The sequence below is a fragment of the Alcaligenes sp. WGS1538 genome (assembly GCF_043187505.1).
Lineage (GTDB): Bacteria > Pseudomonadota > Gammaproteobacteria > Burkholderiales > Burkholderiaceae_B > Alcaligenes.
This window is the reverse complement of sequence record NZ_CP171109.1, coordinates 3,651,239-3,761,489: the sequence shown is the minus strand read 5'-3', so window position 1 is coordinate 3,761,489 and position 110,251 is coordinate 3,651,239. Positions and strand designations below refer to the sequence as shown.

General features: G+C 64.9%; 108 protein-coding genes (2 of these 108 cut by a window edge). 72 read left to right on the top strand and 36 right to left on the bottom strand.

The window, feature by feature from the left end; all coding sequences use genetic code 11:
• From rplO to dsbD, 14 genes are all read left to right on the top strand, one after another.
• Positions 1-114, top strand: partial view of a 50S ribosomal protein L15 gene (gene rplO, locus ACF3ND_RS17545; RefSeq protein WP_394062778.1) — the final stretch only. 327 nt of this gene lie to the left of the window's left edge; only the last 114 of its 441 coding nucleotides appear in the window; its start codon lies beyond the left edge, outside the window; it ends in the stop codon at positions 112-114.
• Between the two features lie 13 nt (positions 115-127).
• Positions 128-1,453, top strand: coding sequence for a preprotein translocase subunit SecY (gene secY / locus ACF3ND_RS17540; protein ID WP_394065865.1), 1,326 nt, complete (start codon positions 128-130; stop codon positions 1,451-1,453).
• A gap of 7 nt (positions 1,454-1,460) precedes the next feature.
• Positions 1,461-1,679, top strand: coding sequence for a translation initiation factor IF-1 (gene infA / locus ACF3ND_RS17535; protein WP_003805361.1), 219 nt, complete (start codon positions 1,461-1,463; stop codon positions 1,677-1,679).
• Positions 1,680-1,711: 32 nt separating this feature from the next.
• Complete coding sequence (gene rpmJ, locus ACF3ND_RS17530) at positions 1,712-1,825, top strand: 50S ribosomal protein L36 (RefSeq protein WP_003805360.1); 114 nt, start codon at positions 1,712-1,714, stop codon at positions 1,823-1,825.
• 36 nt (positions 1,826-1,861) lie between these two features.
• Positions 1,862-2,227 (top strand): 30S ribosomal protein S13, encoded by a 366-nt coding sequence (gene rpsM, locus ACF3ND_RS17525; protein ID WP_394062774.1) that lies wholly within the window; start codon positions 1,862-1,864, stop codon positions 2,225-2,227.
• A gap of 14 nt (positions 2,228-2,241) precedes the next feature.
• Positions 2,242-2,640 (top strand): 30S ribosomal protein S11, encoded by a 399-nt coding sequence (rpsK, locus tag ACF3ND_RS17520; protein WP_394062772.1) that lies wholly within the window; start codon positions 2,242-2,244, stop codon positions 2,638-2,640.
• Positions 2,641-2,651: 11 nt separating this feature from the next.
• Positions 2,652-3,275, top strand: a complete 624-nt coding sequence (gene rpsD, locus ACF3ND_RS17515) for a 30S ribosomal protein S4 (protein WP_394062770.1) — start codon at positions 2,652-2,654, stop codon at positions 3,273-3,275.
• 153 nt (positions 3,276-3,428) lie between these two features.
• Positions 3,429-4,412 carry a DNA-directed RNA polymerase subunit alpha gene (locus ACF3ND_RS17510; protein ID WP_341668329.1) on the top strand — a complete coding sequence of 328 codons (984 nt, stop codon included), beginning with the start codon at positions 3,429-3,431 and terminating at the stop codon, positions 4,410-4,412.
• A 147-nt stretch (positions 4,413-4,559) separates the two neighbouring features.
• Complete coding sequence (rplQ, locus tag ACF3ND_RS17505) at positions 4,560-4,946, top strand: 50S ribosomal protein L17 (protein WP_394062767.1); 387 nt, start codon at positions 4,560-4,562, stop codon at positions 4,944-4,946.
• A gap of 266 nt (positions 4,947-5,212) precedes the next feature.
• Positions 5,213-6,298, top strand: coding sequence for an LLM class flavin-dependent oxidoreductase (locus ACF3ND_RS17500; RefSeq protein ID WP_394062765.1), 1,086 nt, complete (start codon positions 5,213-5,215; stop codon positions 6,296-6,298).
• Positions 6,299-6,442: 144 nt separating this feature from the next.
• Positions 6,443-6,991, top strand: a complete 549-nt coding sequence (locus ACF3ND_RS17495; RefSeq protein WP_394062763.1) for a flavin reductase family protein — start codon at positions 6,443-6,445, stop codon at positions 6,989-6,991.
• A 130-nt stretch (positions 6,992-7,121) separates the two neighbouring features.
• Positions 7,122-8,096, top strand: a complete 975-nt coding sequence (locus tag ACF3ND_RS17490; RefSeq protein WP_394062761.1) for an AraC family transcriptional regulator — start codon at positions 7,122-7,124, stop codon at positions 8,094-8,096.
• A gap of 47 nt (positions 8,097-8,143) precedes the next feature.
• Entirely contained in the window at positions 8,144-8,527 is a 384-nt protein-coding gene (gene cutA, locus ACF3ND_RS17485) for a divalent-cation tolerance protein CutA (protein ID WP_394062759.1), read from the top strand.
• Positions 8,528-8,564: 37 nt separating this feature from the next.
• Positions 8,565-10,481: a protein-disulfide reductase DsbD gene (gene dsbD / locus ACF3ND_RS17480; protein ID WP_394062757.1), complete on the top strand. Its 1,917-nt coding sequence runs from the start codon at positions 8,565-8,567 to the stop codon at positions 10,479-10,481.
• Positions 10,482-10,550: 69 nt separating this feature from the next.
• On the opposite strand, the gene hemB is transcribed toward dsbD, so the two are convergent.
• Positions 10,551-11,570 (bottom strand): porphobilinogen synthase, encoded by a 1,020-nt coding sequence (hemB, locus tag ACF3ND_RS17475; RefSeq protein ID WP_394062755.1) that lies wholly within the window; start codon positions 11,568-11,570, stop codon positions 10,551-10,553.
• Complete coding sequence (gene yihA, locus ACF3ND_RS17470; RefSeq protein WP_394062753.1) at positions 11,567-12,190, bottom strand: ribosome biogenesis GTP-binding protein YihA/YsxC; 624 nt, start codon at positions 12,188-12,190, stop codon at positions 11,567-11,569. Before yihA ends, hemB begins: the two co-directional genes overlap by 4 nt.
• Positions 12,191-12,347: 157 nt before the next feature.
• Here yihA and ACF3ND_RS17465 point away from each other — a divergent pair, with 157 nt between their 5' ends.
• The 5 genes from ACF3ND_RS17465 to ACF3ND_RS17445 all read left to right on the top strand — a co-directional run bounded on the left by ACF3ND_RS17465 (position 12,348) and on the right by ACF3ND_RS17445 (position 19,382).
• Positions 12,348-13,052 (top strand): c-type cytochrome, encoded by a 705-nt coding sequence (locus ACF3ND_RS17465; protein WP_394062751.1) that lies wholly within the window; start codon positions 12,348-12,350, stop codon positions 13,050-13,052.
• A 427-nt stretch (positions 13,053-13,479) separates the two neighbouring features.
• On the top strand, positions 13,480-15,462 hold the full coding sequence (locus ACF3ND_RS17460; protein ID WP_394065864.1) for a cytochrome c biogenesis protein ResB: 1,983 nt from the start codon (positions 13,480-13,482) through the stop codon (positions 15,460-15,462).
• A 12-nt stretch (positions 15,463-15,474) separates the two neighbouring features.
• Positions 15,475-16,833, top strand: a complete 1,359-nt coding sequence (gene ccsB / locus ACF3ND_RS17455) for a c-type cytochrome biogenesis protein CcsB (RefSeq protein WP_394062749.1) — start codon at positions 15,475-15,477, stop codon at positions 16,831-16,833.
• A 231-nt stretch (positions 16,834-17,064) separates the two neighbouring features.
• A complete protein-coding gene (locus ACF3ND_RS17450) occupies positions 17,065-18,219 on the top strand; it encodes a tyrosine-type recombinase/integrase (protein WP_394062747.1) in 1,155 nt (384 codons plus the stop codon).
• Entirely contained in the window at positions 18,216-19,382 is a 1,167-nt protein-coding gene (locus tag ACF3ND_RS17445; protein WP_394062745.1) for a YhcG family protein, read from the top strand. Before ACF3ND_RS17450 ends, ACF3ND_RS17445 begins: the two co-directional genes overlap by 4 nt.
• 216 nt (positions 19,383-19,598) lie before the next feature.
• Here ACF3ND_RS17445 and ACF3ND_RS17440 read toward each other — a convergent pair whose 3' ends face one another.
• The 4 genes from ACF3ND_RS17440 to ACF3ND_RS17425 all read right to left on the bottom strand — a co-directional run bounded on the left by ACF3ND_RS17440 (position 19,599) and on the right by ACF3ND_RS17425 (position 26,695).
• Positions 19,599-22,511: a putative bifunctional diguanylate cyclase/phosphodiesterase gene (locus ACF3ND_RS17440; RefSeq protein ID WP_394062743.1), complete on the bottom strand. Its 2,913-nt coding sequence runs from the start codon at positions 22,509-22,511 to the stop codon at positions 19,599-19,601.
• 200 nt (positions 22,512-22,711) lie between these two features.
• On the bottom strand, positions 22,712-23,980 hold the full coding sequence (gene lysA, locus ACF3ND_RS17435; RefSeq protein WP_394062741.1) for a diaminopimelate decarboxylase: 1,269 nt from the start codon (positions 23,978-23,980) through the stop codon (positions 22,712-22,714).
• A 43-nt stretch (positions 23,981-24,023) separates the two neighbouring features.
• Complete coding sequence (locus tag ACF3ND_RS17430; protein WP_394062739.1) at positions 24,024-24,158, bottom strand: lipoprotein; 135 nt, start codon at positions 24,156-24,158, stop codon at positions 24,024-24,026.
• A gap of 98 nt (positions 24,159-24,256) precedes the next feature.
• Positions 24,257-26,695 (bottom strand): penicillin-binding protein 1A, encoded by a 2,439-nt coding sequence (locus ACF3ND_RS17425; RefSeq protein ID WP_394062737.1) that lies wholly within the window; start codon positions 26,693-26,695, stop codon positions 24,257-24,259.
• 231 nt (positions 26,696-26,926) lie between these two features.
• On the opposite strand from ACF3ND_RS17425, the gene ACF3ND_RS17420 reads away from it, so the two are divergent.
• The 3 genes from ACF3ND_RS17420 to ACF3ND_RS17410 are packed head-to-tail and all read left to right on the top strand — an operon-like array spanning position 26,927 to position 29,637.
• Positions 26,927-27,418: a shikimate kinase gene (locus ACF3ND_RS17420; RefSeq protein ID WP_394065863.1), complete on the top strand. Its 492-nt coding sequence runs from the start codon at positions 26,927-26,929 to the stop codon at positions 27,416-27,418.
• The gene (gene aroB / locus ACF3ND_RS17415; RefSeq protein WP_394062735.1) at positions 27,419-28,507 is read left to right on the top strand and encodes a 3-dehydroquinate synthase; all 1,089 of its coding nucleotides are present in this window, start codon (positions 27,419-27,421) and stop codon (positions 28,505-28,507) included.
• A 5-nt stretch (positions 28,508-28,512) separates the two neighbouring features.
• Positions 28,513-29,637, top strand: a complete 1,125-nt coding sequence (locus ACF3ND_RS17410; RefSeq protein ID WP_394062731.1) for a deoxyguanosinetriphosphate triphosphohydrolase — start codon at positions 28,513-28,515, stop codon at positions 29,635-29,637.
• A gap of 52 nt (positions 29,638-29,689) precedes the next feature.
• On the opposite strand, the gene uvrA is transcribed toward ACF3ND_RS17410, so the two are convergent.
• Positions 29,690-32,560, bottom strand: a complete 2,871-nt coding sequence (uvrA, locus tag ACF3ND_RS17405) for an excinuclease ABC subunit UvrA (RefSeq protein ID WP_394062729.1) — start codon at positions 32,558-32,560, stop codon at positions 29,690-29,692.
• Positions 32,561-32,673: 113 nt separating this feature from the next.
• On the opposite strand from uvrA, the gene ACF3ND_RS17400 reads away from it, so the two are divergent.
• The 3 genes from ACF3ND_RS17400 (at position 32,674) to ACF3ND_RS17390 (ending at position 35,088) form a co-directional block, all read left to right on the top strand.
• Positions 32,674-33,885: an MFS transporter gene (locus ACF3ND_RS17400; RefSeq protein WP_394062727.1), complete on the top strand. Its 1,212-nt coding sequence runs from the start codon at positions 32,674-32,676 to the stop codon at positions 33,883-33,885.
• A gap of 253 nt (positions 33,886-34,138) precedes the next feature.
• Positions 34,139-34,642 (top strand): single-stranded DNA-binding protein, encoded by a 504-nt coding sequence (gene ssb, locus ACF3ND_RS17395; protein ID WP_394062725.1) that lies wholly within the window; start codon positions 34,139-34,141, stop codon positions 34,640-34,642.
• 230 nt (positions 34,643-34,872) lie between these two features.
• Entirely contained in the window at positions 34,873-35,088 is a 216-nt protein-coding gene (locus ACF3ND_RS17390; RefSeq protein WP_394062723.1) for a DUF4287 domain-containing protein, read from the top strand.
• Positions 35,089-35,118: 30 nt separating this feature from the next.
• Here ACF3ND_RS17390 and ACF3ND_RS17385 read toward each other — a convergent pair whose 3' ends face one another.
• Together ACF3ND_RS17385 and ACF3ND_RS17380 are read right to left on the bottom strand one after the other, a co-directional pair.
• The gene (locus ACF3ND_RS17385; protein WP_394062721.1) at positions 35,119-36,351 is read right to left on the bottom strand and encodes an MFS transporter; all 1,233 of its coding nucleotides are present in this window, start codon (positions 36,349-36,351) and stop codon (positions 35,119-35,121) included.
• A complete protein-coding gene (locus ACF3ND_RS17380; protein WP_394062719.1) occupies positions 36,335-36,877 on the bottom strand; it encodes a Chromate resistance protein ChrB in 543 nt (180 codons plus the stop codon). Before ACF3ND_RS17380 ends, ACF3ND_RS17385 begins: the two co-directional genes overlap by 17 nt.
• 544 nt (positions 36,878-37,421) lie before the next feature.
• Here ACF3ND_RS17380 and ACF3ND_RS17375 point away from each other — a divergent pair.
• Positions 37,422-37,970 (top strand): ferritin-like domain-containing protein, encoded by a 549-nt coding sequence (locus tag ACF3ND_RS17375; protein ID WP_394062717.1) that lies wholly within the window; start codon positions 37,422-37,424, stop codon positions 37,968-37,970.
• Between the two features lie 161 nt (positions 37,971-38,131).
• Here the strand turns inward: ACF3ND_RS17375 and ACF3ND_RS17370 are convergent, their stop codons facing one another.
• Positions 38,132-38,842 (bottom strand): GntR family transcriptional regulator, encoded by a 711-nt coding sequence (locus tag ACF3ND_RS17370; RefSeq protein ID WP_394062715.1) that lies wholly within the window; start codon positions 38,840-38,842, stop codon positions 38,132-38,134.
• A 97-nt stretch (positions 38,843-38,939) separates the two neighbouring features.
• Entirely contained in the window at positions 38,940-39,680 is a 741-nt protein-coding gene (locus ACF3ND_RS17365; protein ID WP_394062713.1) for a sulfite exporter TauE/SafE family protein, read from the bottom strand.
• A 176-nt stretch (positions 39,681-39,856) separates the two neighbouring features.
• Here ACF3ND_RS17365 and ACF3ND_RS17360 point away from each other — a divergent pair, with 176 nt between their 5' ends.
• The 6 genes from ACF3ND_RS17360 (at position 39,857) to ACF3ND_RS17335 (ending at position 46,788) form a co-directional block, all read left to right on the top strand.
• Complete coding sequence (locus ACF3ND_RS17360; protein ID WP_394062711.1) at positions 39,857-41,374, top strand: hypothetical protein; 1,518 nt, start codon at positions 39,857-39,859, stop codon at positions 41,372-41,374.
• Between the two features lie 5 nt (positions 41,375-41,379).
• Positions 41,380-42,843, top strand: coding sequence for a gamma-glutamyltransferase family protein (locus ACF3ND_RS17355; RefSeq protein ID WP_394062709.1), 1,464 nt, complete (start codon positions 41,380-41,382; stop codon positions 42,841-42,843).
• A gap of 123 nt (positions 42,844-42,966) precedes the next feature.
• The gene (locus ACF3ND_RS17350) at positions 42,967-43,701 is read left to right on the top strand and encodes a TenA family transcriptional regulator (protein WP_394062707.1); all 735 of its coding nucleotides are present in this window, start codon (positions 42,967-42,969) and stop codon (positions 43,699-43,701) included.
• A gap of 60 nt (positions 43,702-43,761) precedes the next feature.
• Positions 43,762-45,222, top strand: a complete 1,461-nt coding sequence (locus ACF3ND_RS17345; protein WP_394062706.1) for an aldehyde dehydrogenase family protein — start codon at positions 43,762-43,764, stop codon at positions 45,220-45,222.
• A 31-nt stretch (positions 45,223-45,253) separates the two neighbouring features.
• Positions 45,254-45,733: a heme-binding protein gene (locus tag ACF3ND_RS17340; RefSeq protein WP_394062704.1), complete on the top strand. Its 480-nt coding sequence runs from the start codon at positions 45,254-45,256 to the stop codon at positions 45,731-45,733.
• A 20-nt stretch (positions 45,734-45,753) separates the two neighbouring features.
• Positions 45,754-46,788 carry a 2Fe-2S iron-sulfur cluster-binding protein gene (locus ACF3ND_RS17335; protein ID WP_394062702.1) on the top strand — a complete coding sequence of 345 codons (1,035 nt, stop codon included), beginning with the start codon at positions 45,754-45,756 and terminating at the stop codon, positions 46,786-46,788.
• Here ACF3ND_RS17335 and ACF3ND_RS17330 read toward each other — a convergent pair.
• On the bottom strand, positions 46,785-46,979 hold the full coding sequence (locus ACF3ND_RS17330; protein WP_394062700.1) for a hypothetical protein: 195 nt from the start codon (positions 46,977-46,979) through the stop codon (positions 46,785-46,787). The two genes, ACF3ND_RS17335 and ACF3ND_RS17330, sit on opposite strands and share 4 nt — an antisense overlap.
• A 201-nt stretch (positions 46,980-47,180) precedes the next feature.
• On the opposite strand from ACF3ND_RS17330, the gene ACF3ND_RS17325 reads away from it, so the two are divergent.
• From ACF3ND_RS17325 to ACF3ND_RS17290, 8 genes are all read left to right on the top strand, one after another.
• Positions 47,181-47,489 carry a 2Fe-2S iron-sulfur cluster-binding protein gene (locus ACF3ND_RS17325; protein WP_394062698.1) on the top strand — a complete coding sequence of 103 codons (309 nt, stop codon included), beginning with the start codon at positions 47,181-47,183 and terminating at the stop codon, positions 47,487-47,489.
• Positions 47,486-47,917 (top strand): ferredoxin, encoded by a 432-nt coding sequence (locus tag ACF3ND_RS17320; protein ID WP_394062696.1) that lies wholly within the window; start codon positions 47,486-47,488, stop codon positions 47,915-47,917. Before ACF3ND_RS17325 ends, ACF3ND_RS17320 begins: the two co-directional genes overlap by 4 nt.
• An 11-nt stretch (positions 47,918-47,928) precedes the next feature.
• Positions 47,929-48,207 (top strand): 2Fe-2S iron-sulfur cluster-binding protein, encoded by a 279-nt coding sequence (locus ACF3ND_RS17315; protein ID WP_394062694.1) that lies wholly within the window; start codon positions 47,929-47,931, stop codon positions 48,205-48,207.
• Between the two features lie 15 nt (positions 48,208-48,222).
• Positions 48,223-49,167, top strand: a complete 945-nt coding sequence (locus ACF3ND_RS17310; RefSeq protein ID WP_394062692.1) for an ornithine cyclodeaminase family protein — start codon at positions 48,223-48,225, stop codon at positions 49,165-49,167.
• A gap of 44 nt (positions 49,168-49,211) precedes the next feature.
• A complete protein-coding gene (locus ACF3ND_RS17305; RefSeq protein ID WP_394062690.1) occupies positions 49,212-49,562 on the top strand; it encodes a DUF2294 domain-containing protein in 351 nt (116 codons plus the stop codon).
• A 246-nt stretch (positions 49,563-49,808) separates the two neighbouring features.
• Positions 49,809-50,831, top strand: coding sequence for a Nif3-like dinuclear metal center hexameric protein (locus ACF3ND_RS17300; protein WP_394062688.1), 1,023 nt, complete (start codon positions 49,809-49,811; stop codon positions 50,829-50,831).
• A 27-nt stretch (positions 50,832-50,858) separates the two neighbouring features.
• Positions 50,859-51,965 (top strand): hypothetical protein, encoded by a 1,107-nt coding sequence (locus tag ACF3ND_RS17295; RefSeq protein WP_394062686.1) that lies wholly within the window; start codon positions 50,859-50,861, stop codon positions 51,963-51,965.
• A gap of 323 nt (positions 51,966-52,288) precedes the next feature.
• Positions 52,289-53,392, top strand: a complete 1,104-nt coding sequence (locus ACF3ND_RS17290; protein ID WP_394062684.1) for an MBL fold metallo-hydrolase — start codon at positions 52,289-52,291, stop codon at positions 53,390-53,392.
• A gap of 7 nt (positions 53,393-53,399) precedes the next feature.
• On the opposite strand, the gene ACF3ND_RS17285 is transcribed toward ACF3ND_RS17290, so the two are convergent.
• Entirely contained in the window at positions 53,400-54,149 is a 750-nt protein-coding gene (locus tag ACF3ND_RS17285) for a tyrosine-protein phosphatase (protein ID WP_394062682.1), read from the bottom strand.
• A gap of 378 nt (positions 54,150-54,527) precedes the next feature.
• On the opposite strand from ACF3ND_RS17285, the gene ACF3ND_RS17280 reads away from it, so the two are divergent.
• The 6 genes from ACF3ND_RS17280 (at position 54,528) to ACF3ND_RS17255 (ending at position 60,271) form a co-directional block, all read left to right on the top strand.
• A complete protein-coding gene (locus ACF3ND_RS17280; RefSeq protein ID WP_394062680.1) occupies positions 54,528-55,355 on the top strand; it encodes a transporter substrate-binding domain-containing protein in 828 nt (275 codons plus the stop codon).
• A gap of 86 nt (positions 55,356-55,441) precedes the next feature.
• Positions 55,442-56,095 carry an amino acid ABC transporter permease gene (locus tag ACF3ND_RS17275; protein WP_394062678.1) on the top strand — a complete coding sequence of 218 codons (654 nt, stop codon included), beginning with the start codon at positions 55,442-55,444 and terminating at the stop codon, positions 56,093-56,095.
• Positions 56,092-56,757 (top strand): amino acid ABC transporter permease, encoded by a 666-nt coding sequence (locus tag ACF3ND_RS17270; RefSeq protein ID WP_394065862.1) that lies wholly within the window; start codon positions 56,092-56,094, stop codon positions 56,755-56,757. Before ACF3ND_RS17275 ends, ACF3ND_RS17270 begins: the two co-directional genes overlap by 4 nt.
• A gap of 24 nt (positions 56,758-56,781) precedes the next feature.
• Complete coding sequence (locus ACF3ND_RS17265) at positions 56,782-57,648, top strand: amino acid ABC transporter ATP-binding protein (protein WP_394062676.1); 867 nt, start codon at positions 56,782-56,784, stop codon at positions 57,646-57,648.
• A 32-nt stretch (positions 57,649-57,680) separates the two neighbouring features.
• Complete coding sequence (locus ACF3ND_RS17260; protein ID WP_394062674.1) at positions 57,681-58,892, top strand: aromatic amino acid transaminase; 1,212 nt, start codon at positions 57,681-57,683, stop codon at positions 58,890-58,892.
• Positions 58,893-58,900: 8 nt separating this feature from the next.
• Complete coding sequence (locus ACF3ND_RS17255) at positions 58,901-60,271, top strand: FAD-binding oxidoreductase (RefSeq protein ID WP_394062672.1); 1,371 nt, start codon at positions 58,901-58,903, stop codon at positions 60,269-60,271.
• Here ACF3ND_RS17255 and ACF3ND_RS17250 read toward each other — a convergent pair.
• From ACF3ND_RS17250 to ACF3ND_RS17240, 3 genes are all read right to left on the bottom strand, one after another.
• Positions 60,268-60,612 carry a helix-turn-helix domain-containing protein gene (locus ACF3ND_RS17250; protein ID WP_394062670.1) on the bottom strand — a complete coding sequence of 115 codons (345 nt, stop codon included), beginning with the start codon at positions 60,610-60,612 and terminating at the stop codon, positions 60,268-60,270. The genes ACF3ND_RS17255 and ACF3ND_RS17250 overlap by 4 nt on opposite strands.
• Before the next feature lie 4 nt (positions 60,613-60,616).
• Positions 60,617-60,928 carry a type II toxin-antitoxin system RelE/ParE family toxin gene (locus tag ACF3ND_RS17245; protein ID WP_394062668.1) on the bottom strand — a complete coding sequence of 104 codons (312 nt, stop codon included), beginning with the start codon at positions 60,926-60,928 and terminating at the stop codon, positions 60,617-60,619.
• 144 nt (positions 60,929-61,072) lie between these two features.
• Positions 61,073-62,047, bottom strand: a complete 975-nt coding sequence (locus ACF3ND_RS17240; RefSeq protein ID WP_394062666.1) for a LysR substrate-binding domain-containing protein — start codon at positions 62,045-62,047, stop codon at positions 61,073-61,075.
• 164 nt (positions 62,048-62,211) lie between these two features.
• Here ACF3ND_RS17240 and ACF3ND_RS17235 point away from each other — a divergent pair, with 164 nt between their 5' ends.
• The gene (locus ACF3ND_RS17235; protein WP_394062664.1) at positions 62,212-63,249 is read left to right on the top strand and encodes a Rieske 2Fe-2S domain-containing protein; all 1,038 of its coding nucleotides are present in this window, start codon (positions 62,212-62,214) and stop codon (positions 63,247-63,249) included.
• Between the two features lie 13 nt (positions 63,250-63,262).
• Complete coding sequence (locus tag ACF3ND_RS17230) at positions 63,263-64,429, top strand: FAD-binding oxidoreductase (protein ID WP_394062662.1); 1,167 nt, start codon at positions 63,263-63,265, stop codon at positions 64,427-64,429.
• A gap of 66 nt (positions 64,430-64,495) precedes the next feature.
• Here ACF3ND_RS17230 and hutC read toward each other — a convergent pair whose 3' ends face one another.
• On the bottom strand, positions 64,496-65,224 hold the full coding sequence (gene hutC, locus ACF3ND_RS17225) for a histidine utilization repressor (protein ID WP_394062660.1): 729 nt from the start codon (positions 65,222-65,224) through the stop codon (positions 64,496-64,498).
• Positions 65,225-65,427: 203 nt separating this feature from the next.
• Between hutC and hutU the strand changes: the two genes are divergently transcribed.
• Both hutU and hutH read left to right on the top strand, forming a co-directional pair.
• Entirely contained in the window at positions 65,428-67,158 is a 1,731-nt protein-coding gene (gene hutU / locus ACF3ND_RS17220) for a urocanate hydratase (RefSeq protein WP_394062658.1), read from the top strand.
• A gap of 21 nt (positions 67,159-67,179) precedes the next feature.
• Entirely contained in the window at positions 67,180-68,715 is a 1,536-nt protein-coding gene (gene hutH / locus ACF3ND_RS17215) for a histidine ammonia-lyase (RefSeq protein WP_394062656.1), read from the top strand.
• A gap of 327 nt (positions 68,716-69,042) precedes the next feature.
• On the opposite strand, the gene hutG is transcribed toward hutH, so the two are convergent.
• From hutG to ACF3ND_RS17195, 4 genes are read right to left on the bottom strand one after another with little or no spacing between them, the layout of a single operon-like run.
• On the bottom strand, positions 69,043-69,843 hold the full coding sequence (hutG, locus tag ACF3ND_RS17210; RefSeq protein ID WP_394062654.1) for an N-formylglutamate deformylase: 801 nt from the start codon (positions 69,841-69,843) through the stop codon (positions 69,043-69,045).
• Between the two features lie 20 nt (positions 69,844-69,863).
• Positions 69,864-71,276: a formimidoylglutamate deiminase gene (locus tag ACF3ND_RS17205; RefSeq protein WP_394062652.1), complete on the bottom strand. Its 1,413-nt coding sequence runs from the start codon at positions 71,274-71,276 to the stop codon at positions 69,864-69,866.
• Complete coding sequence (hutI, locus tag ACF3ND_RS17200) at positions 71,273-72,502, bottom strand: imidazolonepropionase (protein WP_394062650.1); 1,230 nt, start codon at positions 72,500-72,502, stop codon at positions 71,273-71,275. Before hutI ends, ACF3ND_RS17205 begins: the two co-directional genes overlap by 4 nt.
• Before the next feature lie 6 nt (positions 72,503-72,508).
• Positions 72,509-73,123 (bottom strand): HutD family protein, encoded by a 615-nt coding sequence (locus tag ACF3ND_RS17195; protein WP_394062648.1) that lies wholly within the window; start codon positions 73,121-73,123, stop codon positions 72,509-72,511.
• A gap of 493 nt (positions 73,124-73,616) precedes the next feature.
• Between ACF3ND_RS17195 and ACF3ND_RS17190 the strand changes: the two genes are divergently transcribed.
• From ACF3ND_RS17190 to rpoH, 10 genes are all read left to right on the top strand, one after another.
• A complete protein-coding gene (locus tag ACF3ND_RS17190) occupies positions 73,617-74,813 on the top strand; it encodes a PLP-dependent aminotransferase family protein (RefSeq protein ID WP_394062646.1) in 1,197 nt (398 codons plus the stop codon).
• A 195-nt stretch (positions 74,814-75,008) separates the two neighbouring features.
• Positions 75,009-75,953 (top strand): 4-hydroxybenzoate octaprenyltransferase, encoded by a 945-nt coding sequence (gene ubiA / locus ACF3ND_RS17185; RefSeq protein ID WP_394062643.1) that lies wholly within the window; start codon positions 75,009-75,011, stop codon positions 75,951-75,953.
• A 43-nt stretch (positions 75,954-75,996) separates the two neighbouring features.
• The gene (locus tag ACF3ND_RS17180; protein WP_394062641.1) at positions 75,997-77,262 is read left to right on the top strand and encodes a putative Na+/H+ antiporter; all 1,266 of its coding nucleotides are present in this window, start codon (positions 75,997-75,999) and stop codon (positions 77,260-77,262) included.
• A 205-nt stretch (positions 77,263-77,467) separates the two neighbouring features.
• Positions 77,468-77,704 (top strand): FmdB family zinc ribbon protein, encoded by a 237-nt coding sequence (locus ACF3ND_RS17175; protein ID WP_394062640.1) that lies wholly within the window; start codon positions 77,468-77,470, stop codon positions 77,702-77,704.
• Between the two features lie 13 nt (positions 77,705-77,717).
• Entirely contained in the window at positions 77,718-78,377 is a 660-nt protein-coding gene (locus ACF3ND_RS17170; RefSeq protein WP_394062639.1) for a DUF502 domain-containing protein, read from the top strand.
• A gap of 44 nt (positions 78,378-78,421) precedes the next feature.
• Positions 78,422-80,212: an aspartate--tRNA ligase gene (aspS, locus tag ACF3ND_RS17165; RefSeq protein ID WP_394062637.1), complete on the top strand. Its 1,791-nt coding sequence runs from the start codon at positions 78,422-78,424 to the stop codon at positions 80,210-80,212.
• 19 nt (positions 80,213-80,231) lie between these two features.
• Entirely contained in the window at positions 80,232-81,083 is an 852-nt protein-coding gene (locus ACF3ND_RS17160) for an endonuclease/exonuclease/phosphatase family protein (protein WP_394062635.1), read from the top strand.
• 45 nt (positions 81,084-81,128) lie between these two features.
• Positions 81,129-82,367 carry a cardiolipin synthase ClsB gene (gene clsB, locus ACF3ND_RS17155; protein WP_394062633.1) on the top strand — a complete coding sequence of 413 codons (1,239 nt, stop codon included), beginning with the start codon at positions 81,129-81,131 and terminating at the stop codon, positions 82,365-82,367.
• A 196-nt stretch (positions 82,368-82,563) separates the two neighbouring features.
• Positions 82,564-83,457, top strand: a complete 894-nt coding sequence (gene fghA, locus ACF3ND_RS17150) for an S-formylglutathione hydrolase (RefSeq protein WP_394062631.1) — start codon at positions 82,564-82,566, stop codon at positions 83,455-83,457.
• 303 nt (positions 83,458-83,760) lie between these two features.
• The gene (rpoH, locus tag ACF3ND_RS17145; RefSeq protein ID WP_394062629.1) at positions 83,761-84,654 is read left to right on the top strand and encodes an RNA polymerase sigma factor RpoH; all 894 of its coding nucleotides are present in this window, start codon (positions 83,761-83,763) and stop codon (positions 84,652-84,654) included.
• A gap of 227 nt (positions 84,655-84,881) precedes the next feature.
• Here rpoH and ACF3ND_RS17140 read toward each other — a convergent pair whose 3' ends face one another.
• The gene (locus ACF3ND_RS17140; protein WP_394062627.1) at positions 84,882-86,933 is read right to left on the bottom strand and encodes a TonB-dependent copper receptor; all 2,052 of its coding nucleotides are present in this window, start codon (positions 86,931-86,933) and stop codon (positions 84,882-84,884) included.
• A 96-nt stretch (positions 86,934-87,029) separates the two neighbouring features.
• The gene (locus ACF3ND_RS17135; protein ID WP_394062625.1) at positions 87,030-87,467 is read right to left on the bottom strand and encodes a hypothetical protein; all 438 of its coding nucleotides are present in this window, start codon (positions 87,465-87,467) and stop codon (positions 87,030-87,032) included.
• Positions 87,468-87,729: 262 nt separating this feature from the next.
• Here ACF3ND_RS17135 and ACF3ND_RS17130 point away from each other — a divergent pair, with 262 nt between their 5' ends.
• Positions 87,730-90,354: a cation:proton antiporter gene (locus ACF3ND_RS17130; protein WP_394065861.1), complete on the top strand. Its 2,625-nt coding sequence runs from the start codon at positions 87,730-87,732 to the stop codon at positions 90,352-90,354.
• 7 nt (positions 90,355-90,361) lie between these two features.
• Here the strand turns inward: ACF3ND_RS17130 and ACF3ND_RS17125 are convergent, their stop codons facing one another.
• Genes ACF3ND_RS17125 through ACF3ND_RS17105 form a run of 5 tightly spaced genes read right to left on the bottom strand, consistent with a single transcriptional unit; the run spans position 90,362 to position 94,312 of the window.
• Complete coding sequence (locus ACF3ND_RS17125; protein ID WP_394062623.1) at positions 90,362-90,970, bottom strand: SCO family protein; 609 nt, start codon at positions 90,968-90,970, stop codon at positions 90,362-90,364.
• Positions 90,971-91,001: 31 nt separating this feature from the next.
• A complete protein-coding gene (gene cyoE / locus ACF3ND_RS17120) occupies positions 91,002-91,895 on the bottom strand; it encodes a heme o synthase (protein WP_394062621.1) in 894 nt (297 codons plus the stop codon).
• On the bottom strand, positions 91,834-92,907 hold the full coding sequence (locus ACF3ND_RS17115; RefSeq protein ID WP_394062619.1) for a heme A synthase: 1,074 nt from the start codon (positions 92,905-92,907) through the stop codon (positions 91,834-91,836). The genes cyoE and ACF3ND_RS17115 overlap by 62 nt, the downstream gene beginning before the upstream one ends.
• Positions 92,908-92,910: 3 nt before the next feature.
• A complete protein-coding gene (locus ACF3ND_RS17110) occupies positions 92,911-93,504 on the bottom strand; it encodes an SCO family protein (RefSeq protein WP_394065860.1) in 594 nt (197 codons plus the stop codon).
• Between the two features lie 37 nt (positions 93,505-93,541).
• Complete coding sequence (locus ACF3ND_RS17105; protein ID WP_394062617.1) at positions 93,542-94,312, bottom strand: SURF1 family protein; 771 nt, start codon at positions 94,310-94,312, stop codon at positions 93,542-93,544.
• A 26-nt stretch (positions 94,313-94,338) separates the two neighbouring features.
• Here ACF3ND_RS17105 and ACF3ND_RS17100 point away from each other — a divergent pair, with 26 nt between their 5' ends.
• Positions 94,339-94,545 carry a twin transmembrane helix small protein gene (locus ACF3ND_RS17100; RefSeq protein WP_394062615.1) on the top strand — a complete coding sequence of 69 codons (207 nt, stop codon included), beginning with the start codon at positions 94,339-94,341 and terminating at the stop codon, positions 94,543-94,545.
• Positions 94,546-94,584: 39 nt separating this feature from the next.
• Here the strand turns inward: ACF3ND_RS17100 and ACF3ND_RS17095 are convergent, their stop codons facing one another.
• The 5 genes from ACF3ND_RS17095 to coxB all read right to left on the bottom strand — a co-directional run bounded on the left by ACF3ND_RS17095 (position 94,585) and on the right by coxB (position 98,713).
• Positions 94,585-95,460, bottom strand: coding sequence for a cytochrome c oxidase subunit 3 (locus ACF3ND_RS17095; RefSeq protein ID WP_394062613.1), 876 nt, complete (start codon positions 95,458-95,460; stop codon positions 94,585-94,587).
• A gap of 51 nt (positions 95,461-95,511) precedes the next feature.
• Positions 95,512-95,736, bottom strand: a complete 225-nt coding sequence (locus ACF3ND_RS17090; protein WP_394062611.1) for a DUF2970 domain-containing protein — start codon at positions 95,734-95,736, stop codon at positions 95,512-95,514.
• Between the two features lies 1 nt (position 95,737).
• Positions 95,738-95,851, bottom strand: a complete 114-nt coding sequence (locus ACF3ND_RS17085; protein ID WP_394062609.1) for a cytochrome oxidase small assembly protein — start codon at positions 95,849-95,851, stop codon at positions 95,738-95,740.
• A 17-nt stretch (positions 95,852-95,868) separates the two neighbouring features.
• Positions 95,869-97,473 (bottom strand): cytochrome c oxidase subunit I, encoded by a 1,605-nt coding sequence (gene ctaD, locus ACF3ND_RS17080; RefSeq protein WP_394062607.1) that lies wholly within the window; start codon positions 97,471-97,473, stop codon positions 95,869-95,871.
• 79 nt (positions 97,474-97,552) lie between these two features.
• The gene (coxB, locus tag ACF3ND_RS17075; protein WP_394062605.1) at positions 97,553-98,713 is read right to left on the bottom strand and encodes a cytochrome c oxidase subunit II; all 1,161 of its coding nucleotides are present in this window, start codon (positions 98,711-98,713) and stop codon (positions 97,553-97,555) included.
• Positions 98,714-98,988: 275 nt separating this feature from the next.
• Here coxB and ACF3ND_RS17070 point away from each other — a divergent pair, with 275 nt between their 5' ends.
• The 4 genes from ACF3ND_RS17070 to ACF3ND_RS17055 all read left to right on the top strand — a co-directional run bounded on the left by ACF3ND_RS17070 (position 98,989) and on the right by ACF3ND_RS17055 (position 103,179).
• Positions 98,989-99,816, top strand: coding sequence for an NUDIX domain-containing protein (locus ACF3ND_RS17070; RefSeq protein ID WP_394062603.1), 828 nt, complete (start codon positions 98,989-98,991; stop codon positions 99,814-99,816).
• Between the two features lie 44 nt (positions 99,817-99,860).
• Positions 99,861-100,559, top strand: coding sequence for a PhaM family polyhydroxyalkanoate granule multifunctional regulatory protein (locus tag ACF3ND_RS17065; RefSeq protein WP_394062601.1), 699 nt, complete (start codon positions 99,861-99,863; stop codon positions 100,557-100,559).
• A gap of 27 nt (positions 100,560-100,586) precedes the next feature.
• On the top strand, positions 100,587-101,963 hold the full coding sequence (gene glmU / locus ACF3ND_RS17060; RefSeq protein ID WP_394062599.1) for a bifunctional UDP-N-acetylglucosamine diphosphorylase/glucosamine-1-phosphate N-acetyltransferase GlmU: 1,377 nt from the start codon (positions 100,587-100,589) through the stop codon (positions 101,961-101,963).
• A 97-nt stretch (positions 101,964-102,060) separates the two neighbouring features.
• Positions 102,061-103,179, top strand: coding sequence for a glycosyltransferase family 4 protein (locus tag ACF3ND_RS17055; RefSeq protein ID WP_394062597.1), 1,119 nt, complete (start codon positions 102,061-102,063; stop codon positions 103,177-103,179).
• A gap of 49 nt (positions 103,180-103,228) precedes the next feature.
• Here the strand turns inward: ACF3ND_RS17055 and ACF3ND_RS17050 are convergent, their stop codons facing one another.
• A complete protein-coding gene (locus ACF3ND_RS17050; RefSeq protein WP_394062595.1) occupies positions 103,229-103,711 on the bottom strand; it encodes an Lrp/AsnC family transcriptional regulator in 483 nt (160 codons plus the stop codon).
• Positions 103,712-103,910: 199 nt separating this feature from the next.
• Here ACF3ND_RS17050 and glmS point away from each other — a divergent pair, with 199 nt between their 5' ends.
• The 5 genes from glmS (at position 103,911) to ACF3ND_RS17025 (ending at position 107,664) form a co-directional block, all read left to right on the top strand.
• Positions 103,911-105,737 carry a glutamine--fructose-6-phosphate transaminase (isomerizing) gene (gene glmS, locus ACF3ND_RS17045; RefSeq protein WP_394062593.1) on the top strand — a complete coding sequence of 609 codons (1,827 nt, stop codon included), beginning with the start codon at positions 103,911-103,913 and terminating at the stop codon, positions 105,735-105,737.
• A gap of 289 nt (positions 105,738-106,026) precedes the next feature.
• Positions 106,027-106,374, top strand: coding sequence for a BON domain-containing protein (locus ACF3ND_RS17040; RefSeq protein ID WP_394062591.1), 348 nt, complete (start codon positions 106,027-106,029; stop codon positions 106,372-106,374).
• A gap of 48 nt (positions 106,375-106,422) precedes the next feature.
• Positions 106,423-106,626: a CsbD family protein gene (locus ACF3ND_RS17035; RefSeq protein ID WP_394062589.1), complete on the top strand. Its 204-nt coding sequence runs from the start codon at positions 106,423-106,425 to the stop codon at positions 106,624-106,626.
• A 181-nt stretch (positions 106,627-106,807) separates the two neighbouring features.
• Positions 106,808-107,032, top strand: a complete 225-nt coding sequence (locus ACF3ND_RS17030) for a DUF2945 domain-containing protein (RefSeq protein ID WP_394062587.1) — start codon at positions 106,808-106,810, stop codon at positions 107,030-107,032.
• Positions 107,033-107,202: 170 nt separating this feature from the next.
• The gene (locus tag ACF3ND_RS17025) at positions 107,203-107,664 is read left to right on the top strand and encodes a GNAT family N-acetyltransferase (RefSeq protein ID WP_394062585.1); all 462 of its coding nucleotides are present in this window, start codon (positions 107,203-107,205) and stop codon (positions 107,662-107,664) included.
• A 128-nt stretch (positions 107,665-107,792) separates the two neighbouring features.
• Here the strand turns inward: ACF3ND_RS17025 and ACF3ND_RS17020 are convergent, their stop codons facing one another.
• Positions 107,793-108,587, bottom strand: coding sequence for an AraC family transcriptional regulator (locus ACF3ND_RS17020; protein WP_394062583.1), 795 nt, complete (start codon positions 108,585-108,587; stop codon positions 107,793-107,795).
• Positions 108,588-108,719: 132 nt separating this feature from the next.
• On the opposite strand from ACF3ND_RS17020, the gene ACF3ND_RS17015 reads away from it, so the two are divergent.
• The gene (locus ACF3ND_RS17015) at positions 108,720-109,964 is read left to right on the top strand and encodes an MFS transporter (RefSeq protein WP_394062581.1); all 1,245 of its coding nucleotides are present in this window, start codon (positions 108,720-108,722) and stop codon (positions 109,962-109,964) included.
• Between the two features lie 48 nt (positions 109,965-110,012).
• Here ACF3ND_RS17015 and proP read toward each other — a convergent pair whose 3' ends face one another.
• Positions 110,013-110,251 carry the final stretch of a glycine betaine/L-proline transporter ProP gene (gene proP / locus ACF3ND_RS17010; RefSeq protein WP_394062579.1) on the bottom strand. The gene runs 1,294 nt beyond the window's last position, so 239 of the gene's 1,533 nt are visible here — the last part of the coding sequence; its start codon lies off the right edge, out of view — the gene reads right to left on this strand; the stop codon is at positions 110,013-110,015.

The window sequence follows — 110,251 nt, the reverse complement described above, 5'->3', positions numbered from 1 at the left end:
TACGCCAAAGTCATCAAGTCTGGTGAACTTTCCCGTAAAGTTGCGCTGAAAGGCATTAATGCAACGGCCGGCGCCCGCGCCGCGATCGAAGCAGCCGGCGGCTCGCTGGAATAAAGAAGGGGTCACGGTGGCAAAAGCTCAGGCACAGAGTAAATCGGGTCCGCGCTACGGCGATTTGAAACGTCGTCTCGTTTTCCTGTTGCTCGCCCTGGTTGTCTACCGCTTGGGTACGCACATTCCGGTACCAGGCATCAATCCTGATGCCTTGTCCGAACTGTTCACTCAAAACCAGAGTGGTATTCTGGGTTTGTTTAACATGTTCTCCGGTGGTGCTCTGGAGCGATTCTCGGTGTTCGCGCTGGGAATCATGCCCTACATCTCTGCGTCCATCATCATGCAATTGATGACCGCTGTGGTGCCCACGCTGGAAGCGATCAAGAAAGAGGGTGAGTCTGGTCGTCGCAAGATCACGCAATACACCCGTTACGGAACCGTGTTTCTGGCACTGTTCCAGGGAGTCGGGATTTCCATCGCTCTCGAATCGCAGCCCGGATTGGTCATCGACCCCGGCATGCTGTTCCGCTTTACTACAGTGGTTACGCTGGTAACCGGCACCATGTTCGTCATGTGGCTGGGCGAGCAGATCACTGAACGAGGCCTGGGCAATGGTATTTCCATCCTGATCTTCGCCGGTATCGTAGCAGGCCTGCCTAATGCACTGGGCGGCATGCTGGATCTGGTGCGTACGGATTCCATGTCGATTCTGTCGGCACTGTTTATCCTCGTTTTGGTAGCCGCCGTCACGTACTTCGTCGTCTTTGTCGAGCGTGGTCAGCGTCGTATTACGGTCAACTACGCCAAGCGTCAGGTAGGTAACCGTATCTATGGTGGTCAAAGCTCGCATTTGCCGCTCAAGCTGAACATGGCAGGCGTGATCCCTCCGATCTTCGCCTCGTCCATCATTCTGCTGCCAGCGACGATTGCCAACTGGTTCTCCAGCTCGCCCGGCCTGGGCTGGCTGCGTGAAATCGAAGCCGCTTTGTCGCCTCGTCAGCCGCTTTACATCACTCTGTTCTCCGCGCTGATCATCGTTTTCTGCTTTTTCTACACGGCCCTGGTGTTCAACAGCCGTGAAACTGCAGACAACCTGAAAAAGAGCGGAGCCTTCGTCCCAGGCATCCGCCCCGGCGACCAGACAGCGCGTTACATCGACAAGATCCTGATGCGTCTGACCCTGGCCGGTGCGATCTACATCACCCTGGTATGTTTGGTTCCAGAGTTCCTGCAAATGCGCTGGAATGTACCGTTCTACTTCGGCGGCACATCCTTGCTGATCATTGTTGTAGTAACCATGGACTTCATGGCGCAGGCCCAGGCCTATGTCATGTCCCAACAATACGACTCGCTGCTCAAGAAGGCTAACTTCAAAGGCTCGAGCCTGCCTATGCGGTAATGTGAAAATGGCAAAGGACGACGTCATTCAAATGCAGGGGCAGGTTCTTGAAAATCTGCCCAACGCAACTTTTCGCGTCAAGCTGGAAAATGGTCACGTAGTGCTCGGATACATTTCAGGCAAGATGCGTATGCACTATATCCGGATTCTGCCGGGCGACAAGGTCACTGTGGAGCTCACGCCCTATGATCTGTCCCGCGCACGAATTGTGTTCCGCTCCAAATAAGCGGCCGGTTACAGGAAACTAGGAGTCAAACCATGAAGGTAATGGCATCGGTAAAGCGGATCTGCCGCAACTGCAAAATCATTAAACGTCATGGCGTGGTGCGTGTCATCTGCACCGATCCACGTCATAAGCAGCGTCAAGGCTAATTCGCCGAAACGCAACCGATTTAACAAGGAATAACCATGGCCCGTATTGCCGGCATTAACATCCCGCCGCATCAACACGCCGAAATCGGTCTTACCGCGATTTTCGGCATTGGTCGCACCCGCGCTCGCAAGATTTGCGAAGCTTCGGGTATCGAATACTCCAAGAAAGTCAAGGATCTGACCGACGCAGAGCTCGAGCGCATCCGTGAACAGATCGGCCAGTTCACCGTCGAAGGTGACCTGCGTCGTGAAGTCCAGCTCTCGATCAAGCGTCTGGCTGACTTGGGAACTTACCGCGGCATGCGCCACCGCCGCGGTCTGCCGGTGCGCGGCCAACGTACTCGCACCAACGCCCGTACCCGTAAAGGTCCGCGTCGTGCCGCCGCGTCCCTGAAGAAATAATCGAGGAATAGAAGATGGCCAAAGCTTCTAGCAGCGCTTCTCGCGCACGCAAGAAAGTCAAAAAGAGCGTGTCGGACGGTATCGCACACGTCCACGCTTCTTTCAACAACACGATCATCACGATCACTGACCGTCAGGGCAATGCTTTGTCCTGGGCTACGTCGGGTGGCGCGGGCTTCAAGGGCTCGCGCAAATCCACGCCGTTCGCCGCGCAGGTTGCCGCTGAAACAGCCGGCCGCACTGCCATGGAATACGGCATCAAAAATCTGGAAGTTCGCATCAAGGGCCCCGGCCCAGGCCGTGAATCGTCTGTGCGCGCTCTGAATGCTCTGGGTATCAAGATCACCAGCATTGCAGACATCACGCCGATTCCACATAACGGCTGCCGTCCGCCCAAGCGTCGTCGCATCTAAGGGGAAGCTACGTGGCTCGTTATATTGGACCAAAATGCAAACTCTCGCGCCGCGAGGGTACCGATCTGTTTCTGAAGAGCGCCCGCCGCTCGCTCGATTCCAAGTGCAAGCTGGAATCGCGTCCTGGTCAGCACGGCCGCACCTCCGGTGCCCGCACGTCTGACTTCGGCCTGCAGCTGCGCGAAAAGCAAAAGCTCAAGCGCATGTACGGCGTGCTGGAAAAGCAGTTCCGCAAGTACTACGTCGAAGCCGACCGCCGTCGTGGCAACACCGGTGAAACGCTGATCCAGCTGCTGGAATCCCGCCTGGACAACGTCGTCTACCGCATGGGCTTCGGCTCCACGCGTGCAGAAGCTCGCCAGCTGGTGAACCACCGCGCCATCGAAGTCAACGGTCACACCGCTGACATCGCTTCCATGCTGATCAAGGCCGGCGACGTGGTTGCCGTCCGCGAAAAGGCCAAGTCCCAGTCCCGCATCAAGGAATCCCTGGAACTGGCCACCAGCAATGGTCTGCCGCAGTGGGTCGAAGTCGACGCCAGCAAGCTGTCCGGCGTCTTCAAGCAAGCCCCCGATCGCGCTGATGTCGCTCACGACATCAACGAATCGCTGGTTGTCGAGTTGTACTCGCGTTAATTTTTCCGCGAACAAGGCTCCAACAGTTCAGCAAAGCAAGCCCACTTCCCGATTCTTCGGCAAGTGGGCTTTGCGATACTTCCTCGCTGGCTTAGGCCAGTTTCCGTCAGCCTTATCGGTGTAACGAGCCGAGGGTATTGAAAAGGAAATCGAATGTCTCAAGGTTTTTTGAAACCCCGTTCCATTGAAGTTGAACCCATCAGCAAGAATCACGCCAAGGTGATCATGGAGCCCTTCGAGCGCGGCTACGGCCACACGCTGGGCAACGCACTGCGTCGTATCCTGCTGTCCTCCATGACCGGCTACGCACCCACCGAAGTGCAGATCACCGGCGTGGTGCACGAATACTCCACGTTGCCCGGCGTTGGCGAAGACGTGGTCGACATTCTGCTCAACCTCAAGGGCGTGGTCTTCAAGCTGCACAGCCGTGAAGAAGTCACCCTGATCCTGCGCAAGGAAGGCGCCGGCCAGGTTCTGGCCAGCGACATCGAGCTGCCGCACGATGTCGAGATCATCAATCCCAATCATGTCATCGCCACGCTGACCGACGATGGGAAGCTGGAAATGCAGATCAAGGTCGAGCAAGGCCGCGGCTATGTGCCCGGCAACGTGCGCGCCCTGGCTGATGATCGCACCCACACCATTGGTCGCATCGTGCTGGACGCGTCCTACAGCCCCGTGCGTCGCGTGAGCTACGCGGTCGAGAACGCCCGTGTGGAACAGCGCACCGACCTGGACAAGCTGGTCCTGGACATCGAAACCAACGGCGTGATCTCGCCCGAGGAAGCCGTGCGCCAGTCCGCCCGCATCCTGATGGACCAGATCTCCGTGTTTGCCGCCCTGGAAGGCGTGGGCGATGCCTACGAAGCGCCTGTACGCGGCGCGCCGCAGATCGATCCCGTCCTGCTGCGTCCCGTGGACGATCTGGAACTGACGGTTCGTTCGGCCAACTGCCTGAAAGCCGAAAATATCTACTACATCGGCGATCTGATCCAGCGCACCGAAAACGAACTGCTCAAGACTCCGAACCTGGGCCGCAAGTCCCTGAACGAGATCAAGGAAGTTCTGGCCGCGCGCGGCCTGACTCTGGGCATGAAGCTCGAGAACTGGCCTCCACTGGGTCTGGAACGCCCCTAAGCAGTAAAAACAGGACGATGGCGCGCCCAAAAGTGTGCTATTGTCCTGTGTTGTCCATCCGGTCCGCAGCCTTGCTGATAGAAGAACCGGGTTTACGCGTGCCGCATGTGCGGCGCGCCAATTAGATTCATTCATTAGGAAATCATCATGCGTCACCGTCACGGTCTTCGTAAACTGAATCGTACCAGCAGTCACCGTCTGGCCATGTTCCGCAACATGTCCGTCTCCCTGCTGACCCACGAAGCCATCAAAACCACCCTGCCCAAGGCCAAAGAGCTGCGCCGCGTGGTCGAGCCCCTGATCACCCTGGCCAAGAACCCAACCGTGGCCAACCGTCGTCTGGCGTTTGCCCGTCTGCGCGATCGCGACGCCGTGACCAAGCTGTTCGACGTCATCGGCCCCCGCTTCCAAGAGCGCAACGGTGGTTACACCCGCATCCTGAAGATGGGTTTCCGTCAGGGCGACAATGCTCCCATGGCTTTCATGGAGCTGGTCGACCGTCCAGAAGCCCAGGAAGAAGCCGCCGCTGAATAAGCGCCGCTTTTTTCGGCAATGAGCTTGAAACGGGCCCTTCGGGGCCCGTTTTTTTATGGCTTTAATTACTCCAAGTAATTGCCATATAAGGGTTTTTACTAAGAGCCACGGGGCGAAACATTTTACAATTCAAATAATTGCAGGCATTCGATAAAGCCTGCACTTCTCGGATAGTGAGCGTCTGCCGGCCTTCCTAAAATCTGCTCCATGCCGGGCCCGCCAGCGTGGCGGCCTGCATCAGGACAATGACTATCGGGAGACCTGCCATGGCACAGAACACATTGCTCACACACGACAAATTCCTGCTCGGCACCTTCGCCACCAATTGCCGCGGCGGCATGACGGTGTCCACCTTGCCCGACCGCTGGCAGGCCACCTGGGAAAACAACCTGAAGCTTGGCCGTCTGCTGGATGAGGCCGGCATCGATTTCATGCTGCCCATCGCCCGCTGGATCGGCTACGGCGGCCAGACCGATTTCCATGGCTATGTGCTGGAAACCGTGACCTGGGCGACGGCATTGCTGGCCAATACGCGCAATATCAGCGTGTTCGCCACGGTCCATACGGTCGCCAATCATCCCGTCGTGCTGGCCAAGCAGATCGCCACCATGGCCCAGATAAGCGGCAACCGCGTGGGCCTGAACATCGTGGCAGGCTGGAACAAGCCCGAGTACGACGCCCTGGGCCTGGACCTGCCCGACGATCACGAAACCCGCTATGGCTATGCCCAGGAATGGTTCGACCTGATCAAGAAGATCTGGCACCACGAAGACCGCTTCGACTGGAACGGGCAGTATTTCAAGGCCAAGGGCGTCTATGGCAATCCGCGCCCCGAGTTCGATCCGCCCATCTTCAATGCGGCCGGATCGGGGCAGGGCCGCGAGTTCGCCAGCCGCAACGCCAATTTCCTGTTCACGCCGGCCATGGAGCTGGATCGCTCGGCCAAGGAAGTGGCCGAGCTCAAGGCCCAGGGCCGGGCGCAGGGCCGCAAGGTGGACGTCATGACCTTCTCGCATGTGGTCTGCCGTCCGACCGAGGCCGAGGCCAAGGCTGAATGGCAGCGCATCCTGGACAACACCGATGAAGGCGCCGTGGACAATCTGATGCGCCTGCAGTTCGCCCACGCGCATTCCTTCCCGCATGAACTGCTGGCCCAGATCCGCGAGCGCATGGCGGCCGGCCATGGCGGCTTCCCGCTGGTGGGCACGCCCGAGCAGGTGGCCGACGGCCTTTGCGCCCTGCACCGGGCGGGCTTCCGGGGAACAACCCTGTCGTTTGTCGACTATGTGCAAGAGTTTCCGTACTTCCGTGATACTGTGCTGCCCTTGCTCCGGCAGCGCGGCATCCGTTGACCACGCGCCTGTGTGCAGGCCTTGCCTTGAACGGCGAGGCCGCGCCGGGCTGGATTGATACGGCGCGAAGGCGCCACTGAATCGCGGCGGGCAAGCTCCGGTCCTGGGCCGGAGCTTGCGTGCCTGGAACAGATAAGGTGAATCATGCCTGTTGAATTGGCTCCTCCCATACAGATTGAAGAAGCGCTGCGCACTCCCGTCGTCTCGGCCGAGCAGTTCAAGCAGGCCATGCGTCACCTGGGCGGCACCGCCAACGTCATCACCGTGGAACACGAGGGCCGGCGCAGTGGTTTGACCGCCACCTCGGTGACGTCGGTGGCGGCCGACCCGGCGGAAGTGCTGGTGTGCGTCAACCAGAGCTCCTCGTCCTGGCCGCTGCTGCGCGACAGCGGTCTGTTCGGCGTCAATATCCTGGGCGCCGAGCAGGCGGGCCTGGCGCTGCAGTTCGCCGGTTTCAAAGGCGAGCAGGGCGAGGCGCGCTATGCGGGCCATGACTGGCTGCGCACCGAGCATGGCGTCTGGCTGGCGCGCCAGGCCCCGGCCGCGCTGGCCTGCCAGGTCGTGGAGATCGTCGAGCGCCACAGTCACGCCCTGGTGCTGGGCCGGGTGCTGCAGGTGCACCACGCCGAGCAAGTCCAGGACTCGCCGCTGCTGTACTGGCAGGGCCGTTTCGGTCGCTTCCAGGACCAGTAGGCATATCGGCTCAGGCCTGTCCGCACGGTTTTGCCCGCTTGCCGGCAGGGCCTAGGGATAGTCTCGATGTTGCGCTGCGCAAGGCTGTGCCAAGATGGGCACGGCCTTTTTTTCGCCCATCGCTTCGCTCATGACCTCTTTACTGAAACGCTATGCCCAGCTGCATTCGCAGGATGTGGAGCGCGTTCAGCAGCATATCTCCCAGGTGTTCTGCCCGCACAGATTGACGCTGGCCGATGGCCGCCGCGGCCTGGATGCGCGCCTGTTCCTGCGCCAGGGCCAGGACGTGGCCTACGGACGCCTGCGCTATGGGGCGCAGGTGCGCATCGAGCCCCAGCCCCTGGACGATTTCTATCTGCTGCAGATACCGCTGTGCGGCCAGGAGCAGATACAGACGGCGCACGGCCGCTTCGCCTCGACTTCTCGTCTGGCGTCCATCATCAGCCCGACGCAGCCCTTCAGCATGGAACACAGCCTGGAGGCCGACAAGCTGTTCGTGCGCATAGGCCGCCGGGGACTGGAGCGCCATTACCGCGATTATTTCGGCCAGGAGCCGCGCGGCGCGCTGGAATTCCAGCCTTCCATTCCGCTGGACGAACCGGGCGGCGCCAGCTTGCGCCGCATTCTGGACTGGCAGTTCGCGGAGGTGTCGGAGGGCGCGTTGTTCGACCAGCCCCGCCAGGTGCGCCAGTTCGAGCAGACCCTGGCCTACGCCCTGTTCGAACTGCACGACCACAACCAGGCCGGGCATCGCGCCGAGGCGGCGTTGCCGCATGTGCTGCGGCGCGCCCTGGAATTCATGCAGGGCCATGCGGGCCAGGCGATCGGCATCGTCGACATCGCGCAGGCGGCGGGAGTCAGCGTGCGCAGCCTGTACGCGGGCTTCCGGGACCATCTGGGCGTCTCGCCCATGGCGCGCCTCAAGCAGATGCGGCTGGAGGCGGCGCGCAGCCAACTGCTGCAGGGCGGCGCATCCGTCACGGACGTGGCGCTGGCCTGCGGTTTCACGCACCTGGGTCAATTCTCCGCCGACTATCGGCGCTGTTACGGCGAACGCCCCTCCGATACCCTGGCCGGCCGACGCGCTGCGGGCCGGGCCAGCTGAACGCCACGAGCGCGCGCTACACTAGGGGCTCTCGCTTAGGAGCTCGCATGTCCGACACCCCCGCTTCCCCGGAACACGATCTGTCCCTGTCCCTGGCCGGCCTGGAGCCGCAGCATGTCGTGCTGGCGCAGACCACCGTGCCCGACCTGATGCTGGCCAAGTACATGGCGCATCAACTGGTCGAGGATGGAATCGTCGCCTGCGCGAACCTTGCGCCGATCGGCTTGTCCATGTACATGTGGCAAGGAGAGCTGCAGGGCGATGAGGAAATCACCCTGACTTTCAAGACCACAGTCGCCCGGCTTCCGGAACTGGCAGATCGCCTGCGTGCCCAGCACCCTTACGACCTGCCGGAATTGATCGTCCTTCCGGTGGCCGGTGGTTTCACGGCATATCTGGATTGGGTGCGCGCGCAGACGCGCGCGGCCTGATCCGTTTGTGCATGCCTTCAAGATCCGGGACCGATTCGTGTCGTTGTTGCTGAACCAGACCCCTCGCCAATTGCCCGCGCCGCGTCTTGGCGCCGTGTTTTTCCTTCTTCTGTTCGTGCTGGCCGGCTGGCTGGCCGCCTGGTCGCCGCAGGCCCGGGCCGAGGAAGAGTTCCTGGACCCCGAGCAGGCCTTCGTCCTGACCGCCGCCATGAGCGCGCCGGACCAGCTCGATGTGCACTTCCAGATCGCGCCCGGCTATTACATGTATCGCAAGCGCTTCGAGTTCACGAGCGCGGACCCCTCCCATCTGGGCGCGCCGCAGCTGCCGGACGGCGAGAAAGTCTATGACCCCAATTTCGATGAAGTCATGGAGGTCTATCGCCAGTCGGTGACGGTGCGCGTGCCCATCCTGGCCGACAGCTCGGCCGGCGGCGAGCTGCAGGTGGACGTGGTCAGCCAGGGCTGCGCGGACGCCGGCCTGTGCTATTCGCCGTCGACCCAGACCCTGACATTGATTCCGACCGCGCAGGGCTTCGAGGTCGCGGGCCCGTTCGGGGTGCTCAGCGTTCCCCCGCCCGGCCAGCCCGCCAGCCAGGCGTCCGCCGCCAGCGCCCAGCCTTCGGCCGGCGGCGTGGCCTCGGCCCTGAATCTGAGCGACGTGGGCCTGGCGGACTACCTGAAGCAGGCCGGCTGGGGCCAGGTGGTGCTGCTCAGCTTCGTGTTCGGCCTGTTGCTGTCGTTCACGCCCTGCGTGCTGCCCATGGTGCCCATCCTGCTGTCCATCATCGCGGGGCGGCGCGAAACGGCGTCCTCGCGCTGGCACGGGCTGGCCATGGCGTTCGCCTTCGTGCTGGGCCTGTCCCTGGTCTATACGCTGCTGGGCGTGGCCGCGGGGCTGGTGGGCGCGGGCCTGGCCGCCTGGCTCCAGAAGCCCTGGGTGCTGGGCCTGTTCGCACTCATCCTGGTGGTGCTGGCCCTGTCCATGCTGGACGTCTTCACTTTCCAGGCGCCTTCTGGTCTGCAGAGCCGCCTGAACGACAAGGTCAACCGCCTGCCCGGCGGACGTTTCGGCGGGGTTTTCCTGATGGGCATGCTGTCCGCGCTGATCGTCGGCCCCTGCGTGGCCGCGCCGCTGGCCGGCGTGCTGCTGTTCATCTCCCAGACGGGCGATGTCGTGCTGGGCGGCTCGGCGCTGTTCGCCCTGGCCTGGGGGTCGGGCGTGCTGCTGCTGGCGGTGGGCGCAGGGTCCGGGCGTCTGCTGCCCAAGGCCGGCGCCTGGATGAACAGCGTCAAGACGGCGTTTGGCGTCCTGCTGCTGGCCACGGCATGGTGGATGGTCTCGCCCCTGATGGTTTCTTCCGTTGCCGTGCTGGGCTGGATCGTGCTGGCCCTGTGGGCCGCGGCCTTGCTGGGCGCCTTCGGGCGCGGCGCCGCGCCGCTGACGGCCTGGTCGGCCTTGCGCCAGGGCCTGGGCGTCCTGCTGGCCGGCTGGGCGGCGCTGATGCTGATCAGCGTGGCGCTGGGCCGCCCCAGCGTGATCCGGCCGCTGGACGGGTTGAAGAACGCGGGCGTGGCCGCGCCGCTTGCCGGCAAGGTCGAATTCCAGCGGATCAAGACCTTGGCGGAGCTGGAGCAGCGCCTGGCCCAGGCCACGCGGCCCGTCATGCTGGATTTCTATGCCGACTGGTGCGTGTCCTGCATCGAAATGGAGAACTTCACCTTCAGCGACCCGGCGGTGGCGCAGCGCATGGCGCAGTTCGAGCTGCTGCAGGCCGACGTCACGGCCAACAACGCCGACGATCGGGCGCTGCTCAAGCAGTTCCGCCTGTTCGGCCCTCCCGGCATCATGTTCTTCGACTCCAAGGGCCAGTACCTGGACGCCCATCGCGTCATCGGCTTCCAGGACGCGCAGCGCTTTGGCAAGGTGCTGGACCAGGTGTTGGCCGCCGGCTAGGCGCGCCGCGCCCGGGCGCAACAAAAAACGCAGCCCGGGAGCTGCGTTTTCTTGTCCGCCACGTGCGGATCAGGCGTTCTGCTGGCGCAGCAGCGTGGCCGCCTCGATGGCGAAATAGGTCAGGATGCCGTCGCCGCCGGCGCGCTTGAAGGCCAGCAGGGACTCCATCATGACCTTGTCGTGATCCAGCCAGCCGTTCTGGGCGGCGGCCTTGATCATCGCGTATTCGCCGCTGACCTGGTAGGCGTAGGTGGGCATGCCGAATGCGTCCTTCACGTCGCGCAGGATGTCCAGATAAGGCAGGCCGGGCTTGACCATGACCATGTCCGCGCCTTCACGGATGTCGGCGGCCACTTCGCGCAGGGCTTCGTTGCGGTTGGCCGGATCCATCTGGTAGGTGTTCTTGTTGGAACGCCCCAGGTTGGCGGCCGAGCCCACGGCGTCGCGGAACGGGCCGTAAAAGGCGCTGGCGTACTTGGCCGAATAGGCCATGATGCGCGTGTGGATGAACTGGTCCTGGTCCAGGGCGGCGCGGATGGAGCCGATGCGCCCGTCCATCATGTCGCTGGGCGCCACGATGTCCACGCCGCATCGGGCCTGCGACAGCGCCTGGCGGATCAGCATGTCCACCGTGGCTTCGTTCAGGATGTGGCCCTGCTCGTCCAGGATGCCGTCCTGGCCGTGGCTGGTGTAGGGGTCCAGGGCCACGTCGGTCAGCACGCCCAGCTCGGGGAAGCGCTGCTTGAGCATGCCCACCACGCGCGGGATCAGGCCGTCCGGGTTGGCCGCTTCGGCGCCGTCGGGCGTCTTCAGGGACGGGTCGATGGAGGGGAACAGCGACAGGACGGGAATGCCCAGCTCCAGGCAGCGTTCGGCCACGCGCAAGAGCTCGTCCGGGGAATAGCGCATCACGCCGGGCATGGAGCCGACCTGTTCCTGGACTTTCTCGCCCTCGCGCACGAAGACGGGGTAGATCAGGTCGTCGGTGGACAGGCGGTTCTCGCGCACCAGCCGGCGCGAGAATTCGTCGCGGCGGTTGCGGCGCAGGCGGGTATTGGGAAAGTCAGCGGGGGGGAGAAAACGAGTCATGGAACGACCTTCGGAGAAATCCAGTTTTCGATGTGTTCGGTCGCTTCTTGCAGGCCGATCCGATCGGTGGAAGAAAAGGGCAGGGCTTGCAGGGCGCCGATTTCCTTGAGCTGGCGGCGCACCTCGGCCACTGCCTTGACGCGCTGGCCGTAAGGCAGCTTGTCCGCCTTGGTCAGCAGCGCGAGCACGGGCTTGCCGGTGGGTGCGATCCACCGGGCCAGGCGATGATCCAGTTCGGTGACGCCGCGACGGATGTCGATGAGCAGCACGATGCCGGCGATGGAGGGGCGCGACACCAGGTAGCCGCCCAGCACGTCCGACCAGTCCTGGCGCTCGCGCCGGGCCACGGCGGCAAAGCCGTAGCCGGGCAGGTCGACCAGATGGCCCAGGTAGTCGCCGGGGCTGAGCGGATCGGGAATGCCGAACAGATTGATGAGGCGGGTGCGGCCCGGCGTCTTACTGGAGAAGGCCAGCTTGCGCTGATTGGTCAGCACATTGATCGCGGAGGATTTGCCCGCATTGGAGCGCCCCACGAAGCAGACCTCCGGAGGACCCGGAGGGGGCAGCTGATCGATTTGAGCAGCTGAAATCGTGAACTGAGCGCGGTGCAGTATCGACATGGTTGCAGCGTAATTCCATATTGGTTCAGCGCCTATTGTATAATCTGTCGATTTGAAACAGTAACGTCGTGTACACCCCCGATCTTACCGGCGGTCTACGGCGGGTTTTGCGGGGCGCATGCGGCACCCCGATTGAATCGCGATTGTCGAGGTCCTAATGAAGCGTACGCTTTCCCGAATCGTTGTCGCAAGCAGCCTGACGATGGCTTGCTCTGTGGTTTTTACCGCTAACGTGGCAAATGCAGCTGGTCTGCCCAAACCCGATGCCGCCAAGGGCGAGCAGCTCTACCTCAAGGGGGAGATGTCGCGCGGCGTGCTGGCCTGTGTGTCCTGTCACGGGGATGCGGGCAACAGCACCATCCCGGCGAATCCGTCGCTGGCGCATCAGCCCTACGAATACCTCGTCAAGCAGCTGCACGACTTCCGCGCCAAGGACGAGAAGTCCGTGCCGACCCGTCGCGGCCCTGATGGCGCCAATACCCTGATGACCGCCATCGCCGGCGGCATGACCGAAGACGAAATTCGCGACGTCGCCTTCTACCTCTCCACCCAGTCCGTGGATTGGGACAAGGCCGCCAACGCCACCAAGGAAGACACCATGGAGCGCGGCCAGAAGATCTGGCGCGGCGGCCTGCCCGAGCGCGGCGTGGCTGCCTGCGCCGCCTGCCACTCGCCCGACGGCGCCGGCATGCCCGGCCAGTTCCCGCGCCTGGCCGGCCAGCACGCTTCCTACATCGCCGAGCAGCTCAAGCTGTTCCGCAGTGGCGATCGCGCCAACGGCCCGATGATGCACGACATCGCCGACCGCATGTCCGACGCCGACATAGCGGCGGTAGCCGATTTCGCAGCAGGCCTGCGTTAATAGCCAAAGGGGGCCGACGGCCCCTTTTTTTGACGCCGGGAGCATGTCTCCCGGCCGTCCCCCGGTCCCGCCCAGGTTCCGGGAGGGAGCCGCAGCCCTCCGACCGCAACGGCGCGCCCGCTTGCCGGTCCTGCATCGGGTACTGGCGTTTGCCTTTTGTCATGTGGGGAACCTTTGCCCGCTTCGCGCATCCAACGTCAGGATGTCTCCGGTGACCACGCGCTTTCGCATCAGTTTCGCCGTCCACGGCGAGGTTGAGCGAGGCGGCATGGATACGGCGCCGCAAGCGCCCCTGTATCGTGGCGAAGCAACTCCGGCCGCATGGCCGGGGCTTCTTCAATCCGCCCACTTCTTAAGATAGACGTTTGTGAAAAAAGTATCTTCCACGCGCCGTTTTGCCGCTGATTTCTTCGAGTTGCTGGGTTCGATGCGTTTTGCCATCAGCCTGCTGATGTTCATCTGCGTCGCCAGCCTGATCGGCACGGTGCTGGCGCAGAACCAGCCGGCCAATACCTATATTGACCAATTCGGCCCCTACTGGTTCGAGCTGTTCGACCATTTTTCCATCTGGTCCGTCTACAACAGCGGCTGGTTCCTGGTCATCATGGCCTTTCTGGTGGTCTCCACCACCTTGTGCGTTTTACGCAACGCCCCGAAGATGGTCCGCGACATGCGCGCCTTCAAGGAGCATGTGCGCGGCGGCAGCCTGAAGGCCTTTCCGCATCGAGTGGAGCTGAACAGCGCCGGCGCGCCAGAGCACAGCCGCGAACAGGTGCAGGGCTGGCTGCAGGCTCATGGCTATGCGGTGCGGGTAAGGCGCGACGAGGACGGCAGCATGATGGTGGCGGCCAAGAAGGGCAGCGCCAACAAGCTGGGCTACATCTTCGCCCACCTGGCCATCGTGGTCATCTGCGTGGGCGGGCTGCTGGACAGCGAACTGCCGGTGCGCCTGCAGGTCTGGCTGGGCGGCAAACAGCCCATCACCGAAAACATGCTGATCTCCCAGGTGCCCGATTCGGGCCGCCTGGCATTGGGCAATCCCAGTTTCCGCGCCAATATGCTGGTGCCCGAGGGCGCGCGCACAGCCTCGGCCGTGATCAATTCCGGCGAAGGCGTGCTGGTCCAGCCCCTGCCTTTCGCGCTGCAGCTCAAGCGCTTCCTGGTCGAATACTATTCCACGGGCATGCCCAGCAGCTTCAAGAGCGAAGTGGAGGTCACCGACCCGGCCACCGGGGAAACCTTCGAGCGCACCATCCAGGTCAACGAACCGCTGCGCTACAAGGGCGTCACGGTCTACCAGTCGGGCTTTGACGACGGCGGCAGCCGCCTGACCCTGGCCGGCTATCCACTGGCCGGCTCCAGCAGCAAGCCCTTCGAATTGAAGGGCACCGTGGGCGAGAAAGCCGTCATCACGGCCCAGGAAAGTCCCGACGCCCAGCCCCTGACCGTGCAGTTCACCGAATTGCGGCCCATCAACGTGGAGAATCTGTCCGAAGGCGATCCCCAGCCCAAGGCCATGATCGAGCACGTGGCCGCCGTGACCGGCAGCGCCGCCAACAGCAGGAACGAACACCTGAAGAATGTCGGCCCCAGCGTCAGCTACCGCATCATCGACCAGCAAGGGCAGGCGCGCGAGTTCGTCAACTACATGATGCCCGTGGAGCTGGACGGCACGCTGGTCTTTCTGGCCGGGATGCGCAATTCCCCTGCCGAATCCTTCCGCTACGTGCGCCTGCCGGCCGATGCCAACCGCTCCCTGAAGGAGTTCATGGACGTGCGCGCCGCCGCCCAGGATCCGGCCATGGTGGAGAAGGCTGCCGAACGTTTCGCGCAGCGGAACTCTTCCTCGCCCGAACAGAAGGAGCTGATGCTGGCCGCCGCCCGGACCTCGCTCCAGGCCTTTACGCGCGCGGGTTTTGACGGCATCATTGGTCGTGTGCCCGAGGCGGAACGCGAACGCATTCTCAGCTTCGCCGTTCCCATGATCCAGCTCACGCTCACCGAATTGCGCGACCTGGTGCGGCAGCAGCAAGGCTTGCCCGAACTGGATTACAGCCAGGAAAACAACGAGGCCAATCGCTGGATCCAGTCCGCGGTTCTGGCTTTCGCCAATCTTCCCAACTATCCCGCTCCGGTCATGCTGACGCTGGACAGTTTCGAGCAGGTGCAAGCCAGTGTCTTCCAGGTGGCGCGCAGCCCCGGCATGTACACGGTATACCTGGGGTGTCTGTTTCTCATCATTGGCGTGTTCTCGATGTTCTACATCCGGGACCGTCGCGTGTGGGTCTGGATACGTCCGCACGAGCAGGGCAGCAGCCTGATGGCTGCAATGACGTCGCAACGTCGCAACTTGGACTTCAACCTCGAATTTGACCGCCTCCAGGAGGCGTTCAAGCGGCTCTCTGTCTGACAAGGTGTAGCTATGGCGCAGACTCTCTCCTCGGCCACCCCGACCATGTGGCACGACAACATCGCCTCCAGCGGCGATCGCCGCGGCATCCGCGGTCGTCCCGACTGGACCGACCTACTTTATTTCGTCCTGCTGGCGGCGGGCGCGGCCTACGCGCTCAATACCTACAGCGACAGCATGGACTACTACGAAAAGATCATCCTGGTGGGCTTCGTACCGTTCGTCGCCTGGCTGGGCTGGCTCTGGCGCCCCCTGCGCACCATCACCGTGGCCTGCGGCCTGACGGCCCTGCTGGCCATCTGGCTCTACAGCACGGGCGGCGGCCTCATCAACGGGGACATCCAGAAGGCCGATTCCGTCTTCCTGCTCAAGTACCTGCTGTCGTCCCAGTCCGCCATCCTCTGGATGTGCGCCCTGTTCGTCCTGGCCACGGTGCTGTACTGGGTGGGTTTCTTCAGCGACACGGCCGCCTGGATGGGTTCGGGCCTGACCTGGGCGGCTGTCTACGCCGGCACCACGGGATTGCTGGTGCGCTGGCGCGAGGGCCATCTGCTCGGTCCGGACATCGGCCACATCCCGGTCAGCAACCTGTACGAAGTCTTCGTGCTGCTGGCCTTGATCACCGCGCTGTTCTACCTGTACTACGAGCGCCGCTACAACACGCGCGCCCTGGGCGGCTTCGTGCTGCTGGCCATCAGCTCGCTGGTCATCTTCCTGCTGTGGTATTCCTTCGCGCGCGACGCGCACCAGATCCAGCCCCTGGTGCCCGCCCTGAAAAGCTGGTGGATGAAGCTGCACGTGCCGGCCAACTTCATCGGCTACGGCACCTTCTCGCTGGCCGCCATGGTGGGCTTTGCCTACCTGGTCAAGGAAAACGGCGAAACCCGCTCGCGCGGCAAGCTGGTCCCCTTGTTCGTGCTGGGCGCCATCCTCTGTGCCGAGCCCATGATCTTCGGCTCGCGTGAACTGTCCCTGACCTGGATGCTGTATTTCGGCCTGGGCAGCATCATCGTGGGCACCATTCTGTATTTCCGCGGTCCGATCTCGCGCAAGCTGCCTGCGCTGGAGGTGCTGGATGACATCATGTATCGCGCCATCGCCGTGGGCTTTGCCTTCTTCACCGTGGCGACCGTGCTGGGCGCGCTGTGGGCCGCCGACGCCTGGGGCACATATTGGCAATGGGACCCCAAGGAAACCTGGGCCCTGATCGTCTGGCTGAACTACGCCGCCTGGCTGCACATGCGACTGCTCAAGGGCCTGCGCGGCACCATGGCCGCCTATTGGGCGCTGGCCGGCCTGCTGATCACCAGCTTCGCCTTCCTGGGCGTGAACATGTTCCTGTCGGGCTTGCACTCCTACGGCGCCTTGTAGGCCGGCTAGGCATTGCGCAAGAAAAAACCCGCAACTTCAGTTGCGGTTTTTTTTTGTTTCACGATGACTCCAGTACCGCAATTCGCTGGGCTACGCCAAGGCTCGATAGAGCAGGTTTATCAATCACTTAGGTGAGTTCAACATATGCCGGGGCTTTCCGAAACTTGTCCCAGCTTCCCCTCGCGTGGCTCCCATGCGGCTCTTGGAAACCAGGCTTTCCGAGGAGTCATCATGGCGAAGATCAAGCTCACCAAGTCCGCAGTCGATGCGGCACAATCTCAAGACAAGGCCATCGAACTGCGGGATACCGTGGTGCCTGGCTTCCTGTGCAAGATCACCCCGGCGGGCCGCAAGCCCGCCCTGGGCCAATACGGGGAACTAACCGTCGATCAGGCACGCACGATGGCGCAGGAGCGGCTGGCCGAAGTACGCAAGGGCGGCGACCCCAGCGCGGCCAAGAACGCCGCCCACAAGGTATCGATCATGAAGGAGTATGGCCACACCTTCATGGAGAACTACTCCAAGCAGCGCAGCAAGCCCGGCACGCAGCGTGGCTATCAGGGCGTGATTGACCGCTGCATCATCCCGATCATGGGCCGGATGAAGGTGCAGGACGTGAAGCGCCCGGACCTGGCTGCGCTGATGAAGAAGCTGGCCTACAAACAGGCCGAGGCCAACCGCACCTTCGGCGTGCTGCGCAAGATGTTCAACCCGGCCGAAGTGTGGGGACTGCGCCCTGACGGCACGAATTCGTGCCGCCACGTTCCGATGTACCCGCCGGACAAGGAAACCCGGCTCATCGTAGACGATGAACTGGCGCGGATCTTCCGTCACCTGAAGCATCTGGAGGCGAAAGGGCTGGAGAACTATGTCATCCCGCTGGCGATTCGCCTGCAATTCGAGCTTGCGGCCCGCCGCTCCGAAATTTGCCCGTTGGAGCGGGACCGGGTTGATCTGGAGAAGCGCCGCGTCGTCTGGCCTGACAGCAAGACCGGCGGTATTTCCAAGCCCATGAGCGAGGAAGCCTATCGGTTGCTTTCGACGGCACCGCGCCGGGAAGGCTGCCCCTACGTCCTGCCGTCGCCCAACGATCCGACTCGGCACATGACCCACGGCGAACACTATGGCGGCTGGACGCGCGTGCTCAAGGTCGCTGGCGTGCCGCACGTCGGCACGCACGACATCCGACACAGGGCGACGATCGACATTGCCAACTCAGGCGTGCCAACCAAGGTGGGCATTAAGCTCACAGGCCATGAGACCGTGGCGATGTTTATGCACTATGTTCATACCGAGGACAAGCCGGTGCGGGATGCGGCCGAACTGGTGGCGAATCGGCGGCTGGCGATCACCGGGGCATCCCGTTCTATGGAGGTGACAGCATGACAAGGAAGACGCCCGTGGCAACGCGGAAACCTGCTGCCCTACCGGCTGGCTATGCCGGCATCCACAGCGGCATCGTGGAACTGCTGGATGCGGCGCGCTGGGCAGCGGCGCGCAGCGTCAATGCGCTGATGACGGCCAGCTATTGGGAGATTGGCCGTCGGATCGTCGAAGCCGAGCAGAAAGGCAGGCGGCGGGCCGGTTACGGCGAGCAATTGATGATGCGGTTGTCTGCCGATCTGACGGCTCGATTCGGGCGCGGCTTTGGCGTAAACAACCTGGAGAGCATGCGGCGTTTCTTCCTTGCATACCCCCAGCCCGAGATTTCCCAGACACTGTCTGGGAAATTGGGAAATGAGTCGCTTGTCGAGAAATCCCAGACAGTGTCTCGGAAATTCGACCTCTCCGAACTGTCCCAAGTCTTCACTCTGCCATGGTCGGCCTATGTCCGGCTGCTGTCGGTCAAGGATGATCATGCCCGTCGGTTCTACGAGGCCGAGGCGCTGCGCGGTGGCTGGAGCGTGCGCCAGCTCGATCGGCAGATCAGTAGCCAGTTCTATGAACGCACGGCCTTGTCCAAAGACAAGGCAGCGATGCTGGTCAAGGGTTCGGTGCCCAAAGCCGAGGATGTCGTCACGCCCAATGACGCGATCAAAGACCCGTATGTGCTGGAGTTCCTCGACCTGAAGGATGAGTATTCGGAATCCGATCTGGAAGCGGCCTTGATCCAGCGCTTGGAAGACTTCCTGCTGGAACTGGGGGAAGGCTTCACCTTCATCGGAAGGCAGCGGCGCTTGCGCATCGACCAGACCTGGTATCGGGTCGATCTGTTGTTCTTCCATCGCAAGCTGCGCTGCCTGGTCATCATCGATCTGAAGCTGGGCAGCCTGACCCATGCCGATGTGGGGCAGATGCACATGTACTGCAACTATGCCAAGGAGCATTGGGCCTACCCGGGCGAGAACCCGCCGGTGGGTCTGATTCTGTGCGCTGACAAGGGCCATGCCCTGGCGCGGTATGCGCTGGATGGCTTGCCGAACAAGGTGATGGCGGCGAACTATCGGACGGTGCTGCCGGAGGCCGAGTTGCTACAAAAGGAACTGGAGAACACGCGGCGTCTACTCGAATCTCGCGGAGCGCTGCCCCCAAAGGATGCCAATCCATAGTCGTGCGTTCCGGCGTTTCGCCGTTGGGCTCTCTGGCTAGCGCCGCGCGCTTCGTGTCGAATCACAGCCATGTGGCGCTGATTCTTAGCCCCCGATGTTACGATCCCGCAAAGCGGCTAGAAGTAGAGCTAAACCAGTGTCCCGTATAGTTTTTCTATCACCAAGCTGTTTTCATTAAAAGCTTGACGCCGGACTTTTTTTACCTCCAAACCGGGCTCAGACCGTCGGCGAATGCTTCTTCTGGGATTCCAGCAGGAACTGGCGGGCGGGCGCGTCCTTGACCAGGTCGGTGATGGCGGTGGCCTTGAGCAGCTCGGCCGGCGTGCAGGCGCGCGAGACGATGAAGCCCTGCACGTAGTCCACGCCGAGCTCCTGCAGGGCCTGCAGGGTGGGCACGTCCTCCACCCATTCGGCGATGCTGATCATGCCCAGGTTGCGCGCCAGCTCCACGATGGTGCGCACGATGGCCACGTTGGTTTCCTTGTTCAGCATGTCGCAGATCAGGGCGCCGTCGATCTTGATGGCGTCGGCGGGCAGTTCGCGCAGGTAGGAGAAGGAGGTGTAGCCGGCGCCGAAATCGTCCAGGGCGATGCGTACGCCTGTCTGCTGCAGGCGGCGCATGAAATGGCGGGTGTGCTCCAGGTCGTCCAGGGCCACGCCCTCGGTGATCTCCACGCACAGCTTGCGCGCCAGGTGCTCGTAGCGCGCCAGGATGTCGAAGAACCACTGGATGAATTTGTCATCGTTCAGCGACACGCCGCTCAGGTTGATGTTCACCAGCTGGGTGCGCGCCAGTTGCTGCTCGTGCTTGGACATCCATTCCAGCGTGGCCGAGAACACCCACTTGTCGATGATGGTGATGGTGCCGCTTTCCTCGGCCGAGGAAATGATGCGGCCGGTCGGGATCAACTGGCCGGACGAGTCGCGCACGCGCAGCAGCACTTCGAAATTCAGGCTGTCGATGGGACGGCGCAAGGACACGATGGGCTGCATTTCCAGGTACAGGCCGCGCGAGGAGCCGCCTTCCAGCTGTTCGAACAGGCGCAATTCTTCCGCATGTTCCTGCAGGGCATTGGAGTCCTGGTCGTAGATGATCATGTCCTGGTGCTGGCGGCGCGCTTCGCGGGCGGCGCGGCTGGCGGCCGAGATGGCTTCCTGCGGCGCCATGCCGGGCGCCACCTCCACCAGGCCCAGCGTGCTGCGCAGGTTGAAGCTGCGGTTGCCGGCCATCAGGGGGCTTTTGTTCAAGGCCTCGATGACTTCGTTGGCCAGTGCGCGGGCCTGTTCGGGGTCGCTGTCCTCGAAGATGATCACGAATTCGTCGCTGCCGATGCGGCCTATCTTCTCGCCGGCCTGCAGCACGGCCTCCAGCTGCTCGCAGACCTTCAGCAGCAGGGCGTCGCCCGAGGAATGGCCAAAGGCGCCGTTGACGTACTTGATGTGGTTCAGGTCCAGATAGGCCAGCAGGCAGGGCTTGTCCTCGGCGCTGCGGGCGAGCGCCTCGTCCAGGGCTTTCTCGATGCCGCGCTGGTTCAGCACATTGGTGACCGGATCGTTGTCGGCCATCAGGCGCAGCTGGCGCAAGGTTTCGGCGCGCGCCGTGACGTCCTGCAGCGACCCTTCGATGTGCTGGTTGACAATGGCCACGCGCAGGGCGAACTGGCAGGGGCCGATGTGGGTATCATGCCGGGCGACGGTCACGTCCTGGCTGGCCTGGGTGCTCTGGGCCACGGCCTTCCAGTCCTGCTCGGGAAAGAAATCCGTCCAGTGCACCGGCGGACCGGAGGGGTCGAACTGGATGCCCAGCATCTCGGCCAGCACCGGGCTCATGCGGTGAAAGGCGCCCGATTCGCCCAGCGTGAACATGCCGATGGGCGTCAGGGTGTAGTGGGCCATCAGTTCGTTGCGGGCGCGCAGGGCCTCGCTGCGGTCTTCGCGCAGACGCTCGCCGATGGCCAGGGCGACCATCAGGTTGGAGAGCAGCAGCGTGATCACGCCATTGAAGTTTTCCACGAAGCTGGAGCGTCCGAACGCGGCCAGGAAGATGGCGGAGATCAGCACGCACAAGGCCATGCTGAGCAGCACCAGCTGCCAGAGCATGATGCGCGAGCGGGCCTGCAGCAGGATGGACAGCAGCACCCATCCGGCGCAGCACAGGGCGTAGATGGCGCTGAACCACATCAGGGGCTGGAACAGGTCCGTGGGCAGCAGCACGGAGGCCAGTAGTAGGACCAGGCCCAGCAGGCCTGCCGAGCTGAGCCAGCGCTGCTGAATCATCGAATGGATGGACGGCTTGAGCAGCAGGGTGAACAGCGAGTAGCTGAGCAGGAAATAGCAGGCGATGGTCACCTGGCGCAGCGGCGGCATGACGGCGGCCGGCAGGGTGTGCCCCAGCCACTGCATGTCCCAGCCCATGGCCATGGAGCCCAGGCGCAGGTTGCCGACCAGCCAGACCGACAGCAGCAGGTAGATCCATTCGCGATTGGTGGCGGCCAGCACCAGCATGAACAGCGACATGGTCAGCAGTCCGCCTTCCAGCAGGCCTATGCCGCGCGTGTAGCGGATGGAGGAATGCTTGATGTCGTCTGCGGCCCAGAGCTCCACCTGCAGCACGCCGGGGCGGTCCACTTCGAGGCGGCACAGGATGGAGGCGGGGTCGGCGGACGCGCCCAGATCCACGGTGTAGCCCTGGACGGGGGAGCGCAGGGCCTGGGTGGACAGGCTGTGGTCATTGACGGTCAGCGTTTGCAAGTCGTTCGTGCGCCAACAGGCCAGCATGTTGAACCGCGATGCGGGGAAATGCAGGACATGCTCGTTGCCGTCATCCTTGGAGGGCAGGTCCAGCAGCAGCCAGTGCGGCTCGTCCAGTTGCAGCTGGCGCTGCAGGGGGCTGGCCGTCAGGCGGCTGATCAGGTCCGGATCGGGCGCGGCCTGGTCGCTGGCCAGAGCATGGAAGTTCAGGGGCTGGCCCGAAGGCGAAGGGTAGCGGTTAGGCAGGAAGATCAGGGCCCAGAGCGTGAGCAGGATCAGGAACAGAGGGATGACGTAAAAGCTCAGCCCGCGAATCAGGCGTTCGCCGGTCGATGTGACAGGTTCTAGGCTGTCGATCTGTATTCCTGAAACGGTCATGATGGCGATACAGCCTCCAGCGCTTACCATCGAACTGCCCGGCCACCGACAGTGGAGTTTGCGCTTGTCCGTTCGGGACGCGCCAGGCCTGGGCCGACATGCACGGTGGTGACATCTCGGCCCGCAAGATCATCCGTTTAACGGTTTGCGCGCTGAGTTCTTTAAGGCTGAACGGTCGGAACCTCCAGCCCTGCCGTCATTCAAGGTAGCAAACGTTCGGAGGCAAACAGACTTTCCAGGCTTTCACGCGGGCGGATGACGTGGACCTGCTCGCCATCGACCAGAACTTCCGCCGCCCGCGGGCGGGTATTGTACTGGCTGGCCATGGTGAATGCGTAGGCGCCGGCCGACATGATGGCCAGCAGGTCCCCTTGGCGCAGTTCCAACTGCCGGTCGCGCGCCAGCCAGTCGCCGCTTTCGCAGATGGGGCCCACCAGGTCGTAGCGGGGCGTGTCTGCGGTCACGGCGCGCGGCTGGACGGCTTCCACGCTGTGCCAGGCTTCGTACAGGGTGGGGCGGATCAGGTCGTTCATGGCGGCGTCGATGATGGCGAAGTTCTTGGTTTCGCCATGCTTGAGGTATTCCACGCGCGTCAGCAGCACGCCGGCGTTGCCAACCATGGAGCGGCCGGGCTCCAGCACGATTTCCAGTTCGCCCAGGCCATGGGCGTCCAGCGCCGCGTAGACCTTGCTGAGCAGGTCGGTGGGCGTGACCAGGGTTTCGTCGGTGTAGCGGATGCCCAGGCCGCCGCCCAGGTCCAGGTGGTGCAGTTCCACGCCCTGGTCCTTCAGCGCCAGGATCAGCTTGATCAGCTTGTCCAGGGCGTCCAGGTAGGGGCTGACCTCGGTGATCTGCGAGCCGATATGGCAGTCCACGCCCACGATGCGCAGGCTGGGCAGCTCCTGGGCGCGCGCGTAGATGCGGGGCGCCTGTTCGATGGGCACGCCGAACTTGTTGTCTTTCAGGCCGGTGGAGATGTAGGGATGGGTGCGGGCGTCCACGTCCGGATTGACGCGCAGCGAGACGGGCGCCTTCAGGTTCAGGCGGGCAGCCACCTCGGCGATGCGCTCCAGCTCGGCTTCGGATTCGATGTTGAAGCATTTGACGCCGGCGGCCAGGGCGGCTTCGATTTCCCAGACCTGCTTGCCCACGCCCGAAAACACGACTTTGCCGGGATCTCCGCCGGCGGCGATGACGCGCGCCAGCTCACCGCCCGAGACGATGTCAAAGCCTGTGCCCAGGCGTGCGAACTCCTGCAGCACGGCCAGGTTGGAGTTGGCTTTCATGCCATAGCACACCAGCAGCTTGCGGCCTTCGCCGGCGACGCGGTAGGACTCCCAGGCGTCGCGCAGGGCCTGGCGGGAGTACACATACAGCGGCGTGCCGAACTCCTCGGCCAGGCGGGTCAGGGGGACCTGCTCGGCGTGCAGCGTATCGTTCTGGAATTGGAAGTGAGGTGCAACGGTCATGATGTCGTCAAATAACAGGGGTTGAGCGATCAACGCGGAGAAACTAACGAGGCGCCGTGTCGGCGGCCGGCGGCTCTTCGGCGGGCGGGTGGTAAAGCGGGCCTTTGTAGCCGCAGGCGCTGAGCACGGCGCTCAGCGCCAGCAGGGCCAGAAGGCGGGATGGGCGGGCCATTTTCATGATGTTTTCCAGCAAGGGCGGGCAAAGGAGACCATTATGCCATCGGCCCGGCCAAAGCAAAAAAACGCCGGCGATCGCCGGCGTGTGGGTGAAGGGGGTCAGAACGGCACGAACTGGTTGTTGTTGCCGCCGCCCGCGTTCTGCTCGGGAGCGATCTGGCGCAGCAGGTCGCCGATGCCGTCGCCGCCGTCCTGTTGCAGGCTGCTGTCGCTGGGAGCGGGCAGTCCGACGCGGGCGATGGCCTGGCCGGGCGGGAATTCGTTGAAATAGAAGTCCCCGTTGGTCTTGGTGAGGCCGCTGGGCATGGGGCCGGGCGGCACGATGGGCTTGTCCTTCAGGGCCGTGCGCATGTAGTTGATCCAGATGGGCATGGCCGCGCCGCCGCCGGTCTCGCCCGAGCCCAGGCTGCGCGGCTGGTCGAACCCCATCCAGGCGATGCCGACCAGATCGGGCGTGAAGCCGGCGAACCAGGCGTCCTGCGAGTCGTTGGTGGTGCCGGTCTTGCCGCCGATGTCGGTGCGCTTGAGTTCGCGCGAGGCGCGCGCGCCGGTGCCGTAGGTGGCCACGCCGCGCAGCAGGTCGTTCATGACGTAGGCCGTGCGCGGATCGATCGCCCGGGCCGCGGCGTCGCCCGCCACCACGGGCTTGGCGCGCATGATGACCTTGCCGGTGCTGTCGGTGACGTGATCGATCAGGTAGGGCACGGTGCGGTAGCCGCCGTTGGCGAACACCGAGTAGGCGCCGGCCATCTGCAGCGGGGTGACGCTGCCCGCGCCCAGCGCCAGCGGCAGCACGGCCGGCTGGCGCGCCTTGTCGAAGCCGAAGCGGGTGATGTATTCCTGCACGTACTTGGGACCGACCGCCTGCATGATACGGATGGACACCATATTCTTGGACTTGTACAAACCCTGGCGCATGGTCAGCATGGGTTCGTAGGTGCGACCGTAGTTCTTGGGCGTCCAGGGCTTGGAGCCGGTCTGTGCGGCGGTCAGCACGAAGGGTTCGTCCGAGATCTGGGTGGAGGGCGTCAGGCCCCGCTCCAGCGAAGAAGCGTAGATGAAGGGCTTGAAGGCCGAGCCGGGCTGGCGCCAGGCCTGGGTCACGCGGTTGAACTTGCCGTCCGAGAAGTGGAAGCCGCCGACCATGGCCTGGATGGCGCCGTCCTGCGGACGCACCGACACGAAGGCCGCCTGCACGGCGGGCATGTTGATCACTTCCCAGTAGTCGTTGTTCTGGAACAGGTAGACCACCGAGCCGCGCTGGATGCGCACGTCCGCCTTGGCGTTCTGGACCAGGCCGCGCGCCACGATCTTCAGGGCGCGCTTGTCGGTGACGTCGATGATTTCCTGGGCCGTGCGGGCCACGCGGATGCGGTCCGGGCCGGCTTCCAGCACCACGCCGGTGAGCAGATCGCCCGTGTCGGGATACTTGTCCTGTATTTCGTCCAGGATGGCGTCCAGGCGGGTGTGGTCGTTTTCAATGCCGGCCGGCAGGTCCACCTGGCCTTGCGGGCCGGTGTAGGGCGCGCGCCGGGTGTAGTCCAGGATGCCGTTGCGCACGGCGCGGTAGGCGGCTTCCTGGTCGGTGGAGTTGATCGTGGTGTAGATGTTGAAGCCGCGCGAATAAACGTTGTCCTGGTAGACGCCGTAAAGCAGTTGGCGCGCCAGTTCGGCGGCGTATTCGCCATGGATGGCGTAGCCGCCGGCGGGCGTGCCCACGGCCGACTTCACCTCGATCTCCTGGGCCATCGCATCCTGGTATTCCTGTTCGGTGATGTAGCCCAGGGAACGCATGCGGCCCAGCACGTAGGCCTGGCGGGTCTTGGCGCGTTCGAAGTTGGCGATGGGGTTGAAGCGCGAGGGCGCCTTGGGAATGCCGGCCAGCATGGCGGCCTCGGCCGTGGTGACCTCGGCCAGCGGCTTGCCCAGGTAGGTGCGCGAGGCGGCCGCAAAGCCAAAGGCGCGGTGGCCCAGGTAGATCTGGTTCATGTACAGGTCCAGGATCTGGTCCTTGGTCAGGGTGGCCTCGATCTTGAAGGTCAGCAGCAGTTCGTAGAACTTGCGGGTGTAGGTCTTTTCCGAGGACAGGTAGAAATTGCGCGCCACCTGCATGGTGATGGTGCTGGCGCCCTGCGTCTTGGACATGTGGGTCAGGTTGGCCAGGGCCGCGCGGCCCACGCCCATCCAGTCGATGCCGCCATGCTGGTAGAAGCGGTCGTCCTCGGCGGCCAGGATGGCCGATTTCATGACGTCGGGGATTTCGTCAAAGCGCAGCACGTTGCGGCGTTCTTCGCCGAACTCGCCGATCAGGACCTTGTCCGCCGTGTAGATGCGCAGCGGCACCCGTGGACGATAATCGATCATGGCGCTCAGATCGGGCAGATTGGGCCAGGCCAGCGCCAGAGCGAGCGAACCGAGCAGGGCTGCGCACAGGCCGAGTCCGCCGACGAAGACCGCCGTCTTGATGATGAAGCGGGCCAGCCAGGAACCGGAGGAGTGCTCGGGCTTGGAATTGGGGGAGTGGGCAGAAGAACTCATTGGGGCTGATTTTAAAGTCCAAACGGGGCTGGACTTGGCCTTGCGCCTGGCATCAATGTAACAAAATAATTCTGGACAGCGGACTGTGCTTCGTGTGGGCTAATGGGATAATACACAAATGAACCACTCTTTACCCGCAGACTGATGCCTGTAGATCATCCTAGCCCTTTATCAGACACCGCGCTGCTTGAATTACAACAGGCCGGCTCGCGGCCCGTCATCCTGGTCGGCATGATGGGCGCGGGCAAGACCACCATAGGCCGCCAGCTGGCGCGGGAGCTGAAGCGCGAATTCCTGGACCTGGATCACGAACTGGAAGCGCGCAGCGGCGTGCGGGTCGCCACCATCTTTGAGTTCGAAGGCGAAGAAGGGTTCCGCAAACGCGAATCGGCCGTGCTGGACATCTGCTCGCGCCTGCCCGGCATCGTGCTGGCCACGGGGGGCGGGGCGATTCTGTCCGAGGCCAATCGCCAGATCATCAAGGATCGCGGTATCGTAGTGTATCTGCGCGCCAGCGTGGACGAACTCTTTCGCCGCGTGGCGCGCGACCGCAACCGGCCGCTGCTGCAGACGGCCGATCCGCGCGCCCGCATCCAGGAGCTCCTGCAGCGGCGCGAACCCCTGTATGAAGAAGTGGCCGACGTGCACTTCGAGACCGGTTCCGCGTCCGTCCACCATGCCGTGCGCCAACTGTTGACCCTCCTGAAAGAACGAGGTTGCTGAATGACCGTAGTGCATGTAGCCGTGGAAGGCGGCGACTATCCCATCCATATCGCTGCAGGCCGCCTGCAGCGGCTGGCCGACAGCGTGCCGGCCAACGCCACGGCGGTGGCAATTGTTACAAATCCGACCGTCGCGTCCCTCTACCTGGAGCCGGCCCGGCGCGCCCTGGAGGCCGCCGGCAAGCCCGTGCACGTGGTGGAGCTGCCCGACGGCGAGGCCTACAAGAACTGGGAATCCCTGAACCTGATCTTCGATGCGCTGCTGGGCAGCCACCTGGACCGCAAGGCGCTCATCGTCGCCCTGGGCGGCGGAGTCATCGGCGACATGGCCGGTTTTGCGGCCGCCTGCTTCATGCGCGGGGTGCGCTTCCTGCAGGTGCCCACCACGCTGCTGGCGCAGGTGGACTCCTCGGTGGGCGGCAAGACCGCCATCAATCACCCCCTGGGCAAGAACATGGTGGGCGCCTTCTACCAGCCCATCGCCGTGGAGGTGGATACCCGGGTGCTCAAGACCCTGCCCGCCCGCGAGATCTCCGCCGGGCTGGCCGAGGTCATCAAGTACGGCATGATCTACGACCGCGATTTCTTCGACTGGTGCGAGGCCCGCATCGACGGCATGCGCACCCTGCAGGAAGACGACATCGTCCACGCCATCCGGCGCTCCTGCGAGGTCAAGGCCGAGGTCGTCTCGCAGGACGAGCGCGAATCGGGCCTGCGCGCCATCCTTAACTTCGGCCACACGTTCGGCCATGCCATCGAATCGGGCATGGGCTACGGACAGTGGCTGCACGGCGAGGCCGTGGGCTGCGGCATGATCATGGCGGCCGAGCTGTCCGCGCTGGTCTGCGGCCTGCCCGCCCAGGACGTGGCCCGCATCCGCGCCCTGGTCCGGGCCAGCGGCTGCCCCACCGATCCGCCGCACTGGCCGGCCGAACGCTGGCTGGAGCTGATGCAGGTGGACAAGAAGAACGAAGGCGGCCAGCTGCGCTTCGTGTTGCTGGACCGCCTGGGCCATGCGGTGGTCCAGGCGGTGGATCCCGATGTGGTGCGCCAGGCGCTGGCGCGCTTCGATCCGGCGGTGCAGGAGTAAACGCCATGCTGACGCTTGCCGCTTATGCCTGTCATCCTGAACAGTCCCGCGGCCGGCGTCACCCGGAAGCCCCGCCGCAGGGCCGCAATGCCTTCCAGCGGGACCGGGACCGCATCATCCACTGCAACGCCTTCCGCCTGCTGGAATACAAGACCCAGGTCTTCATCAACCACGAAGGGGATCTGTTCCGCACGCGCCTGACCCATAGCCTGGAAGTGGCCCAGCTGGCGCGCGCCATCGCTCGCAACCTGGGCCTGCACGAAGACCTCATCGAGGCCATCTCCCTGGCGCACGACCTGGGCCACACGCCTTTCGGCCACGCCGGCCAGGACGAACTGAACGCCTGCATGCAGGAGCTGGCGCCCGAGGCGGGCGGCTTCGAGCACAATCTGCAGAGCCTGCGGGTGGTGGACGAACTGGAAGAGCGCTATGCCGCCTTCAACGGCCTGAACCTGTGCTTCGAGACGCGCGAAGGCATACTCAAGCATTGTTCGGTCAAGCACGCCCGCGAGCTGGGCGACGTGGGCCGGCGCTTCCTGGAGCGCAGCCAGCCCTCGCTGGAGGCCCAGATGGCCAATCTGGCCGACGAGATCGCCTACAACAACCACGATATCGATGACGGCCTGCGCTCGGGCCTGATCAGCCTGGAGCAATTGCTGGAGCTGCGCCTGTTCCGCGACCATTACGATCAGGTGCAGGCGCGCTACCCGGGCCTGGACGGCCAGCGCCTGGTGGCTGAAATCATACGAGGCATGATCAACACCCTGGTGGTGGACCTGACCGAGACCACGAAGGCCAGGCTGGACGAGCACAAGCCCGACAGCGCGGACGCCGTTCGTGCCCTGCCGCGCCTGGCGGGGTTTTCGCCCGAGCTGCGTGCGCAGGCCGACGAGCTCAAGCGCTTCCTGCACGCGAACCTGTATCGCCATTACCGGGTGGTGCGCATGATGGGCAAGGCCCGGCGCATCGTGCGCGAGCTGTTCCAGGCCTTTCTGGTTGATCCGCGCCTGCTGGCCGCCGAGCACCGGCGCGAGGATCCCGTGGCGCAGGCGCGCGCCATCGCCGACTATATCGCGGGCATGACGGACCGCCACGCGATCCGCGAGCACGACGCCCTGTTCAAGATGTAACAGGGCGTCTTCAAGCTGGCTTTTTCGCTTTGGCGCCGGGCCTGCGGCCGGGCTAGTCGTGGCGCTGCAGCAGTGGTTTCAGGTAGCGGCCGGTGTGGCTTTGCGCACAGGCCGCCACGGACTCGGGCGTGCCTTGCGCCACGATCCGGCCGCCGCCGCTGCCGCCTTCGGGGCCCATGTCCACCACCCAGTCGGCCGTCTTGATCACGTCCAGGTTGTGCTCGATGACCACCACCGTGTTGCCCGACTCCACCAGCTTGTCCAGCACGCCCAGCAGCACCGCGATGTCGTGGAAGTGCAGGCCGGTGGTGGGTTCGTCCAATATGTACAGGGTACGGCCCGTGCTGCGCTTGGACAGCTCCAGCGACAGCTTGACGCGCTGGGCCTCGCCGCCGGACAGGGTGGTGGCGCTCTGGCCCAGGCGGATGTAGGACAGGCCCACGTCCATCAGGGTGGACAGCTTGCGCGCCACGATGGGCACGGCGTCGAAATACTCCATGGCCTGGGCCACGGTCATGTCCAGCACTTCGCTGATGTTGCGTCCGCGATAGCGTATGTCCAGGGTTTCGCGGTTGTAGCGCCGCCCCTGGCAGACGTCGCAGGGCACGTACACGTCCGGCAGGAAGTGCATCTCCACCTTGACCACGCCGTCGCCCTGGCAGGCCTCGCAGCGCCCGCCCTTGACGTTGAAGGAGAAGCGTCCCGGGTCGTAGCCGCGCAGGCGCGCCTCGGGTACGCCGGCGAACAGTTCGCGGATGGCCGTGAACATGCCGGTGTAGGTGGCCGGGTTGCTGCGCGGCGTGCGGCCGATCGGCGTCTGGTCCACATTGATGATCTTGTCGAAATGCTCCAGTCCGTCCAGGCGGTCGTAGGGAGCGGGCTCGGCATGGGCGCGGTGCAGGATGCGCGAGACGGCCGTGGCCAGGGTGTCGTTGATCAGGGTGGACTTGCCCGAGCCCGACACGCCGGTGATGCAGACCAGGCGCCCCGACGGGATGGCCAGGTCCACGGATTTCAGGTTGTTGCCCGCAGCCCCGTACAGGCGCAGCCAGTCCAGCGAGTCGTCCACCGGACGGCGCTGCGGTACGGCGATCCGGCGCGCGCCCGACAGGTACTGGCCGGTCAGCGAGTCCGGATTGGCCGCCAGTTCGCGCGGCGAGCCCTGCGCGGTGATCTGGCCGCCGTGCTCGCCCGCGCCCGGGCCCATGTCGATGACATAATCGGCCGTGCGTATCATGTCCTCGTCGTGCTCGACCACGATGACGCTGTTGCCCAGGTCGCGCAGGTGCTGCAGGGTCTGGATGAGCTTGTCGTTGTCGCGCTGGTGCAGGCCGATGGAAGGCTCGTCCAGCACGTACATGACGCCGGTCAGGCCCGAGCCTATCTGGCTGGCCAGGCGGATGCGCTGGGCCTCGCCGCCGGAAATGGTGTCGGCGCTGCGGTCCAGCGACAGGTAGTTCAGCCCCACGTTGTTCAGGAATTCCAGGCGCGCGCGGATCTCGCGCACGATGCGGTCGGCGATGTCCTTCTTGGCGCCGGACAGCTCCAGCCGCTCGAACCACTGCAGGCAATCGGACAGGGCCAGGGCCTCGACCTCGTAGATGGCCAGGCCCTTGGGCTGGCCGCCGGCCGCCGGCGTGCCGGGGGCGGGGTCGTCGCCGATGCGCACATTGCGCGCTTCCAGGCGCAGCCGCGCGCCGTGGCAGGACGGGCAGACCTGGGTGCGGCGCAGCTTGCTCAATTCCTCGCGCACGGCGGCCGAGTCGGTTTCGGCCCAGCGGCGCTGCAGATTGGGGATCACGCCCTCGAAGGCGTGCGTCTTGACCGTGGTGCGGCCCTTCTCGTTCAGGTACAGGAAGGAGATTTGTTCCTCGCCCGAGCCGTACAGCACTTTGCGCCGCACGTCCTCGGGCAAGGATTCGAAGGGCGCATCCATGTCGAAGTGGTAATGCGCGGCCAGGCTGGTCAGCAGGGTATAGGTGAAGGCGTTGCGCCGGTCCCAGCCGGAGATGGCGCCGCCGGCCAGGCTCAGCTCGGGAAAGGCGACCACGCGGTCGGGGTCGAACACGTCCACCTGGCCCAGGCCGCTGCAGTCGGGGCAGGCGCCGGCCGGATTGTTGAAGCTGAACAGGCGCGGTTCCAGCTCGGGCAGGGCGTAGCTGCAGACCGGACAGGCGTAGCGGCTGGAATACGGCTGTTCATGGCCGCTGTCCAGGTTGACGACCAGGCAGCGGCCGTCGGTCAGCGACAGGGCCGTCTCCAGGCTCTCGGCCAGGCGTTGCTGGCTGTCGGGGCGCACGCGCAGGCGGTCCACCACCAGGTCCAGGTCATGGGGCTGCGCCGCGTCCAGGGCGGGCACGTCCTCCATGCCGTAGGTCTGGCCGTCGATGCGCACGCGCACGAAGCCCTGGGCCTGCAGGCCCGCCAGTTCCGTGCGCAGGTCGCCCTTCAGGCCCCGGTGCAGGGGGGCGAGCACGGCGATGCGGCATTCCGGCTCCCATTGCAGGACCTGGTCCACCATCTGGCTCACGCTTTGCGCCTGCAGCGGCAAGCCGTGCTCGGGACAATAGGGCGTGCCGACGCGGGCGTACAATAGACGCAGGTAATCGTGGATCTCCGTGGTGGTGCCCACGGTGGAACGGGGATTGTGGCCCGCCGCCTTCTGCTCGATGGCGATGGCCGGCGAGAGACCTTCGATCAGGTCCACGTCCGGCTTGTCCATGAGCTGCAGGAACTGCCGCGCATAGGCCGACAGGCTTTCGACGTAGCGCCGCTGGCCTTCGGCATAAAGCGTGTCGAAGGCCAGCGACGATTTTCCGGAACCCGACAGCCCCGTCAGGACCACCAACTGACGACGCGGCAGGTCCACGGAGACATTCTTCAGGTTGTGCGTGCGGGCACCGCGGATGCGTATGGCTTCCATCAGCTTTATTTAAGGTCAGTCAAAAGGCAACTTGCTACTATAGCGCGTTGCGTCGGGTTTTATATGATCGGGCTGCGGGCCTTTCCGGCAGCCTTGTTGTGGCAGAGTATTGAATGAGTACACACCAAACCATGAATGCGGCGGGGGCGCGTCCGGCGCGTCTCAGCCTGACTCAGGGCGAGCGCAAGGCAAGCATGCTGCTCGCCCTGTTGTTTGCCTGCCGGATGCTGGGCCTGTTCCTGCTCACGCCGGTGTTCGCCGTGGCCGCGCAGGCGTTGCCCGGCGGCAACGATGCGGCGCGCGTGGGCCTGGCGCTGGGCGCCTACGGCCTGACCCAGGCCGTGCTGCAGATTCCGCTGGGCATGGCCTCGGACCGTTATGGGCGGCGTCCGGTCATCGTCGCGGGCATGGTGCTGTTCGTCATCGGCGGGGTCATCTGTGCCCTGGCCAAGAGCGTGGACTGGGTTACGGCGGGCCGTTGCATCCAGGGCCTGGGCGCGGTGTCGGCCGCCATCTCGGCCTGGGTGGCCGATTCCACCCGGCCGGAGGTGCGTACCCGCGCCATGGCCATGGTGGGCGGTTCCATCGGCATTTCCTTTGCCATGTCGCTGGTGCTCTCGCCCGTGCTGGTGGGCCAGTTCGGCCTGTCGGGCCTGTTCTGGGCCATCAGCCTGCTGGGCTTCGTGTGCCTGCTGATCGCCGCCTTCGTCGTGCCCGCCGCGCCCAAGGCGCCGGTTTCCGCGGTCAAGGTCACGGCCGGACAGGTGCTGCGCCATGCCGACCTGTTGCGCCTGAACTTCGGCGTGTTCTGCCTGCACTTCATATTGATGTCGCTGTTCATCGTGGTCCCGGGCGTGCTCGCCGCCCTGGGCGGCTATGGCACCCAGGATCTGTGGAAGGTCTACCTGCCCGTCATCCTGGCCTCCTTCGTGCTGATGGTGCCGGCCGTGTTCTATACGGAAACCCGCAAGCGCCACAAGCAGGCGCTGGAGCTGGCCGTGCTGGCGCTGATCGTGGTGCTGGCCCTGATGCCCTGGGCGAGCGCATCGCTCGCCCCCATGGTGGCCGCGCTGGTGCTGTTCTTCATTGGCTTCAACATTCTGGAGGCCTTGCAGCCTTCGCTGGTGTCGCGCGTCGCTCCGCCTGAATACAAGGGGCTGGCGCTGGGCTTCTACAACACGTCGCAGTCGCTGGGGGTTTTCGGCGGGGGCCTGGCGGGCGGCCTGCTGGCGTCCCACGGGCAGGTGCAATGGGTCTTGTGGACCGGCGCGGGCCTGGCCTTGCTGTGGCTGCTGACGGCGCGCGGTTTCAAGGACAAGTACTGAGATCGTGGGCGGGCAAGGGGCTGCGGGCGGACCGTTTTGTCCTGTCCTTGGCTCAGCCAGGTGTGTTCATCAAGCACCGAATCCACGATAATAAGGCTTGCTTTGCGCCCTCGCGCCGGCCTTGTCATGGACGACGAGGCCCGGCCAAGCCGGATGGATGCGATGCGTATCGCGTTCCAGCATCATGGCGCAGAAGCCCCGGCCGCAGGGAGGGGCTTCTTCATATCGAAATTTTGACTACAGGATTTTTTTCATGGCATCGGTAAATAAAGTCATTCTGGTCGGCAACCTCGGCCGTGATCCGGAAGTGCGCTACAGCGCAGAAGGTTCGGCCATCTGCAATATTTCCATTGCCACGACTTCCCAATGGAAGGATCGCACCTCGGGCGAGCGCCGCGAGGAAACCGAGTGGCACCGCGTCGTGTTCTACAACCGCCTGGCCGAGATCGCCGGCGAATACTTGCGCAAGGGCCGCTCCGTCTACGTGGAAGGCCGTCTGCGCACCCGCAAGTGGACCGGCCAGGACGGCCAGGAGCGCTACACCACCGAAATCATCGCCGAACAGATGCAGATGCTGGGTGGCCGCGACGGCGGCGAGATGGGCGGCGGCAGCATGGGTGGCGGCGACTACGGCAGCAGCGCCCCGGCTCCGCAGCGTGCTCCGCGCCAGGCTCCCCAACAGCAGCAACAGGCTCCGCGCAACAATCCGCCCATGTCGGATAATCTGGCGGACATGGACGACGACATTCCATTCTGACCACGCTTTTCGTGCTGTCCAGGCCCCCGCTCCGCGGGGGTTTTGCATTTTGGGCGGCCTGTTTGTCGATCCGGTTCACCACAAGGCGGTGCAATGGCAATATGCTATGCCTTTGACACGCCGGGCCACGCTATGGCCGAGGCCGACTGCAAGGCGGTTGCGCCCGGCCTGTTCCATGTCGACCGCATCGTTCAGGCCCGGGACTGCGCATGCGCCAGGAGCGATCCAGAATGACGACCGAACCTACTGTGAAAGGCCCTGCTTCCTATTTTCCGTCTATCGAGAAGAAATACGGCCAGCCCATCAGCCATTGGCTGGCGATACTGGATGGCTTGCAGGAGATGAAGCATATGGAGCAGGTGGCCGTGCTCAAGTCCGTGCATGGGATGGGCCACGGCCATGCCAACGCCCTGGTCGCTTATCACCGGGCGTGGAACGGGGCATAGAAGACAGGGCCCCAAGGCCCCTGTCCCTGGTCAGAACGCCGCTCTCTGGGTGCGCCGCAGCGTCAGCAGTCCCGCAGCCGTCAGGGCGGCGAACAGGGCGCCGGCGGCGAAGGTGCCTTGGAAACCCACCGTGTCCCAAAGCGCGCCGGCGATGACGCTGGCCAGCAGCAGGGCCACCCCGGTCAGCAGATGGAACATGCCGAAGGCCGTGCCGCGCAGCTGCGCGGGGGCGCTGTCGGCGATCAGCACGTTGAACAGGCCCTGGGTGAAGCCCATGTGCAGGCCCCACAGGGCCACGCCCAGGCCCAGGCCCGTCAGGCCGGGAACGAAGGCCAGCACCAGGTCCGCCGCGACGAGCAGGGCGACGCCGATCAGCAGCAGGTCCATCTTGCGCATGCGGTCGGACAGCACGCCGGCCGGGTAGGCCGACAGGGAAAAAGCCACGCTCATGACCACCAGGACGGCTGGCGCCCACATCGGCGCCAGTCCGGTCGACTCGGCCCGCAGGATCAGGAAAGCCTCGCTGAAGCGCGCCAGCGTGAAGGCCAGGCCTATGACCACCACCCACCAGTATCCGGAACCCAGACGGGCCAGTTCGCCGCGGCTCAAAGGCAGCTTGCGCGGACGCGAGGCGGCGGGCAGCTTGGGCTCGCGCACGCAGAATGCCAGTATCGCCACCGCGGCGAAGGCCGGCAGCACGGCGAACCAGAAGACCAGCTGGTAGTTGTCCGCGGTCCACCACATCAGGCCTATGGCCAGCAGCGGTCCTGTGAAGGCGCCGACGGTATCCAGGGTCTGGCGCAGGCCGTAGGCGGCGCCGCGCAGCTCGGGCGGCGTGACGTCCGCCACCAGGGCATCGCGCGGCGCGCCGCGTATGCCCTTGCCGATGCGGTCCACGAAACGCGCGCCCACCAGCCAGTCCAGCGTCCCCGCGAGCGGGAACACGGGCTTGGTCAGCGCGGCCAGCCCGTAGCCGATGACGGCCAGCAGCTTGCGCTTGCCGAAGCGGTCGCTGATCGCCCCGGAAAAGACTTTCATGATGGATGCGGTGGCTTCCGCGATGCCTTCGATCAGGCCCACGGCCAGCACCGAGGTGCCGAGCACCGCCACCATGTACATGGGCAGCAGGGCATGGATCATTTCGGAAGAAATGTCCATGAACATGGAGACGAAGCCCAGCGCCCAGACGCTGCGGGGCACGGCTCCGCGCCTGGGCTGCGCGGGGTCCGGGGAGGCGGCCTGGGTGTCAGCGGTTTTCGTCATGGGCGTCGTATACCAGTTGGGCATAGTGATCGAGCAGCGCCTTGCAGTCGCGCAGGCGCTCCTGTGCGGCGGCCGCGAGCGGCGCGTCGTAGAAGTCCAGCTTGCGGATCTTCTCGTACCAGTTCTCCAGCTTCTTCAGGTCTGTTTCTTCCTCGTCCAGCTCGGCGTAGGTGAATTTCTGAATGGAGATCTCCTTGGCGATCTCGGCCTCGAAGCCCTGGCAGCGGCCCAGCAGCTCCCGGTACTGGTCATCACGGTCCGCCTTGAAGCGGGCGATGACTTTTTCTTCCTGCTGATGGTCCAGCGCGATGGTCTCCAGCAGCACGCATTCGCCTTCCATATTGGCGATGTCGTTCTCCAGCACCTTGAGCCGGCGCACGTGCTCGTCCGTCTTGGGCAGCAGGCAGACGCCGTTCTGCAGGTAGACGGCGCCCAGGCTCTTCAGGCGTCGCCACAAGGCCAGACGTTTGGAACTGGGTTCCGCGGGCACCTTATAGGTGAGCAGCAGCCATTTCAGTGAATCCATGATTTATCTTTGGAAGTAACGGTCGTTTCATATTAAAGGATACGAAGCACATTGGAAAGCAGAATCAGAAAGAGCATTCTTCCAGTAGGGCCCATCGGCCGCCTCGGGAATCAGGTTCATCCGTGTATCCAAGTGTTCGTCCTTGTATCTGAAATCGGCCTGTTCCCGAACTGCCCGACGGCCGAAGGCGAGGGATCGCTGTTCGGCCGCCAAGCCGCATGCCTACTGGTTTTCCCTGATTCGTAAGGGAGCGAATCGATGAGGATGTGCTTGCGTAAAAGCAGGGGCGGCACGCCTGTGCTTGCGTCTGGCCGCGCTTTCCAAGCCCGGTGGCAGTCGTTACCATGGTGGCACCTATCCACGTTGTTCAGGTTCGCGCACGATCGGCTCTTTCGGGCATCCGTGCCGGCTTCAGACTCAGGCGTAGGTAAGGGTCGGCCGTCTCCGGCTGGTTCTTGGCTGTGTTTGAAGCCAGGGTGTTCGTCCCGGTTGGTGCACGATGAAGCGCCGCGCTTCGCGGCGGGAATCAATACGGAGGAATACAATGAGCAATCAGAAGGCTATCCAGAGCAATCATGGTCCCATCGACGTGGCAGCCATCCGCGCTGCGGCCAAGCAATTCGTCGATGACGGCGCGGTGGCGTCCGGCTATCAGGGCAACCGCGAAGAAATCATCCAGATGCTCAACGATGCGCTCGCGACGGAACTGGTCTGTGTGATGCGCTACAAGCGCCACTATTTCACCGCCACCGGCCTCATGAACGAACCGATCAAGGCCGAGTTCCTGGAGCATGCCAACCAGGAGGCCGAGCACGCCGACCGTATTGCCGAGCGCATCGTGCAGCTGAACGGCGAGCCGGATTTCAATCCCAGGACGCTGGTCGAGCGCAGCCACGCTGAATACGACGACAGCGGCGACATCAAGTCCATGATCCGCGCCAACCTGATCGCCGAGCGCATCGCCATCGAGTCCTATCGTCAGATGATCGAGCGCATTGGCGACAGCGATCCCACCACCCGCCAGATGCTGATCGAGATCATGGCCGTGGAGGAAGAGCACGCGGACGACATGAGCGATCTGCTGGATCTGTAAGGCGTCCCGGATGATGAGCCGGCCAGCGTTGCGCTGGCCGTTTTTTTTTTGGTTCTTCGAGGAATTCCGGGGACTGGGTTGCCAAGTCGATGCCGAACTGGTTTTTTGAAGACGCCATTCAAGGCGGAAAGCCCCCTTGGCCGCGCGCGACGCGGGGCTTATCAGACCGTATTGTTGCCCGACTGTGCGTCCTGATAGGCCTGGGCGGCGTTGTGCACGTGCTGGGTGGCCAGCAGATTGGCCAGTTCGCCGTTGCCGGCGATGACGGCGTTCAGGATCTGGGCGTGGTCCTCCCAGTTCTGGCGAATGCGCTGCAGATTGCTGGGCGCGAACAAGAGGGCGGTGCGATCGCGCAGCGAGCGCATGAGTTCGGTCAGTACGACATTGCCCGACATGGTGGCCAGGGTTTCGTGGAACTGGCGGTTCAGGGACTTGAGCAGGTCCAGGTTGCCCTCATCCACGGCCTGCCGGCCCTGCGCCAGGATGGCCTGCAGTTTCTCGATGCTGGCCGGATCGCGACGTTGTGCGGCCAGCTTGGCGTTCAGCCCCTCCAGGGTGGCGCGCACCTCGGCCATGTTGTAGGCGATGTCCGAGGACAGCACGGCCACGGAGGCGCCGCGGCGCGGTTCGATGGTGACCAGGCCTTCGGAAGCCAGCTCGCGCAGGGCTTCGCGCACGGGGATGCGCGAGACGCCCAGTTCCGTGGCCAGCTTGCCTTCCACCAGCCTGTCGCCGGGGTGGAATTCGCCGCTGAGGATGCGTTCGCGCAACTGGTCGCGGATGACGGCGAACAGGGAGGCGTGCTGATCCCCCAGGCGCGGGCTGTCGCCGCCGGCGCTGGGGTTGGGAAGGCTGAAGCTGGGGATGTTCATCGTATGACCTGTGCAATCCGGCAAGGGGGGCCAACCTAGATTATACGGGCTGCGGGCGTTTTCCTGAATATGGTATACAGTTTGGTGCCTAAACGAATCAGGCCCAGAGCGTGCGGGCGATCAGGGCGAGGGCGCTGAAGGTGCAGATCGTCAGCAGGAGGCGGCGCATCAGCGGCAGGCTGACCTTGTGCCTCAATTGCCCGGACAGGGCGAAGCCCAGGAGCATGAAGGGGTACAGCACGATGCTGAGCATGGCCTGCTGCAGGGTGAACAGGCCGGCCAGGATCAGCAGCAGCACGGACAGGCTGGCGCCCAGGAACAGGATCAGTCCCAGCGAGGCCCGCAATTGCGCGGGCGCCAGGTTCTGCATGGCGATAGCCAGCGCGGGGGCGCCCACGGAGGTCAGCGTGCCCATGATGCCCGAGGCCACGCCGGCCAGGCTCATGTTGCGGGTGCTGGGCAGGATGCGCAGGCCTCGGGCGGACAAGGCGACGGCGGCCAGGATGGCGACGGCAAAGCCCAGGTTGACGGCCTGCAGCGGCAGTTGCGTCATGGCCGTCACGGCCACCACGGAGCCGGCGGCGCGGCCCGCCAGCGCGCAGGCGACCACGCGCGGCGCAATATGCTGGCGTTCGCGCAGGGCGGCCAGCAGGGAGACGCTGCCGCCCAGGGCCAGCAGCGGGCCGGGCACCAGTTGCGGAAAGGTCAGCGCGGCGATGGGCGCCACCAGCATCGCAAAGCCGATGCCGCCCACCCCCTGCAGAAAGGCCGCCAGCACCACCAGGCCGGCCATGAGCAGCCAGGAAAGCGGATCCACCAGTTCAAGCAAGGTCATCATGGGCGTTTTTATCCTCTACCATGTATAAGGTATTCCAAGCTGATAATTCAGGCTTGAATCTCTTAGCGTTTTCCCCAGTTCGAGGCGTTTTTTTCTGATTCGAAAACGAAATTGAAGATAGTATACCGTTTATCGTTTCGGACGATGTCCAGAAAAATGACAAGGAAGGGGGATGCATGCAAAGCGACGTGGTGCTCAGTGCGGCGCACTGGGCGTATCTGATCAGTGTCCTGGTCATCATCATCACGATGATGTTCCGGGCCAATGTGGTGGTGCCGTCCGTGATCGGGACGCTGGCGGTGGTGACGGCCATGACGGGCAGTCCCATCCAGGGCTTGATCAGCATTTTCTCGGCCAGCTTCGTGGCCGCCCAGGAGCTGTTCAATATCTTCCTGGTGATCACCTTCATGACCGCGCTGCTCAACTCCCTGAAGCGGCTGGAGGCGGACGTGAAGATGGTGGCGCCGTTCCGCAAGGTCATGGTCAACAGCGCCTCGTCCTTTCTGATGATCGCGGCGGCGACCTATTTCATTTCCCTGTTCTTCTGGCCCACGCCGGCCGTGCCGCTGGTGTCGGCCATCCTGCTGCCGGCCGCCATCGCGGCCGGGCTGCCGCCCCTGGCCGGCGCCATGGTGATCGCCATCTGCGGCCAGGGCATGGCGCTGTCCTCGGACTACATCATCGGCGTGGCGCCGGGCATCAGCGCCAAGGCCGCCGGGGTGGGTGCGGACGTGGCCGTCCTGGCGGATCGCGCCCTGGTGCTGTCCTGGATCACCGGAGGCGTGGCGCTGGTGCTGGCCTTCGCGACCATGCGCCGCCATTTCAAGCCGGCCAGCAGCCGCTTGCTGGATGAGTGGATGCGCCGCGCGCCGGACAGCACGCTGGACGAAGTCGAATCCCAGGGCACGTACGACAAGGCGGAAATCGCACGCGGCACCTCGGGCAACGATCATACCGCGCACACAGGAATGACGCCGCGGGAAGAGCGCTGCTCGCGCATCCTGGCGGTGATCACCCCGCTGGCCTTCCTGGCCGTGATCGGCATCATGCTGCTGCCGCGCTTCATCCCCTCCCTGCCCGTACTGCGCGGCGGCGATGCGGCGGGGCTGGTGGGCGGGGTGGCCTTCATTTTGATGATGATCGCCACCTGCATGGCCGAAGGCCCGCGCCGCATGCTGGACACCTGTCCGGACCACATGACCGACGGTTTCGTGTTCGCCTTCCGCGCCATGGGCTCGGTGCTGCCCATCGCCGGCTTCTTCTTCCTGGGCGCCAGTGAAGCCACGTCCGCCATCCTGGGCACGCCGCTGGACCAGACGCCCAGCCTGCTGTTCGAGCTGATCTCGGCCGGCCAGCATCTCATTCCCGACAATCATTTCCTGGTGGCTTTCGGCGTGCTGCTGGTGGGCGTGATCTCCGGCATCGACGGATCGGGCTTCTCGGGTCTGCCGCTGACCGGCACGCTGGCCTCGGCGCTCAGCCCCGTGTCCGGCCTGGACGTGGAGACCCTGGCGGCCGTGGGCCAGATCGGCGCCATCTGGACGGGCGGCGGCACGCTGATCGCCTGGTCCTCGCTGATCGCCGTGGCCGGTTTTGCACGGGTGCACATCCTGGACCTGGTGCGGGCACTGACCTTGCCGGTGCTGGCCGGCATGGCGATCTCCACCATCTGCGCCGTGCTGGTGTTCGGGTGAAGGCCATGGGCGATGCGACTGGAAAACTGGATTGCGGCGCGACCTGGGCCGTGGCGACCGGGCATCCGCTGGCCGCCCGGGCCGCGCGCGAGGTGCTGGAACAAGGCGGCGGGGCGGTCGATGCGGCGATTGCGGCCGACGCCGTGATGGGAGTGGTCGAACCCATGGCCACCGGCATAGGCGGCGATCTGCTGGCCATGATCGCGGCGCCGGGCGCCGAGCCCGTGGCCTACAACGGCAGCGGCGCGGCGCCGCAGCTGCTGACGGCCGACGCCGTGTGCGGCCTGCCGGGGGAGCGCATCCCGGAGCGGCACGTGCTGTCCATCACCACGCCCGGCCTGGTGCGCGGCTGGTGGGACGTGCACCAGCGCTACGGCCGGCTGCCTTGGAGCCGGCTGTTCCAGCCGGCCATCCAGGCCGCCCGCGAGGGTTTCGCGGTGGCGGCCGTGGCGGCGCGGGAGTGGCGCATTTTTGATTTCGTGCTGCATAAGGATCCGGTCTGCGCCGCGCTGCACAGGGCGGGCAATCCGCCCGCCGCGGGCGAGCAGTATGCCAACCCGGAGCTGGCCGCCGTGCTGGAGGACATCGCCCGCGACGGCCCTGACGCCTTCTATCTTGGAAGGCCGGCGCAGCAGGCCGAGCAGGCGATGCGGCGGGTGCAGGGTTTGTTGCGCGCCGAGGACTTCCGGCGGCACCGAGGCTTTTTCTGCGAGCCGGTCAGGGCGCCGCTGGGCGACTACACCCTGTACGAATGCCCGCCCAACACGCACGGCCTGGCGGTGCTGGATGCCGTGCAGGCGGCCTGGAACCACGCCGGCGGCGATGAGGCCGAGGCCGAACTGGCGCTGGTCCGGGCGACGGAGCAGGCCATGGCCAATGCGGCGCGCGTGGTCTGCGATCCGGCGGGCAATACCGTGTGCACGGTGGTGGTGGACGGCAAGGGCCTGGCCGTGACCTTCATGTCCAGCATATTCAAGCGTTTTGGATCCGGCTACGCCGTGCCGGACTGCGGGTTCGTGCTGCAGAACCGGGGCTTCGGCTTTTCCACGCCCGGCCATGTGAATGGACCGGGGCCGGGCAAACGGCCCTATCACACCGTGGTGCCGTCCCTGGCCTTGCGGGGCGGTCGGTTTCACATGGGGCTGGGCGTGGTGGGCGGGTTGATGCAGCCGCAGGGGCAGATACAGATCTGGACTCGCGTGCTGCGTGACGGCCTGCCCTTGGAGCAGGCTTTGTTCGCGCCGCGCTGGCGTCTGGAAGCGGCAGGGCGACTGGCCCTGGAAGAGGGCTTCGACGTCGGGTGCGCGGCCTTCCTGCGCGAGCAGGGCTACGCGGCGCCGGACAAAGGGGTCGGCGAGCTGGCGGGCCGCAGCGATTTCGGCGGCGCCCAGGCCGTGGAGCGGCTGCCGGACGGCCGGCTGAAGGCCGTGTCCGATCCGCGCAAGGATGGCTGCGTGGCCGTGGCGTGAGCGAACAGGCAGGGTTATTACCTACTGAACAAAAAGGTAGACGGTATACAATATACCTAAATAGTCCAATCTTCATCTTTCGTCGGCTGCTGTAGAGACGACGTCTTTCACAAGGAAACAGTCATGGAAAAATTGCTGAACCGCGACGAATTTCGCGCTGCGCTGGAAACCGCCATCAAGGGCAAGAGCGCCAACACCTCTCCCTTCAGCATTGCCTGGGCCAGCGGCAAGCTGAGCCGCGAGCATCTGGCGCGCTGGGCGGAGAACCATTACCACTACGTGGGTCCCTTTGCCGACTACCTGGGCTATCTGTACGCCCGCACGCCGGCTGAATACGTGGAAGCCAAGGATTTCCTGCTGGCCAATATGTACGAAGAAGAGATCGGCGGCGACCGCCACACCGATTTGCTGATCCGCTTCGGCGAAGCCTGCGGCACCACTCGCGAGCGCATCGAGAATCCCGACAACATGAACGCCACCACACGTGCCCTGCAGGCCTGGTGCTATGCCATCGCCATGCGCGAAGACCCGGTGGTGGCCGTGGCCGGCCTGGTGGTGGGCCTGGAGTCCCAGGTGCCGTCCATCTACCGCAAGCAGACGCCCACCCTGCGCGAGAAATACGGTTTCACCGACGAGGAAGTGGAATTCTTCGATCTGCACATCGTCTCCGACGAGATCCACGGCGAGCGCGGCTACCAGATCGTGCTGGAGCACGCCAATACGGTGGAACTGCAGCAGCGCTGCCTGCGCATCTGTGAAATTGGCGCCGAGATGCGTCTACTGTATACCACTGCCTTGTACAACGATTACGTCAAGGACGAAATCAGCCTGCAGGAGCTGCAGCTGGAAGCGGCCTGAGCTGCCGAGCCGAGCGGGCGGATGGGCCGCCCGCCGACACAGAAACAAGGAAGCACAGCGGTGGACAATCTCAAGGACGCGGTATTTGACAACTATATAGGCGGGCAATGGCAGCCCAGCCGGAGCGGGCGCACGCAGCCCAACCTGAATCCGGCCGACCTGGACGACGTGGTGGGGAGCTTTCCCTTGTCCACGGTGCAGGACGCCCAGGCCGCGGTGGAAGCGGCCCAGGCGGCATTCGCCGGCTGGCGGGCCACGCCTATTTCGACCCGGGCGCGCATCCTGAACGCGGCGGCCGACTGGCTGGACGCCAATGCGGCGCGCATCGCCGAGGGCCTGACGCGCGAAGAAGGCAAGACGCTGGCGCAAAGCAAGATGGAAGTGGGCCGTTCGGCGCAGACGCTGCGTTTCTACGCGGTGGAAGGGCAGACCTACACCGGGGAGACCTTTCCGCAGGACGATGCGCAGCAGCTGGTCTACACGCAGCGCGAGCCGCTGGGCGTGGTGTCGGTGATCGCGCCCTGGAACTTCCCCATCTCCATTCCCGCCCGCAAGATCGCCCCGGCGCTCATCACCGGCAATACCGTGGTGTTCAAGCCTTCGTCCGACACGCCGCTGACCGGCTACTACCTGTGCGAGGCCTTTGCGCAGGCCGGCATACCCGCCGGGGTGCTGAACCTGGTGCAGGGTCGCGCCGGCGAGGTCGGCCCGGTGCTGGTGCAATCGCCCCAGGTGCGCGCCATCTCTTTTACCGGCTCCACCCGGGCGGGCGAGGACATCTGCCGGCAGGCGCGCATGAGCACACGCACCCAGATGGAACTGGGCGGCAAGAACCCGCTGATCGTGATGGAGGACGCCGACCTGGACCTGGCTGTGAAACTGGTGGTGCAGGGCGGTTTTTCCCTGAGCGGCCAGGCCTGCACCGGCACCAGCCGCGTGCTGGTGCATCGCCAGGTCAAGGAGGAGTTCACCCGCCGCCTGGTGGAAAAAGTGCGCGCCCTGACGGTAGGCAACGGGCTCACGGGCAGTCCGGACCTGGGACCCATCGCCACGCAGGGCCAGCTGGACAGCATTCTGGAATACGTGGCCATCGGCAAGCAGGAAGCCACCCATCTGCTGGGCGGCGAGCGGCTGACGGAGGGCGAATACGCCCGCGGCCTGTTCATGACGCCGGCCGTGTTCACGGACGTGACCCAGCAGATGCGCATCGCCCGCGAGGAGATCTTCGGGCCGGTGATCGCTCTGCTGGAGATCGACTCCTACGAGCAGGCCCTGGCGATGGCCAATGACACCGAATACGGCCTGTCGGCCGCCATCGTGACGCGCAGCGCCGAGTATGCGCACCGTTTCGCCACGGACATCGAGGCCGGCACGGTCAAGATCAACCGCACGACCACGGGCAATTTGATCAATGCGCCCTTCGGCGGCCTCAAGCAGTCCAGCACCTCCACGTTCCGCGAGTCGGGCAGGGCGGGGCTGGAGTTCTACACCCAGATCAAGACCGTGTATCGCGGCATCTGAGATTCATCAACCAGGAAGATTGAGAAGGCATATGAAAAAAATCCTACGTCTCGAACAGCGCGAAGCCCGTCTGATGGTGGATGCGGCGATTGCCAAGTCCAAGGAGATCGGCGTACTGGAGACGGTATGCGTGGTCGACGAAGGCGGTTATCCCATCGTGCTCGAGCGCATGGACGGAGCGCGCATCACCGGGGCGCAGATCGCCTGGAACAAGGCGTTCACGGCGGCCGGCCACAAGCGTTCCACGCATCTGTTCACCACGCCGCCCAATGGCCCGGCCCTGCCCGGCAACGAGGCCTTCGGCATCCAGTTGAGCTTTGAAGGGCGCTTTGCGGCCTTCGTGGGCGGCTATCCCATCGTGGTCAACGGCGAAGTGATAGGCGGGATCGGCCTGAGCGGCGGCAATGGCGAGCAGGACACCGCCGCCGGCGTGGCCGGGCTGCAGGCCTTGGCCGAGGCGCTCAAGGGCGAGGGGCTGGACGTGCTGGTCCAGGCCGACATCAAGAAGTAAGAGCATCAGGAGGAAGGGTCATGGCCCATCGTGTCGACATCAAGGAAACCGGCGAGCAGTTCTGGGTGGAGCCGCAGGAGAGCATCCTGCAGGCGGCCCGGCGGCAGGGCGTGCGCATTCATAGCGACTGCGAGTTCGGCGGATGCGGCACCTGCCGCATCCAGGTGACGCGCGGGCAGGTCTGCTACGAGGACGACTGCCTGCCCATGAGCATTGCCGACGAGGAGCACGAGCAGGGCCATGCCGCCGCCTGCCAGGCGCGGCTGACGGGCGACATCGAGATCAGCCTGGCCAGCCATATGGATGTGCTGCCGCAGGCGCAGCAGCTCACGGCGCGGGTGCACAGCGTGGAGCGGGCCTGCCAGGGCATCTGGCGCCTGGTCCTGCAGTTGCCGGCGGACGTCGCGGTGGACTTCCGTCCGGGCCAGTACCTGAACATCTTGTTCGAGGATGGACGGGCGCGCAGCTTCTCCATGGCCAACGCCGATGCGCGCAGCGGCCGGCTGGAACTGCACGTGCGGGAAGTGGAGGGCGGGCGTTTCACCCAGGCGCGCCTGCCGGGACTGCAAGCGGGCGAGGAGCTGCGACTGGAGCTGCCGCTGGGCCTGTTCTATTGGCGCGAGCGCGACTGGCGACCCATGGTGATGGTGGCCACGGGTACAGGCATCGCTCCCATCAAGGCCATTCTGGAGTCCCTGCTGGACAACGACGACTGTCCGCCGGTCAGTCTGTACTGGGGCATGAACCGCCCCGAAGACCTGTACCTGGCGCAGGAGATCGAATCCTGGGCAGACCGCCTGTGCGAGTTCCGCTTCGTGCCCGTGCTGTCGCATGCGGACGAGCGCTGGGACGGGGCGCGAGGCTATGTGCAGCAGCAGGTCTGCCGGGATGTGCCGGACCTGTCGGAACACGCCATTTATCTGTGCGGCTCGCCGGTGATGATCGAGCAGGCGCGCGCCTTGTTCAAGGAGCATGGCGCGGACGAGCGGTTCATGTACGCCGACGCGTTCAATTTCCAGGCCGACGCGCCCGCCGTGGAAGCATCGGCCGCCTAGGCGCCGTGGGGCAGGTGATCCTGCTGGGGATGGTTCTTGTCCCGGTTCTTGCGGCCTGGGAACAGGTCCGCCAGGCGGGGCAGGTTGATCAGGGGGATGCGGCGGCGCAGATGCTTGCGCTGGGCCAGGTGAGGCAGCAACTGCTCGCCGACCGGACGCTGCAGATAGCGAAGTTCGACGGGGGTTTTCATGATGGTCTCGATAAAACGGTTTTGATGAATTAAGTATACCGCAATAGGGGTTTCTACTCAAACGAGCGGAAATTTGTGTCTAAAAACAAGAAAAATCGTTGCCTGAACAGCACGTTTTTCAAGTTGGTATACCGTTCGTGGGTTTTCAGGCGGTCAGGGCTGGCAATCCGGTCGCAACATTGGCAGCAAGCAGGAGGCCTTATGCCAACCATTACCTTTCACAAGAATGGCCAGGTCCATGTGGGCGAGGTGCAGGAGAACACCAACCTGGTGGTGCGGGCGGGAATCAAGCAGTTCCCCTTTCCCCACCTGACCTACGGTTGCGGCATGGGCAAGTGCGCCAAGTGCGCCTGCCGCGTGCTGGAGGGGGCCGAGCATCTGCCGGCCGCCAACTGGAAGGAAAAGAAACAGCTGGGCGAGCGCCTGGACCAGGGCTGGCGCCTGGCGTGCCAGTTATGGATCAGCCAGGACATCGCCCTGGAGCAAGCCGATACACAGGAGGTGCAGTGATGTACGTGGTGCTGACCAGCAAGCCGGGCGAGTACCGCACGGAACCGGGCGCGGGCGTGGAGACGGTGGCGGCGTATGAATACCATTTCCACGGCCGGCTCAAGGCGATCTTCGCCATTGCCCGCGTCCAGGACGGATCGCGCGTGCGCATCGTGGAGGAGACCCCGGGCGGGACCGTCAACGACATCCCCACCCGGCAGATGGAGAAATTCGATACGCGGGAGCAGGCCTATGAGGAGCTGGCAGCCCTGACCCGTTTCGGCACCATGGAGGCCGAGCTGCGTGAATGCGCACAGTTCCGTGCCGACGGACGGAACGTCTCCGCCTCCATGCAGGGGCGCTTTCAGCGTTACGTCGGGACGGCCTCGAGCGAGCCCGCCGTGAACGGCGAGGCTGGCGTGAAGGCGCGTGGTCAGCAACAAACCTGAGGTAGCAGAACATGGTTCAGATTACATTTGCATCGAACAACGACCTGGTGGTGTCGGCGGCGGAGAACAGCAATCTGCTGCGCGTATCCATCCGCGAGCGCGGCGGCATTCCTTTCAAGTGCGGCGGCGGCATCTGCGGCACCTGCAAGTGCCGCATCACCGAGGGACTGGACAACACCGACGCGGTCAAGCCCAAGGAACACAAGCATCTGTCCGCCGAGGATCTGGCACAGGGCTTTCGCATGGCGTGCCAGACCTTCGTGCGCGGCGACGTCACGGTGGCCTGGTAGGCCGGGAGAGCGCGCATGCTGCATCTGACGGATCAGGAACTGCACGAGCTGCTGGACGCACCCGCCGTCCAGGCGGCGCTGGAGGAAGCCTTCGGGGAATTCGGGCGCGCGCAGGCCGCGCAGCAGCGCCGCTTGCGCACCGAGGCGGGCGGCATACGCCTGTCCACGCTGGGGGCGGTGATTCCCGGCCAGCAGGTGGCCGGGGCCAAGATCTACACCACGGTGCGGGGGGCCTTCAATTTCGTGATCGTGCTCTTTGACACGGTCAGCGGCGCCGCCCTGGCAAGCTTCGAAGCCGGGGCCATCACGCAATGGCGCACGGCGGCCTGCTCGGTGCTGGCGGCGCGGCGCGGCGCGAGCCCGCAGTCGCAGACGCTGGGCGTGCTGGGCCTGGGCGCCCAGGGCGTGGCGCATGCGCGCCAGTTCTGCCAGGCGTTCGATCTGCGCCGCGTGCTGGTGTGGAGCCCCGGCGTGGACGAGGAGCGCTGCCGCCGGCTGGAACTGGAGTGCGACGTGCCGGTGCGCGCCGCCAGTCCCGAGGAGATCGCCGCCCAGGCGGACATCCTGGTGACGGCCAGCCGCAGCCGCGAGCCGCTGTTCGACGGCCGTGCGCTCAAGCCGGGCTGCTTCGTGGCGGCTGTCGGCTCCAGCCTGCCCACGGCGCGCGAACTGGACGATGCCTGCCTGCGCCGCGCGCAACGCGTGGTGGTGGAATGGGCGCCGCAGACGCTGGCCGAGGCCGGGGACTTGATCCTGGCTGCGCCGGATTGCGGCGTGCAGGACAAATTGTGCGAATTGAGCGACTGGCTGGGGCTGGGCCCCGGCCAGGGCTACGATGAACAGGGCATTTGCGTGTATAAATCGGTGGGTGTGGCGATCGAGGATATTGCCGTGGCCGGGCTGGCGTATCGCCGCCATCGGCTCAGGCAGGCGCAACAGGAACAGGCCCTCGCCCACTGAACAGACATAGAACAATTCAAGCATGTTGGGGGTAGACAATGGGAATGGCAGGCTTTTCTTCACAAGGCGAATTCAAGCAGGCGCTGACCCGGGACTACAACCGCATCAACAGCAGCATCTTCGCCTCCGGCGTGGTGACGCTGAAGATCGATGTGCACGAAGACCGGATCAGCATGTTGGCCGTCCACAAGCGCCAGCCGGCGCTGCAGGCCCTGAGCCGTGAGAACGCGCACATCGCCGACCTGGCCGATCTGTACCTGATCAAGGCCTTCAAGAAGGAGATGAAGCAGGTTCTGGTGGAGCAGTACGGACTGGACGTGGTGGCGATCTTCAAGGATTACGACGCCAGCGCGGAACTTTCCTCCACCATGGTGTTGTTGAAAAAGGGGGTGTGAACGCAGCGGCGCCGGCGCGAGCCGGCTCCCTGAATTCGCCATCCATGACAAGAAGCTGACTGGTAGACAGTCTTGTTGTCCTTTCGCCGCGGACCGGACGCCTTGAGCGCGCCGGCCCGCGGGCCCGATCCCGGCATGCGCGGGACGGGTCACGGAAGCCGCCGACAGGAAGCACTCACATACCGCCGGCCTCGGGCACTGGGACGTCCCAGGGCCGGAGGCCGGCTTTTTTTTGGAGACAAGAAAATGGCCTATGTAGCCGATTTGCTGGATGCATTGAACGTGATCACGGGAGGCCGCATGGTCTCCTGTATGGATGAGGTCAAGCATGGCCATCACCCCTTCGTGATCTGGAAGTCCTCGGGAATCTACGGCAAGGAGGTGCTGGAGATCCCGGGGCTGATCCATGGCGATCCCAACAAGGAGATCCGCAAGGTGGCCGTGTGCATGACCATGTCCGAGCTGAGCATCGAGCTGGCGGGGGCGACCGGCGTGGACGCCATCGTGGCCCACCATCCCATTGCCGATGCCGCAAGCTGCGGCGGCGTCACCTTGAAGGATTACCTGAACCTGTATGGCGTGGCCGCGCTGGAGTGCCATGAAGCCTTTCACGGCCTGCACCCCGGCATCGCCTTCCTGCATGGCCACAAGGTGCGCAAGAGCGATATTTCCTATGGCGGCATCCATGGCAATGTCATGTTCGTGGGCGAGCCGCTGGAGGGCGTGCGCACGCTGGGAGACATGCTGGCCCGCCTGGACGGTTTCATGGGGCTGGACCTGGAGGAGCAGATCCTGCAGGCCGAGCGCCGCATCAAGGGCAACGAGGACATCCAGGAAACCAGCACGCTGACGCGCGGCGCCATCCGCCTGGGCCGGTCCGACAGTCCGGTCAGCCGCATCCTGCACATCTTCCCGCACACGGGCTTCAGTCCCGAGCATCTGCGCCAGGCCGTGGCCGAGAACCCCGGGGTGGACACGGTGCTGGCCTCCATCAGCCGCGTCTACGACGGCCACGCCCTGATCGAATGCGCCCGCGAACTGGGCCTGAACTTCCTGGTGGGCAACAGCCACGTGCTGGAGATCCTGGAGAACGGACTGCCGTTGGCCTATGCGCTGAGCGCCTTGCTGGACGGGGTGGAGGTCGTGGTCTTCCGCGATCGGGTCACGTCCACGCCGGTCCACCAGGTGGGCGGCACGCGCCTGCGCGAGTATGCCCAGCATTTTTCCACCGTCCACTTGATGGGCAAGAATGTATTGAGCTTCCAGTAGGTCCCATCCCCCAAGACGGAGAGAGACATGGATAACAAAACCATGGAAATCGACAAGGTCGTGCATTCCCCGCCGGCGGGCCGCCGGCCTCTGGAGCGCATCGAAGTCGTGGGCCTGGCCTTGCTGGCCCTGGCCATGCTGACGCTGTTCTTCTTCCCGGCCACGCTGTCGGGCGCCTTCGACACGGTGCTCAACAAGGTCAAGCCCGTGGTGGTGGACGTGTTCCTGACCGGTCAGGTCGGGGTGGCGGTCATCATCAGCGTGATCATCGGGCGCCTGCTGGAGCGCCTGGGCTTCACCGACGCCATGATGCGGGTGTTCATGCCGGCCATGCGCGCCATCGGCATCAATCCGGCCGTGATCATCCCCAGCGTGTACAACATCTTCGGCGACATCAACGCCGCCGGCCGCATCTCCGGCCCGCTGCTGCGCCAGGCGGGCGCCACGCGCGACGAGCAGAAGATCGCCGTGGCCACCATGGTGCAGTCCCAGCAGTCCTTTTCCACCTTCATGCTGGGCATGATGGCCCTGACGTTCGCCGGCGTGAACGTATTCGCCGTGGTCCTGATCGCCATCTTCGGACCTTTGCTGCTCTCGCCGCTGATCCTGTCGCGGCTGGTGTACCGCGACGTGCGTTCGGTGGACCTGCTGGCCGCGCCGCGCTTCACGCCCGACATCGATTTCGCGCCCATGCTGTTCAAGGCGGCGCGTGAAGGCGTGGAGCTGCTGCTCCTGATCCTGATCCCCGCCGTGGCCCTGGTCTTTTGCGTGATCGGGCTGCTGGATCACATCGGCGTCTGGCAGCCGGTCAGCAGTCTGCTGGAGCGCGCCTTGCTGGCCATGAACATCCATCCCGAAACCGGCGTGCTGGCCATGCTGGTCAGTCCGACCCTGGCCATGGGCAAGCTGCAGGCCATGGCCTCCACCCTGGATCCGTCCCTGGTGGTGGGCTCTTTCGTACTGGCCTCCTCGGGCCTGCCCCTGTCGGCGGTGTTCGGCCAGATTCCGGTGGTCTGGGCGGAATGCTCCGATCTGACGGAAAAAGAAGCCATGAAAGCCGCCGTTCTGGGCATCGTGATGCGTCTGCTGACGGCCGTGGGCCTGGCCGTGCTGTTGACTCCGCTGATCACCTGACGTTTGGCCGCCGTTTCCCCCTTTTGGAGCGCCGCTTGCGGCGCTCTTTTTTTGCTTAGGCGCCTTTGCCATCTTACTGACACAAAACTTTAACAGGACTGAAAGAACTCTTGTTTAACCTGAACCTGTCTTGGTTTTCATGTCGGGGCGGCGCTTGCGTCCCGGTTCTTTAAATTTATGTCATCCCCTGTCAGCCGGGTCCATGGGCGGCCTGCATCCCAAGCTCATGTTTTTGCCTCCTGGCGCGCGGCCGGCCATTCGCGAGGGCGGGCCGCCGGCAGGCGGGGAATGACGCGGCGCGCCCGCGCAAGGGGGGACCTGCCATGAGCCACGCCACCGTTACCGTGCTGAGCGGGCATGGCAGCAAGTCGCCGGCCGCCATCCTGGTCGAGGCCCGCGGCCTGCGCCTGCTGCTCGATGCCGGCGGCCCCCTGTATCCGGGCCAGCGCTGCGATTGGCACCAGGGCCTGGAAGTGGACGCCGTGCTGCTGACCCACGACCATCAGGACCACATGGGTTCCCTGCACCTGCTGCCCGAGCATGTGCCGGTCTACGCCACCGCGGCGACGGCGCGCTGCCTGCCGCCGGGCCGGATCTGGCGTGAGCTGCCCACGCGGGGCGTCACGTACATCGATGGCGTGGCGGTGCAGACCGGCCTGTCGGGCCATGCGCTGGGCGGGGTCTGGCTGCACCTGGACGTGGGCGGGGGCGTGTTCTACAGCGGCGATTTCTCCTGTGAATCCCTGCTGTTTCCCTTCGACCTGCCGCCGCCGGCGCAACTGGCGTTGCTGGATGCGTCCTACGGACTGTACGACCAGTCGCGCCAGGTGGCTGCGGTGGCCCTGGACCAGTTGCTGGAAGGCCAGCCGGCCCTGTTGCCCGTGCCGCCCACCGGTCGCGCCATCGAGATCGCCCTGTGGCGTCACCAGCTTGGCCACGCGGACTGGAGCATGGATGCCGAATGCTATGAAAACCTGACCCGCCTGGTCTACCAGAGCGGGGACCTGCTGCTGCCGGGGGTGCAGCAGGAGCTGCGCGAACTGATGCCGCGCGCGGCCGTGTTCGACCCGGATGCGCATCTGGTGCTGGCCGGCGATCCGGACGGAATCAGCGGCATGGCGGGCGAACTGATACGCAAGGGCGGGCCGGGCGCCTTCGCCGGCGCGGATTCGCTCACGGGGCGCCTGCTGGTCCATACCGGCTATGTGGCGCCGCATGCGCCGCGCGGCACCCATGTGCTGTGCTGGAATGTCCATCCGCGTCTGACGGACCTGCGCTGGCTGGCGGACATGCTGCAGCCGCGCTATTGCATGCCCTTGTTCACGCCCATGCACGACCTAGCCACCTGGCGCAGCGTGCTGGGGCATTCCTTGAGCCTGGACGGCCGCTGGGAGCTGGAGGCGGCCAGCGGCGTGGTGTCGGCCTGAACCGGCCTTATGCCGTATAGCGCTCCAGCAGGGCGTCGCGCCGGGCCGCGTCCAGATTCAGGGCCTGTCGGGTGTAACGTTCGAAGCCGCCGTGCTCGCGGTCTATGGTCTTGAAGGCCGTTTCCAGGAACTCGGGCTCCACGCCCCACAGGATCTCCAGCACTTCTTCGCTCAGGCCGCGGTTGTCGGGCAGGTCGGGGCGGCGGAACAGCCGGCGCGTCAGCAGATAATCGTGCATGACGTCGTCCGGCCCCACTCCGGCCGCCCGATGCAGCAGCGCCACGGCAAAGCCGGTGCGGTCCTTGCCGGCGGTGCAGTGCATCACTACGGGCGCGTCCGCCTCCAGCAGCTGGTCGAAGACCTGCGCGAAGGTGGCCGAGTGCTGCGTCACGAATTCCGTGTAGGTCTTGTTCATGACCTTGCGCGCCATGTCGGCGTCGAGCCGGCCCTGGCTCGCCATGGCGGCCAGGTCAGGCAGGATGGTGGGCTCCACGGTCAGGGCGTGGCTGGCCAGGAAGTCGTACTGGTAGGGCGAGCGCTGGCGCTCGTGCGCGCCGCGAAAGTCCAGCGAACGGGCGATGCCCAGTTCCTGCAGGATGCGCAGGTCCTGCGGGCTGAGGTCGGCCAGATGATCGGATCGGTATACGCGGCCTTTGCGGAAATGACCCGCGCCCGCGGCGTAGCCGCCGATGTCGCGGAAATTGCTGGCTCCTTCCAGGGGGCAGGAAAGGGAGGCGGGGGGCGGCGATACGGACACGGCTGACTCCTTTTGAAACAGGGCGAAAGTCCCATGTTAACGGTCTTGCGCGACACGCGCATGTCAAGGGGGCGGAACCCTGTCCGCGCATACGGGCAGGCTGGGTATTTTCCCTAAAAACGCGCCTTGCCCGCCGCCTTTTCGTTGACACCTTAATCACTATGTATATACTTTTTTGAACCACATCCGCTTGCTCCGCCTGAGCTGTTCAGGCAGGCGGGGGGCAAGCATGATCCCGCGGCGCCGCCCTGGCTGCGGGGCCGGTGGCAAACGGCCGGGCTAGTCGGGACGGTCGATCCTGTCGTTGAACTTCACATAAAAATGAACGGGCGTGCCGGCCGACCAGGTTTCGGACCGCCCCTTGGAGGAGTACGAGAAATGCGGATCAAATCCCTGATCAATGCCTGTGCCATGACCCTGACCATGACGCTGATGGCCGCGCCCGTGCACGCCCAGGACCTGCTGGCGCGCATCAAGAACGCCGGCGAGCTGGTGGTGGGTACGGAAATGCAGTTCGCCCCTTTTGATTTCCACGAGAACGGGCAGCAGACCGGCTTCAACAAGGATCTGTTCGGCGCGGTGGCCGAGAAGCTGGGCGTGAAAGTGCGCTTCATCGACCTGCCCTGGCCCAGCGTGCTGCCCGGGCTGGACGCCAGCAAGTTCGACATGGGCGGAGGCCCCATCCTGGTGACGCAGGCGCGCAAGGAGCGTTACGCCTTCACCCTGCCGGTGGCCGACGGCACCGTGGCCCTGCTCAAGAGCGCCAAGAACGACGCCCTGCAAAAACCCGAGGACATTGCCGGCCTGACGGTCGGCGGCAGCAAGGGCTCGGCGCAGCTCGAGCAGCTCAAGACCTTTGCGGCCACGCTGCCCAAGCCCGTGGAGGTGAGGGAGTACGTGGACAACAATCAGGCCTATGCCGACATCGTTTCGGGCCGTCTGGCGGCCGTGGGCAATTCCATCACCAATATCGCCTACGTGGCCAAGCAGCGGCCCAAGATGTTCCAGGTGGTGCAGCCGCCGTTCGGCAAGAAGGTCTATTTCGCCTATTTCATGCGCAAGGACGAGGATAGCCGCTCCTTGCTGGAGGCCTTCAACAAGGCGCTGGGAGAGATGCGCGCCGATGGTTCGCTGGCCAAGCTGCAGCAGAAGTGGTTCGGCATGGAAATGGACGTGCCCACGGCGGATTTCCAGCCCGAGGTCTGATGCGCCGGCGGCGCCCCGGACGGCGCCGCCTCCTTCGCATGGACGCCCGGGCCTTTGCTCCGGGCGCCCGCCAAGAGGTAAGAATCATGCTTGAGTTCGATGTTGCGCTCGATGCCATGCCCCTGCTGGTGCAGGCGGCGCGCATGACGCTGTTCGTGTCGGCGGTGGGCCTGGCGCTGGGTTTCGTGATCGCCGTGCTGGTGGCCTCGGCCAGCCTGTCGGCGTCGCCGCTGCTGCGCCGCGCGGCGGGCGCCTATGTCTTCGTGTTCCGCGGCATCCCGCTGCTGGTGCAGTTGATGGTCGTGTTCTATTTCCTGCCTGTCATCGGCGTGAACGTCCCGCCCCTGGTGGCGGCCATCGTGTCCATTTCCCTGTGCGAGGGCGCCTATATCGGCGAAATCCTGCGCGGCGGCTTCATGGGCATTCCCAAGGGGCAGATGGAAGCCACGCAACTGCTGGGCTTTTCTCCCTTGCAGACCCTGCTGCGCATCCAGGTGCCGCAGGCGCTGCGCCTGACCACGCCCGCCCTGGTCAATGAAATGATCATGCTGGTCAAGGCCTCGTCGCTGATCTCGGTGGTCGGCGTGACCGAGCTCACGCGCATGGCCCAGAACATCGCCGCCAACACCTTCCTGCCCATGGAAATCTACCTGAGCGCCGCCCTGGTGTATTTCGTGATCAACGGGGCGCTGTCGGTGCTGGGGCACCTGGCCGAGCGCCGCTTCGGGAGGACGGTCTGATGAATATCGATTTCGGCGTACTGGCCGAGTACTGGCCGGCCATAGGGCGCGGCTTCCTGATGACGGTGTTCTGCTGGGTGGTCTCGGTGGCGCTGGGCATGGCGCTGGGTTTCATGATTGCGGTGCTGCAGCAGTACGGCGGGCCGGCGGCGCGCGCGGTGCTGCGTGTCTACATCGAGGCGATACGCACCACGCCCTTCCTGGTGCAGTTGTTCGTGCTTTATTACGGGGGGCCCACGATAGGCCTGGATCTGTCCGCGCTGCAGGCGGGCGTCCTGGGGCTGACGATCTACGGCAGCGCCTATTTCGCCGAGGTGTTCCGCGGCGGTTTCGCCGCTGTGCCCAAAGGGCAGGTGGAGGCGGCCGAATTCCTGGGGCTGTCGCGGCTGGACGTGATCTGGCGTGTCAAGCTGCCGCAGATGCTGGTCATCATCACGCCGTCCCTGCTGAATCTGATCATCATCCTGAGCAAGGAAACCGCCATCCTGTCCATCGTCACCGTTCCGGAACTGACGGCCGTGATGGTGCAGATCGGCAATGAACAGTTCGCCTACCTGGAAACCACCCTGGTGCTTTGCGTGGCCTACCTGATCCTGGTGGCCGTGACCGAGCGGCTGGGACGCTGGGCCGAGGCCCGCAGTTGCCGCTTCCTGGCGCGTTGAGCCGGGCAAGCAAGGAGACAAGACATGGACAAGACGATAAGCCCTGTTCCGGCCCGCGACCCGGCCTGCCTGGTCGAGGTGCGCAACATCAGCAAGAGCTATGGATCGGTGCAGGTGCTCAAGAACATCTCCATGGGCGTGCGCCGCTCCGAGGTGACCTGCATCATCGGCCCGTCGGGCTCGGGCAAGAGCACCCTGCTGCGCTCGCTGGCCTTTCTGGAGGAATACGACAGCGGCGAGGTGCTGATCGAAGGACAGTTGCTGGGCTACGTGGACAAGCCGGACGGGCGCCGCGTCAAGGCGAGCCGCGCCGAGCTGAACCAGGTGCGCCGCCATGTGGGCATGGTGTTCCAGCAATTCAATCTGTGGCCCCACATGACCGCGCTGGGGAACGTGGCCGAGGCGCTGCTGCGCGTCAAGCGCCTGCCTCGCGAACAGGCCCTGCAGAAGGCCCGCGACATGCTGGGCAAGGTCGGCCTGGCGGACAAAGTGGACTACTACCCGGTCAATCTGTCGGGCGGGCAGCAACAGCGCGTGGCGATTGCGCGCGCATTGGCCATGGAACCGCATATCATGTTGTTTGACGAACCCACCTCGGCCCTGGACCCGGAACTGGTGGGCGAAGTCCTGCAGGTCATGAAGGAGCTGGCCCGCGAAGGCATGACCATGGTGGTGGTGACCCATGAAATGGGCTTTGCGGCCCAGGTGGCGGATCGGGTGGTCTTCATCGACAAAGGCGAGATCGCCGTGACGGGCAATCCCCGCGAGGTCTTCTCGCAGGCCACGCAGCCGCGCCTGAAGCAGTTCCTGCAGAATTACATCGAACGCAACGCTTTCTGGGACCGCACCTGTTCCACCGACGCCGGCCAGCCGCGGGCGGCGGTGGCCTAGGGTCCTTAACCGGAATTTTTCAAGGAAGAACCATGTTTGAGCATCTGAAGGCCTATGGCGGCGACCCGATTTTCCGTCTGGGCGAGGCATTTCACGCCGATCCGCGCGAGCGCAAGGTCAACCTGACGGTGGGCCTGTACTACGACGAGCAGGGCCGCCTGCCCCTGCTGGACGTGGCCCGCCGGGCCGAAGACCAGTGGGCCGCCAAGGGCCTGCCGCGCGGCTACCTGCCCATCGAGGGACTGGCTTCGTACCGCGAGGCGGTGCAGAAGCTGGTGTTCGGCGCCGACAGCAAGGCGCTTGCCGAAGGCCGTGTCGCCACCATCCAGACCCTGGGCGGCACCGGCGCGCTCAAGGTGGGCGGGGACTTCCTGCACGATGCCTATCCGCACAGCGAGATGTGGATCAGCGATCCGGCCTGGGACAACCACCATGCCATCTTCCAGGGCGCGGGCATTCCCACCCACACCTACCGTTATTACGACGCGGCCACGCGCGGGCTGGACTTCGCCGGCCTGATGCAGGACATTGCCGCCTTGCCCGAGCGCAGCATCGTGCTGCTGCATCCCTGCTGCCACAACCCCACCGGCGCGGACCTGAGCGATGAGCAGTGGCTGGAGCTGATCCCCGTGCTGCAGCAACGCAAGCTGATCCCCTTCCTGGACATGGCCTACCAGGGCTTCGGCCGCGGCCTGGACGAGGACGCCTTCGCCGTGCGCGCCATGGCGGATGCCGGCATGACCTTCCTGGTGGCCAACTCCTTCTCCAAGAACTTTTCCTATTACTCCGAGCGCTGCGGCGGGCTGTCCGTGGTCTGCCAGAGCGCCGAGGAAGCCGGCCGCGTGCTGGGCCAGCTCAAGGCCGTGGCCCGCCGCATCTACTCCAATCCGCCCTCGCACGGCGGCCAGGCCGTGGCCACGGTGCTGGCCGATCCGGCCCTGTTCGCGGAATGGAAGGCGGAAGTGGAGGCCATGCGCCAGCGCATCGCCCAGATGCGCCAGCTGGTGCACGAGCGCCTGAAGGAAATCGCCCCGCAGTACGACAGCAGCTATTTCGTCAAGCAGCGCGGCATGTTCTGCTACACCGGCCTGAGCCTGCCCCAGCTGGAGGCGCTGCGACGCGACTACGGCGTGTACATCATCGACTCGGGCCGCATCAGCGTGCCCGGCCTGAACACGTCCAATGTCGATTACTTCGCCCAGTCCCTGGCCGCCGTGGTGGCCCAGGAAACCGCCCAGGCATAGGAGCTCCCATGACCACCGTCTCGCCGTCCCTGGACGACTCCCTGGAAATCCTGCGCGATGCCGATCGCATGGCGCCCTATATGCAGGACGCCAGCGGCGAGGCGGCGGACCAGCCGCCCGCGCAGGTCGCGCGTCCGCGCAATACCGAAGAAGTGGCCGCTTTCCTGCGCCATTGTCATGAGCAGGGCCGGCCCGTCTGCATCCAGGGCGGCCTGACGGGGCTGGCGGGCGGCGCCGTGCCCGGCCGGAATGAGGCGGTGTTGACACTGGAGCGCATGAACCAGGTGCTGGATTTCGACCCGGTGGGCGGCACGGTGCGGGTGCAGGCCGGCATGGTGCTGCAGGCCTTGTGCGACTACGTGCAGGAGCGCGGCTGGTATTTCCCCATGGACCTGGGCGCGCGCGGTTCCTGCCAGATCGGCGGCAACGTGGCGACCAACGCCGGCGGCAACCGCGTCCTGCGCTACGGCACCATGCGCGAGCTGGTGCTGGGCCTGGAGGCGGTGCTGGCGGACGGCATCGTGCTGTCCATGCTCAACCGGGGACTGAAGAACAACACCGGCCTGGACCTGAAGCACCTGTTCATCGGCACGGAAGGTACGCTGGGCGTCATCACCCAGGTGGTGCTGCGCCTGTTTCCCCTGCCGCAACGCCGCTACAGCGCCTTGCTGGCGCTGGAGGATTTCCCCAGCGTCGTGGCCCTGCTGCACAGGGCGCGCGGGGCGCTGGCGGAACTGTCCTCGTTCGAGGTGATGTGGCAGGACTACCTGCAGGCGGCCGCGCAGCGCCTGGACTGCCGCGCGCCCTTCGATGCGGCCCATCCTGTCTATGTGCTGCTGGAGATGGAGGGGCGGGACCGTCCCGAATCCGAAGCCCTGCTGGAGCAGTTCCTGGGCGAATGCCTGGAAGCGGGCGTGGCGGTGGACGCCATCCTGCCGCAAAGCCAGGAACAGGCCGCCCAGCTATGGCGCCTGCGCGACGCCATCGGGGAGATCCTCTCGGGCATGAAGCCCTACGTGGCCTTCGACGTGGGCATCCCGCTGGAGCATACCGACGCCTTCGTGCGCGACATCCGCCAGGCGCTGTCCGAGGCCTATCCCCAGGCGCGCCACCTGTTCTTCGGCCACCTGGGCGACGGCAATCTGCACCTGTCCACCGGACCGCATGCGCCCGATGATCTGCTGGCCGTGGAAGAAAAGGTGTACCAGGCCGTGCAGGCCGTGGGCGGCAGCATTTCCGCCGAGCATGGCATAGGCCGCATCAAGAAGCCTTTTCTGCACTACAGCCGCAACGCCGTCGAGCGCGACCGCATGCGCGCCATCCTGCAGTTGCTGGATCCGCAGCAGATACTGAATCCGGGACGCGTGCTGGATCGCTAGGCCACTTGGCGCGAGGCCGTGTTCTTTACAGCTTTGCGCGCTTTCTTGAAGCGTTTCAGGTCGCTGACGGCGAAGAGCTGGCTGCGGCCTATGGCGCTGCTTGCCTGGAGGCGGCCGTCGTTGACGCAGCGGCGGAAGGTGGACATGGATATTTCCAGATATCCGCAGGCTTCTTCTGCAGTGAAATAGTCGCCGGACAGATGGCCGAACAGTTCGTCGTGGCTCAGGTCTTTTTCCTGGAACGCTTTCTTGGCAAGCAGGACGAAGAATTTCTGCCGTTCGGTTTCCGGCATCTGCTTCAGGTCCTGGAAGAGTTCTTCGGCGGTGATGGCATGGGGCATGGTGCTATCGTCCTGATCGTAAATATCGTTTGAGGTCAGCGTCGAAATTTTCGTGGGGCCCAATCAGGTAAAAATCGATGATGGGCGAGGCTCCAGATCCCGTGTCAGCGGGCGAGCGGCAGTGGTACGCGATCAGGAGCTCTTGTTGCTGGAAGTAGAATTTGTAGACCCTGATGGCCAGCAGATCGCCGGCCTTGACAGCGCCGATCCAGGGCTTGTCGCAAATGTCCTGCACGGCATCTTCGATGGCGAGCTGGAAAGGCTTACGAGCCTTTTTCACAAAACGACTGAACGGCGGCTTGTAGTTCGGCGTCACGGTTCCAGCTCCATGATAGAGATATTATGACATTTTTTCAACCCATAAATGAATTGAAAAAATGTCGTCGAGCGTCTATCTATCATTTTGCCCGTCGGCGTTCATGAAACGGTCTTCAGGCAGGAGCTTTGGATCCAGCCCGATCTATTCGGGCGTGGCTGCGGCGGTCGGGTTCAGCGCCCGCGCCAGCATGTCCTGGTTCAGGCGCTCCTGCTGGCGTCCCCGGTTGAGCAGCCAGCGGTGGAATTCGCGGCTTTGCAGGGATTCGAAGACGCCTGCCCGCCAGGTCAGCACATAGGGCCAGGGCAGGGGCAGGGAAAGCGAGAAGGGCAGCACGAGCTGCCCTGTGCGCAGTTCGCGCTCGATCATGGAGCATTGCGCCAGCACGAAGCCCTGGCCGGCCACGGCGGAGTCTATGGCCATGTGGGACAGGGAAAAGATCCGGAAACTGTCCAGCGGCGCGTCGCCGCTGTCCACGCCGGCCGCCTCGAACCACTCGCGCCAGGAGGGCGGAGAGGTGAAGCGCGGCTGCCAGTCCGAGGACAGCAGGGGGCAGGCCAGCAGGTCGCGCGGATGGCGCAGGGCCGGCTTGCCCTGGAGCAGGACGGGACTGCAGGCCGGAACCACGCGGTCCGTGTACAGCTGCGCCGAGCCATTGGGGCGCGGCCCGGCCTGGCCGTAGGTGATGCGGAAATCGATGCGCTCGGCCTCCAGGTCCGGCTCGGCGTGGCTGCCTTTCAGATGCAGGGTCAGGCCGGGGTCGTGCTGCTCCTGCCAGTCGAAGGCGAGCGGCGCCACCCAGGTCTTGAGCAGGGACGGCACGGCGCTGATGGACAGCAGGCTGGTGTTGCGCGAACGCTCCATTTCCTGCCGCCCCTCGCGCAACAGTTCGAAAGCCTGCGAGCAGATGTCGTGGAAGCGGCTGCCGGCGGCGGTCAGGCGCAGGCGCTTGCCTTCCTTGTAGGTCAGGCTGCAGCCCAGGCTTTCTTCCAGCAATCGCAATTGCTGGCTGATGGCGCCGGGAGTGATCTGCAGGCGGCGGGCGGCTTCGTTCAGGCTCTGGCTGTGGCCCAGGGTTTCAAATACCTGCAGGGCGCGCAGGGGGGGCAGTTTGTCCATGGCGGCAGAGGTCCGTGACAGGCGGAGCAGGAGAAAGGTTTCAGGTTTAGAAATTCTAAACAATAAGCGAATTGGCCTGTGTCTGATTGAGGTTATCATGAAGTCGTCAAAAGGAGCATGCCGCGCCGAGCATGCCGTTCATCCTGAATCGGGGGTAGAAAATCATGTTTGTACGCAATGCCTGGTATGTGGGAGCCCTGGCCAAGGACGTGGGCCGCGCACTGTGTCCGGTGCGCATGCTCAGCGAGAACCTGGTGCTGTACCGCCGCGAGGACGGCCAGGTCGTCGCCCTGGAGGATTCCTGTCCGCATCGCCGCCTGCCCCTGTCCAAAGGCCGCCTGATCGGCGACCAGGTCGAGTGCGGCTACCACGGCCTGACCTTCGATTGCAGCGGCGCCTGTACCAAGGCGCCCGGCACGGCGCAGATTCCCAAGAGCGCCGTGGTGCGCAGCTACCCCTGTGCCGAACGCTACGGCATGGTCTGGGTCTGGATGGGCGAGGCCGCCCTGGCAGACGAATCCAAGCTGATCGAGATCGCCGAATGGGACGATCCCGAGTGGGGCGTGAACAGCGGCGACGCCATGGAGCTGAACTGCAACTACCTGTATGTCACGGACAATCTGCTCGATCCTTCGCACGTGTCCTGGGTGCACCAGACCTCCTTCGGCAGCCCCGACATCATCGGCCTGCCGCTGGAAGTCAAGGTGCAGGACAGCGGCGTGACGGTGTCGCGCTGGTCCAGGAACGTGGAGGTGGCCCCCTTCTACAAGCAGTTCGTGAAATTCGCCGGCAACTGCGATCGCAAGCAGCAGTACGAAGTGCGCTTTCCTTCCCAGGCCGTCATCCGCGCGGTCTTCCTGCCGGCCGGCGCGGCCACCGAAGATCCCGCGCAGTTCCACCCCGACGTGTTCTTGATGGACTCGTACAATTTCCTCACGCCGGTGGACGAGGAGCGCACACGCTACTTCTGGTTCCAGCTCCGCAATTTCAGCCCCAACGACGAAGAGATCTCCAAGGTGTTCAATGAAGACGTGCGGCACGCCTTCATGGAAGACAAGGTCGTGCTGGAGCAGGTGCACAAGGGGCTGAAAGAGCGTCCCGCCGCCCTGGATCTGCCCATCGATTCCGGCCCCATGCGTTTTCGTCGCAAGATCAGCCAGTTGATCGAGGCCGAGCAGGCCCCGGCCCCGGTCGAGGCCTGAGCAGGAGGCGTCCATGGCAGAATCTGTCGCCACTCCGGCCTTGTCGGCCCCGGCCGCCAGCCGGCGCTTTCGCCAGTACCGTGTGCTGGAGCGCCGCGTGGAAAGCGCGGTGATCACCTCCTTCGTATTGGAACCGGCCGATGGAGAACCTGTGCCGGTCTACCGGCCGGGGCAGTACCTGGTGTTTCGCTTCGATATCGACGGCCAGTCCGTGCTGCGCAATTACAGCGTGTCGGGTGATCCTGATCATCCCGGTCGCCTGCGCATTTCCGTCAAGCACGAGAAAGCCCCGGCGGGCCAGGGCGTGCCGGACGGGCAGGGGTCGTCCTTCCTGCACCTGCGCGTGCAGGAAGGCGACATCCTGAGCGCGGCCGGTCCCATGGGGGACTTCGTGTTGGATGAGGACAGCGAGCGGCCCGTTGTGTTGATGAGCGGCGGCGTGGGCCTGACTCCCATGCTGGCCATGCTGCACCGCCTGGTGGGCCGCAGCCAGCGGCGCGTGCATTTCATCCATGCCTGTGAGAACGGCGCGGTGCACGCTTTTGGCGATGAGGTCCTGGAACTGGCATCCCGGCGGCATGGCGTGCAGGCGTATTTCTGCTACCGCAACCCCGACGCGGACGATGTGCAGCGCGCCCGTCACCATGTCAGCGGCCTGATCACGCGTGAACAATTGCAATCCTGGCTGCCCCTGGACGATTACGAGTTCTACCTGTGCGGGCCCAGCGGCTTCATGCAGGCCAACTATCGCCTGTTGCGCAGCCTGGGCGTGGTCCGTGAACGCATCCATTATGAATTCTTCGGGCCGGCCACCGTGCTGGAGGAAACGCTGGCGCAGGCCAGGGATGCGGCCCGGGACGTCGCCGCCACGCCTGCCGGCCTTCCCGCCGTCGAGCCCGCCGCTGTTGATTCCGCCGTCTCGATGCAGACCGTGACTTTCCTGCCCGACGGCCGCCAGGCGCACTGGCACGACGATTGCGAATCGCTGCTGGTCCTGGCCGAAGAATCGGGCCTGAGCCCGGACTTCAACTGCCGGGCCGGCCTGTGCAACACCTGCATGTGCACCCTGGTGTCCGGCGAGGTCGATTATTTCGAAGAGCCGCTGGACGATGTGCCCGCCGGCAAAGTCCTGCTGTGCTGCTCCCGCCCCAGAGGCCCCGTGGTCGTGGACCTGGCCTGAGAATTTTCCGATTGCTTGTTGAGGTTTGCCCCGTCCTGATGGACGGGGCTTTTTTTGTCTTGCTTTTTACATGCGCCCCGTGAACTTGTACCTATCCCCCGGATGCCAAAGGCGCGCATGTGTGGTGAAGTGGTCGCTGGAGGAGGTGCTGCGGTCCATCACCAGGCAGGGCTGGTGTTCGGCCATGTGCAGGGCCTGGGCGATGGCCGGTGGCGGCACCTGGACTTCGATCGTATAGAAGCCCTTGGGCAGCGGGGCCACGCGCACCAGGTATTCATTGGGCGTGATCCGGCTCCAGTCCTGCTCCATGTAGTCGGGCGCCATGCGCGCGTCCACGATCCGGTCCTCGTACTGGATGGGCAGGCCGTTCTCCGCATGCACGATGATGGAGTGGAACAGCGGCGTGTCCACCGGAATGCCGTACTGCCGCGCCTGTGCGCGCGTGGCCTGCAGGCGCTCGATGCTCAGCACCTGGCTGGTGTGCTCGTGGCCGCGTTCGCGTATGTCCTGGGCGATGCTGCGGATCTCGATCAGCGTGGACTGGAACTTGGGCTGCGCCACATAGGTGCCGGAACCCTTGATGCGCACCAGCAACTCGTCATTGGTCAGCTCGCGCAGCGCCCGGTTCACCGTCATGCGCGAAACGCCGAACTGTTCGCACAAGGCCAGCTCGGTGGGAATCAGGTCGCCTTCGCGCCATTCGCCGCTCTGGATTTTTTCCAGAACGAAGGTCTTGATCTGCAGATAGGCGGGCGCGGCCGCTTCCTTGGACGAGGGTGTCGTCAGGGCGTTCATTGTTGCACTTTCCTTATGTGGACATGCAGCGTTTGGAACCTGTTCAGGGTCTTAGGGCTTTCCATGATATGTATAGACAATTAAAAGAAATGCCTATACATTGATCGTGAGCTTACAAGAAAACCGTTGTTTTGTCGGCGCTCTGCGAGGCGTCGCCAGTTTTGCCCCATTCAGACACCCAACGCGTTCAGAGAGACACCGAGATGGAGGAGAGCACCATGCCGAAAGATAACGCCGCCGCGCCCAGCGGGGACCCCCGTTTTGACGCCAGCCGGGAGATCCACGCGCCCACCGGGACGCAGCGCAGCTGCAAGAACTGGGTGGCGGAAGCGGCCTATCGCATGATCCAGAACAACCTGGACCCGGCCGTGGCGGAAAATCCGCAGCATCTGGTCGTGTACGGCGGCATAGGGCGAGCTGCGCGCAACTGGGACTGCTATGACCAGATCCTGGCCAGCCTGCGCGAATTGGAAGAGGATGAAACCCTGTTGATCCAGTCCGGCAAGCCCGTGGGCGTGTTCCGCACGCACAGCGATGCGCCGCGCGTGCTGCTGGCCAACTCCAACCTGGTGCCCAAATGGGCCACCTGGGAAAAATTCAATGAACTGGACCAGGCGGGCCTGTTCATGTACGGCCAGATGACTGCCGGCAGCTGGATCTACATCGGCAGCCAGGGCATCGTGCAGGGGACCTACGAGACCTTTGCCGAAGCCGGCCGCCAGCATTACGGCGGGTCGCTGGCAGGGCGCTGGATCCTGACCGCGGGCCTGGGCGGCATGGGCGGCGCCCAGCCGCTGGCCGCCACCTTTGCAGGCGCCGTATCGCTGAACATCGAATGCAAGCAGAGCAGCATAGACTTCCGCCTGAAGACCCGTTATCTGGACAAGCAGGCGCGCGACCTGGACCATGCCCTGGAACTGATCCGCCAGCACACCGCCGCCAAGGAGGCGGTGTCCATCGGCCTGCTGGGCAATGCGGCCGACATCCTGCCCGAGTTGGCGCGGCGCGCCCGGGCGGGCGGCCTGCGCCCCGACCTGGTCACGGACCAGACCTCGGCGCACGATCTGGTCCATGGCTATCTGCCCTCGGGCTGGACGGTGGAACAATGGCTGGCCGCCCAGGCCGACGTCACTCAGCATGCGCGCCTGCAGCGCGAGGCGGCGCGGTCCTGCGCCGTGCACGTGAAAGCCATGCTGGCATTCCAGGAAATGGGGATTCCGGTGGTGGACTATGGCAACAACATCCGCCAGGTCGCCAAGGACGAGGGCGTGGAGAACGCCTTCGATTTTCCCGGCTTCGTGCCCGCCTACATCCGCCCGCTGTTCTGCGAAGGCAAGGGGCCGTTCCGCTGGGTGGCCCTGTCCGGGGATCCGGAGGACATCTACAAGACGGACCGCAAGATCAAGGAGCTGTTCCCCGACAACCGGCATGTGCATCGCTGGCTGGATATGGCGCAGGAGCGCATCGCCTTCCAGGGCCTGCCTTCGCGCATCTGCTGGCTGGGCCTGGGCGAGCGCCACCGCGCCGGCCTGGCTTTCAATGAAATGGTGCGCAACGGCGAACTGAAAGCTCCCATCGTGATCGGTCGCGATCATCTGGACACGGGTTCGGTGGCCAGCCCCAACCGCGAGACCGAGGGCATGCGCGACGGCACGGACGCCGTTTCCGACTGGCCCCTGCTCAACGCCTTGCTGAACACGGCGGGCGGCGCCAGCTGGGTGTCGCTGCACCATGGGGGCGGCGTGGGCATGGGCTACAGCCAGCACGCCGGCATGGTCATCGTGGCCGACGGCAGCGAGCAGGCCGCCGCGCGCCTGGAACGCGTGCTGATCAATGACTGCGGCAGCGGCGTGATGCGCCATGCCGACGCCGGCTACGATCTGGCCATCAAGACCGCCAAGGATTTCGGGCTGAAGCTGCCCATGATCAAATAAGAACAAAGGACAGGATGCATTATGAGCAACACCATCGAGATCTCCCCCGGCGCGCTGACCCTGGAGCAACTGCGCCGCATCTGGCAGGACCAGGTCGCGCTGAGCCTGCCGGGCAGCGCCATCCAGGCCATGGACGCGTCTTCGGCCATCGTGCAGAAGATCATCCGTGAAGGCAATCCGGCCTACGGCATCAATACGGGTTTCGGCAAGCTGGCGCAAAAGCGCATTCCCGATGAAGACCTGGAGCAGCTGCAGGAAAACCTCATCCTGTCGCACTCCGTGGGCGTGGGCGAGCCGGTGGCCGACTCGGTCGCCCGCCTGATCCTGGCGCTGAAGATCGGCAGCCTGGCGCGCGGCTTTTCCGGCATACGTTCCGAGGTGGTCACGACCTTGCTGGACATCCTGAACGCCGGCATCGTGCCTTTCATCCCGTCCAAGGGCTCGGTGGGCGCTTCGGGCGACTTGGCGCCTCTGGCGCACATGACGCTGACCCTGATCGGGCAGGGCCGGGCGCGCTACCAGGGCGAGTGGATGGACGCGGGCCAGGCGCTCAAGCGCGCGGGCATCACGCCCATCGTGCTGGCGGCCAAGGAGGGGCTGGCGTTGATCAACGGCACCCAGGTATCCACGGCGCTGGCGCTCAACGGCCTGTTCCGCGCCCATACCCTGTTCCGCAACGCCATCCTGGCCGGCGCGCTGAGCGTGGACGCCGCCAAGGGCAGCGACGCGCCATTCGATGCGCGCATCCATGAAGTGCGCGGCCAGCCTGGACAGATCTATGCGGCGCGCCTGTACCGGGAACTGCTGGCCGGCAGCTGGATCCGGCAGTCGCACGTGGACAACGACACCAAGGTGCAGGATCCGTACAGCCTGCGCTGCCAGCCTCAGGTCATGGGCGCGGTGCAGGATCTGATCGAGCAGGCCGAGCGCACCTTGCTGACCGAAGCCAATGCCGTCACGGACAATCCGCTGGTGTTCCCAGGCAAGGACGGACAGCCGGACCAGGTCATTTCGGGCGGCAATTTCCATGCCGAGCCGGTGGCTTTCGCCGCCGATACGCTGGCCCTGGCCATCGCCGAAATCGGCGCGCTGGCCGAGCGGCGCGTGGCCCTGCTGATCGACGCCAGCATTTCCGGCCTGCCGCCGTTCCTGGTGCCGTCCGCGGGCCTGAATTCGGGCTTCATGATCGCCCACGTCACGGCTGCGGCACTGGCTTCGGAAAACAAGTCGCTGGCGCATCCGGCCAGCGTGGACAGCCTGCCGACCTCCGCCAACCAGGAGGATCATGTCAGCATGGCGACCTTTGCGGCCCGCCGCCTGGAGGACATGGCGCAGAACACCGCCGCCATCGTCGCCATCGAGCTGCTGTGCGCGGCCCAGGGCATCGATTTCCACGCCCCGCTGAACACGTCGGCCCGCCTGCAGAAAGTCCAGGACGCCATCCGCGCCGCCGCGCCGTTCTACGACCAGGACCGTTACCTGGCCCCGGACATCGAGGCGCTCAAGGCTCTGGTGCTGGACGACAGCCTGGCGAATACGGCGGCTGATCTTTTCTGATTACCTGAGCGGCAGGTAAAAAGCCGATGCGGAATTTTCCGCATCGGCTTTTTCATCTAGATCTTCTGATGTCGGCGCCTCTGTTGTTGAAACGCTGCCAACCCAGGCAGGAATATGTGCTGATTGAGCAAAAACAGCAACTTATGAACGGCTCCTTGCCGACGGATAGCTTGCTTGGACTGATATTCCGCTTGCATCACCCTCAGAGTCTGGACGAGTTGCGCGAGCGTGTTCAGACTCTGAATCATTGTCTGTCGGGAGAGGCGGCGCAAGGATTGCGCCGCACCTTGCTGGACTGGGTCATGCATGGTTTGCTGCCCGACACGGTCAGCGGGAATCCTTCGCCAGGGTGTTCAGCGCCAATTCCAGGCAGCGTTCCAGCACGGGCGCCAGCCTGTCGGCGCGCGCCGGGTCGTAGGCGTAGGGCGGGGCCTCGTCCATGTAGTTGATCTGCGCCAGCTCCAGCTGCACCGCGTGTATGCCCTGGTCGGGCCGGCCGTAGTGGCGGGTGATGTAGCCGCCCTTGAAGCGGCCGTTCGCCACGGCGCTGTAGCCCGCCCGGGCGGCTTCGTCGGCCAGGGCCTGGGCCAGGCCGGGCAGGGCACTGGCCTCGTCGGCCGTCCCGAAATTGAAATCGGGCAGGCGGCCTTCGAACAGGCGCGGCACCACGGAGCGGATGGAGTGCGCTTCCCAGAGCAGCACGCGTTCGTGACGGCCGCGCAGGCGCTGCAGCTCGCCCTGCAGGGCATCATGGTAGGGCCGCCAGTACAGGTCGCGGCGGCGCTGCTTCTCGGCGTCGTCCGGTTCGCGACCCGCCAGGTACAGGGGGGCTTCGTCGAAGGTGTCCAGGGGCAGCAGGCCGGTGGTGTTCTTGCCGGGGTACAGGTTCCGGTCGTCGGGCGGACGGTTCAGATCGATCACGTAGCGCGAATGCGAGGGCGTCAGGATGGAAGCGCCCATGCGGCGCGCGAAGGCGTACAGGCGGTCCAGGTGCCAGTCGGTGTCGTCCAGGCGCAGGGCGGTGGCGCGCTGCATGCCGGCCAGGAGGTCCTCGGGAATGGTCGTGCCCAGGTGGGGAATGGAGATCAGCAGCGGGGCGGCGCCCGTTTGCAAGGTATAGACGGTCATGATGGAACCTCGACAGGTGCTCAGGCGTGGCGCAACAGCGTCGCCATGGCGCGTTGATAGGCGGCGAAAGCGGCTTTTTCGCGGGGGTGGCGGCCGTTCAGCACGCAGGCCGCGCCGCTGACGAAGACATCGCGGATCGGGCTGGAGTGCGCCCGCTCGGCGAAGACCAGGGCGGAGAGCCAGTGCCGGCTGTCCAGTCCCGCCAGGATGGGGTGCTCCAGGTCTATCACCATCAGGTCGGCTTGACGGCCGGCTTTCAGTTCCCCCGACGCACGTCCCGAAGCCTGGGCCCCGCCGCGCGTCGCCGCGTCGAAAAGCCGGTCAGCAACAAAAGGCTGCGCGTCTGAGCTCAGCACATTGCGCTGGCGCAGCAGCAGGCGCTGGCCGTACTCCAGCAAGCGCAGTTCGGCACGCCAATCCACGCAGATATGGCTGTCCGAGCCCACGCCGATGCGCCCGCCTTCGGCCAGGAACGGCGCGGCGGGGAACAGTCCGTCCCCCAGGTTGGCTTCGGTGCTCAGGCACAGGCCGGCCACGGCGCCGCTGCGGGCGATGCGCCGGCGCTCCTGTTCGTCGATGTGGGTCGCATGCACCAGGCACCAGCGCTCGTCGACCTCGAAGTTGTCGTACAGGTAGGCGACAGGCCCGCAGCCATGGCGTTCCTGGCAGGCCTGCACCTCGGCGGTCTGCTCAGCGATGTGGATGTGGATGGGCCCGGCTTGGGGCAGGCCGCGCAGCAAGGTATCCAGCGATTCCACTGTAACCGCGCGCAGGGAGTGGGGCGCTACGCCATAGCGACGGTTCAGGCCGGCTGGGTGACTGCCTTGCAGGGATTCCAGCAGGTGCAGCAATTGGGCCGGGCTGTTCAGGAAGCGCTTCTGGTCGTCGCGGGGCGCTGCCGCGCCGAAGTTGCTGTACTGGTACAGCACGGGCAGCAGGGTCATGGCCAGGCCGCTGCTGTGCGCCGCCTCCAGCACGCCCTGGGCCAGCTCGGTGACGGGGCTGTAGGGCCGGCCGTCGCGTTGGTGGTGCAGGTAGTGGAATTCGCAGACGCTGGTGTAGCCGGACTTGAGCATCTGGATGTACAGCCATTCGGCGATGGCGCGCAACTGGTCCGGCTCCAGGCGCGCTGCGAAGCGGTACATCAGGTCGCGCCAGCTCCAGAAGCTGTCCTGGCCCTGGCCGCGGAATTCGGTCAGGCCCGCCATGGCGCTCTGGAACGCGTGGGAATGCAGGTTGGGCATGCCGGGCAGAACCGCGCCCTGCGCCGCATGAACCCGGCCGGCAGCGCGTATGTCCTGGGAGCTGGCCTGCGGAATCAGGCTGGTCAGCGTGCCCTGCTGGTCCCAGCGCAGCAGGACATTGGCCTGCCACCGGCCGTCTACGCGCGCCCAGGGGGCCAGCAGGGCGTCGTGATGTTGCGGCAAAGTCATGCGGCCCCCTTGCGCAGGTCGCGGCTGATGCGGCCATGGCGCACCACCAGCGCGCAGCGCGGCAGCCCCAGCCAGTACACCAGTTCGGCCAGGGAATCCACGTCCCAGGCCACGAAGTCGGCGCGTGCGCCGGGCTTCAGTTCGCCGGTGATGTCCGGGTCGCCCAGGGCGCGGGCGGCGTGGCGGGTGACGCCCGCCAGGGCTTCGGGCACGGTCAGGCGGAACAACGTGCTGGCCATGTTCAGCACCAGCAGCAGCGAAGCGCAGGGCGAGGTGCCCGGATTGCTGTCCGTGGACAAGGCCATGGGCACGCCGTGCCGGCGCAGCAGCTCGATGGGGGGCAGCTGCCGCTCGCGCAGGAAATAGAATGCGCCGGGCAGCAGCACGGCCACGGTGCCCGCCTGCTTCATGGCCAGCACGCCGGCTTCGTCCAGGTACTCCAGGTGATCGGCGGACAGGGCGCGATAGCGGCTGGCCAGCACGCTGCCGCCCAGGTTCGACAATTGCTCCGCGTGCATCTTGACCGGCAGGCCCAGGGTCCGCGCTGCCTGGAAGACGCGTTCGGACTGGGGCAGGTCGAAGGCGATGCGCTCGCAAAATACATCCACGGCATCGATCAGGCCTTCGGCCGCCAGGGCCGGCATCATGTCTTCGCACACCAGGTTCAGATAGTCGTCGGAACGGCCCGCGTACTCGGGCGGCAGGGCGTGGGCGCCCAGGAACGTGGTGCGCACCGTCACCGGGCGCAATTCGCCCAGCCGGCGCGCCACCCGCAGCATCTTGCGTTCGCTCTCCAGGTCCAGGCCATAGCCCGACTTGATCTCGATGGCGGTGACGCCCTCGTCCAGCAGGGCGTCCAGGCGGCGCAGCGATTGCGCCAGCAGCGTTTCTTCATCCAGCGCACGCGTGGCGCGCACGGAGGACACGATGCCGCCGCCCTGGCGGGCGATTTCCTCGTAGGAGGCCCCGGCCAGCCGCAGCGCGAATTCTTCCGCCCGGTTGCCGCCATAGACCAGATGGGTATGGCAGTCGATCAGGCCCGGCGTGACCCAGCGGCCGCCCAGCTCGTGCTCCTGGTCGGGCCCGCTCCACCGGGCCGGCAAGTGCGCGCGCGGTCCCATCCAGGCAATGCGCCCGTCCTGCTCGACCAGGCAGGCGTCCTCGACGGCATGCGCGGGATCGGCGCCAGGCGCCAGGCGCAGATTGGTCCAAAGCGTGTAGCTCATGAGTCGTCAATCCTTGGAAGAAGCGATGAATGCATGCACCAGGACGCCCGGCTGGCCGCCGGCCAGCCATTGCAGGCTGGCGCCGGCCGGACAGGTCATGGCCAGGGCCTGCCCGGCGGCCAGCGGCCAGGCCTGCCCGTCCAGGCTGGCGTGATAGGCGCCCTGCGCGACGTACAGCAGATGAAAGCCGGCGGCCAGGGCGGCCGGCGCGGCCAGGCCTTGCCAGGCGCGCAACCCGCCCTGGGCGCGCCCGCGGCGCAGCATCAGGTTGAAGTCCCGGGTAGGCCCGTGGGGCAGGATGCTGGCGATGGCCGCCTCGCCCGCGAAGGCATGGGGCTCGAACGGCCGCAGCACATGGGTGCTGCCGCGCTCCTTGTCCGTCAGGGGCATGCTGGTACCCTCGATCAGCATGATGTGCCTGTCCACTCCCGGAAAACGAGAAAAGTCGCCCGGCTGTGCGACCCGGGCGATGCTGATGCGCCAGTCGAAATCCTCGAAGCCGGCGCAAGGCGGATGGCAGAGGAGTTCGCGGGTGGCGCCGCCGCCGTTCTTCCAGGCTTGTTCGGGCAGGCTGTCCACTTCCAGCACGCTCACGCGGCAGGCGGGAGGGGAGAGGCTCATGGCGGGCGGGCTCCTTGTTGCAATAATTGTATATACAATACCTGCAATCCTGCCTCGGCCACAATCGCAGGCGGGCGCCAGGAGCCTGTTTTCAGGGTAAATCCCGAGGCTGGAGCCGCATGGCTCTTGCGTTGGCGGCGGCTTGGTGGCAAGGTAGAGCAAGCACGCTAATAATGACCATGGCAGGCAGCCTTGCTCCGGCCGCGCGATCCCGCCCGTCCTTGCCGGCTGCCATTCCCCTCCCGCCAACCCGGCCCGGTCCGGGCTGACGCCAGGATGTGAACCGCATCTGCACCCGCAGCGATACCGTCGCCTGCATCGCGCCAGCCAGCCATCCCTGCGGTCCAGGAGACGCGTCAAAATGTTGCAAATTAGCGCCGCGTTGCGCCAAATGGTGCAGGATGACGGCCCGGCCGCGCATCCTGCGGTAATCTACAAACCTAAAGTTTGTATGTGAAGTTTCAATTGTTCTTATTCAGGACTGTTCCGCATCATGGATTCCCTATCCCAGCCTTTTACCTTTTCCCAACGCGCCCAGAAACTGACCGGCTCCGCGATTCGTGAAATTCTCAAGGTCACCTCGCGCCCCGAGATCATCTCTTTTGCGGGTGGTCTGCCTACGCCGGTCGGCTTTCCCGTCGAGGAAATTCATCGCGCGTTCGACAAGGTGCTGAGCGAGCAGGGACGGGTTGCATTGCAGTACGCCACCACGGAAGGGCACCTGCCGCTGCGCCAGTGGCTGGCCGACCAGATGACGGCCGAAGGCGATACCGTCAGCCCGGACGAGGTCCTGCTGGTGAACGGCTCGCAGCAGGCGCTGGACATGCTGGGCAAGCTGTTCATCGACGAAGGCAGCAAGGTGCTGGTCGAATCCCCCACCTACCTGGGCGCCCTGCAGGCCTTCTCGCTGTATGAGCCGTCCTACACCGCCATTCCCACGGACGAGCAGGGCATGCTGCCCGAATACGTATCCTCGCCCGAGGCCGCCGGCGCGCGCCTGCTGTATGCGCTGCCCAACTTCCAGAACCCGACCGGCCTGCGCCTGCCTCTGGAGCGCCGCCAGGACCTGGTGGAGCGTTGCGCGGCCGCCCGCATCCCCATCGTCGAGGACGACCCCTACGGCGAGCTGCGCTACGCCGGCGAGCGTCTGCCCAGCCTGCTGGCCCTGGGCCGCAAGGCAGGCGCCACGGTGGTGCGCCTGGGCACGTTTTCCAAGGTGCTGGCGCCCGGCCTGCGCCTGGGCTACATCGTCGCCCCGCGCAAGATCATCGACAAGCTGGTGCAGATCAAGCAGGCGACCGACCTGCATACTTCCACGCTGACGCAGATGGCTGTCTACGAGGCCGTGCGCACCGGCTTCCTGGACCAGCACCTGCCCACGGTGCGCGACCTGTACCAGAAGCAGTGCGGCTACATGCTGGACGCCATGGCGCAGCATTTCCCCGCCAGCGCCAAGTGGACCCGCCCCGAGGGCGGCATGTTCATCTGGGTCACCCTGCCCGAACACATCGACGCCACCGTGCTGCTGCAGAAAGCCATCGAGAACCTGGTGGCCTTCGTGCCCGGCGAGCCCTTCTATGCCGGCGCCGACGTCAAGCGCAACACGCTGCGCCTGAGCTTCGCCACGGTGCCGGAGGAAAAAATTCGCGAGGGTATTGCCATCTTGGGTAAACTCATCAAAGAAGCCTGATCGCCGCGCCATGCACCGGCGCCATTCGCCCCGCGTCTGGTCCGATGCCCCTGGCGCGCCCATCAGCGCCGTCGTCCGCCGGGGACGGCCCTGCTTGCCCCGGTCTGTAGTCCGAATCCATGGCATACCCTCCCAGCGGAGGGTATGCCTGTTTTCAGCCCGCGGCCAGGCGCCGCGGATCCAGATTTTGCCGTCATGACACCTCCACCCGCTTCCGATACCTCCCGGCGTCCCGACCTTTCCGACATGCGCCCCGCGGACGACTGGGTCGCGCGCCATCTGCCCGCGTCCTGGGGCCCGTATGCGCGCCTGTGCCGGCTGGACAGGCCGGTAGGCACCTGGCTGACCCTGCTGCCGGCCATCGCCGCCCTGGTGCAGGCGGCCGACGGCCTGCCCACGCTCTGGCGCCTGGTGGTGTTCTCCCTGGGGGCCCTGCTGATGCGCGGCATAGGCTGCTGCTTCAACGACATGGCCGACCGCAATTTCGATCACCAGGTCGAGCGCACGCGCTTCCGGCCCCTGACCAGCGGCCAGATCACCATGCGCCAGGCCGTCATCTTCGTGCTGGCCCAGATCGCGGTCTGCGCCTTGCTGCTGCTGGCCATCAATGAATACAGCCGCTGGCTGGCGCTGGCGCTGTTCCCCATCGTCATGATCTACCCCCTGTGCAAGCGCTTCACGTACTGGCCGCAGGTGGTGCTGGGCATCTGCTTCAACTGGGGCATGCTGATGGCCTGGTCCGACACGCAGAACATCGTGCCGGTCGGCGCCGTGCTGATGTGGGTGGGCGCCATCCTCTGGCAGGTGGGCTACGACTCCATCTACGCCTACATCGACGTGGCGGACGACACCAAGCTGGGCCTGCACTCCACGGCGCTGCGTTTTCGCGAGGCCGGCAAGGCCTGGATCAGCGGCTTCTACATCGCCGGCATGGTCTGCTGGCTGGCGGGCGGCTACCTGCTGAACGAGCGCCTTCTGTACTACGTGGTCATGGCGGTCATCGCCGCGCACCTGAGCTGGCAGATGCGGCACTTCGACGTGCGCTATCCCGAACGGGGCCTGCGCCTGTTCCGCGCCAACATCTGGGTGGGCGTGCTGCTGGTGGCGGCAGCCCTGGCCGGCACCGTAAGCCTGGCCTGATGCGGATCCGACCGATTTCAATAATGCTATAAAGGTTTGAGGAATGGCTACTCCACTCGAGATCGTTGCAACGGCGCTGTTCGCCATCGCAATCATCCACACCTTCTCCGTCCCCGTCTTCGCGCGCCTGGCCAATAAGGGAGGCAGTCACGCCGGGCTCTGGCACATGCTCTCCGAGGTCGAGGCCGTCTTCGGCGTCTGGGCCTGTGTGCTGGTGGCCTACATGGCGGTGTTCATCGACCTGAATTCGGCCATCCAGTACCTGGAAGGGCGCAACTTCACCGAGCCCATGTTCGTGTTCGCCATCATGGTGGTCGCCGCCAGCCGCCCCATCCTGGAGCTGGTCAACAAGACCGTGGCCTTGCTGGCGCGCGCCCTGCCCATGCCGGACAAGGTGTCCATGTACCTGATCACCATGTCCGTGGTGCCGCTTTCGGGCTCCTTGATCACCGAGCCGGCCGCCATGACGCTGGCCGCGCTGCTGCTGCGCAAGGCCTATTTCCGCCACCAGGGCCACGCCGGCTTCAAGTACCTGACGGTGGGCGTGCTGTTCGTGAACATTTCGATTGGCGGCGTGCTGACGGCCTACGCAGCGCCGCCCGTTCTGATGGTGGCCAACACCTTCGGCTGGGACACGGCCTACATGGCCACGCATTTCGGCTGGCGCGCGGTGCTGGCGGTGGTCATCAATGCGGGCCTGGCCACGCTGCTGTGCCGCAAGGCGCTGCTGGAAATGGGGGAGGGCATGGAGGAAACCAGGCAGAGCCAGCTTCCCGTGCCTTTCACCGTCATGGCCATCCACGTGGCCTTTCTGGTGGCCATCGTGCTGGGCGCCCACCATCCCATCGTGTTCATGGCCCTGCTGATGCTGTTCATCGGCTATGCCCACTCCTACCAGCATTACCAGAATCCCCTGCTGGTGCGCGAAGGCCTGATGGTCGGCTTCTTCCTGGCCGGGCTGGTGGTGCTGGGCGGCCTGCAGAAGTGGTGGCTGCAGGACCTGCTGGGCGGCCTGTCGCCCACGGTGCTGTTCTGGGGAGCCACGGCGCTGACCGCGGTGACCGACAATGCGGCCCTGACCTACCTGGGCTCGCTGGTGGAAGGCACCAGCGAGGTGTGGCGCTACATGCTGGTGGCCGGCGCGGTCACGGGCGGAGGCCTGACGGTCATCGCCAACGCGCCCAATCCGGCCGGCTTCTCCATCCTGAAGGGCAATTTCCCGGACGGTTCCATTTCCCCGTTGCGCCTGCTGGCCAGCGCCGCCGTCCCCACGCTGGTGGCGGCCGCCATGTTCCTGCTGCCGGTCTGAGCGCGCCGGCGGCGTCGGCCGGGGAGCTCGAAGGCCGGCGCCCCTTCGGCCCGTTGCGCCCAGGCCCCGTTCTGGCCGATGATCAGTGCCACTGACGGCCAAAAGGGCTAAAATCACGGCAGAAGCGCCCCTGGCCTGTTCCTTGCGGATCAGGCCAGCGTTTTTCATTTCAAAGTTTGTTTCGGCTTTTTGTTAGGATTGAGTCGTGCCTATTTACTCGTACAAATGCAGCGCGTGCCAATACGAAAAAGACGTACTGCAGAAAATGTCGGATCCTGTCCTGGAAGTCTGTCCCGAATGCGGCCAGCCTACCTTTGGCAAACAGGTGACGGCGGCAGGGTTCCAGCTCAAGGGTTCGGGCTGGTACGTCACGGACTTCCGCAACCAGGGCGGCGGCAAGCCTTCCGACAGCGGTTCTTCGTCGTCTTCCACCTCCACGTGATCGCGTCCCCGGCATGCGTCCCTTCAAGCGCTACTTCGTCACAGGCCTGCTGATCTGGGTACCCCTAGTCATCACCGTCTGGGTGATCACCCTGCTGATCGAAACGCTTGAAAGCGTCGTGCCGGAGTTCCTGTCCTCGCAGGCCCTGTTCGGCCTGCGCATTCCCGGCTTTCGCATTCTGCTGGTGCTGGCGGTGCTGTTCGGCACCGGTCTGCTGGCGGCCAACTACCTGGGCCGCGCCGTGGTGGATCGCTGGGAATTGCTGCTCGGACGCATTCCATTGGTGCGTTCGATTTATAATTCGGTCAAGCAAGTCAGCGACACCGTGCTCGCGCCGGACGGCCAGGCGTTTCGCGAAGCGGTCCTGGTGCAGTATCCCCGGGCCGGCTCCTGGACCATCGCCTTCCTGACCGGAGCGCCGGGCGGCGAAGTGGCCCGGATGCTGGAGGGCGACTTCGTCAGCGTCTATGTTCCCACCACGCCCAATCCCACATCGGGTTTTTTCCTGATGATGCCGCGTGCGGACGTGCGCAAGCTCGACATGACGGTGGACGCCGCGCTTAAATACATTGTTTCCATGGGCGTGGTGGTGCCTCCCGAGCCTGCCTCCCTGCCCGCGGCCCTGGACCAGCCGGGCGGCCCCGACGGGGCGCCGCCGCTGACCGGGGCCTGAACTTTCCAATTTGCAGTCTTACTACTATTTCGGAGTCATCCTAGATGCGTACGTGTTATACCGGCGAGGTTTCCAAAGAATACCTGGGCCAGACGGTCAATTTGTTTGGCTGGGTACATCGTCGCCGCGACCACGGGGGTGTGATTTTCATCGATCTGCGCGACCGTGCCGGCCTGGCCCAGGTGGTGGTCAATCCCGACAACGTGCAAGCCTTCGAAATCGCCGAACGCATCCGCAATGAATATTGCCTGCGCATCACCGGTCGCGTCCAGGCCCGTCCCGAAGGCACCGTCAACCCCGACCTGCGCTCGGGCGAGATCGAAATCATCTGCGACGAGATCGAGATCCTGAACGCCTCGGTGACGCCTCCCTTCCAGCTGGATGACGACAACCTGTCCGAGACCACGCGCCTGACGCATCGCGTGCTGGACCTGCGCCGCCCGCAAATGCAGAACAACCTGATGCTGCGCTACAAGGTCACCATGGAAGCGCGCAAGTTCCTGGACGAGCTGGGCTTCATCGACATCGAAACCCCCATGCTCACCAAGAGCACGCCCGAAGGCGCCCGCGACTACCTGGTTCCGTCGCGCGTGAACGCCGGCCAGTTCTTCGCCCTGCCGCAGTCCCCTCAGCTGTTCAAGCAGATGCTGATGGTGTCGGGCTTTGACCGCTACTACCAGATCACCAAGTGCTTCCGCGACGAGGACCTGCGCGCCGACCGCCAGCCTGAATTCACCCAGATCGACTGCGAGACCTCCTTCCTGAACGAAGTCGAGATCCGCGCGATCTTCGAAGGCATGGTGCGCCACATCTTCCAGAAGGTGCAGCAGGTCGAGCTGCCCCAGCCTTTCCCCACCATGAGCTGGACCGAAGCCATGCAGCGCTTCGGTTCGGACAAGCCCGACCTGCGCGTCAAGCTGGAATTCGTGGACGTGGCCGACCTGATGCGCGACGTGGACTTCAAGGTGTTCTCCGCGCCCGCCAATGATCCGGCCTGCCGCGTGGTCGCCCTGCGCGTGCCCGGCGGCGGCGCCATGCCCCGCAGCGAAATCGACGCCTACACCAAGTTCGTGGGCATCTACGGGGCCAAGGGCCTGGCCTACATCAAGGTCAACGACGCCGCTTCCATCCCCGAAGGCCTGCAGTCGCCCATCGTCAAGAACATCCACGTGGATGCGCTCAAGCAGCTGATCGCGCGCACCGGCGCCCAGGACGGCGACCTGATCTTCTTCGGCGCGGACAAGACCAAGGTGGTCAACGACGCCATCGGCGCGCTGCGCATCAAGATCGGCCACAGCGATTTCGGCAAGGAACATGGCCTGGTCGAGAACGGCTGGAAGCCGCTGTGGGTGGTGGACTTCCCCATGTTCGAATACGACGAGGAAGAAAACCGCTACACCGCCGCGCACCATCCCTTCACCAGCCCCAAGGACGGCCACGAGGACCTGCTCGAGACCGATCCGGGCAAGGCTTTCGCCAAGGCCTACGACATGGTGCTGAACGGTTGGGAAATCGGCGGCGGCTCGGTCCGTATCCACCGCGCCGATGTGCAGAGCAAGGTGTTCCGCGCCCTGAAGATCGACGCCGAGGAAGCGCAGCTCAAGTTCGGCTTCCTGCTGGACGCGCTGCAGTACGGCGCGCCGCCTCACGGCGGCCTGGCCCTGGGCCTGGATCGTCTGGTCACCATGATGGCGGGCGCCGACTCCATCCGCGACGTCATCGCCTTCCCCAAGACGCAGCGCGCCCAGTGCCTGCTGACCCAGGCGCCGTCGGCCGTGGACGAGAAACAGTTGCGCGAGCTGCACATCCGCCTGCGAGCTGTCGAAAACAAATAAGCCTGTGTAGGGGGACGACGTGTCGGTGATACGGGTAGTCAGCTACAACATCCACAAGGGCCGGTCAGCCTCCGGCAAGCGCGAGTCCCTGGCAGACCTGCGCCTGGGGCTCTACGGCCTGTCCCCCGACTTGCTTTTCCTGCAGGAAGTGCAGGGCCGCAACCAGCTGCAGGGCAGCCTGGACGCCCAGCACGAATCCCTGGCGGCGGCGCTGCGCATGCATACGGCCTATGGCTGCAACGTGGTGCGCCAGCACACCGACCACGGCAATGCGCTGCTGTCGCGCTTTCCCATCCTGCAGTATGAAAACCAGGACATCTCGGACCATCGCCTGGAGCAGCGCGGCCTGCTGCATGCGGTCATCCAGGTCGACGGTCGGCCCGTGCACTGCATCGTGGTGCACCTGGGCCTGTTCAACAACGGCCGCGTGCGCCAGATCCAGGCCCTCTTGGACCGCATCAAGCGCATCGTGCCGGCGGACGAGCCCTTGCTCATCGCCGGGGACTTCAACGACTGGAACAATCGCCTGGCCCCCATCTTCGTGCAGCAGCTCAACCTGTACGAAGTCTTTTCCTTTTCCCCCCAGGGCCAGGTGGATCACCGTTTCCGCTTGCGCCGGCCCATCAACTGGCTGCGCACTTTGCGCCAGGGCGTCATCCAGCCGCCCGCCGGCAGCATCCAGCTCGGCGTCAATGGCGCGGCCCGCATGACGCCGCCGCCGCGCACCTTCCCCGCGGTATTTCCCTGGCTGCGCCTGGACCGCGTCTACCAGCGGGGCTTTGCCGTGCGCAATGCCCGCGTGCTGGTCGGCGATCCGTGGAAGCAGCTTTCGGACCACGCGCCCATCCTGACCGAACTGGAGCTGCCCTGACGGGCCCGTCCGTCTGACGGCGCAACTGCCAGGCCGATCACCGCCATGCCTCGCCTCAAGCGCGACCCCGTCTGGCACGACGGCAACCGGATCACCCTGCTGCAGAATGGCCAGGATTTCTTCCCGGCCATCTGCCGGGCTATTGCCCAGGCGCAGCACAGCATCCATCTGGAAACCTATATCTTCAACCTGGATGACAGCGGGCACAGCGTGCTGGAGGCTTTGCGCGAGGCCAGCGCCCGGGGCGTGCGCGTGCGCGTGGTGATCGACGGCTTCGGCAGCGATCGCCATGCCCTGCAGATAGCCGAGCAATTGCGCGCCATGCGCGCCCGCTACCGCATCTACAGACCCAAGCCGCGCGGCTGGCGCGAACCGCGCCTGTCCTTGCGCCGTCTGCGCCGCCTGCATCGCAAGGTGCTCGTGGTGGACGAGCGCATCGGTTTCGTGGGCGGCATCAATATCCTGGACGATTTCGACGACGTTCCCTTGCTGGACGGGCGGACCAATCCGCGCTTTGATTTCGCGGTGCGCTGCGAGGGACCCATCGTGGACGATATGGTGCGTGCGCAGCAGGCCTTGTGGCTGCGCATGGCCTGGCGCCGGCGCGACGATTGGGAGAGCTTCACCCAGCGCTTCTTGCAGTGGCGGCTCCGGCAGCAGCAGCGGCGCCGGAACTGGATGCGCCAGCACCCACTGGCGGAAAAGGGACTGCGCGCCACTTTGCTGCTGCGCGACAATGTGCGATACCGTCAGCAGATCGAGAAAGCCTATCTGCACCTGCTCGCGACCGCCCGCCAGGACGTGATCCTGGCCAATGCCTACTTCTTCCCCGGCCGCAAGCTGCGCCGCCAGCTGGAAAAGACCGCGGCGCGCGGGATACGGGTGCGGCTGCTGCTGCAGGGCCACGCCGAGTACTTCCTGCAGTATCGGGCCTGCCGCTACATGTACGGCCAGTTGCTGGACGACGGGATCGAGCTCTACGAATACAACGCCAGCTACCTGCACGCCAAGGTGGCGGTCGTGGACGACTACTCGATGGTGGGTTCGTCCAACCTGGACCCATTCAGCCTGCTGCTGGCCCGCGAAGCCAATGTGCTGATCGATGACGCGGGCTTTTCCGCCGACCTGCGCCGGCGCCTGGAGCGCGAGATTCGCGATTGTTCCAGGCAGGTGACCGCGGAGCAGTACCGCAGCCTGGGGCCGCTGAGCCGCCTGGTGGACTACCTGGCATATGGCATGCTGCGGCTGGGCGTGCTGCTGACGGGGAAATCGTCTTTGTATTGACCACGCGCCTTCGCGCCGGCCTTGCCGTTCGCGACGAGGATACGCGGGGCCGGCGGCGTTCCTCATCTAGGCGAAAAAACCCGGGCCGCTGGCCTTTGAGCCGATAGCTCTATACATTATGGCTTGGCGTCGTCTGGCTGCGCGCTTGCGCCGCCCAGGCGGAAAGCCGGAGAGAACATCCTACCAAGAGAGGGCTATGACACAGGAACTGGAACTGTTGAACGAACACCGCTGCTTCGATGGCTGGCAGCGCTATTACCAACACGCGTCGCAGGCGATCGGCCTGCCCATGCGCTTTTCCGTTTATCTGCCGCCGCAGCTGCAGGCCAAGGCGCACAAGGGGGCGGCGAGCCTGGAGCAGGCAGTGGGCCAGGGCCGTGTGCCCGTGCTGTTCTTCCTGGCGGGCCTGACCTGCACGGAAGAAACATTCATGATCAAGGCCGGCGCGCAGCGCTACGCCGCCGAGCACGGCATCATGCTGGTGGCGCCGGACACCAGCCCGCGCGGCGCGGGCGTGCCCGGGGAAGACGAGGGCTGGGACCTGGGAACAGGGGCGGGCTTCTACCTGGACGCCACCGAGCCGGGCTGGAGCACGCACTATCGCATGGAGAGCTATGTGGCGCGCGAGCTGTTCCAGCTGGCGACCGCGGTGCTGCCCGGCGATGCGGCGCGCGCCGGCATCTTCGGCCATTCCATGGGCGGGCATGGCGCCCTGACGCTGGCCCTGCGCCACCCGGGCCAGTACCGCTCCGTATCCGCTTTCGCGCCCATCGCCGCGCCCACTCGCTGCCCCTGGGGAGAAAAAGCCTTTGGCGCCTATCTGGGACAGAACCGCCAGGCCTGGGAGGCGCATGATGCCAGCGTGCTGATGGCGGAAGCCAGCGCGCCATATCCCGCCGGCATCCTGGTGGATCAGGGCCTGAGCGACGGCTTCCTGGCCGAGCAACTGTACCCCGAAGCCTTCGAGCAGGCGTGCGAGCGGGCTGAACAGCCGCTCACGCTGCGCCGCCACGAAGGGTACGACCATGGTTACTACTTCATTTCCACCTTCATCCAGGACCATATGCGCTTTCACGCTGAACGGCTGTGAGGATGTGAAGGATGGCGTAGCGCCCTGTCATGTTTTTGTTTTGTAAGGGCGCTAAGCTGCGGACAGGCAGGGCTTGCCCTGCCTGTTTTTTTATTACCAGCCCGCGCCGGGGCGTGCCGTAGACGGGTTGTTTTTTGTCATCAGGCTGGAACTTTTTCTTGCTGAGGGGCTCCTAATCCTGTATTGCAATTTTTTAGCACTCCCCACGCCAGAGTGCTAAACTGAGATCAACATCGATATACGTTTCGTCCGGTGCGTGTTTGAGCTTCTTGTTCCCGCCGGCCGACTTTTGAAGGATTTTCCATGACACAACAAGCGAACGCTTTGGCCCTGGCGTCTGGTAATGAACTCGTCGCTGCGGTCTCCAATCCAGGCGCTCTGGGTACCATTGAAGCGTATATTTCCGCCGTCAACCGCCTGCCGCTGCTCAGCGCCGAGCGCGAGACAGAACTGGGCCAGCGCCTGCGCGACAAGGGGGACCTGGACGCGGCCCGTGAACTGATCATGTCGCACCTGCGCCTGGTGGTTTCCATTTCCCGCCAGTACCTGGGCTATGGCCTGCCGCACGCCGACCTGATCCAGGAAGGCAATGTGGGCCTGATGAAAGCCGTCAAGCGCTTCGACCCCGATCGCGGGGTCCGCCTGGTGTCTTTCGCCGTGCACTGGATCAAGGCCGAAATCCACGAATACGTGGTGCGCAACTGGCGCATGGTCAAGGTCGCCACCACCAAGGCCCAGCGCAAGCTGTTCTTCAACCTGCGCCGCATGCGGCCCGACGGCCAGACGCTGGACTCGGCACAGGTGGACGAGATCGCCCGCGAACTGGACGTGCGTCCGCAGGATGTCAGCGAAATGGAAGTGCGCCTGTCGGGCCACGACCTGGCGCTGGAAGCGCCCAGCGACGACGACGAGAGCTTTGCGCCCATTTCCTACCTGTCCGACGACGGCCACGAGGAACCTTCGCAGGTGCTGGAGCGTCGCGCCCGGGACATGCTGGAGGGCAGCGGCCTGGAGGAAGCCATAGCCGCGCTGGACGAACGTTCCCAACGCATCGTGCGCGCCCGCTGGCTGCAGGATGAGGGCGGCGCCACGCTGCACGAACTGGCCGCCGAATACGGCGTGTCGGCCGAGCGTATCCGCCAGATCGAGTCCGCCGCATTCAAGAAGCTGCGCCTGGCCCTGGCCGGATCGGTTTAAGACTCAAACAGTTACATCTTTTTCGGGAAATCGAAGAACTTAAGCTCCTCACGGCGGACTAAACAATACATGTGCTGATTATTGCCACCTACGCATTCCAGCATATGTCGTCCGCTTCGGCTTCTCCTCTTCCCCTCCCTTTTGAAGCGGATGTTTACGGGACACCAGCAAGGGTGTCCCTTTTTTTTGCCCGCGCCGGGCGGATGTCCCGCCCGGTGCAGCCGGCCTTAGAACGACAGGGCCGCCTTCAGCCAGACCGTGCGCCCCGGATCGTTGAAGCGGGTCGCCGCGGCGTAGCCGAAGCCGCTGTTGCCGGCCAGGTTCAGGTGTTCGCTGTAAGTCTTGTCGAACACATCGTCCACGCCCGCCGTCAATGCCAGATGTCGGTTGACCTTGTAGCCTCCATACAGGGACACGGTGCCGAAACCGCCGGTCGGCCCGAAGTCATACCCCACCACATTGCCCTGGCCGCTCGCGTAGCGGTTCTGGGCGGCCACCAGGCGCCAGACGCCGCCCGCCGACCAGGCGCCGCGCGTGTAATCGGCGTTCAGGCGCAGGTCCAGCGGCGGCATCTGCGGCAGGGGGCGGCCGTCGCTGCGGTTGCGGCCCCAGGCGTAGGCCAGGGCGGCGCCCAGCTTCCAGTCCCGGCCGGCCTGAACGCCCGCGCCCAGTTCCGCACCCATGATGCGGGCCTGCACATTGCGTGCCTGGGCGCCGGCTCCCATCATGCCGCCGGATGGGTAGTCGAACAGGATGTAGTCCTGGATATGGCCGGCATAGGCCGAGGCCCAGGCCGATAGGGTCTCGCCCTTGTACTGCGCGCCTATGTCCAGCTGAGTGGTCTTTTCAGGCCGCACGCCCAGGAAGGCGCTGGCGCTGCCTTGCGGGCCGCGCTGGGGGGAAATCAGCTCCCAGTAGTCCGGCATGCGCTGCACATGGCCCAGACCGGCATACAGGCTCAGCGGCATGGATTCCAGATCGTGTTCCAGGCGCAGAAAACCGCTGGGCAGGGTCTCGCGCCGGCGCACGCCGGCGCCGGGGTTGGGCATGTTCATCATGCCGCTGCCCAGGGTAGGGCGCAGGTCCTTGGCTCCTGCCCGGTCCAGCCGCGCGCCGCCCGCCAGGCGGTAGCCGTCGGCCAGCTCCCAGCGGGCTTCCGTGAACACGCCCAGATTGTCGAACTCCGCATCCTTGATCCAGGGCTGGTCGCGATAGTCCTGGCGTCCCATGGCGCTGCGCTTGCGGTGGCGGCTGCGCTGCAGGTCCAGGCCGGTGGTCAGGGTCAGTTTTTCGCGCAGCGTCCAGTCCGCGCTGAGGCGCGCGCCCCAGGTCAGCCTGTCCACGTTGGACGCCATGGGCATGGACATGCCGCCGCCCGGCTTGAAGGGGCGCAGCTCATGGTTGTCCATGACGTGATCGGCGTAGTTGTAGTAGAGCTGGGCTTCGACATTGCGCAGCAGGCCCTGGTCCATGTCTTTCTTGAAGCGCATGCCCAGGCTCTCGCGCTTGAAGCGCGTGCCGTCCATGCCGCGCCCGGCGTAGCGGGCGTAGCCATCGCCGGTTCCGGCGCTCAGCTCCAGCAGCGTGTCCGGGTCGGGCGTCAGGCCAACCGAGACGTCCGCATTCCATTTTTTCCAGCGCGAGGGCACGCGTTCGCCGTCGCCGTCGCTATAGTCCTGCGCCCGGTCCCGGTTGACGGTCAGGCGCGTGTAGTAGGACGCATTGCCGGCCGCAAAGTCCGCCGCACCGGCATGGCGGCCCCAGGAGCCACCCAGCAGGCTGGCTTCCAGCGTGGCGTCCGGTTCCGTGAAAGCGGGCGGCTTGCGCTCGAAGCGCACGGTGCCGGCGGAGGCGCCGGGTCCCCAGCGCACGCTTTGCGGGCCCTTGATGATGGTCAGCTCGTCGAAGGATTGCGGAGAAATGTAGGAGGTCGGGGCGTCCATCCGGGCCGGGCAGGCGCCGGGCATGGCGCTGCCGTTGGCCAGGATGGCCAGGCGCGAGCCGAACATGCCGCGCAGCACGGGATCGCCGTTGCTGCCGCCGTTGCGTATGGCGGTGAAGCCGGGGATGGTCTTCAGGTAGTCTGCGCCGTCGCTGGCGGGCAAGGGCAGGCGCGGCAGCTTGGGATTGGTGCTGAACAGCAGCGGTGTTTCGGGCGTCACGCCGGTGACGACGATGGGGCTCAGCTGTTCGACGGGCGGGGTCTGGGCGGCGGCGGGATGGGACAGGCAGGCCAGGACGGCGGCGCTGATCAGGCCGGGAGCAAATGTATTCTTCATGACGGAATTCCAGGGAACGCCGGTCTCCCTGCGAACGGTTCGCAAGGCAGGGGCTTCGAATAGAAAGGGCGCGCGGCGCGAGCCGGGCGCGGGAAGTCAGGCAGGAAGAAGAGAAGGCGGGGCGCGCTGGCCCACGGGCGGGCCGCGGATGAAGGCCTGGTCCGGGATCGGTTCCAGGACCGGCAGCAGCAGAGGCCGGAAACGGCCGCTGTGCAGGGGAGGCAGGGCGGCGAGCGGAGCGGGGCTCAGGGCCGCCTGCAGCATCATGGCGAATGGGCAGGTGGCGCTGGTGGTGGCCTCGTCCTGGTGCTGGACGGGCTCTTCGCCCATTAGGGCGGTCCATTGCCGGGCCGCCTCGGGAGACAGGGTCTGGCCGGCCGGCAGGCAGAAGGTCAGGGCGTAGCCCTGCTCGGTCTGCCTGGGCATGTAGCCCGCGGGCACCACGCCGCGCAGCATGAGCCCCAGCAGCAACAGGCACAGGCCCAGGCGTCTGGGCCAGGATGCGGCGTCAAGAGAAGGGCGCGGGGAGCTCATGGCGTAGCAGTATAGCGATTCGCCCGGCTCACGGATTTGTTCCAGCGCAGCCGTCCATGAAAAAAAGAGGTCCCGCCGCGTACGGAAAAAACGTAAATTTTGGTAGAAAAGGCCCTGTCTCGGGCTGTGCTTCAGGTAAAAAGCGCTATGCTAATCTTTGCGGGGAGCGGGGCGTCCCGTGCCGATCCGGCCCGACTTGCGGCCATGCCTGGTGTTCACTCCTACGCGGATCGGCTCATCGCCGATGACAGAGGACGTTGTGATGCAGATTGGGCAGTTGGTATTTGGTTTGGCGGGCCTGCTGGCGCTGGTGGCCTTCATGCCGCCGCTAGCGGGACGCCTGCGTCTGCCGTATTCCGTCCTGCTGGCCCTGATCGGCTTTGCGCTGGGCATATTGCTGCACCTGCATGCCTGGGCGCCCAAGGTCATGTCGGACTTTTTCGATACCCTGCAGGCCTTCAAGATCTCCTCCGAGACCTTTCTCTACGTTTTCCTACCCATCCTGCTGTTCGAAACCTCGCTGTCCATGAACCTGCGGCGTCTGCTGGACGACATAGGCCCCATCCTGATGATGGCCGTGGTGGCGGTGGTGGTCTGCACCTTTGCCGTGGGCTACGCGCTGAATGCGGCTTCGACCTACGGCCTGGTGGTATGCCTGATGCTGGGCGCCATTGTCGCCACCACCGACCCGGTCGCCGTGGTCGGGGTGTTCCGCGAAGTGGGCGCCCCCAAGCGCCTGTCCACGCTGGTCGAGGGCGAGGCGCTCTTCAACGACGCCGCCTCCATCGCCCTGTATTCGGTGCTGCTGGCCGTGCTGACCGGCGGCGGCGCCCTGTCGGGCAGCACGGTGCTGAACAGTTTCCTGATCAGCTTTCTGGGCGGCGCCCTGGCCGGCTACCTGATGGGCCGCCTGGCCAGCAGCCTGTTCGTGCTGCTGCGCGGCTGGCCCTCGGCCGAGGTCACGCTGACCATCGCGCTGGCCTACCTGGCCTTCTTCGTGTCCGAGCACTACCTGGGCGTATCGGGCGTCGTGGCCACCGTCATTTCCGGCCTGGTGGTGGGCTCCACCGGCCGCACCCGCATGTCGCCCGCCACCTTCGAGCTGCTGACCAGCTCCTGGGCGCAGATGGGCTTCCTGGCCAATTCCCTGATCTTCCTGTTCGCCGCCATGCTGATTCCGCGCATGATGGCGGAAATGACCTGGACGCAAGTCGGCCTGATCGGCCTGCTGTTCGTGGTCACCCTGCTGGCGCGCGCCGTCATGGTGTTCGGCGTGCTGCCCTTGCTGGGGCGTACGCGCTTTGGCACGCGCGTCAGCCGGCCCTACCGCATGGTCATCCTGTGGGGCGGTCTGCGCGGCGCCGTGTCGCTGGCCCTGGCCCTGGCCGTGACCGAACAGCATGCCGTGCCGCATGAGGTGCGCCAGTTCATCGGCGTGGCCACCACCGGTTTCGTGCTGCTGACCTTGTTCGTCAACGGCATGACTTTGCGGCCCCTGATCCACCGGCTGGGCCTGGACCAGCTCACGCCGCTGGAGCGGCACTTGCGCGATCAGGCGGTGAGCCTGGCGCTGGAGGACCTGCGCGACAAGACCGAAGAGCTCGCCCGCCAGGAAAAGATCAAGCCGCAGGTGACCGAGCATCTGTGCACCGTCTTCGATGCCAGCCAGGCCAGCGTCGCTTCCGGCCAGATCCAGAGCCTGACCGAGGCGCAGAAGATCAAGATGGGCATGGCCATGCTGTCGGCGCGCGAGGTGGAGCTGTTCTATGAGCTGCTCAAGTCCCAGATCGTGGACTGGAAGACGGCCGAATCCTTGCTGAGCCGGGCCGAGCGCATGAACGACACGGTGCGCCAGGGCGGCCTGACGGGCTTCGAGTCCGCCATTGCCGCCGACCTGCGCTATTCCTACGGTTTCCGCTGGGCCTTGCGCCTGCATTACCTGATGGGCGTGCAGGGCTGGCTGGCCCGCGAACTGGCCAAGCGCTTCGCCAACCTGATCGCCAAGCGTTCCGTGGCCGAGCGCCTGATCCGTTTCGCGCGCACGGAGCTGCCGCCCCTGCTGGGCCAGCAGGCCACGGAAACCATTGTGCAGGCGCATCAGCTGCGCCTGACGCAACTGGAGGACGCCATGCACTCGCTGACCCTGCAGTATCCGGTGTTCGCGCAATGGCTGCAGGAATCCTACCTGGCGCGCATCGCCGCCTCGCAGGAGCGGGCGCGCTATCGGGAAATGCTGTCGCATTCGCTGATCACCGGCGAGATGTACGCCGACCTGGTCAAGCAGATCAATCAGCGCTGGCGCTATCTGAACAAGCGGCCGGCCCTGGACATCGCCATGAGCGCGTCAGAGCTGATCAGCCGGGTGCCTTTGTTCGACGGGATTCCGGACGAGACCAAGCAGCGCCTGGCCAAGCGCCTGCGTCCCCGCCTGGCCTTGCCGGACCAGAAGATCCACCTGCGCTTTGGCGGCATGCGCGCCATGTACTTCGTCGCTTCGGGAGCGGTGGAGACCACCCTGCCGGACGGCAGCACGGTGGAGCTGGGCACGGGAGAGACCATAGGCGAAGTCAACCTCGTCGAACACACGGATTATGCGGGCGAGGTGCGCTCGCTGGGCTACAGCCGCCTTCTGATGCTGACCGAGCGCGATTTCGACGCCTTGCTGGCCAAGGCTCCCTTGCTGCGCGAAAAGATAGAAACCGTGGTGCGCCAGCGCCAGCGCGCCTACCAGGTATGGAAGGAGTTTGAGTCGGGGCAGCGCAAGCACGAACCCTTGCCGCCCCTGTTCGGTCTGGCCCAGGCCTTGAGCCAGGCGGAAAGTTTCGTGGGCCCGCTGCAGCCGGGCAGCAGCATTCCGGTCGCCGCCAGCGCGCCGGCGCCGCACTGAACCCGCGTCAGCCCAGCAGCAGGCGCACGTCGTGGGCGATTTCCTCCGGACTGGCGTCGCCGCGCAACAGCGAGCGCGCCTCGCCTTGCTGGTCGATCACATAGAAGGACGAGGAATGGTCCATGCTGTACTGGCCTGAACCGGGCGCGCCCGAGCGCGCGTAGAAGGCCTTGAACGAGCGCGCCGTGCGGGCCAGCTGGTCGGCGCTGCCCGTCAGCCCCACGAAATCGGGGTTGAAGGCGTTCAGGTAGGCGCGCAGCAGCGCGGGCGTGTCGCGCTCCGGGTCCACGGTGATCATGATGGCCTGCATGCGCGCGGCATCGTCGCCCAGCAGTTCCTGGGCCGTGGCCAGCTGGGCAAGGGCGGTGGGGCAGACGTCCGGACAATGCGTGAAGCCGAAGAAGACCACCAGCACCTTGCCTTTGTAGTCCTTCAGGTGGCGCGTGCGGCCTTCGGTGTCCACCATTTCCAGGTCCTGGCCGAAGTGCGAGCCGCTGATATTGCTGCCGTGGAAAGCCGGCGGGGCGGGCTCGGGCGAGCAGGCGGACAGCAGCAGGCCCAAGGAAGCGACGAACAGCAGGCGTCGCCATGAAACAGCGCTTGAAAGGTTCAGCATAAGGACACGGGAAAGGGGAAGTCAGATCTCCTCAGATTAACCGAACCCAGTGATCCAGTAAAAGCGCGCCGAACAGCAAGGCCAGGTAGAGGATGGAGAACCGGAACAGCTTGCGGGCCAGCTCGTCGCTGTAGCAGCGATGCAGCTGGTGGGCATACTGGATGAAGCGCGCGCCCAGCAGCACGGCGGCGGCCAGGTACAGCGGGCCGCTCATGCGGATGACGAAAGGCAGGATGGTGCCGGCCAGCAGGATGTAGCTGTAGAGCAGGACGTGCAGGGTGGTGAAGGTCTTGCCGTGGGTGACGGGCAGCATGGGCAGGCCCGCGCGCTGGTAGTCGTGCTGGCGGTACAGCGCCAGGGCCCAGAAGTGGGGCGGAGTCCAGATGAAGATGATCAGCACCAGCAGCCAGGCTTCGGCGGGCACCGAGTCGGCCACGGCGGCCCAGCCCAGGGCGGGCGGCATGGCGCCGGACAGCCCGCCGATGACGATGTTCTGCGGCGTCAGGGGCTTGAGGATGACGGTGTAGATGACGGCATAGCCGATGAAGGTGGCCAGCGTCAGCCACATGGTCAGGGCGTTGACCCAGTAATACAGCACCAGCATGCCCAGGCCGCCCAGCAGGCCCGAGAAGGCCAGCACCTGGGCGGAGGTGATGGCGCCGCGCGCGGTGGCGCGGCGGGCGGTGCGCAGCATGCGGGCGTCGATCTCGCGCTCGATCAGGCAGTTGATGGCGAAGGCGGCCGCGGCCAGCATCCAGATGCCCAGCGTGCCGGCCACCACGGTGCCCGGATCGGGCAGTCCCGGCGTGGCCAGGAACATGCCGATGACGGCGCAGAAGACAGCCAGCTGGGTGACGCGGGGCTTAGTCAGTACCAGATACTGGCGCAGGAGCGAAGCTTGGGCGAGGGTAGCGGTGGTTGTCATACTGTTTTCCTTCGAGGACAGTCGACTTGCGGGACAGCCGTACCAGCAGGGTCACGCAGGTCAGCACCAGACCGGCGGCTCCCCCATTATGCAGGACGGCGATCAGAAGAGGCCACTGGAAAAATATCGTGGTTAACCCCGTGACGAGCTGCGCCAGCAGGAGCAGCAGCGCCAGGGTGGCGGGCCGGCGCAGCACCGGATCGGCGCGCAGCTTCCAGGCCACCGTGCCCAGCAGCAGGAACACCGCGAAGGCCATGTTGCGGTGGACCCAGTGGATGGCGGTCAGCGCGGCCTGGGAGATCATCTCGCCCGAGGGCAGCTCGCCCAGGGCGCGGAACAGCGAGAAGCCGCCGTGCAGGTCCATGTCGGGAACCCACTGGCCATGGCACAGCGGGAAATCCATGCAGGCCAGGGCGGCGTAATTGGTGCTGACCCAGCCGCCCAGGCCGACCTGCACGGTCAGCAGCAGCAGCGAGGCGATGAGCCAGGGCCGCCAGCGCCGCGTGGCCGGGGCGGCCGGCGGGCCGGGGTTCTCGCGCGCCGCCAGCCAGGTCATCAGGGCCAGCACGCCCATGCCGCCCAGCAGGTGGGTGGTGACGATGATGGGCATGAGCTTGTGGGTGACGGTCCAGGCCCCGAAGGCGCCCTGCACGCAGACGGCCAGCAGGGTGAAGGTGGCCAGGCGGGCCGAATGGCCCAGCGCCCGGCGATGCCGCCAGGCCATCCAGACAATGGCGATGATGAGCATGCCCAGCGCCGCGCCCACGTAGCGGTGGATCATCTCGATCCAGGCCTTGCCCCAGCTGACCGGGCCGTAGGGCATGGCCTGGTAGGCCTGTTCGATGTGCGCGCCCGCGCCCAGGGGCGTGAGCTTGCCGTAGCAGCCCGGCCAGTCGGGACAGCCCAGGCCGGAATCGGTCAGGCGCACGAAGGCGCCGAACATGATCAGGTCCAGGGTCAGGAACCAGGTCAGGTAGACCAGCTTGCGATAGCGTAGTCGTATGTCCGCCATGCCTTATCCGATGCGCGAGTTGTACAGGAGCTTGCTGATGTCCTTGCGCACCTTCAGGGGGTCGGCGTCGCCGGGAAAGGACATCATCAGATTGCCGTTGGGGTCGATGATCCACATGCCGTTCTTCAGGGCGTCCCCGGCCGCGGCTTCGCCGGCCTGCGGCGCCAGGAAGGCGGCCAGCCGCTGCGGGTCGGCCTGCAGCATGTGGGTGCCCTGGTAGGCCTGGAGTATCTGTTCCGTTGGCTGGCCCTGGTCGGTGACGAACCAGACGCGGGCCAGGCGCTCCACGTTCTTGCCCTGGCTGGCATGGGAGTTTCGCAGGATGAAGAGCTTGCGCACGCAGCTCTCGGGGCAGGCGCTGTCGTCGGCGCTGACCAGCACCCAGCGCCCGCGCAGCGATTGCAGGTCGAACGGCTGGCCGTCCAGGCGGCGCAGCGGCAGGGCCGCGTTGTCCGGGACGGGCCGCTGGGGCTCGATCAGCCGGCCGTAGGCGCTGCTGTCGTCGGGGCGCAGTCCCAGGCCGGGGATGTAGTAGGCGGCCAGGGCGAACAGCACGGGCGCCAGGCTGATCGCCAGCAGCAGGTACAGCGGCGTCATGGAGCGCGGGCGGGCGGGGCGTCGGGTCGTTTCCACGTCAGGTCTTCCTTGTTGTTGGCCTGGAGCGTCGCAGCCATTTCCACGCTACACCGATCCAGGCGCACAGGGCAATCAGGGCAAAACCGAACCACTGCATGGCATAGCCGCGGTTCTTCTCGAAGTCGATGTTCGGATCGGGCCAGTCGGTCAGCAGCTCCGTGGCCGGCTTGGTCTGCGCCAGCACGCGCGGCTGCAGGGGCAGGGCGCTGCGCTCGCTCAGCTCGGACACGGTCAGGTTCTGCACCACAGGCGCGACGCCGGACGGGTCGGGCAGGGACCGGGGCAGGGAAGATTCGCCCAGTTCGAACAGGCGCGGCACGCGTTCCAGCAGTTCGCCTTCGATGGCTTGCGGGCCGGCGGGCGCGGCGGGCGGACGGGGCGGCTGGCCGGGCTGGCGCGCCAGCCAGCCGCGCAGCACCAGGATGGCGCTGCCGGCCAGGGTGCCCTGGTCCAGCACGAAAGGCGTGGCGACCCAGTAACCCGGCCTGCCTTTGAAATTGCGATTGTCCAGGAGTACAGTTAAATCGCCGCGCCACGATCCATGCAGCGCGACCGTCTGCCAGAGGGCGCCCCGATCCAGTGCGGCCTGGGAATCCACTTGCAGAGGCGCTTGCCGGCGGCCCTGTTCGATCTGCTGAGCCAGCGTCTGGCGTTCCTGAGCCCGGCCCAGCTGCCAGCGGCCCAGGCTGACGAACAGAATCATCAGCAGGCCCAATGAGACCAGGGCGAGCAGGGAACGGCGGGAAGAGAAACGAGTGTTGCTGGACATCAATGAAACCTGAAGCGGGGTGCTGAATGCGTGTGCTCGTATTGGTGGTATTTCTGGGGATTATTGCGTCGCTGGGCTCGGCCCTGGTCTATCTGATGCGGGATCGGGGCAATTCCAGCCGCATGGCCTTTGCGCTGACCTGGCGGGTGGGGCTGTCGGTGGCGCTGTTCCTGTTCGTGTTGCTGGCCCATCACTGGGGCTGGATAGAAAGCACGGGCGTGCCCATGGCTTGAAGACGGCCAGGCCCGGTTTCCCGGGCCTGGAGCGCAGGGTCAGAACCAGTAGACGTACAGGTACAGGCCCAGCCAGACCACGTCCACGAAGTGCCAGTACCATGCCGCGCCCTCGAAGCCGAAGTGGTGTTCGGCCGTGAAGTGGCCGCGCATCAGGCGCAGCAGCATGACGCTGAGCATGGTCGCGCCGATGATCACGTGAAAGCCGTGAAAGCCCGTCAGCATGTAGAACAGCGCGCCGTAGGCGCCGGAGGTGAATTTCAGGTTCAGTTCCGTGTAGGCGTGGTGGTATTCGTAGGCCTGGCAGGCCACGAAGATGAAGCCCAGGGCCACGGTCAGGAACAGCCAGAAGATGGCGCTGCCGCGCTTGCTGGCGCGCAGAGCGTGGTGGGCGATGGTCAGGGTGACGCCCGAGGACAGCAGCAGGGCCGTGTTGATGGTGGGCAGCCAGAAAGGGCCCACGGTCTGGAAGGGGGCGACGGTGCCGGCCGGGCCCTGGTTGGGCCAGGCGCCGGAGAAGTCGGGCCACAGCAGGACGCGGTGATCCAGGTCGCTCAGCAGCGGGGTGGTGATCTCGCGGGTATACCACAGCGCCCCGAAGAAGGCGGCGAAGAACATCACCTCCGAGAAGATGAACCAGGACATGCTCCAGCGATAGGACACGTCCACCCTGGCGCTGTTCAGTCCGCCCTCGGATTCGCGGATGGAGTCGCTGAACCAGAAGTACAGCACCACCAGGAAGCTCAGGATGCCCACCAGGAACAGCCAGAAGCCGCCGGACCAGTTGTTGATCCAGGTGGCTGCGCCCAGCAGGGTCAGGCAGAGGGAAATGCTGGCGCGCACCGGATGCCCCGACAGCCCCGGCACGTAGTAGTAAGGCGCCTTGGAGGCATGGACCGTGGATTCGACATGCATATTGTTCTCCTTCTCCCTATTCGCCCCGGGGGCGCGATGTAAGCGATGCGATCAGGCCGCGTGGCCGATGAACCAGCGGGCCACCATGACCAGGCCCACGACGAAAAGAACGGTGGCGATGACGGCGGCGATGATCAGGTAGACCGGGTTGATCTTGGCGATGTCCTGCTCGTGATCGCGGCCGCGGCGCACTCCGAAGAACCCCCAGGCGATGGCCTTGAGGGTCTGGAAAAAGCTCAGCTTGCGCCGCGAGAGGTCCCGGAAATCATCATCCATGTCACTGCCCCAGGAATTGGCTGCCCTTCAGGAAGGTCCAGACCAGGACGGCCGCCACGAACAGGGCCAGGAGCAGGCCGGTGCGGCGGTTGCGGCGTCGTTGTTCAGGCGTCATGGCTGGATCCTCCGGTGTCACTTGATGACGGGCGGCGTTTCAAAAGTATGGTGTGGAGCGGGCGAAGGCACCGTCCACTCCAGTCCTTCCGCGCCTTCCCATGGCTTGGCGGGTGCGGGCTCGCCCTTGCCGCGCGCGGCCTGGATCACGATGTAGATCAGCAGCAGCTGGGACAGGCCGAACCAGAACGCGCCGATGGTGGCGATCTGGTGGAAGTCCGTGAACTGGCCGGCGTAGTCCACATAGCGGCGCGGCATGCCAGCCAGGCCCAGGAAGTGCATGGGGAAGAAGGTCACGTTGAAGGAAATCATCGTGGACCAGAAGTGGATCTTGCCCAGGCGCTCGTTGTACATGCGGCCCGTCCACTTGGGCAGCCAGTAGTAGGCGCCGCCGAACAGGGCGAACAGCGAACCGGCCACCAGCACGTAGTGGAAGTGGGCCACGACGTAATAGGTGTCGTGCACGGCGATGTCGATGGGGGCCACGGCCAGGATCAGGCCGGTGAAGCCGCCGATGGTGAACACGAAGATGAAGCCGATCGCAAACAGCATGGGCGTCTCGAACGAGAGCGAACCGCGCCACATGGTGGCCACCCAGTTGAAGATCTTCACCCCGGTGGGGATGGAGATCAGCATGGTGGCGTACATGAAGTACAACTGGCCCGTCACCGGCATGCCCGTGGTGAACATGTGGTGGGCCCAGACCAGGAAGGACAGGATGGCGATGGCGGCCGTGGCGTACACCATGGACGCGTAGCCGAACAGGGGCTTGCGCGAGAAGGCGGGCACGATGGCGGAGACGATGCCAAAGGCCGGCAGGATCATGATGTAGACCTCGGGGTGGCCGAAGAACCAGAAGATGTGCTGGTAGAGCACGGGGTCCCCGCCGCCGGCGGCGTTGAAGAAGTGGGTGCCGAAGTGGCGGTCGGTGAGCAGCATGGTCACGGCGGCGGCCAGCACGGGCATCACGGCGATCAGCAGGTAGGCGGTGATCAGCCAGGTCCAGCAGAACAGCGGCATCTTCATGAGGGTCATGCCGGGCGCGCGCATGTTCAGCACCGTCACCACGATGTTGATGGCGCCCATGATGGAGGAGGCCCCCAGGATGTGGACCGCGAAGATGGTGAAGTCCATGCCCGGGCCCATCTGCAGGGACAGGGGCGCGTACATGGTCCAGCCGCCGGCCGGCGCGCCGCCGGGCACGAAGAAGGACGTGGTGAACAGGATGGCGCCCACCGGCAGCAGCCAGAAGCTGAAGTTGTTCATGCGGGCGAAGGCCATGTCCGAGGCGCCGATCTGCAGCGGGATCATCCAGTTCGCAAAGCCCACGAAGGCCGGCATGATGGCCCCGAAGATCATGATCAGGCCGTGCATGGTGGTGAACTGGTTGAACAGTTCGGGCCGGAAGAACTGCAGGCCGGGCTGGAACAGCTCGGTGCGCAGCAGCAGCGCGAGCACGCCGCCCTCCAGCAGCATGACGAACGAGAAGATCAGGTACATCGTCCCGATGTCTTTGTGGTTGGTGGCGAACAACCAGCGGCGCCAACCCGTGGGTGTGGCATGGGCATGATGATCATCATGTCCGCTCGGGCTCGCTACATGGTCGACGGTAACGCTGCTCATGCTTGACTCCTTCCTGCGGGGCCCTGACCGGAGTCAGGGCTTGAATGACGGTGTGATGGGCGGTGCGGGCGGCGCTCTGTCAGCGCAGTGCCTTGACATCGGCCGGCTTGACGACGGGGTCGGGCCCCTTGCCGGCATTGCCCCATGCATTGCGGGTATAGGTAATGACCGAGGCGATCTGCACGTCGTTGAGCTGGTCCCGGAAAGCCGCCATGGCCGTGCCCGGGTGGCCGTTCAACACGGTCTCGATCTGGCCCTTCATGGGCGCCAGGACGTACTTCTCGTCGCCGTCCAGGGCCGGGAAGGTATTGGGGATGCCCTTGCCGTTGGCCTGGTGGCAGGCCACGCAGTTCTGGGCGAAGACCTGTTCGCCGCGCTTGATCAGCTCATCGGCCGTCCATTCCTTGTTGGGATCGTCCGCCTGGGCGGCCAGCTTCTTCTTCTGGTCGTCCACCCATTTGTCGTAGTCCTGCTGCTCCAGGACCTGCACGACCACCGGCATGTAGGCGTGGTCCTTGCCGCACAGTTCGGCGCACTGGCCGCGGTAGATGCCGGCCTTGTGGGCGCGGAACCAGGTGTCGCGCAGAAAGCCGGGGATGGCGTCCTGCTTGACGCCGAACTCGGGCACCATCCAGGAGTGGATGACGTCCTCGGCGGTCAGGACCAGGCGGATCTTCTTGTTGACCGGCACGACCAGCGGTTCGTCCACTTCCATCAGGTAGTTCTCGCCGATGGGCGCGCGGCCTTCGATCTGGTCGCGCGGCGTGGCCAGGTTGGAGAGGAACTTGACGCCCGAGGCCGGGCCGTCCAGGTATTCGTAGCCCCACTTCCACTGATAGCCGGTGACCTTGACGGTCATGTCGGCGCTGGTGGTGTCCTTCATGGCCACCACGGTCCTGGTGGCCGGCAGGGCCATGCCGATGACGATCAGGAACGGGATCACGGTCCAGGCCACCTCCACGCCCAGGTGTTCGTGAAAGCGCGCGGGCTCCGCCCCCTTGGACTTGCGGTGCCTGATGATGGAGTAGAACATCACTCCGAATACGCCAATGAAGATGATCGTACAGATGATCAGCATCATCCAGTGCAGCCACGCGATGTCCTGTGCGATGGGCGTGACGCCGGTGTGCAGGTTCAACTGGTTGACGCGCGGCCCCCCTGCCATATCGGTGACCTGCGCCCAACTGGACAGCGCCGTGAAGCTGGCGCCCAAAGCAAACAAACTTCTCCACATCTTCATTGTTGTCCCTCTTTTTGGTGTCGCCATGCCAAACCGGGGTTCGGCCGTGTCAACGCTCCGAAAATCCAACGCTGGAAGAAACTGCGGTGTTGCCAGAGGCAGGCTTATAGTTGCTGATTTGTTGCCTGCTCGAAGTTTTCACAGCTTAACTGTTCGGGGAAATTATATCGAACTCGCTTTACCCTTCAAGGGCAGGGTATGTCCCTACAAAACAAGGTTGGACTAAACGCTACAAAAGCCGTAATGGCGCAGGGCATGAATTACAATCGCCGCTTATGAATTCGTTCCAGAACCGAGCGCTCGCCCAGGCTATACGCCAGCGCATGGCGAGCCTGACCTGCCAGATCCAGCAGCTTCCCCCGCCGGGCAGCCGTCCCGTCACCGTCGCCGGACGCGTCGCCGGGTGGATCACTGCGCGCGCCGCCGACTGCATCGAACCCCTGCCCGGGGTGACGATCGAGGAGGACGTGCTGCGCATAGGCGCCTGCTCCCGGCGCCGCCTGAGCTTGGCCCAGGTGCTGGACAAGGTGGCGCTCAAGCTGCAGGAAGGCGGCTGCATCCGCGCCTGGCGCGACGAGCTGCTGGACGTGGTCGGCGAGGGGCGCCGCTTGTCGCGCATCGAGCGCGGCGCGGTGCGTCCGCTGGGTTTCCTGACCCAGGCCGTGCATTTGAACGGCTGGTCCTCGGACGGCCGCATCTGGGCGGCGCGCCGCTCGCCCACCAAGTCCACCGATCCCAATATGTGGGACACGCTGGTGGGCGGCCTGGCCGTCTCGGGCGAACCGCTGGAAACCTCCCTGGTGCGCGAGAGCTACGAAGAAGCAGGCCTGCAGCCGCTATCTCTGGCCGGCTGCTCTCCCTTGCGCGTTGCCTTGCGCATGCACCGGCGCCTGCCCGAGGGTTATCAGGTGGAGAACGCCCTGGTCAGCGACTGCGTCTTGCCGGACGGCGTGCAGCCCTGCAATATGGACGGCGAAGTCAGCGAATTCCGTCTGCTGACCATGGACGAAACCTGGCAGATGATGGAGGCGGACCTGTTCACGCTGGAGGCGCAGGTCGTGCTGATGGACAGCATGCAGCAGCGCCTGGCGCTGCCTGCCTGAACCCTGGCCTGCCAGGGAGCGGATCAACCCCGACCGGAGCAATCATGAACGCGAATCCTTTTGGCATACCCGATTTCAGCGCCCTGGGCGGAGCCAGCGCCAATCCTTTGCTGCGCAGCATGGACATGATGGCGCAGGCCTGGAAGAACATGGCCAGCGGCGGCGCCGCCGAACTGGGCCCGGGCATGATGCCCAGCCTGTCGGCCGAAGACCTGGACCGCCGCATCCGCGATTTGCGCGCCGTGGAAAGCTGGCTGCAGCTCAACCTGTCCATGCTGGGCACCACCATTCAGGGCCTGGAGATCCAGCGCTCCACGCTGGCCGCGCTCAAGACCATGTCGCAGCAAGGCGGCCTGTCGGCCGGGCAGAATCCCTTTGAAGCCCTCATGGCCATGAATCCGCTGGCGGCCGCGCCGCCAGCCGCGCCACCGGCTGCGCAGGCCGAGGCGCCGGCGCAGCAGCCCGCCGAACCTGCCGATTCGCCGGAGCCGGCCGCGGGGCCTGGCGCGCAGGCCTGGTGGACCATGCTGCAACAGCAGTTCGACGCCATGGCTGCCGCCACGGCCGCTTCCCTGCGCCAGGTGGACGCCTTGCGACAGCAGGCGGGCCAGGCCATGGAGCAAGTACAGAAAACCGCGGCGGATTCTTCTGCCGCGGCGCCCGCGAAGACCGTTCGCAAGACGGCTCGCCGATCCTCGGCCGCCGCCAGGACGGCGCCCGAGAGCGCGGGCAAGAAAACCTGATCGACAACCCTACTAGGTGTTTTTTTTATGCTGAATATCGTGATTCTGGCAGCAGGCATGGGCAAACGCATGCAATCCGACCTGCCCAAGGTTCTGCACCCCATCGCCGGCAAGTCCATGCTGGGCCACGTGCTCGACAGCGCGCGTGAACTGGGGCCGGAAAAGGTCGTGGTTGTGGTGGGGCACGGCGCCGAGCGCGTGCGCGAAGCCTATGGCAGCCAGGACGGACTGGCCTTCGCCCTGCAGCAGCCCCAGCATGGCACGGGCCACGCGGTGCAGCAGGCCGTGCCCGAGCTGACCGGCGGCGATCAGGCCGACGACGCCACGCTGGTGCTTTACGGCGACGTGCCGCTGGTCCAGCCTGAAACCCTGCGCCGCCTCCTGGAGGCGCGCGGCCAGGGCGTGGCCGTGCTGACCGAGAATCTGGCCGATCCCACCGGCTACGGGCGCATCATCCGCGGCGCGGACGGCACCGTGCAGCGCATCGTCGAGCACAAGGATGCCAGCGAGCAGGAACGAGCCGTCCAGGAAGTGAACACGGGCATACTGGTGGCCCCGACCGCCCGTCTGAAGGACTGGCTGGGCCGCATCACCAATGACAACGCCCAGGGCGAATATTACCTGACCGACATCATCGCCCTGGCCGTGGCCGACGGCGTGCCCGTGCAGGCCGCCCAGCCCGCCGCGTCCTGGGAAACGCTGGGCGTGAACAGCCGCGTGCAGCAGGCCCAGCTGGAGCGTCTGTGGCAAGCCGAGCAGGCGCGCCGCCTGCTGGAGCAAGGCGTGACCCTGGCCGATCCGGCCCGCTTCGATCTGCGCGGCACGCTGGAGTGCGGCCGCGACGTCTTCATCGACGTGGGCTGCGTGTTCGAGGGCAAGGTGGTCCTGCAGGACGGCGTGCGCGTCGGCCCGCATTGCGTGCTGCGCGACGTGACGCTGGCGGCCGGCACCCAGGTGGAGGCCTTCAGCCATCTGCAGCAGGCCAAAGTGGGCGAGCAGGCCCGCATCGGCCCTTATGCGCGCCTGCGCCCCGGCGCGGTGCTGGGCGACCATACCCATGTGGGCAACTTCGTGGAGATCAAGAACACGCAGCTGGGCCACGGCTCCAAGGCCAACCACCTGAGCTACGTGGGCGATGCCGACGTGGGCGAGCGCGTCAATATCGGCGCCGGCACCATCACCTGCAATTACGACGGCGTGAACAAGTTCCGCACCGTCATCGGCGATGACGCCTTCATCGGTTCCGATACGCAGCTGGTGGCTCCCGTGACGGTGGGCCGGGGCGCCACCATCGGCGCCGGCACGACGCTGACGCGCAATGCGCCCGACGATCAACTCACGCTGTCTCGCTCAGAGCAGAAAAGCGTGCCCGGCTGGAAGCGTCCGGTGCGCAAGCCGAAATGAGCCTGCGCCAAGCCGGGGCCCAGGCTGCGGGCAGGGCTCGCAGCCGGACTGGGCGGGTCCGGCCTGGAGCGAGGCGCTGCGCTCCGTCCCGGTTTCCATGATGCGTATCCTGCAACTCAACTTCGAGCGCGGCTGGCGCGGCGGCGAACGGCAGACCCTGCTGACCCTGCAGCAATTGCAGCAGGCCGGGCATCAGGTCAGCCTGCTGGCCCGCCAGGGCGAAGAGCTGGCCCGGCGAGCCCGCGCGGCGGGCATGACCGTGGTGGAATGCGCGTCCGCGCCGGCGGCCCTTTGGCATCTGCTGCGGCATGGGCGTGGTTTTGATGTCCTGCACGCGCAGACGGCCTCCTGCATGAGCTGGCTGGCCCTGCTGCACGCCTGGCTGCCTGGGCGCGTCGTCTTCACGCGCCGCACCGCCTTCCCCGTGGATAGGCAGCGCAGCGAACAGCCTCAAGGAAGTTCCTTGACGGGCAAGGAGCGGCGCACGCGCTGGAAGTGGCGCCGGGCCGATCGGCTGGCGGCCATCAGTCAGGCCGCGGCGACGGAACCGCGCCGCCTGGGCTTGCGCGTGGAAGTCATACCCAGCGCCATTCAGGTCCTGCCCGAAGACCCCGACTACGTCGCCGCGTTGCGCGCACGCTGGAACCCCCGGGGTTTGCGCGTGCTGGGCACGACCGCCGCTCTGACGGCGGAGAAGGATCCGCTGACGCTGATCCGCGCCGTGCAGCTGCTGGCGCAGCGCCGTCAGGACTTCATTTTTCTGCACTTTGGCGCAGACGGTTCCGAAACCCCGGCTGCGCGTGAACTCATCGCCCGCTTGGGCCTGGAAGACCGATACCGCCTGGCCGGCTTCGAACCGCGGCCGGAACAGGCTTTTCGGTTGCTGGATGGCTTTGTCCTGAGTTCCCGGCACGAAGCGCTCGGCTCCAGCGTGCTGGACGCCTTCGTCTATGGCGTGCCGGTGGCCGCCACCATGGCCGGCGGCCTGCCCGAATTGCTGGATCAGGGACGCGGCCGGCTGTGCGCGGTGGGCGACGCCCAGGCTCTGGCGCAGGCCATGGAAGACATGCTGGATCAGCCGGACGCCGTCCGGCGGCAGGCCGCGCAGGCCCGGCGATGGGCTCTGCAGGAACATAGTCCGGCCACCATGGCGCAGCGTTACCTGCGCCTGTACGGCCAACTGGTGCAGGCGCGACGCCGTCCCGGCCGGCCCTGAGGCCGTAGCCCAAGGCTGCGAGCCGTGCGCGCTCGAAGGCCGGCTCGTTCTAGGGCGTCGCGGGCCGGGCGGGCAGCGGGACCCGCGTCTCGAATTTGGCCTGGTGGATGGAGAAAAAGCTGCGCACGTTGCGGATGTTGGCCTGTGTGGTGAACAAGGCGTGCGCCAGCTGGTGATAGGCGGTCATGTCGCGCACCTGCAGCACCACGATGAAGTCCACGCCCGTCGACACGCGGTAGCACTGCAGCACGGCTTTTTCGGGCATCACCAGGCGTTCGAAGTCTCGCAACTGTTCTTCGCCCTGGCGATCCAGGGTGATTTCCACGATGGCCGTCAGGCTGGGCCCCAGGCGTTCGGGATTCAACAGTGCGACCTGGCGCAGGATCACGCCCTGTTCGCTCAGGCGCCGTACCCGCCGCAGGCAGGTGGGCGGGGAGGCATGCACGCGCGAGGCCAGTTCCTGGTTGCTGATGGAGGCGTCGTTCTGCAGTTGTTCCAGGATGCGCAGGTCCAGCTCGTCCAGATCAATCATGGCATAATTTGTCCTATCGTTATGAAATATAATTTCATAAATCCGTGTCGAGCACAATAAAATTACAGATAGACTCTTGCGTGAAATTTTAATTCATAACGGTAAAAAAACAGACATAAAATTTCCTGAGTTTCAGCTCAAAATAGCTCCATTCGTTTATTGAGCCCGCCTCTGCCGCGGGCTGGAACAGGAGCCTAGTATGTGTGGAATCGTTGGCGCCGTCGCGCAACGCAATATCGTCCCCGTCCTGCTGGAAGGTCTCAAGCGCCTGGAATACCGAGGCTATGATTCCTGCGGCGTGGCGGTGCATGCGGACGGGCAGTTGCGCCGGGCGCGCAGCACGCAGCGCGTGGCCGAGCTGCAGGAGCAGGTCAAGGCGGAGCACCTGGAAGGCTTCACCGGCATTTCGCACACCCGCTGGGCCACGCACGGCGCTCCCGCCACCCATAATGCCCATCCGCATTTCTCGGGCAAGGGCAAGGCGCGCATCGCCCTGGTGCACAACGGCATCATCGAGAACCACGACGAGCTGCGCGCCGAGCTGAAGGACATAGGCTATGTATTCGAGAGCCAGACCGACACCGAAGTTATCGCCCACCTGATCGATCACCTGTACAACGGCGATCTGTTCGACGCCGTGCAGCAGGTCATCCGCCGCTTGACCGGCGCCTACGCCATCGCCGTGTTCTGCCAGGACGAGCCGCACCGCGTGGTTGGCGCCCGTCATGGCTCGCCGCTGGTGGCGGGCCTGGGCAAGAACGAGAACTTCCTGGCGTCCGACGCGCTGGCCCTGGCCGGCACCACCGACCAGATCATCTACCTGGAAGACGGCGACGTGATCGACCTGCAGATCAGCAAGGTCTGGATCGTGGACAAGGATGGCAAGCCCGTGGAGCGCAGCGTGCACACCGTGCATTCGCATACCGCCGCCGCCGAGCTGGGTCCGTATCGCCATTTCATGCAGAAGGAGATCTTCGAGCAGCCGCGCGCCGTGGGCGATACCCTGCAGGACATCGAAAGCGTCACGCCCGAGCTGTTCGGCGACCAGGCCTACAAGGTCTTCCAGGATATCGACAATGTGCTGATCCTGGCCTGCGGCACCAGCTATTACGCCGGCCTGACCGCGCGCTACTGGATCGAGTCCCTGGCCAAGATTCCCGTCAATGTGGAAATCGCCAGCGAGTACCGCTACCGCGACAGCGTGCCCAATCCCCGCACCCTGGTCGTGACCATCTCCCAGTCCGGCGAGACCGCCGACACCCTGGCCGCCCTTAAGCATGCCCGCAGCCTGGGCATGGAACAGACGCTGACCATCTGCAACGTGGCCACCAGCGCCATGGTGCGCGAGTGCAAGCTGGCCTACATCACGCGCGCCGGCGTGGAGATCGGCGTGGCCTCCACCAAGGCCTTCACCACGCAACTGACCGCGCTGTTCCTGCTGACCATGGCCCTCGCCCAGATCAAGGGCCACATGAACGAGCAGCAGGAAGGCGAGTACCTGAAGTCCCTGCGCCACCTGCCCACCGCCATTTCCGCCGTGCTGGCCCTGGAACCCCAGATCATGGCCTGGGCCGACCGCTTCGCCAGCAAGGAAAACGCCCTGTTCCTGGGCCGCGGCATGCACTACCCCATCGCCATGGAAGGCGCGCTCAAGCTCAAGGAAATCAGCTATATCCACGCCGAAGGCTATCCCGCTGGCGAATTGAAGCACGGCCCCCTGGCCCTGGTGACCGAAGCCATGCCCGTGGTGACCATCGCCCCGCGTGACGAGCTGCTGGAAAAGCTCAAGTCCAACATCGAGGAAGTCCACGCCCGCGGCGGAGAACTGTACGTCTTCGCGGATGCCGACACCCGCATCGGCAGCAGCGATCGCGTCCACGTCATCCGCATGCCCGAGCACTACGGCAAGCTCTCTCCCATTTTGCACACCATCACCTTGCAGCTGCTGGCCTACCACACCGCCTGCTCCCGCGGCACGGACGTGGACAAGCCGCGCAACCTGGCCAAGAGCGTGACGGTGGAATAAGCGTTTCAAGGACTTTGGAGCATCGGCAGGCTGCGTTCATCGCAGCCTGTTTTGCATTGGGCGCGCCGGATTGGCCGGCATGCGGAAAGGATCAGCAGCCAGGACGGATGCAACAGTCTTAGTGCAAAGTAAATGCTTGTAGCAATTGGTAGGTTTACCGTCCGGAACAACTGCTACGGTATTTGCATCCATTGACCTGGCTGCCATCCAAGTATCCCCGGTCTTGGACTCCGTAGATTAGAGGACGATTCAATCAAACACGTTCTTGCTTATATTGGGAGAAGTAATCATGAGAAAATCCGCTATCTTGTCCAATATCTTGATGACGACCGCTTTGAGCTTTGGCCTGCAGGCCGGCGCCATGGCAGCCGATAAAGACACCAATACGGATCATTCCGCAACGGCAGGCGAGGCTGTCAGCGATGCATGGATCACGACGAAGATCAAGGCTGAACTTGCCAGCACCAAGGATTTGAAAAGCACGGATATTTCTGTCGAGACCAACAACGGAGTCGCGACCTTGACGGGTACCGTGCCCAGCGACATTGAGCTTAAAAAGGCCGTGGCCGCGGCGCAAAGCGTCAAGGGCGTCCAGAGGGTGGATTCCTCCGGCCTGAAAGTCAACGCGAATAAATAATCCGTAAAGCCGAAACCGGTCGAATTTCAAATACAACCGAGGTATATCATGAATGAAGACACGATCAAGGGAAAATGGAAGCAGCTGACTGGAAAAATCCAGGAAAAGTGGGGCAAGCTGACCAACGATGATCTCGATGTTGCCGAAGGCAATGCGGAATATCTGGTCGGCAAGATCCAAGAGCGTTACGGCATCGAACGTGAAGAAGCCGAAAAGCAAGTGCGGGATTTCAACGATGGCGCCCGGTACTGACCGTTGATTGGCGCTTGTCCTTGCAAGAGGCGTCCTGTGAAAACCGGACGCCTTTTTTCATCTGGATATGGCTGGAGTCGATCTGGCCGCCGGCAAGGGACAATGACTAAGCTGGAATTCGCCTTCAATGGAAAGTCACTGGACTTTCATTAAGCGGAACAGCAAAAAGGAGCAAGCTTCAATGACAACTGAATTCAAGGTCGGAGACCATGTAAGCTGGAATTCCGAAGCAGGGCACGTCAGCGGCGTCATCCGCAAGGTCCATACTGAAGACTTTGAATATAAAGGCCATATGCGCAGGGCCTCTGCGGAAGATCCTCAATATGAGATCAAAAGCGATAAGACCGAGCATATAGCGGCCCATAAGGGCAGCGCCTTGAGGAAAATAGCGAAGAAAGAAAGCTGAAGGCCTGGGCGTCCGTCCCGGCGTACCGGCGTTTCCCGGACTGCCGCAAGCGGCTCATGCCGCTCGTTGTGTAAATTGCGGCAGGCTTGATTCGCCGCTTCCACAGCATGCGCATGGGCGCCGGAGCGTAAAATCAGAGGCCAGATCTGCATGACCATGGATGGAGCTTGATGATGATTTTACGTAGCGGGCGCCCTGACGACATACCTGCTTTGAATGAATTGGCCCTGGCCGCAAAAGCGTTCTGGGGCTATACGCCCCAGCAATTGGAGTCATGGCGCAGCGATCTGCAGGTTCATCCTGCCTTGACGACGACTCATCCCGTATGCCTGGTCGAGCAGGAGGGACGGCTGGCGGGTTTTGTGCAGCTCGACACCCAGGCACGGCCATGGGAGATAAGCGGCCTGTGGGTCCATCCCGACTTCATGCGTCAAGGCATAGGTCGCGTCTTGCTGGAATGGTCTGTCCGGACGGCAAGCGCCGCTGCTTGCAAGGAGCTGCATATCGATTCCGAGCCGAATGCGGAAGGCTTCTATCTGGCTTGCGGCGCTCGCCGCATCGGCGCGGCGGCGGCCCCGCTGGACGGCCAGCCTGATCGGGTACGGCCCCAGCTCGTGTTGCCTGTCGACTGATCAGGAAACTATTGTTCTCCTTGTCGCTGACGACGCTCGCCACCGCTTGCACCAACCGCGTGCCTGTGTACGCGGACTGGGCATTGCGGTAACTGGAGAAGATGACGGCGAAGAACGCGGCGGATCGATCAGCCCGCGTTTTTGTTTTTGCGTCCGGCAAGGTAGTGGCTGGGTGCGGCGCCCAGCGCGCGCTGGAAGGCGGCGGTGAATGCGCTGGTGTTGCTGTAGCCCAGTTCCATGGCGACGCGCGTCACCGAATCGCCCAGGCCCAGCCGCGTCAGCGCGGCCAGCAGGCAGGCTTGCTGCCGCCATTGGCCGAAGCTCATGCCTGTCTGCGCCCGGAACAGGCGGGTGAAGTTGCGCCGGCTCATGCCGACCTGCCGCGCCGCCGTATCGATGTCGACTTCCAGCGTGGGAGCCTGCAACAGCTGGCGGCACAATTGCGCCATCCTGGGCCCCAGGGGCAGCGGCGCGTTCAAGGGCAATTCGGGCATGGCGGCGATTTCCTCGACCAGCAGGCGCATCAGATGGTCGTCGCGCCCGCCCAGCGCGTATTCCTTGGGCAAGTCCACAGCGGCGGACAATAGTTCGTGCAGCAGAGGCGATACTCCGAGAACGGTACAGCGAGCGGGCAGGCCGGCGGTCAGTGCGACGTCGGGGAAAATGTAGGCGCTGCGCGTGCTCGTCGGGCCGCTCATGCGTACTTCGTGCTCGATTCCGCTTGGAATCCACGATGCGCACCGTGGAGGCACGACCCAGCTTCCCGCGCTGGTCGTGACGGTCAGCACCCCGGTGATCGCGTACAGGCACTGGCTGCGCCGGTGGCTGTGAGGGAGCAGCACAGTCCCGGCAGGATAGTCGTTGCCCAGGGCGAAGACCGTGCGTTGCACGTCTTCATGGTCCTTGACGAGGGTATTTCGCATCGTGAATCCAGAAATGGCCCATATTCATAACTATTATGCCCGATACTGATTTCGGGCTGTCCGCCGTCCCTCTACAGTGGCACTGAAAATCTCATAGAGGCTGGTTCCCATTTCCAATTCGCTGATTTGTTTATGACTGCAAAAGATCTTTCCCTTGAAACATCAGGCAGGCCGACGGCCGCACCGGCAACAGAGCCCAAACCTAACGGTTTTCTCCTGCCCATCGTGGGCGGCGCCGCGCTTGCACACCTGCTCAACGACATGATCCAGGCGATGCTGCCGGCCATCTTTCCCATGCTCAAGGCCAGCTTTTCCCTGAGCTTCGGGCAGATTGGCGTCATCGCCCTGGTGTACCAGGTGACGGCGTCCTTGCTGCAGCCCTGGATAGGTCTGTACACGGACAAGCATCCCAAGCCCTATCTGCTGCCCTCGGGCATGGTGATGACCTTGATCGGCATCGCCCTGATCGCCACGGCGGGCAGCTACGCCATGCTGCTCGTGGCGGCGGCCATTGTCGGCGTGGGCTCGGCGACCTTCCATCCGGAGGCCTCCCGCATCGCCCGCCTGGCCTCGGGCGGCCGGTTCGGCACTGCCCAGTCCACGTTCCAGGTGGGCGGCAATACGGGCACGGCCATCGGTCCGCTGCTGACGGCCCTGATCGTCATTCCCTACGGGCAGCCTGCCGTGGCCTGGTTCATGCTGGTGGCGCTGTTTGCCATCTATGTCTTGTACCGGCTGACCATCTGGGTCAAGCACAACGGCCAGGCCAAGGCGAAAAGCCTGTCCAAAAGCCATGCCGCGGGGCTGCCGCGCGGCAAGGTCGTCCAGGCCGTGGTCGTCATCTGCATCCTGATGTTCGCCAAGTTCGTCTACATCGCCTCTTTTACCAACTACTTCACGTTCTACCTGATCGAGCGCTTCGGCTTGAGCGTGCAGCACAGCCAGATCTTCCTGTTCATCTTCCTGGCGGCGGTCGCGGCCGGCACGTTTGCCGGCGGCCCCGTGGGCGACCGCATCGGGCGCAAGGCCGTCATCTGGATTTCCTTTCTGGGCGTGGCCCCTTTCGCGCTCATGCTGCCGCACGTCGGCCTGGTCTGGACGGCGATCCTGGCCATTGTGATCGGCCTGGTGATGTCATCGGCCTTCGCCGCCATGGTGGTGTATGCGCAAGAGGCCGTGCCGGGCCGGGTGGGCATGGTGTCGGGTCTGATGTTCGGGCTCATGTTCGGCATAGGCGGCATAGGCGCCGCCGGACTGGGGGAGCTGGCCGATTCCCGGGGGATTGTCTGGGTGTATGGCTTGACCTCGTTCCTGCCATTGCTGGGTCTTGTCACCGCCTTGCTCCCCAGTACGGGCAACAAAAGCAACAAGCTCTAATCCTGCTTCCGTTGCCGCAGGCCGGCGCCCGTTCGCGGCGGGCGCTGCTCACTCCAGCTCCGGATGCCGGTCCGCCAGGCGTTGCCGCTTCTGCTTGAGCGCCTCCAGCTTTTCCTCCATTTCCGCGATTTCCGCTTCGATGTCCTGCACGTTCTGCTCGATGTGGTCGTAGGCCTGCTGCAGCAGTTCTTCGGCTTCATCGGGGTTGGAGGCCGTGGGCGTGTCGCCGCGCAGGGGGCGGTTGGCGGTCTCGGGCAGGAACATGGCGGTGACCAGGCCGATGACCG

Excerpts from the sequence above, each read along its gene's own strand:
- infA (WP_003805361.1), top strand. The coding sequence starts at position 1,461 with ATGGCAAAGGACGACGTCATTCAAATGCAGGGGCAGGTTCTTGAAAAT.
- rpmJ (WP_003805360.1), top strand. The coding sequence starts at position 1,712 with ATGAAGGTAATGGCATCGGTAAAGCGGATCTGCCGCAACTGCAAAATC.
- rpsM (WP_394062774.1), top strand. The coding sequence starts at position 1,862 with ATGGCCCGTATTGCCGGCATTAACATCCCGCCGCATCAACACGCCGAA.
- rpsK (WP_394062772.1), top strand. The coding sequence starts at position 2,242 with ATGGCCAAAGCTTCTAGCAGCGCTTCTCGCGCACGCAAGAAAGTCAAA.
- ACF3ND_RS17510 (WP_341668329.1), top strand. The coding sequence starts at position 3,429 with ATGTCTCAAGGTTTTTTGAAACCCCGTTCCATTGAAGTTGAACCCATC.
- rplQ (WP_394062767.1), top strand. The coding sequence starts at position 4,560 with ATGCGTCACCGTCACGGTCTTCGTAAACTGAATCGTACCAGCAGTCAC.
- ACF3ND_RS17500 (WP_394062765.1), top strand. The coding sequence starts at position 5,213 with ATGGCACAGAACACATTGCTCACACACGACAAATTCCTGCTCGGCACC.
- ACF3ND_RS17495 (WP_394062763.1), top strand. The coding sequence starts at position 6,443 with ATGCCTGTTGAATTGGCTCCTCCCATACAGATTGAAGAAGCGCTGCGC.
- ACF3ND_RS17490 (WP_394062761.1), top strand. The coding sequence starts at position 7,122 with ATGACCTCTTTACTGAAACGCTATGCCCAGCTGCATTCGCAGGATGTG.
- cutA (WP_394062759.1), top strand. The coding sequence starts at position 8,144 with ATGTCCGACACCCCCGCTTCCCCGGAACACGATCTGTCCCTGTCCCTG.
- hemB (WP_394062755.1), bottom strand. The coding sequence starts at position 11,570 with ATGACTCGTTTTCTCCCCCCCGCTGACTTTCCCAATACCCGCCTGCGC.
- yihA (WP_394062753.1), bottom strand. The coding sequence starts at position 12,190 with ATGTCGATACTGCACCGCGCTCAGTTCACGATTTCAGCTGCTCAAATC.
- ACF3ND_RS17465 (WP_394062751.1), top strand. The coding sequence starts at position 12,348 with ATGAAGCGTACGCTTTCCCGAATCGTTGTCGCAAGCAGCCTGACGATG.
- ACF3ND_RS17460 (WP_394065864.1), top strand. The coding sequence starts at position 13,480 with ATGCGTTTTGCCATCAGCCTGCTGATGTTCATCTGCGTCGCCAGCCTG.
- ccsB (WP_394062749.1), top strand. The coding sequence starts at position 15,475 with ATGGCGCAGACTCTCTCCTCGGCCACCCCGACCATGTGGCACGACAAC.
- ACF3ND_RS17450 (WP_394062747.1), top strand. The coding sequence starts at position 17,065 with ATGGCGAAGATCAAGCTCACCAAGTCCGCAGTCGATGCGGCACAATCT.
- ACF3ND_RS17445 (WP_394062745.1), top strand. The coding sequence starts at position 18,216 with ATGACAAGGAAGACGCCCGTGGCAACGCGGAAACCTGCTGCCCTACCG.
- ACF3ND_RS17440 (WP_394062743.1), bottom strand. The coding sequence starts at position 22,511 with ATGACCGTTTCAGGAATACAGATCGACAGCCTAGAACCTGTCACATCG.
- lysA (WP_394062741.1), bottom strand. The coding sequence starts at position 23,980 with ATGACCGTTGCACCTCACTTCCAATTCCAGAACGATACGCTGCACGCC.
- ACF3ND_RS17430 (WP_394062739.1), bottom strand. The coding sequence starts at position 24,158 with ATGAAAATGGCCCGCCCATCCCGCCTTCTGGCCCTGCTGGCGCTGAGC.
- ACF3ND_RS17425 (WP_394062737.1), bottom strand. The coding sequence starts at position 26,695 with ATGAGTTCTTCTGCCCACTCCCCCAATTCCAAGCCCGAGCACTCCTCC.
- ACF3ND_RS17420 (WP_394065863.1), top strand. The coding sequence starts at position 26,927 with ATGATGGGCGCGGGCAAGACCACCATAGGCCGCCAGCTGGCGCGGGAG.
- aroB (WP_394062735.1), top strand. The coding sequence starts at position 27,419 with ATGACCGTAGTGCATGTAGCCGTGGAAGGCGGCGACTATCCCATCCAT.
- ACF3ND_RS17410 (WP_394062731.1), top strand. The coding sequence starts at position 28,513 with ATGCTGACGCTTGCCGCTTATGCCTGTCATCCTGAACAGTCCCGCGGC.
- uvrA (WP_394062729.1), bottom strand. The coding sequence starts at position 32,560 with ATGGAAGCCATACGCATCCGCGGTGCCCGCACGCACAACCTGAAGAAT.
- ACF3ND_RS17400 (WP_394062727.1), top strand. The coding sequence starts at position 32,674 with ATGAGTACACACCAAACCATGAATGCGGCGGGGGCGCGTCCGGCGCGT.
- ssb (WP_394062725.1), top strand. The coding sequence starts at position 34,139 with ATGGCATCGGTAAATAAAGTCATTCTGGTCGGCAACCTCGGCCGTGAT.
- ACF3ND_RS17390 (WP_394062723.1), top strand. The coding sequence starts at position 34,873 with ATGACGACCGAACCTACTGTGAAAGGCCCTGCTTCCTATTTTCCGTCT.
- ACF3ND_RS17385 (WP_394062721.1), bottom strand. The coding sequence starts at position 36,351 with ATGACGAAAACCGCTGACACCCAGGCCGCCTCCCCGGACCCCGCGCAG.
- ACF3ND_RS17380 (WP_394062719.1), bottom strand. The coding sequence starts at position 36,877 with ATGGATTCACTGAAATGGCTGCTGCTCACCTATAAGGTGCCCGCGGAA.
- ACF3ND_RS17375 (WP_394062717.1), top strand. The coding sequence starts at position 37,422 with ATGAGCAATCAGAAGGCTATCCAGAGCAATCATGGTCCCATCGACGTG.
- ACF3ND_RS17370 (WP_394062715.1), bottom strand. The coding sequence starts at position 38,842 with ATGAACATCCCCAGCTTCAGCCTTCCCAACCCCAGCGCCGGCGGCGAC.
- ACF3ND_RS17365 (WP_394062713.1), bottom strand. The coding sequence starts at position 39,680 with ATGATGACCTTGCTTGAACTGGTGGATCCGCTTTCCTGGCTGCTCATG.
- ACF3ND_RS17360 (WP_394062711.1), top strand. The coding sequence starts at position 39,857 with ATGCAAAGCGACGTGGTGCTCAGTGCGGCGCACTGGGCGTATCTGATC.
- ACF3ND_RS17355 (WP_394062709.1), top strand. The coding sequence starts at position 41,380 with ATGGGCGATGCGACTGGAAAACTGGATTGCGGCGCGACCTGGGCCGTG.
- ACF3ND_RS17350 (WP_394062707.1), top strand. The coding sequence starts at position 42,967 with ATGGAAAAATTGCTGAACCGCGACGAATTTCGCGCTGCGCTGGAAACC.
- ACF3ND_RS17340 (WP_394062704.1), top strand. The coding sequence starts at position 45,254 with ATGAAAAAAATCCTACGTCTCGAACAGCGCGAAGCCCGTCTGATGGTG.
- ACF3ND_RS17335 (WP_394062702.1), top strand. The coding sequence starts at position 45,754 with ATGGCCCATCGTGTCGACATCAAGGAAACCGGCGAGCAGTTCTGGGTG.
- ACF3ND_RS17330 (WP_394062700.1), bottom strand. The coding sequence starts at position 46,979 with ATGAAAACCCCCGTCGAACTTCGCTATCTGCAGCGTCCGGTCGGCGAG.
- ACF3ND_RS17325 (WP_394062698.1), top strand. The coding sequence starts at position 47,181 with ATGCCAACCATTACCTTTCACAAGAATGGCCAGGTCCATGTGGGCGAG.
- ACF3ND_RS17315 (WP_394062694.1), top strand. The coding sequence starts at position 47,929 with ATGGTTCAGATTACATTTGCATCGAACAACGACCTGGTGGTGTCGGCG.
- ACF3ND_RS17310 (WP_394062692.1), top strand. The coding sequence starts at position 48,223 with ATGCTGCATCTGACGGATCAGGAACTGCACGAGCTGCTGGACGCACCC.
- ACF3ND_RS17305 (WP_394062690.1), top strand. The coding sequence starts at position 49,212 with ATGGCAGGCTTTTCTTCACAAGGCGAATTCAAGCAGGCGCTGACCCGG.
- ACF3ND_RS17300 (WP_394062688.1), top strand. The coding sequence starts at position 49,809 with ATGGCCTATGTAGCCGATTTGCTGGATGCATTGAACGTGATCACGGGA.
- ACF3ND_RS17295 (WP_394062686.1), top strand. The coding sequence starts at position 50,859 with ATGGATAACAAAACCATGGAAATCGACAAGGTCGTGCATTCCCCGCCG.
- ACF3ND_RS17290 (WP_394062684.1), top strand. The coding sequence starts at position 52,289 with ATGAGCCACGCCACCGTTACCGTGCTGAGCGGGCATGGCAGCAAGTCG.
- ACF3ND_RS17280 (WP_394062680.1), top strand. The coding sequence starts at position 54,528 with ATGCGGATCAAATCCCTGATCAATGCCTGTGCCATGACCCTGACCATG.
- ACF3ND_RS17275 (WP_394062678.1), top strand. The coding sequence starts at position 55,442 with ATGCTTGAGTTCGATGTTGCGCTCGATGCCATGCCCCTGCTGGTGCAG.
- ACF3ND_RS17265 (WP_394062676.1), top strand. The coding sequence starts at position 56,782 with ATGGACAAGACGATAAGCCCTGTTCCGGCCCGCGACCCGGCCTGCCTG.
- ACF3ND_RS17260 (WP_394062674.1), top strand. The coding sequence starts at position 57,681 with ATGTTTGAGCATCTGAAGGCCTATGGCGGCGACCCGATTTTCCGTCTG.
- ACF3ND_RS17255 (WP_394062672.1), top strand. The coding sequence starts at position 58,901 with ATGACCACCGTCTCGCCGTCCCTGGACGACTCCCTGGAAATCCTGCGC.
- ACF3ND_RS17250 (WP_394062670.1), bottom strand. The coding sequence starts at position 60,612 with ATGCCCCATGCCATCACCGCCGAAGAACTCTTCCAGGACCTGAAGCAG.
- ACF3ND_RS17240 (WP_394062666.1), bottom strand. The coding sequence starts at position 62,047 with ATGGACAAACTGCCCCCCCTGCGCGCCCTGCAGGTATTTGAAACCCTG.
- ACF3ND_RS17235 (WP_394062664.1), top strand. The coding sequence starts at position 62,212 with ATGTTTGTACGCAATGCCTGGTATGTGGGAGCCCTGGCCAAGGACGTG.
- ACF3ND_RS17230 (WP_394062662.1), top strand. The coding sequence starts at position 63,263 with ATGGCAGAATCTGTCGCCACTCCGGCCTTGTCGGCCCCGGCCGCCAGC.
- hutC (WP_394062660.1), bottom strand. The coding sequence starts at position 65,224 with ATGAACGCCCTGACGACACCCTCGTCCAAGGAAGCGGCCGCGCCCGCC.
- hutU (WP_394062658.1), top strand. The coding sequence starts at position 65,428 with ATGGAGGAGAGCACCATGCCGAAAGATAACGCCGCCGCGCCCAGCGGG.
- hutH (WP_394062656.1), top strand. The coding sequence starts at position 67,180 with ATGAGCAACACCATCGAGATCTCCCCCGGCGCGCTGACCCTGGAGCAA.
- hutG (WP_394062654.1), bottom strand. The coding sequence starts at position 69,843 with ATGACCGTCTATACCTTGCAAACGGGCGCCGCCCCGCTGCTGATCTCC.
- ACF3ND_RS17205 (WP_394062652.1), bottom strand. The coding sequence starts at position 71,276 with ATGACTTTGCCGCAACATCACGACGCCCTGCTGGCCCCCTGGGCGCGC.
- hutI (WP_394062650.1), bottom strand. The coding sequence starts at position 72,502 with ATGAGCTACACGCTTTGGACCAATCTGCGCCTGGCGCCTGGCGCCGAT.
- ACF3ND_RS17195 (WP_394062648.1), bottom strand. The coding sequence starts at position 73,123 with ATGAGCCTCTCCCCTCCCGCCTGCCGCGTGAGCGTGCTGGAAGTGGAC.
- ACF3ND_RS17190 (WP_394062646.1), top strand. The coding sequence starts at position 73,617 with ATGGATTCCCTATCCCAGCCTTTTACCTTTTCCCAACGCGCCCAGAAA.
- ubiA (WP_394062643.1), top strand. The coding sequence starts at position 75,009 with ATGACACCTCCACCCGCTTCCGATACCTCCCGGCGTCCCGACCTTTCC.
- ACF3ND_RS17180 (WP_394062641.1), top strand. The coding sequence starts at position 75,997 with ATGGCTACTCCACTCGAGATCGTTGCAACGGCGCTGTTCGCCATCGCA.
- ACF3ND_RS17170 (WP_394062639.1), top strand. The coding sequence starts at position 77,718 with ATGCGTCCCTTCAAGCGCTACTTCGTCACAGGCCTGCTGATCTGGGTA.
- aspS (WP_394062637.1), top strand. The coding sequence starts at position 78,422 with ATGCGTACGTGTTATACCGGCGAGGTTTCCAAAGAATACCTGGGCCAG.
- clsB (WP_394062633.1), top strand. The coding sequence starts at position 81,129 with ATGCCTCGCCTCAAGCGCGACCCCGTCTGGCACGACGGCAACCGGATC.
- fghA (WP_394062631.1), top strand. The coding sequence starts at position 82,564 with ATGACACAGGAACTGGAACTGTTGAACGAACACCGCTGCTTCGATGGC.
- rpoH (WP_394062629.1), top strand. The coding sequence starts at position 83,761 with ATGACACAACAAGCGAACGCTTTGGCCCTGGCGTCTGGTAATGAACTC.
- ACF3ND_RS17140 (WP_394062627.1), bottom strand. The coding sequence starts at position 86,933 with ATGAAGAATACATTTGCTCCCGGCCTGATCAGCGCCGCCGTCCTGGCC.
- ACF3ND_RS17135 (WP_394062625.1), bottom strand. The coding sequence starts at position 87,467 with ATGAGCTCCCCGCGCCCTTCTCTTGACGCCGCATCCTGGCCCAGACGC.
- ACF3ND_RS17130 (WP_394065861.1), top strand. The coding sequence starts at position 87,730 with ATGCAGATTGGGCAGTTGGTATTTGGTTTGGCGGGCCTGCTGGCGCTG.
- ACF3ND_RS17125 (WP_394062623.1), bottom strand. The coding sequence starts at position 90,970 with ATGCTGAACCTTTCAAGCGCTGTTTCATGGCGACGCCTGCTGTTCGTC.
- cyoE (WP_394062621.1), bottom strand. The coding sequence starts at position 91,895 with ATGACAACCACCGCTACCCTCGCCCAAGCTTCGCTCCTGCGCCAGTAT.
- ACF3ND_RS17115 (WP_394062619.1), bottom strand. The coding sequence starts at position 92,907 with ATGGCGGACATACGACTACGCTATCGCAAGCTGGTCTACCTGACCTGG.
- ACF3ND_RS17110 (WP_394065860.1), bottom strand. The coding sequence starts at position 93,504 with ATGACGCCGCTGTACCTGCTGCTGGCGATCAGCCTGGCGCCCGTGCTG.
- ACF3ND_RS17105 (WP_394062617.1), bottom strand. The coding sequence starts at position 94,312 with ATGTCCAGCAACACTCGTTTCTCTTCCCGCCGTTCCCTGCTCGCCCTG.
- ACF3ND_RS17100 (WP_394062615.1), top strand. The coding sequence starts at position 94,339 with ATGCGTGTGCTCGTATTGGTGGTATTTCTGGGGATTATTGCGTCGCTG.
- ACF3ND_RS17095 (WP_394062613.1), bottom strand. The coding sequence starts at position 95,460 with ATGCATGTCGAATCCACGGTCCATGCCTCCAAGGCGCCTTACTACTAC.
- ACF3ND_RS17090 (WP_394062611.1), bottom strand. The coding sequence starts at position 95,736 with ATGGATGATGATTTCCGGGACCTCTCGCGGCGCAAGCTGAGCTTTTTC.
- ACF3ND_RS17085 (WP_394062609.1), bottom strand. The coding sequence starts at position 95,851 with ATGACGCCTGAACAACGACGCCGCAACCGCCGCACCGGCCTGCTCCTG.
- ctaD (WP_394062607.1), bottom strand. The coding sequence starts at position 97,473 with ATGAGCAGCGTTACCGTCGACCATGTAGCGAGCCCGAGCGGACATGAT.
- coxB (WP_394062605.1), bottom strand. The coding sequence starts at position 98,713 with ATGAAGATGTGGAGAAGTTTGTTTGCTTTGGGCGCCAGCTTCACGGCG.
- ACF3ND_RS17070 (WP_394062603.1), top strand. The coding sequence starts at position 98,989 with ATGAATTCGTTCCAGAACCGAGCGCTCGCCCAGGCTATACGCCAGCGC.
- ACF3ND_RS17065 (WP_394062601.1), top strand. The coding sequence starts at position 99,861 with ATGAACGCGAATCCTTTTGGCATACCCGATTTCAGCGCCCTGGGCGGA.
- glmU (WP_394062599.1), top strand. The coding sequence starts at position 100,587 with ATGCTGAATATCGTGATTCTGGCAGCAGGCATGGGCAAACGCATGCAA.
- ACF3ND_RS17055 (WP_394062597.1), top strand. The coding sequence starts at position 102,061 with ATGATGCGTATCCTGCAACTCAACTTCGAGCGCGGCTGGCGCGGCGGC.
- ACF3ND_RS17050 (WP_394062595.1), bottom strand. The coding sequence starts at position 103,711 with ATGATTGATCTGGACGAGCTGGACCTGCGCATCCTGGAACAACTGCAG.
- glmS (WP_394062593.1), top strand. The coding sequence starts at position 103,911 with ATGTGTGGAATCGTTGGCGCCGTCGCGCAACGCAATATCGTCCCCGTC.
- ACF3ND_RS17040 (WP_394062591.1), top strand. The coding sequence starts at position 106,027 with ATGAGAAAATCCGCTATCTTGTCCAATATCTTGATGACGACCGCTTTG.
- ACF3ND_RS17035 (WP_394062589.1), top strand. The coding sequence starts at position 106,423 with ATGAATGAAGACACGATCAAGGGAAAATGGAAGCAGCTGACTGGAAAA.
- ACF3ND_RS17030 (WP_394062587.1), top strand. The coding sequence starts at position 106,808 with ATGACAACTGAATTCAAGGTCGGAGACCATGTAAGCTGGAATTCCGAA.
- ACF3ND_RS17025 (WP_394062585.1), top strand. The coding sequence starts at position 107,203 with ATGATGATTTTACGTAGCGGGCGCCCTGACGACATACCTGCTTTGAAT.
- ACF3ND_RS17020 (WP_394062583.1), bottom strand. The coding sequence starts at position 108,587 with ATGCGAAATACCCTCGTCAAGGACCATGAAGACGTGCAACGCACGGTC.
- ACF3ND_RS17015 (WP_394062581.1), top strand. The coding sequence starts at position 108,720 with ATGACTGCAAAAGATCTTTCCCTTGAAACATCAGGCAGGCCGACGGCC.